Source organism: Clostridiales bacterium FE2011, assembly GCA_017569305.1.
Lineage (GTDB): Bacteria > Bacillota > Clostridia > Christensenellales > Aristaeellaceae > Aristaeella.
Genome location: CP069418.1, coordinates 1,903,157 through 2,018,499, shown reverse-complemented (window position 1 = coordinate 2,018,499; position 115,343 = coordinate 1,903,157). Strand labels below are relative to the sequence as shown.

Below are 115,343 nucleotides of genomic sequence, written 5' to 3'. Positions count from 1 at the left end.
TACCGGCTTTCATGGCGAAGTCCGGGGTCCGGCACGGGAAGCCATCGAAGCAGTCAACCGGAGCAGCGCCTGTGTGATCGCGGTGGATATCAACAGCGGGCTGAACGGCGACAGCGGCATGGCGGAAACCTGTGTCCATTCCGATCTGACGGTTTCCGTAGGCAGTTTCCAGCCCGGGCATTTCCTGAACATGGCCAAGGACGTGATGAAGGCCAAAATCAACTGCGATATCGGGATCGAACCTGTGGACCGGACTTACGCGCTGATTGAGTCCTCCGACCTGGCGGAACTTTTCCAACCCCGGAAGAATCATTCCAACAAGGGCACCTACGGCTACAGCGCCCTCATCGGCGGATCCAAACGATACAGCGGCGCCATCCGGCTGGCAGGTATGGCCAATGCCGCCATGCGGGCCGGAGCAGGCGTGGTAAAGCTGGCCGTTCCGGACGTGATCTTTTCCACGGTGGCTCCCGCGGTGCTGGAAAGCACCCTGTTCCCGCTAAGTGATGACGGAAACGAAATCGTCTTCTCGGAAAAAGAAATCGCGGAGCTGGTTTCCAATGTGAAAACCGTCGCCTTCGGCATGGGCATCGGCACCGGGGAAGGCGCCGGACAAACGCTGGAATACCTGCTGGAACACTATGCCGGCCGGCTGATTGTGGACGCGGATGGGCTGAACCTCCTGTCCCGGATGGATAAGGACCGGATCCGGAATGCCGCCTGCGCCCTGATTCTGACGCCGCATATCAAGGAATTTTCCCGGCTGACAGGGCTTTCCACGGAAGAAATCCTGAACAGCCCCATTGCCGCAGCGGAAAAATACGCAAAGGAAAACAAGGTCATCCTGCTGCTGAAAGGCCCCGCCACCGTCATCACGGACGGAGAAACCACATACCTCACGGATACCGGGTGTGCGGGCATGGCCACCGCCGGCAGCGGTGACGTGCTGAGCGGCATCCTGGCCGCCATCCTGGGTTACGCGGCGGATCCCCTCCTCGGCACCGCGGCCGCCGCATGGATCAACGGCAAAGCGGGAGAAGCCGCGCAGAGGAAATACGGGAGCATCAGTATGATTGCCAGTGATACCGTGGAAAGCATCGCAGAAATAATCCAGAGTGTTTCCGCAACGGAATGAAATATTTGCCTTCGGCAAATGTGAAATATCGGCCAAAGGCCGATGTGAAATGCTGACTTCGTCAGCGTGAAATGTTTGTCTTCGACAAACGTGATATTTACTTCATTTCCAGTCTATAAACCAGTTTCATTTCCTTTCATATCTGGGCATTCAGCCCGGATATTTCACATTTGACGAAGTCAAATATTTCACAAATCCGCGTGAGCGGATTTATTTCACTTTGGCCGCAGGCCAATATTTCATTGACTCGCCAGAGTCTTTCCATACTGTCAGTATAAAAAAATTTCTTCTACCAGTATCGCCAGTATCTTCACATTTGGTAGAAACTTCTTTATACTGTCAGTGTGAAATGAGAAGGAGGGAACACACCCATGAAACTGACGCTGTCAGAAAACATCCGTTCTTTCCGGAAAGAGCGGAAAATGACCCAGGAACAGCTGGCCACTGTGCTTGGGGTGACAGTCGGCGCCGTATATAAATGGGAATCCGGACTGTCCGTGCCGGAACTGGACCTGATTGTGGAGATGGCGGACTTCTTCGATACCTCGGTGGACGTACTGCTGGGCTACCGGATCAATGACAACCGCCTGGATTCCATCGTCAGCCGGCTGTACACATACAGCAGGACACTGGATCCGGCAGGCATCGTCGAAGCGGAAAAAGCGCTGGCGAAATATCCGCATTCCTTCAAGGTTGTCTTTGCCTGTGCCGATCTTTTCCTGACGTACGGCGCCAACAGCAAGGATTCCCGGTTCATCCGCCGTGCGCTGGAACTGGATGAACAGGCAAGGGTGCTGCTTCCCCAGAATGACAATCCCCGCATCAGCGAAGCCAATATCATCCACAATATGTCCATCGCCTATTACGAGCTCGATGAAAAGGCAAAAGGGGTGGAACTCCTGAAGCAGCACAACGTGCTGAGCCATTTCAGCTATGAGATCGGCTCCACGATGGCGGTATTCATGAACCAGACGGAAGAAGCGGTTCAGTATCTGTCGGAAGCGCTTATACTCGGTATGTCGCACATGCTTTGCGCGACAATCGGTTTTGTTTTTGTTTACTGCTCCCGCGGAGACTGGGATTCCGCACTGAACATCGTCACCTGCTGCAACAACCTTGTATCCGAACTGAGAGTGGATGATCAGCCGGGCTACATGACCAAAACCCATGCCGAGGTGCTGTTCCTCCTGGCTTATGTCAGCTGGAAAAAAGGACTGATGGAAGAAGCCCGGGACGCCCTGCGGGAAGCCGCGAGGCTGACGAACCTTTTCGATTCCGCTCCCGAATACAGCCTTAAATCCATGCGGTTCATTGAACACGCAGAATACACCAACGCTTTTGATACACTGGGCCCCACGGCAGCCAAAAGCATTGAATACATACTGAACCTGCTGGACGATCCGTTCTTTACACAGCAATGGAAGGAGATCCTGAACCTTGAACAGTAATCCCGCAAAAAAAGACAATGTGTTTTTTAACCGGAACTTCCGGCTGGTTTTCTTCGGCGCACTGGTATCGGAAATCGGCGCGCTGCTTTACAGCTTCGCCGTCGGCTTTTACATCCTGCAGATCAGCAACAACAACGCCTTCCTGCAGGGCCTGTACCTGGCGCTGAACGGCGTCACCCTGCTCCTCTTCACTCCTGTGGGCGGCGTGCTGGGCGACCGTTTCAACATCGCAAAGATTATGTATATCTGCGACTTCCTGAAGGGCACCATCATCATCCTCGCCACCGCACTGATGCTCCTCTTCCCGGAAGCAAACACCCAAATCGTGATCCTGTTTGTGCTGGGCATCCTGGGCAGCATCATCAGCGGTGTCTTCAACCCGGCAGCCGGCGTCCTGCTGCCCCACATCGTGGAGGAGCAGAAGCTGCAGCAGGCCAACTCCTATTTTTCCATCAAGCACTCCCTGAACGGCATTGTAGGCGTTATGCTGGCCGGCATCCTGTATGCCGCCCTGCCGATCCATACCCTCTTCTTCATCATCGGTGCCTGTTTCATAGCTTCCGGTATCTCTGAAACCCAGATCCGCTATGAGCACACTCCGTCCAAAGGTCAGCTGACCCTGCGGGTTGCCCTCAATGATATGCGGGACGGCCTGAACTACCTGAAGACTAAAAAATCCGTCCTGGCGCTGCTGGGCTCCCTGCTGTTCATCAACTTCTTCTTTTCCCCCCTTGGAAGCAACTTCATCCCTTACTTTGTCCGGACAGATATTGCCGGAGCCGGATCCTATCTGCTGGATAAGATCCTGACGCCCGAACTCTGGTCCTCCGTGATCAACGTATGCATCGGCATCGGTTCGCTGGCCGGAGCTGCTATTCTCAGCACCCGGAAACCGACGGAGAAATGCGGCCATACCGTTGCGGTCTGCCTCTGTGTGATCGCGGCGCTGATGATCTCCTCCGCGCTGATTTACTGGCTGACGGTCGACCTGGGTAATGCCCTCAACGTATTCCTGATTGCCTTCTCTGCAGGCTGCCTGGTGCTGGGCGTGATGATCGCCTGGATCAACGTTCCTATCTCAACCACCATGATGCGTATTGTGGACCGGGACAAGCTGAGCAAGGTCAACAGTATCATGAGCATGGGATCCCAGGGCATGACTCCGCTCGCCTCCGTGCTGGCCGGCGCTATCCTGCAGGGACTCGGCTCCTCCGTACTGCTGTTCATATGCTCCCTCGGCTTTACCGTAACCGCGCTCCTGGCCCTGAAGAGCAAGTCGATGAAGGAACTCTGAGAATCATTCTGAAGTTATATTCAGAATGATTCAATGAAGAATGAAAAATGAATAATGAAGAATGCCGGAGCGGCGGGAAATGTTTTCCTGCCGCTCTTGCTATTCATACCAAAATGGCTTATGATGTGCGCGTGAGGTGTTGCTTATGGAAACCCGGGTGGCTGTGCTGAGCATCATTGTGGAGAACGAGGATGCCGTCGGCGAACTGAACGAGCTGCTCCACCGTTTCGGAAAGTTTATTATCGGACGGATGGGCCTCCCCTACCGGCAGAAAAACGTAAACATCATCTGCATCGCTATCGACGCGCCCAATGATGAAATCAACGCCCTGACCGGGGCGCTGGGCCGCATCCGGGGCATCACGGCCAAGGCCACATACTCCAAGGTCTGATCCCCAAGGCAGGAACAAGACAAAAGAACCGTCCCCTTGTCCTGTTGTTAACTGAATACTGTCCCACATCCCCTGACGCCGAAACTGACACTTGAGGCGAAAGACAAGATGGACCAGCCATAAAGGCACGCTTTTTGTGTACCGCTGTACCCTTGTCTGAGGGACAGCGGTTTTTTCATTGAAGAGGAGGAAGCATGAGTCTGAACGAAACGCCGTCCGGCGAACGGACACACATCGGCTTTTTCGGCGCGCGCAACGCCGGGAAATCCAGCCTGGTCAACGCGGTGACCGGGCAGGAACTCGCCGTGGTCTCGGATGTGAAGGGCACCACCACGGACCCCGTCCGCAAGGCCATGGAGCTGCTGCCCCTGGGTCCTGTAGTAATCATCGATACCCCGGGCTTTGACGACGAGGGCAGCCTGGGGCTGGAGCGGGTAAAGAAAACCCGGGAGATCCTGCGGACCTGCGACATTGCCGTGCTGGTGGTGGACGCGGGCGCCGGGCTGTCCCAAACAGACCGGGAACTGCTTGCCCTGATCCGGGAACGGGAGATCCCTTCCCTCATAGTCTGGAATAAGACAGACCTGGCCGCGGCGCAGCCTGCCCCGGAAGGAGCAGCGGAAGCCAGCAGCCTGACAGGCGCCGGTATTACCGGACTGAAGGAACGGCTGGCCAGGCTGATCCCGGAAAAGGAAGAGCGAAAGCTGGCCGGGGACCTGGTTTCCCCGGGAGACCTGTGCGTACTGGTCTGTCCCATTGACGAGTCCGCACCGAAGGGGCGGCTGATCCTGCCCCAGCAGCAGACCATCCGGGACCTGATGGACCGGGGCGCCATCCCGGTCGTCTGCCGGGATACGGAACTAGAAGCGGTGCTGAAAAAGCCCGGACTCGATCCGGCGCTGGTGATCACCGACAGCCAGGCTTTCCGGACCGTCAGCGCCATCGTGCCGGATGAGCTCCCCCTGACCTCCTTCTCCATCCTGATGGCCCGGTATAAGGGCTTCCTGGAAACCGCTGTGAAGGGCATCAGTGCGGCAAAAGACCTGCGGGACGGCGACCGGGTGCTGCTGGCGGAAGGCTGCACCCATCACCGGCAGTGCAACGACATCGGTACGGTAAAGATCCCCCGGTGGCTGAAGCAGTATACGGGCAAAGAGCTCACTGTGGACACCTGCTCCGGCCGGGAGTTTCCGGAGGACCTGACGCCCTACCGGCTGGTGATCCACTGCGGCGGCTGTATGCTGACGGAGAACGCGGTCCTGGCCCGGATGAACCAGGCAATCCGCCAGGGCGTTCCCTTCACCAACTACGGCATCGCCATCGCCTTCATGACCGGTGCGCTGGAGCGGAGCCTGCGGCTGTTCCCCGCCCTGCACAGCCTGCTGACGGGAGGCGGATCATGACAGAAAGAATCAAAGAACTGATTGTCCGTCTGGAAAAGGAACACAGCCTGACCGAGGCGGAATACGCGGAGCTCATCACCGGCCGGGACGAGGAAGCCGCCGCCCTACTGGCCTGGAAAGCGGCGGAGAAGCAAAAGGCAGTCTTCGGCAGCGCGGTTTATACCCGCGGGCTGATCGAAATCAGCAGCATCTGCAAAAACAACTGCCTCTACTGCGGCATCCGCCGGGACAACCCGCAGGCGGAGCGCTACCGGCTGACGCCGGAGGAGATCCTCTCCTGCGCGGATGAAGGTTATGAACTGGGATTCCGCACCTTCGTGCTGCAGGGCGGCGAGGATCCCGCCTTCACGGACGCCGTGCTGTGCGGCATTGTGCGGGCGCTGAAGCAGCGCCATCCGGACTGCGCGGTGACCCTGTCCGTAGGCGAGCGGAGCCGGGAAAGCTACCAGGCGCTGTATGACGCGGGAGCGGACCGGTACCTGCTGCGGCACGAGACGGCGGACGCCGGTCATTACGCGAAGCTGCACCCGAAGGAAATGTCCTTTGAGAACCGGATGCGGTGCCTGCGGGACCTGAAGGAGATCGGCTACCAGGTGGGCTGCGGTTTCATGGTAGGCTCTCCCTTCCAGACGCCGGAGACGCTGGCGAAGGACCTGAAATTCATCGAGACCTTCCGGCCCGCCATGTGCGGCATCGGACCCTTTATCCCCCACCGGAGCACACCCTTCCGGGAGGAAAAGGCGGGAACGCTGGAACTGACCCTGTTCCTGCTTTCCGTGATCCGGCTGATCCTGCCGAAGGTATTGCTGCCCGCCACCACGGCACTGGGGACCATTCATCCCCGGGGCCGGGAAATGGGCATCCAGGCCGGCGCCAACGTGGTGATGCCCAACCTGTCCCCCGTGGGCGTGCGGAAGAAATATGAACTGTATGACAACAAGATCTGCACCGGTGAGGAATCGGCGCAGTGCCGGGGCTGCCTGGAAGCCCGCATGCGGTCTGTCGGCCATTACCTGGCTGTGGACCGGGGCGACGCACCCGGATGGACAAAGAAATAAGAAAGAAGAGGTAAGGAATCATGGCAGTGTACAATCCCAAATCCCTGAAGGCGGAAGAATTCATCAACGACGAGGAAATCCGCGCCACCCTGGCCTACGCGGAAGAGAACAAGAACAATGTGGAACTGATTGACCAGATCCTGGAGAAAGCCCGGCCGGTAAAGAACGGCAATGGCTGCACCTGCCGGGGACTGACCCACCGGGAGGCTTCCGTGCTGCTGGCCTGCGAGATTCCGGAAAAGATCCAGCGGATGTATGAAATCGCGGAAGAAATCAAGCTGGCCTTCTACGGCAACCGCATCGTCCTCTTCGCGCCCCTGTATCTGTCCAACTACTGCGTGAACGGCTGTGTGTACTGTCCCTATCATATGAAGAACAAGCACATTGCCCGGAAAAAGCTGACCCAGGAGGAAGTCCGGGCGGAAGTCATCGCCCTGCAGGATATGGGCCACAAACGGCTGGCCATTGAAGCCGGTGAGGATCCGGTGAACAATCCCATCGAGTATATCCTGGACTGTATCCATACGATCTACAGCGTGCACCACAAGAACGGCGACATCCGCCGGGTGAACGTAAACATCGCCGCCACCACCGTGGAAAACTACCGGAAGCTGAAGGAAGCCGGCATCGGCACCTACATCCTGTTCCAGGAAACCTATCACAAGAAGAGCTACCTGGAGCTGCATCCCACCGGCCCCAAGCACGACTATGACTACCACACGGAAGCCATGGACCGGGCCATGGAGGGCGGCATCGACGACGTAGGCCTCGGCGTCCTGTTCGGCCTGGAGCTGTACAAGTATGAGTTTGCCGGCCTGATCATGCACGCGGAACACCTGGAAGCCGTGCACGGCGTGGGACCGCACACCATCAGCGTGCCCCGGGTCAAGCGGGCGGATGATATCGATCCGGACATGTTCGACAACGGCATTGACGATGAAACCTTCATCAAGATCGCGGCCTGCATCCGGCTGGCAGTACCCTATACCGGCATGATCGTCTCCACCCGGGAATCGGAAGACGTGCGCAGGCGGATGCTGCGGGTCGGCATCTCCCAGGTCAGCGGCGCTTCCCGCACCTCTGTGGGCGGCTACACGGAAGAAGAGCGGCCCCACGACACGGAGCAGTTTGACGTGTCCGACCAGCGGACCCTGGACGAAGTGGTGCACTGGCTGATGCAGACCGGGCATATCCCGTCCTTCTGTACCGCCTGCTACCGGGAAGGCCGGACCGGCGACCGCTTCATGAGCCTGTGCAAGAACGGACAGATCCTGAACTGCTGCCATCCCAACGCCCTGATGACCCTGGCGGAATACCTGGAGGACTATGCCTCTCCGGAAACCAAAGAAACCGGGTATAAGATGATCGAGGAAGAACTGAAGCGGATCCCGAAGGATAAGGTCCGGGAAATCGCGGAGAAGAACATCCGGGATATCCGGTCTTCCAACAGGCGGGACTTTAGGTTCTAAGAATGAAATATTCGGCTTCACCGAATATGAAATATGCCCTTCGGGCATGTGAAATACAGGGGCAGCAATACAAATTGCTGCCCCTGTGTGAAATATTCAGCTGAAGCTGAATGTGTGATAATGACCTGTTTTCGCATCCGGAAAGCCTGAAACTTGACAGCTGTGATAGAATACGGACAGAAAGGAGGGGAAGGAACCGTGAACGCACGCAAACGCGGAAACGCTCTGCTGCTCTGTATCGGTCTTGTGCTGGTACTGCTTGTTTCTTCTGCCTTTCTGATCCAGGAAGCGGATCATGACTGCTGCGGCGAGGACTGCCCGATCTGCCGGACCATCGCAATGACGACCGCCCTGATGCGGGCGCTCTGCCTGATCGCCGCCGTGCAGCTGATATGGTCTGTGCTGGCCGTTTCCCGGTCTGACTTCCATATCCCGGGATTCGTCCGCCTTCATACCGAAGGTACGCCGGTCAGCCGGAAAACCCGGATCAACGATTAACTAAATCAAAGACAGGAATTTCAAAGGGAGCCGTATACCCTCAGGGTATCCGCGGCGTTTTTGGGATTCCTGTTTTTTCATGCCCAAAAAACTGTTAATCGTATTGAAACCGGAGGAAATAACACTATGAAAAAGATTCTCGCATTTATGCTTTCCCTGATGCTGCTGATCGGCCTTGTCCCCTGCACGGGCGTTGCCGAAAGCAAGCCCGTGACCGTCGTCACCACCATCTTCCCGATCTATGACTGGGCCCGCCAGATTATCGGTGAAAATGAAAACACCAACCTGGTGCTACTGCTGGACAACGGCGTGGATCTTCACTCCTATCAGCCCTCCGCCCAGGACATCATGACCATTTCCACCGCGGACCTGTTCATCTATGTCGGCGGCGAAAGCGACGAGTGGGTGGAAGACGTGCTCGAATCCGCCATGAATCCCGACCTGGTCTCCATCAGCCTGACGGAAGCCATGGGCGAAGACCTGAAGCTGGAAGAGATCGTGGAAGGCATGGAGCATGAGCACGATCATGACCATGACCACGACCATGAGGAAGATGAAGATCACGACCATGATCATGAAGAAGAGGAAGACCATGATCATGACCACGAGGATGAAGACCACGATCACGAAGAGGATCACGATCATGAGGAAGAGCATGACGAGGATCATGACCACGATGAAGAACATGATCACGACCATGACCATGAACACGAAGAAGAATATGACGAGCATGTTTGGCTGAGCCTGCGTAACGCGCGGAAGCTGACCGCTGCCATCGCCAAAGCCCTGGCCGGCATTGACGCCGCCAATGCAGAGGCCATCCTGGCCAACGCCGCTGACTATGACGCCAAGCTGCAGGAACTGGACGCCAAATATACCGAAGCTGTTGATAATGCTGCCCTGAAGACCGTGCTGTTTGCAGACCGCTTTCCCTTCCGCTACCTGGCAGATGATTACGGCCTGACCTACTTCGCTGCCTTCACCGGCTGCTCCGCAGAGTCTGAAGCCAGCTTCGCCACCATCGCTTTCCTGGCCGGCAAGACTGACGAACTGAACCTTCCTGCCGTGCTGACCATTGAAGGCGGCAACCACAAGATTGCCGATACCGTCATTGCCACCGCCTCCAATCCGGACCGCAAAGTGCTGACCATGAACTCCATGCAGTCTGTCACCGCGGAAGACGTGGAAAACGGCATGACCTATCTTTCCATGATGGAAGAAAACCTGACCGTGCTGAAAGAAGCACTGAACTGACGGAGGAATCAGGATGGCTCAACTGACCTGTGAACATCTTTGGCTCGGATACGAGGGACGGCCCGTACTGGAGGACCTGTCTTTTTCGGTGCAGGCCGGCGATTACCTGTGTATCGTCGGTGAAAACGGCTCCGGAAAAACCACCCTTATGCGGACAATCCTCGGCCTGCAGAAACCAATGCGGGGAAGCATCCGCTTCGGCGATGGACTGCGGGAAGGCGGAATCGGTTACCTTCCCCAGCAGACCAACGTGCAGAAGGATTTTCCAGCCACAGTCAGGGAAGTTGTCCTGTCCGGATGCCAGGCCCGGCTGAAAAACCGGCCCTTCTATTCCCGCGCGGATAAAAAGCGTGCGGAAGAAAACATGAACAAAATGGGAATCGGCGCTTTCGCAAAGCACTGCTTCCGTGAACTGTCCGGAGGCCAGCAGCAGCGCGTGCTGCTGGCCCGGGCCCTTTGCGCGACGGATAAACTCCTGTTCCTGGACGAACCGGTTTCAGGGCTGGATCCGAATGTTACAGCGGAAATGTACGCGCTGATCCGGTCGCTGAACCGGGAAGGCGTCACCATCCTGATGATTTCCCATGACCTTGCGTCCGCCGTAAAGGACGCTTCTCATATCCTGGCTGTCGGGGAATCCGTATTCTTCGGCACAAAGGAAGACTGGCTGGCAGAGAAGGGCGGTGAGCGGCTGTGATTGATACCCTCATGACCTATCTGCAGTTTGGCTACGTCCGGTACGCGCTGATTGTCGGCGTGCTGATCGCCCTCTGCTCCTCGCTGCTGGGCGTGACGCTGGTGCTGAAACGCTTCTCCTATATCGGGGACGGCCTTTCCCATGTAGCCTTCGGCGCAATGGCCGTAGCCGGCGTCCTGCACCTGAGCAACAACATGCTCCTGGTGCTGCCCGTAACCATGATCTGCGCCATACTGCTCCTCCGTGCCGGCCGGAACGCACGGATCAAGGGAGACGCGGCCATTGCCATGATCTCCGTCGGCGCGCTGGCAGTAGGCTACCTGCTGCTGAACATTTTCAAATCTTCCGGTAATCTCGCCGGAGACGTGTGTACCACGCTCTTCGGCTCCATGTCCATCCTGACACTGCGGCCTGCCGAGGTCTGGCTGTGCTTTGGACTATCCATCGCGGTGATTATCCTGTTCCTGTTTTTCTACAACCGGATTTTTGCCGTCACCTTTGACGAGGACTTTGCCCGCGCGGCCGGCAGCAAGGCAGATGCCTACAACCTGCTGATCGCCACAGTGATCGCCGTGATCATCGTGCTGGCAATGAATCTGGTGGGATCCCTGCTGATCTCCGCCCTGATTATCTTCCCCGCCATGTCCGCCATGCGGCTTTTCAAGAGTTTTCGTTCCGTCACGGTCTGCTCCGCGGTGCTTTCGGTATGCTGCGCCCTGGCCGGCCTGCTGATCTCCATCCTGGCGGGAACGCCGACGGGATCAACCATTGTGGCGGCTGATATCGTGGCTTTCCTGACATGCTGCGGCATTGCGAAACTGCAAAGGAGGACTGCATAATGAAAAATCGACTTGCTTTACTGCTGGTACTGTTCCTGATCCTGGGATCCCTGTCCGCGGTTTTCGCGGAAACCGCTTCCGAACCGCTCCAGGTGGACCTGGACCTTTCGAAGATGAGCGGAACAATCGTCTACGCGCAAATCTATAATATCCAATATGATCCCGGTGCCTATCTCGGAAAAGTGATCCGCGTCCGGGGATACTACAGTTTTTTCCGGGAACCTTCCAACGGCAATCTCTATTATGCCTGTGTGATTCCGGACGCGACCGCCTGCTGTATGCAGGGCATGGAATTTGTTCCCTTCACTGAACCGGAGGATCCGGATCACTTCATGGAAGACAACGCGGATATCACCGTGACCGGCCGCCTGGAAACTTATGTGGAAGACGGGGCATTCTATCTGCATCTTGTAGACGCAAGCGTTGAGCAGAATGAAGCAAACTGAATTCTGCTCATCGCAATGCATTATGAATAAATGACTACGACAAAAGATAATCCCTGACAATGGAGATGGGATAATATGATAAACAGAATGATGCGTAAAGGTTTGGCAGGGCTCATCATATTGATGCTGCTGTTCACGGCAGCGTTTCCCCTGTCCGTCCACGGGGAAGAACAGCCGGACAGCATAGCCGCCAAAGTGTCCACGGAAAAAGGCGCGCTGAAGCTGCGGAAAACTGCCGGTCCGAAGGGAAAAGTGATCGGCGAGATTCCAAACGGCACCTGTATCCTGGTGACCAAAGAGGCGGAAGACTGGTGCGAAGTCAGCTGGAACGGACAAACCGGTTACTGCAAAACAGAGTTCCTGATCCTTTACCGGGGCGCCGACCTGTCCCTGCTGGATTACCGTGTGCTGCGTGACGGCGACAAGGGCGATGACGTCATAGCCCTGAAACAGCGGCTGCAGGAGCTGGGCTATATCCGCAGCGGCGCCGCCCTCACCAACCGCTATACGCAGGAAACCGCCCAGCGCGTGATCCTCTTCCAGCGCCAGGCAGGCATGACAGAAGACGGCGTCGCCTGGCAGGAGCTGCAGGCTTACCTGTTTTCCGACAAGGCGCCAACCTGCAGCCAGACATTGCCCCGCATCCGGACCAAAGTTGCAGACAAAAGAAACCGCATGATCTGCGGCTGCTGTATGGGTGATGGCTGTGAATGCTGCAACTTCACAGGCTACGTATATAACTGATGAACAATGCAAAATAATAACCTGGCAAAGCCGGGAAACAATAAACAAGTATCTTTCAACAGATGAATATTACTATGAAGAACAGGAGACGGACGAGGTCCGGCTCCTGTTTTGGCGCTGTTTACAGAATTTACAGTGTTGTTACACCAATTTACTGTATTGTTACAGCAAACCGCTTGAAGCCATGTTACAATGTGCTTGAAAGGAATAGAGACCGGTTCTGAAACAGCCGGTCAGCAAAACAGAAAGGGGAACCTACCAATGAAGAAACTGCTTACCATGATCCTGGCCCTGACGCTTGTATGGGGATGCCTGTTTTCCGTTTCTTCCGCCTCAGCCGGAACGTGCGGAATGTACGAATATACGCTGAAAGGCGACGGCACAGTGGAAATCACAAAAGTTGACAGCAAATGCAATGACACTGTGATCCCCGCGGAACTGGACGGACACAAGGTAACCTCCATCGGCCGCTCCGCGTTCTTCTACTGCACCAAGCTGACCAACGTCACCATCCCGGACGGCGTAACCTCGATTGATTTCTTTGCTTTCTGCGGCTGCTCCGGCCTGAAATCCATCAGCATCCCGGACAGCGTAACCAGCATCTCTGAAGGTGCTTTCGCTGACTGCACCAAGCTGACCTCCATTCAGATCTCCCCCAACCATCCCGTATATGTTTTCAACAACGATATGCTGATCGAAAAAAGCACCATGACCCTGCTCCAGTACACCGGAAAAGGCGGGGACTATGAAGTGTTCTGGGGCATCAAAAAAATCGGAGCCGGTGCGTTTGAAGGAAAAAGCCTGAAATCCGTAAAGATCCCGAACAGCGTCACCGACATCGGCGACTTTGCGTTCCGCAGCATCCGCGGCCTGAAATCCGTTACGCTCCCGGACAGCGTGACCTCCATCGGCTTCCAGCAATTCTATGGCGACAGCCAGCTGCAGTCCATCACCCTGCCGGCCGGGCTGAAAGAACTGGGATACGGCCCCTTCGGTTGGTGCACCGGTCTCAAATCCATCGAGGTTTCCCCGGAAAACCCTTACTTCGAAATGAAGGACAACATGCTGATCGAGAAAGCAACCCAGAAGCTTGTCTATTATCTGGACGTTACGAAGGGCACACTGGAGATTCCGGATGGCATCCGGGAAATCGAAACAAATGCTTTTGAAAACAACAAAGGCCTGAAGGAAATCATCGTCCCGAACAGCGTTACAAAAATCTCTGACGCCTTCATAGGCTGCCAGAACCTGACCAAAGTCACCCTGCCGGAAGGATTGGCAGAGATCGGCTATTACACCTTCGGGCGCTGCGCCAAGCTTGAAAGCCTCGTCATTCCGGACGGTGTGTCTTACATCGGCAGCTATGCCTTCGAAGACTGTAAGAACCTGAAAGAGCTTGTTATTCCCGCCAGTGTTACAAATATCGTGGACACCGCTTTCAATGGATGTCAAAAACTGGTCTGCACCGTTTCCAACGGTTCCTATGCGCAGCAGTACTGTGAAGCAAAAGGAATCAAGTACACCGTAAAGTAATTCGGATTAAGCATCATATAGTTCAAAAAGAGAGGGAGCACAGGCTCCCTCTCTTCTGTTTCATTATTTCCTGCTCTTTTGTTCCCGTTTGTTCTCATACATGAGGCTGTCCGCGCGGCGCACCACATCCTCTACGCTCTGATCCTGCTTTGGATCATAGACCGCCATGCCGCGGGCCACATGGATCCTTTCCCAGGGTTCCTTGCTGACCGCGCACAGGTCATAGCAGCATTGGTCAAACTGTTCCACCAGTTCATCCCTGCGCTCATACTCCCGGTTCCGGAGGATTGCGGCGAATTCATCCCCGCCGATCCGGAAAACGGGGCTGTGGGAGAAGACCTGGCAGATGATGGCACAGGCGCCCTTCAGGTAAAGGTCGCCCTTGTCATGACCGTATTTGTCGTTGATCACCTTCAGGTCATTGCAGTCAAAGAAGCATACGGCAAAAGGCGGAAGATCCTGTCCCTCCCCTGTGTCCTTCTTCAGGTCCTCCAGGAAGAGGTTGAACGCGCCCAGGTTGCGCACCGCCGTCAGCGCATCTCCGTACGCCAGGTCGTTCAGGTTGCGGATATAGCCTTTCAGGTGAGAAATCAGCTTGTTGAAGGCGCCGGTCAGGATACCGACCTCGTCATTGGTCCGGTTCTCCAGGATCACGTCATAATTACCGGCATTCACTTCCCCGGCTGCCTTCGTCAGCTGCCGGAGCGGCCGGGTCAGGTGACCGGAAAGAAGAGAGGCGGCCAGGACCACAAAAACCAGCAGTACAGCCAGAACAATCACAATCTCCTGAATCCACCTGAGCCAGTCCTCATTGATTTCCGATACGGGTACAGTCACGTTCAGGCGCATGCCGTTGCTCAGCGGCAGCCAGGACGCCTGCTTCGCCACTCCGTTGAAGGTGTAGTGAATAATGGCGCTTTCATCCAGCATACCATAGGGCGTTTCCTTTTTATTTTCGCTTTCCAGTTCCTCCTGGGTCATCTGAGGATGGTAAATGATAATTCCTTCCGAATCATTGATGAAAGCATAACCGCTGGTGTAGGGCCGGATATTGTCCACCAGTCCCGCCATGGTCGAATAATCAATCTCAATACCGATCACGCCCACAAAGGTGCCCTGCCAGTAGATCGGCACGTTATAGGAAAGCACAAGCACATCCAGGTTGTCTGTCACATAGGGCGGCAGCCAGATAGCCTTTCCGGTGGCCTTCGGCACGGTAAACCACACCAGGGCTGAAGTGTCCTCTGTATCATAAAGGGTAATATCCGTAACCTGATGCTCCGTAAATCCTTCCCCGTCCAGGTTGGTATACCAGAAGCCTTTCACGGTATCCGACACAGCCGGATCAATACGGTAGTAATATGTCAGGACGCCGTTTGTCCGGTTCGCGGCCTTGGCAAAAATATCCCGCGTCCTGTCCACATGCGCCTGAAGTGCGCTTTCCTCCAGGCCCTTCAGGTCTCCGTCCGCAAAGGAGGAAACAGTTCCAACAGACTGCTCAATACTGTCAAAGTACGCATCCAGGTTTTTTTGTCCCGTTTCGCAAAGCAAGCGGAGCGTTCGCTCCGCATTGCTGTTTGCCATACTTCTGATGGCCAGTGTTCCGAGGAGTGCCGCCACAATAACTGCGATTACCACCGCGCTTGCGGTCAGAATGGTAATCTTGGATCTGATGGATTTCACGGGGTTTCTTCCTTCTTCTTGGGCATATATTTGAGGGTATATTCTTCGAGGTAGTCCTCATAATGATGGGGATGGCCCTCATGCATGGATTCGGTCAGCTCGTGCACGTCCAGGGAGTCGCTGATCAGGTCCACAATCACGATGGCAATATTGGAGCAGTGATCGCTGACGCGCTCAAAGTCGGCAATCAGGTCATTGAACACATAACCCTGGCTGATGGTGCATTTGCCCTTCTGCAGCCGGGCGGTGTGTTTTTCCTTCATCTTGCGGCACAGCTTGTCGATGATCTGCTCCAGCGGTTCCACCCGGTAGGCTTCCTCCACATCGTCGTTCAGGAAGCTTTCGAAGGTGATATTCATGATCTCGCTGATGGCCGCGGTCAGGTTGTTCATCTCCTTGGCTCCCTTGTCGGAGAAGGAGATGTTCTTTTCCTTCAGCTCCTGCGCCCGTTCCGCGATGTTCATGGCATGGTCGCTGATGCGTTCCAGGTCCGTGATGGCGCGCAGGTACTGGCTGACAGCCTTGTTCTGGGTCTCCGTCATTTCACGTCCGGTCAGCTTCATCAGGTAGCTGCCGATCTTATCTTCATAGCGGTCCACAATGCCTTCCAGGCTTTCCACTTCCGCAAAGCCCTTCTCGGAATAATCATCCAGCAGGTTGATGGCGACCACCATGGATTTCCGGGTCAGCTCCGCCATCTTATTGATGGTCAAACGGGTCTGCTCAACAGCCAGGGTCGGATACGCAAGGAAGCGTTCCTCCAGCCGGTCCATATCCCGGGTATTTTCTTCATCCGCGGGATTGCCGGGTACCAGGAGGATCATCAGCTTCTCAATCAGCGGAATGAACAGGGCCAGCACAATCACGGTGGATACCCGGAACAGGGTATTGACGAGCGCGATGGAGAACATATCCATCACTTTATTCATAAAGGAGAAATGCAGGATCGCGTTCAGGATATAGAACACGGCTGCAAACAGGATTACCCGCAGGATTTCAATCACCAGGTAGGACATGGCTGTCCGCCGGCCGTCCCGGGGAGAACCCATACCGGAAAGCAATACCGGCACCGATCCGCCGATCGCGATACCCAGGATAATCGGCAGCGCCACATCCAGCGTGATCAGGCCCGTGGCGGACAGCGCCTGCAGGATACCGACAGCCGCGGAAGCACTCTGGAGTACGGCGGTAAACAGGACGCCGATCAGGATGCCCAGGAACGGATTGGAAAAGTTCGTCAGGAAGGAAATGAAGCCGGGATCCTCCTTCAGCACCGACACAGAGCCGCTCATGGTCTTCATGCCGAACATCAGCACCGCAAAACCCATCAGGATATCCGCCGCGTGGCTGACGCTGCGCTTTTTGGAGATATGCTTCATCAGGATCGCGGCGATGGCCGTCAGGGCCGCCAGCGCTTCCGTGCTCAGCAGCTGCAGGAAGGGAGAAGTTCCGCCGCCGGACATGCCGGACAGGCAGATAATCCAGCCGGTGATGCTGGTACCGATCACCGCGCCCATGATAATCGCGATGGCCTGGCGAAGCTTCATCATGGCCGAGTTCACAAAACCGACCACCATGACGCTGGTGGCAGAAGACGACTGGATCACCGCGGTGACCCCCGTACCAAGCAAAATGCCCTTGAGCGGGGTGGATGAAAGGCGGTAAAGAATCAGTTCCAGCTTGTTGCCGGCAACCTTTTTCAATCCGTCACCCATCAGCGACATACCGTAAAGGAACATCGCCACACCGCCCAGGAGCATTACAAAATCCAGAATATCCATTTGATCCTCCGTCTGCGTACTTTCTTATGAACGCACCCTTGTACGTCCGCGCAGTCTTCTTTCTACCTTCGTTACGGTGCGATTGTACCACAAGAATCCGTTATTTCGCAAGGCTGTGAGGGTTTTCGCATGTATTTTTCTCCTTCCTTTTTATGGGAGTGTATGGTAAGATGAGAAAAAGACGGCTTCATCGCCGCCCATGCCGCGTATCTTGTAAAAACGGAAAAGCCAAAGGAATGAAGCGTTTATGTCATCCAGGGAGAAAAAGAACAAACACACCGGACAAACGTCTCCGGACAATATTTACGTCAACCGGGAGCTGAGCTGGCTGGAATTTAACCGGCGGGTGCTGCTGGAAGCGGCCGATCCGCAGGTTCCCCTGCTGGAGCGGCTGAAGTTCCTGATGATTTACCAGTCCAACCTGGAGGAATTCTACCGGGTCCGCATCGGCATCCTGACCCACCGGGCCATGCTGACGCCGGACAGCGGGGATCCGGTTTCCGGCATGCTGCCGGAAGCTCAGATTACCGCCGCCCTGCAGATCACCCGGGAGCAGCAGACCCTGATGGAAACCATCTGGAAAGGCATCCGGGAGGAACTGCACGAAAACAAGATCGACGTGCTGGACTTCCGGAAGATCAGCAAGGTGGACGAGTTGATGAGCAAAAAGCTCTTCGGCGATATCCGGGACCTGCTTTTCCCGAAGATCATCCCGGCGGACCAGCCTCTGCCCTTCCTGTGGAATGGTGAGGGCAACGTGGTGGCCTTCCTCGGCCGGGGCGCGGAGCAGAAAATCTGCATCATCCCGCTTCACCGGATCCCGGCCTACCAGAGCTTCGAGATTGACGGCTGCCAGAAAATCGTGCTGACCGCCCAGCTGGTACGCCATTTCCTGCCGCTGCTGCTGAAAAAGGAAACCATCGTCCAGTCCGCCATCGTAGACGTGACCCGGAACGCGGACGTTTTCTTCTCCAGCATGGAGGACCGGGCAGACGACAACTTCCGTGACAAGGTGTCCGGCATGCTGAGCAAGCGGAAACGGGAGATGCCCGTACGCGTCCGGATCTTCGGCAAGCTGACCGATCCCGCCCGGGCGCTGCTGATCCGGAAGCTGCGGATACCGGAAGACCGGGTGTTCACCCAGTCTGTTCCCTTTGACCTGTCCTTCCGCTCCTGCATCAGCGGTCCCGCGTCCTTCCGCTATCCGGACCGGAAGCCCTCCCGGGATATCGGCCTGAAGAAGGGAGAATACTTCTCCTATATCGAGAAGCACGACCTGCTGCTGAGCTTCCCCTTCCAGAGCATGATGTCCTTTGTGGACCTGATCTATGAAGCCGCGGACGACCCGGAAGTGCTGTCCATCAAGATTACCCTGTACCGGATGAGCGGCAGCAGCAAGATTGCCGCGGCGCTGGCCTATGCCGCCGACCGGGGTAAGGATGTGCTGTGCCTGCTGGAGCTGCGGGCCCGCTTTGACGAACAGAACAATATCGACTATTCCGAAATGCTGGAGGACGCGGGCTGCCGCGTAATCTACGGCCTGCCGGACCAGAAAGTGCACAGCAAGCTCTGTGTGATCACCCGGCAGAAGGGCATGATCCTCAACCGTATCACCCAGGTCGGCACCGGCAACTATAATGAAGTGACCGGCGAGCAGTATACCGACCTGTCCCTGATCACCGCCCGGGAGGAAGTAGGCCGGGAAGCTGAAGCCGCCTTCACCGCGCTGGAAAACGGCGAGATTCCGCCGGAAGCCAGCGCCTTGTGGATCGCCCCGCTGAGCTTCAAGCCCCGGGTGCTGGAAATGCTGGACCGGGAAATTGAAAAGGGTGAAAACGGCCGCGTAGCCATCAAGATCAACTCCCTGAACAACAGGGAGGTTATGGAGAAGCTGATTGAATGCTCCCAGGCTGGCGTTAAGGTGGAACTGTTCATCCGCGGCATCTGTTCCCTCCGCCCCGGCGTGCCGGGCCTGACGGACAACATTACCGTAACCGGCGTCATCGGCCGGTGGCTGGAACACTCCCGGATCTACAGCTTCGGCGAAGGCGAGGACCAGCGGTTGTTCATCGGCTCGGGCGACCTGCTGAACCGGAACCTGGAACGGCGGGTGGAAGCCTTCATTGAAGCGGTCACGCCGGATACCCGGGAGCAGCTGAATGAGATCCTGGACGCCCTGCGGAACGACAAGGAAAAATCCTGGGTCATGCAGCCGGACGGCACCTATATCCGGGAAGAAGGCGGCGAAGGCACCTCCTCCCAGGAGGCGCTGTACCGCTACTTCAGCACCCGGAAGGTTTCGCTGACGGAAACACCGGCGGAACCCGAAACAAAGCCTGAAAGAATAACAGAAGCCGGCGAAGGGAAAAACAGCGGCGGTTTCTTCGGATGGCTTAAACAAATCATCCGGAAAGGATGATTTGTAATTCATAATTCACAATTCATAATTCATAATTATGATTACTGATTCTCAACACATTATCCTGCAAGTATAACAACCGTCGAAAACAGCAACCCGATTGCACAGGAAAAGCCAATGCTTATAGGTGTTCACACTATATAATTCTGAATTCTGAATTCTTAATTCTGAATTGATCTGACGGGAGGAAGAGCTTATGTCTGAAAAGTACAATATCTGTCTGGACGTCGGCGGTACTAAGGTACTCGGCGCGATCTTTGATGAGAAGGACAAGATCATCTACCGCCTGAAAAAACGGTCTAAGAGCGGCGGTTCCGCATCGGCCGACGTAGAAAAGGTCATCATCGACGTGGTGGAAGAGATGATCAAGGAATCCGGCATCGACCGGAAGAAGCTGAACGCCGTGGCTTCCTGCGCTCCCGGCGTCATTGACCAGGACAACGGCATCGTGCTTTTCACGCCGAATCTTCCCTGGCGGGACTATGACATGGCCGGCGCAATGCGCAAGCAGTTCGGCGTACCTTTTTATGTGGGCAACGACGTGAACCTGGGCGTGCTGGGTGAATACCACTTCGGCGCCGCCCGCGGATATAAAAATATTGTCGGCTTCTTCGTCGGCACCGGCCTGGGCGGCGGCCTGATCCTGAACGGATCCCTCTTCACAGGGCATCAGTTCAAGGCTGCCGAATACGGCCATATGGTGCTGGATCCGGAAGGCCCGCTGTGCAACTGCGGACAGCGCGGCTGCCTGGAAGCCTTCTCCAGCAAGCAGGGCATGAGCGCCTACATCCGCCAGCAGATCAGCCGCGGCCGGGAAACCATGATGGCCGAAGCCGTGCAGGACGGCGTGTTCCGCTCCAAGAAGCTGGTAAAGGCGCTGGAAGCCGGGGATAAGGTCGCCATGGAAGCCGTGGACCGCGCCTGTCACTGGCTGGCCGTGGCCACCGGCAACATGATCAACACCATCTCCCCGGACCTGATCCTCTACGGCGGCGGCGTTATCGAAGCCCTGGGCGACCTGTTCCTGGAGAAGATCCTGGCGGAAGTGGATCACTACTGCATGCCCCAGATCCGCTCCACCGTGGAGATCAAAAACGCGTCGCTGGGCGATGATTCCATCCTCTACGGCGACCTGGCCATGATCAAGGGCCTGTAATCCCTTGTTCCCGATTTACACCGGCACCGGAAGGTGCCGGTTCTTTCTTTCTGTTTTCCCCTTCAATCCTTTTCCCGGGCTCTGTTACAAAGTTTACAGTTTTGTTACACCACATTGTTCCGGATGATGATACAATATGCTTGCAATACTGAGGTAAAGGGGCTTTGCAGGTTATGGAAACGATCTTTCTGGTTGAGGATGAAATGAATATCCGGCGGCTGACGGGAATGCACCTTCAGCTGGCTGGCTATAACGTAAAGGAGCTGGAAGACGCGGCCGCCGCGCGGGACGCACTGCGGGAAGGCAAACCTGCCCTGGTACTGCTGGACATCATGATGCCCGGAGAAGACGGTTTCTCCCTGGGAGAAGACCTGATCAAGTCCGGCATTCCCGTCATCTTCCTGACGGCGAAGACCGCCGTGCCGGACCGGGTACGCGGACTCCGCATGGGTGCCCATGACTATATCCTCAAGCCCTTTGAGCCGGCGGAACTGCTGGCCCGCGTGGAGAACGTGCTGAAGCGTTCCACGCCGCAGCAGTCTGACTATATCAGCGGAGACCTCCGGGTCAATTTCGAAACCCGGGAGGTCTGGAAGGACAATACTCCTGTTCCCCTGACCACGCTGGAATTCAACCTGCTGAAGACCCTGATCGAATCCGGCAGGACCGCCATGAGCCGGGAAGAACTGCTCCGTGCCGTATGGGGCTATCACTATACCGGTGAAACCCGGACTGTGGACGTGCATGTGCAGCGCCTGCGCGGAAAAATCGGCACAGACCGGATTGAAACCATTGTCAGGTTTGGCTACCGCTTCCGGGAGGATGTATGAGAAAACAGATCGTCACCGGTATGATTCTGCTGATCCTGCTGATCCTGCCTTTGCTGCTGTATCTGCAGATCAACCAGAACTTCCAGGTGTCTGTGAACAACGCCCGGGAAAGCGCCGATCATGAGGAAACGCTCCTGGCCAGGCTTCTCTCTTCCGAAATCCTGAGAAACCGGTCAACCTCCAACCTGGAGATCCGCAATACCGTCCAGAACATCGGAAAGCAATACGGCTATGAACAGATGCAGATCCTGTTTTACAAAGACCGTGTTCCGGTGAACGGCGTATTGTCAGAAGATACCGCCTTCCTTCTGGACAAAAAGGAGCGCACCTCCTACCTCTCCGATTCGGAAGAAGCCCTGTATATCGTTCATCCGCTGGACGAACACTATACCCTGATTACCCGGTCGGATTTCAGCGTTTTTTACCAGATGCTCCGGGAACAGACGGCTGCCGGTATCCGAATCTGCATCGGCGGACTGGTGATTGCCGCCGTACTGTCCCTGCTGATTTCCGGCAGGATTACCCGGAGGCTGCGGATCCTTTCCCGCTCCGCGGACGCAGTCCGCAGCGGCAGCGCCATCAACCTGGAGCCTTCCGCAAAGAAGGATGAGATCGGAAAGCTGACCAACACCTTTATCGCGATGAACGACGCGATCATCCAGAGAGAAGAAAACCTCCGGGAAGACGCACGCCAGCGGCAGGCGCTGATCGACGCCCTGGCCCATGAAATGCGTACTCCCCTGACCTCCATCGTCAGCGCCGCCCGGCTGATCCAGAAGGGCGGCGACATGGTGCAGATGCGGGAGGAAATGTGCGACCTCATCGTGAAGGAATCCCAGCGCCTGGCTGAAATGGATGAAAACCTGATGAAGCTGACGCGGATGCACAGTGCGGAGCTGAAGACCGAAACCTTCTCCCTGCTGGAGATGGCCCAGGAAGCCCTGGCCGTTACCCCGGACGCGGTGCTGACCGGGGAAGACTCCACCGTCACAGCCGACCGGGACCTGATCATCCACCTGATGCGCAACCTGGTCAACAATGCCATAAAGAGCGGCACCCTGACTCCTGTGCGGGTCACGCTCCATCCCCGGGGCTTCTCGGTTTCGGATGAAGGCCGCGGCATGACGCCCGAGGAGGTCAGCCGGTGTACGGAGGCCTTCTGGAAAGCCGACCCCGCCAGGACCCGTGCCTCCGGCGGTGCCGGACTGGGTCTCACCCTCTGCCAGAATATCGCCCGGCTGCACGGAACCGAACTGGTGATCCGGAGTACACCCGGAAAAGGAACCACTGTTGAATTTACACTGCCGTTACATCCTGTTGAAGACTCTGAAACATGAGATCCGTTATCATGATACCTGGAAAGGAGGTTATCGAATGTTTGGATTCAGACAAATAAAGCGCCCGGGCATCATCCTGCTGGCTGCCGCGCTTATCCTGACCCTGCTCCCGCTTACAACCTTCGCCGATACCTCCGTGAAGATCTACTCTCCCTATGCGCCTGAAATCACCAGATGGCCGGAACGCCATCCGGTTGAAAACACGAACATTCAGGTGGATCCCGAAGTCTATGACAGGGACGGTTATTCCTATCCCTGGCTGACAGACCTGGAGCTGGTAAAATTCCGGGAATTCCAGGCCGCCCTGAAAGACGGGGAGATCGGCTACGCTGGAGAATCCATTATCAATCCCGCCACCGCCACAGACGAGGACGTGGCGATTTTCACCCTGGATCCAGATGAATTCTGTGGGGAAAGCTATTACGTTTTCCTGCCGGATTCCAGTTCCGTAACAGACACACAGCTGGTGGCGCTGGCAGCCGCCTTTGAGGAACTGGGCATTGATTTTGATCCCGATGACCTGAACGACCGGAACTGCTGCCGTCACTGCAATGTGCTGGAAACCAGGACCCTCACCGATGAAGAAAACAGCCGCATGGAGTCAATCAAAGACCGGATCCGGCGCGGCCAGCTGAAAAAGAAAGATATTCCGGCAGGCACCAAAGTCCTGACCGTGGAAAAAAGAATTTCGAGAGGCTGGGGACTTGACAGGAAGAACTTCCTGTTCTACCCCTACAGGCGGATGACAGATGATGAACTCGCCCTGTTTGCCCTGGAGGATGAGGAAGCCTGGGATGTGGATCCGGACGAACTGAAAGCGGCAGCCCTGAAAGACGCGGGAGAACTGATTAACCTGCCGAAGAACGTTCGCGAATTTGAACCCTGCACCAGCCGGGAACTGATGCAGATTACCGGAGGCACCTATCTTCCCCGGAGCAATGCGGTATACCAATATACCAGCCAGTTCTACTTTGAAGGATATGACGGTTTCTATGACCGGATACACTGCAGCATGGACATTGCCCAGATGCAGGAAATCGGCTCCGTTCCCGAAACCGCAGGTATCCATCTTTGGTACAGTTATTATTCGGACTTCTCGGACAGTAATTATCCGGAAAGCCATGAAGCGGAATGGCTGGCTGCCGCACAGAACTGGGCCGGACAGGTCCTGCGGCTTCCGGAGGACGTCCTGCGGGACGGCTGGACCGTTTCAAACAAAACAAAGGACTATAATGGTTCAAATCTTGTTCAGCTCAAGCTTGTGACCGAAGAATATGAAATCTGCGTCTGGGTATACCAGAACAGTACCAAAATCAGCGACTGCCTGATTTACAACCGGAACTGGTATGATGATTCAGACAAATGGTTTTACCTCTGATATCCTGTAAATACCTGACAAAGCGGCACCCGCAAGGGTGCTGTTTTTTTTGTCCTGAACGCGGTATGTGCCGTATTTACAGTGTTGTTACACCACGTTGAATACTTTGAAACACGTCCTGCCGTATCCTGTTACTGAAAGGAGTGATTCGATCATGATCGGACACATGAATATTACCCGCACCTGGAGGCGTATCCTGGCCGCAGCGCTTGTACTGGCACTGCTTCCCTGCTGTGTGCTGGCGGAAACAGCCGCAGGCGAAACCAAAACGAAAACCATCAGCTATTCCCCCTACGCACCTGATACCAGCAGACGGCCTGAACGTACTCCGGTTGAATCCACAGCTGTTGCTGAAGATCCCGAAGTCTATGACAGAGACGGTTTCTCCTATCCCTGGCTGACAAACCTGGAACTGGCCCGAATCAGGGAACTTCAGGCGGCTGTGAAAGACGGCAAGGCAGCTTATTCCGGACCGTCCATCATCAACCTGCCTTCTGTGGACAGCGACGACGTTGCCGTATACACCCTGAATCCTGAAGACTTCTGCGGGGAAACCTGCTATGTTTTCCTGCCGGATTCCTGCTCCATGTCTGACGCGCAGCTGATGGCCCTGCTGGCAGCTTTTGAGGAACTGGGCATTGATTTCGATCCCGATTCCCTGAACGACCGGAACTGCTGCCGTCACTGCAATATTCTGGAAACCCGGTATCTCCAACCGGAAGAGCAGGATCGTATGGACAAAATCGTTGCGCAGATCCGGAGCGGGGAACTGAAGAGCATCACCACAGACACCAAAGTGATGTCTGTCGAAAAGATCACCCACAGGACGTGGGGATATGACAGCAAGCGCTTCCAGTTCTATCCCTACAGAAGGATGACCGATGAGGAACTGACCCTGTTCGCCCTGGAGACGGAATGCGTCTGGGAAACAAGCCCGGAAGACATTAAGGCGGACGGCCTGAACGTCCTCAGCAAGATTATCCGCCTCCCGAAAACCAGCTTTGAGGGCAACTGCAGCCGTACCGAACTCAATCTCGGGAACCATGATCTCTACATTACAGATTCCGACAAACTGACAAAGTACGAAAGCTGTCTCTACCTGGACTTCAGCATGAGCGGCGAGGTCAGCAAAGCGCCTTCCACCCTGGATATGTACCACCTGCAGACACCCGGCGCGGCACCCGAGCTCGCCTGTATCTCCCTTTTCTATCCCTATTACGAAAGCTTCGCGGACAAGGATTATCCCGAATCCACAGAAAAAGCCCAGATTGCCGCGGCACAGGAATGGGCCCGGAACAATCTGCTGCTCGCGAATGAGGACCTCCGGGAAGAGTGGACTGTTCAGACATCCTATACCGACTGGAACGGAAACAAACAGGTTCAGCTTGTCCTGAATACGCCGGACTGGGAAATCAACCTGTGGATGTACGCCAACAGCCTGGACCTGTATGAATGCCGGATCTATTCCCGGAAATGGTATGATCCCGGACAGAAATGGTTCTGGTCCTGATTCCCTGTACTCACGGTGCCCGAAAGGGCGCCGTTTTTTTTTGACCGCAAAAAAACTCCCCCGGTGATCGGCCGGGGGAGAAAGGAGGTTACCACAGGCCGGCTCTCGCCGGTCCAGGGGGGGCGTAAATCAGTTGCTGTGGGTCGCGGTGTAGTTCCTCTGGTAGATTTCCATGTAGGTCTCCAGGCCCATGCTGTTCAGGCGGGCGATATAATCATCCCACTCAGCCTCAACACCGCCGCTGGACAGCCACTTGGCGCGCATTTCCTCGACGTAGTTGATGATGTCGGTCTTGATCATGTTCAGGTCGTCCGTGTCCTCTTCGCTGAGGATCATGCTGGGCAGGTAGACGCTGGTGGCATACTTGCGGTAGTAGTTCTCGTTGCGGTCGAACTTCGCCTGGTGACCGGCGGAACGCGGAATCTTGGTGCCGAAGAAATCGCTGGTCAGCGCGATCGGGCCGTCGGAAGCAAAGGCGTCCTTGCCGCGGAACTCGTCATAGCTCATGCCTTCGGGCGTATCGATATAGTCATAGGTGCCGTCGCCGTTGTCCTTGATGGTGATGCCGATGGGACCCATGTCACACTGCATGGACCAGATCGGATCATAGAAGGTATCCACCCACCTGAGCAGCAGGGCCGGATCCTTGCACACATTGGTGATGGAGAAGCCGGTGGCCGCCATGGTGGAGTCGGGAGAGGTTCCCCAGGAAGTGGTACCGTCCGGTCCGAGGAGGGGGCTCAGGGGCTCATACTCATCCTCGTGCACGGTGCCCAGGTCGAAGGAGTTCCAGCACATGAACACGCCGATGTTGGCGACTTCACCCTGGTTCTGGGAATTGTAGGTCTTCTTGTCCATGGTGAAGCCTTCCTGGTCGATCAGGCCTTTGGCAAAGAAGTGCTCATACAGGTACTTGCAGCCTTCCTTGTATCCCTCGGTGGCCGGCACAAAGACCAGCTGGCCGTCATCGCCGACTACGATGTGAGTGTTGCCCGCAGCCAGTGTGTCCGCATAGCCGAACGCGCCGAAGAAACCGCCGATATCGCGCTGGGAACCCAGGAACTTGAAGGACATGGGGATTTCATCGTTCGGGTCGCCGTTGCCGTTGGCATCCTGCTCTTTGAACGCAGTCAGCACTTTTTCAAACTCTTCCAGGGTGGTGGGCTTTTCCAGGCCCAGCCGTTCCAGCCAGGTTTTGTTGATCATGATATTGGAAGCGATGGTACCATCCTCACCCTCCTGGATATAGGGAGTGGAGTAGATGTTTCCATCGGGAGCGGTGATCATGGACTTGATGTCCGGGCGGCGCTCCAGCAGCGCCTTCAGGTTGGGAGCGTTCTCCTCAATCAGGTCATTCAGCGGAATCAGGATGCCCTGGGAACCGTAAACAACCAGGTCAGAGGAGCTCAGGGAGAATTTGCCGAAGAAGCCATCCGGCAGGTCTTTGTTGGCGGCCAGCAGCAGGTTCTTTTTCTCGTCGTATTCCGCCTGCTGGATTGGCTGCCAGTTAATGTGTATGCCGGTCAGCTCTTCCAGGTTCTTAAAAAGCACCATCTCATCCGGATTGCCATGGGTCGGACGCATACGGATAATCAGGTTGAATTCCGTGGGGGAATCCACGAGGGGGTACCCTTCGGCCAGCGCCGCCGCGCAGGACAGTACCAGGGCCAGGGCCAGGATGATAGCCAGGATCCGTTTCATGTTCTTGCCTCCTTGATAAAAGTGTTTTATTGCAGGGCATTTCGCGCCCTAAGGAACGAAAGAAAATGAAGACTGAGAGTTGCCAAGTGATCAGTGAAGAGTGATGAGTGACCAGTGAAGAGTGAAAAGTGAAGAGTGAAGTGTTAATGATAGGCTTTGTGAAAGATTTAACCTTTAACCGCCCCGCAACCTCAATCGTCGCATTGCTCGTTTGGAGCGCTTCGCACTGCTCGTTTCGGTTGACTCGCTCACCTCTTTTTCGCCTGCGGCGAATACCCCACTGGGGCACCATTCGGATCGCTCCCCAATCAAATGATAGGCTTTGTGAAAGGTTTAACCTTTCACTGCGCCTATCATTACCCCCTGAATGAAGTATCTTTGCAGGAAGGGATAGAGGATCAGCAGCGGCAGGGAGGACGCGATGATAACCCCGTACTTGATCAGGTCGCCCAGGCGCATCTGGGCCGCCAGGTTGGCGGCGTCATCCACCATGTCATTCATGGAATTCTCGAAAAGGATGCTCCGCAATACCAGCTGCAGCGGGCGCTTATCGTCACTCATGATATAGTACAGGGCATTCGAATAATTGTTCCAGTGACTGACCGCATAGAAAAGGACCAGCACGGCCATAATGGATTTGCTCAGCGGCAGTACAATCTGCAAAAAGAACTGCACGTTTGTCGCACCGTCCAGCTGGGCCGCCTCCAGCAGGTCATCCGGAATGTTCTGCTGGAAGAAAGTCCGTGCCACAATCAGGTTCCATGAGCTTACCGCCACCGGCAGGACCATTGCCCAGATCGTATCCAGCAGATTCAGGTCGCGCACCAGCAGGAAGGTCGGCATCAGGCCGCCGGTAAAGATCATCGTAAACGTGATCAGCATCATGAAGAAATTACGGCCCACCAGGTCCTTCCGGGACAGGGCGTAAGCCGCGGGAACGGTCACCAGCATGTTTATCAGCGTACCCACGCCGGTATAAATCAGGGTGTTGCGATATCCGGTGAAGAAAGACTGATACTCCAGGATCCGCCTGTATCCGTCCAGCGTCGCTTTCACCGGATACAGGATCACCCGGCCGGCATTGACGTCCACCGGATCAGAAATGGAGGCAATCACGACAAAATAAAGGGGATAAGCTACAAGCAAAAGGCAGATCGTCAGGAGCACATAATTCATGATGTCAAAAGCCCGGTCTGCCCTGGTTTCGCCTACTTTAACCCGCCGTTTTTTCACAGCCAGCTCTGTCTGCAGCATGCGCATTCCCTCCTTTCCGCCGTTTTACACTCAGAAGAGTGAAGAATCGGATACTTTCTTCGAAATATAGTTCACAGTAGTAATCAAAATCAGATTGACCATCGACTCAAACATGCCTACCGCGGTGGAAAGGCTGGGCTGGTTCTCCTGCAGGCCCCGCTGGTAAACATAGACCGAGATAATTTCCGAAGTAGAAACATTCAGTTTATTTCCCATCAGGAAGGCTTTTTCAAAGCCGACTGTCATGACTTTACCGGCGCTGAGGATAAACATGATAACCACAGTGGGCAGGATTCCGGGCAGGTCAATATGCCAGACCCGCTGGTACTTGTTGGCGCCGTCCATAATAGCCGCCTCATGGAGCTCCGGATTGATCGAGGACAGCGCCGCCAGGTAGATAATGCTGCCCCAGCCGGCATTCTGCCAGATATCCGAACCGATATACAGCGGGCGGAACCAGCCAGGCTCACCCATGAAATGAATCCGTTCCCCTCCCAGCGCCGCGATCAGGTGATTGATGATGCCGTTGCGCGGAGAGAAAAACAGGGAGATAACCCCCACCAGCACCACGGTGGAAATGAAATGCGGCGCGTAAATGGTGGTCTGCACCAGCTTTTTATACCGTTTGGAAGGCAGCTGGTTCAGCAGCAGCGCCAGCAGGATCGGCACCGGAAAAGAGATCAGCAGCGTTCCCACGCTGATCATCAGGGTATTGGTCATCAGCCGGACGAAATTGGGTCCCCGGAAAAACTGGTCAAAATACTTCAGCCCTACCCAGGGACTGTTCCAGATGCCATTAGCCGCCCTGTATTTTTTAAACGCAATCTGCAAACCAAGCATCGGGTAATAACGGAAGATCAGGAAGTAAGCCAGCGCGGGCAGCAGGAACAGATACAGCTGCCAGTTGCACAGGATCCTTTTCAGCTTTCTCCGTCCCGGAGTCAGCCGCAGATCCCTGACCGGATCCCTCGCCAGCGTTGTCATGCGTTTCCACCGCGCCTTTCTGTTTGCATTTGTGTTTTCCTGCCCCGGCAGGTTCTTTTGATGTCAAAATCGTATGTGTTTTATGCCAGATAGTCAATCTTCACTTTTTGAAATGATATTCATTTCTTGAAATTGACCTGGTTTGCGGATAAAAATATGCATTTTTTGAATCGTCAATTCTGACAATCCATCGCCGCTTTTCCTATCCCGCCATTGTCCCGAAAGGCTCCGGAATGGTATAATGCCTCCATCAGAACACGTTCTGAAAAAGTTTCAGCAACAAAAAGGCGGCCAGGCAGATGAAAAGCAAAAGTATTACCTTTTATCGCTATATTCTTTCCTACGCGCTCGTGCTTTTTCTGCCGATCGTCTTTCTTTTCACGCTCTTCAACTCCTTCCTGCTGGACCGCTACAAGCAGGAGATCGCTGACAACAGCACCCGCCTGCTGACCCAGATCCAGGAAAACATGGACACGCAGCTGGAGCAGCTGATCAATATTTCCTACATGATCCAGAACAACGCCGTGGTCAATCTCCGGACCAACGAAGGCGACGTGGTGGCTGCCCGGAAAGCAGTGGATACCCTGAGCGTCCTGCATTCCATATCCTCCCTGCCGGATTACCTGATCACCTACCGTTCCGGCACGGAATACTGCTTCACTTCTTCCTCCCGGATCCGCCCGGAAAAGCTGTTCTCCGACCAGCTGGTATATGCCGGCCACACACTGGAAGATTTCTACGCCACGGTGAACAGACCGGAAAACATCATCACCTGGCCGGCGGATACCGTACGCCAGTACGGCGGGCAGGAAGCAGAATATGTCACGCTCTTCATCTCTGTCTCCGGCAACGTGAGAACTCCCAAGCTGCGCACAGCCTACCTGATTCCTTCCTCCCGGATCCGGAATAACGTCGTCCGGGTCACCGAGGAATACGGCGGAAGCGTCCAGATTACCGATTCTGACGGTGCGCTGCTGCTCGGCATCGGTCCTGTATCCCGGGAGGAGTTCCTCCAGGCCGGAGAACCGGCCGCCGACGGATCTGTCCAGGCCGGCGGAGAAAAGTACCTCCTTTCCTCCGCCCACTCGTCAGTGGTCGGCTGGGACTACACCGTGCTGATCCCCGCCCGGGTGATTGAAGCACCGATGCACAATATGCGGCGGGTGATGATCCTGCTGCTGATTGCGGTTTCCATCCTGGGAGCCACCATCGTCTATTTCCTTTCCAACCTGCATTACAAACCCCTGAAGCGGCTGACCGAAAAAGCCCTGAGCAGCCATGAGCCGCAGCCCGGTGATTCCCGTACCGGCCGTACAGATGAAATGCGCCAGGTGGAGGCCGTGCTGGATGCCCTGGCCCAGGAAAGCCGCTCCAGCCGCCTTGCGCTGGAAGAAAGCCGCGGCGTCCTGCTGCAGAGCAGCCTGCGCAGGCTGCTTGCCGGTGAATACAGCACCCGGCTGAAAGAAGAGCTTGCCCGCAACGGTCTGGCCCTTTGCGACGGCGATCAATACCGGGTTGCCGTGCTGGACTGTGACAGACGCCGGCTGACCGCCCTGCGGGAGGAAGCGGACGTCTTCATCGCCTCCCTGTCCTTTGGCCGGCAGGACGCGGTGCTCTGCTCCAGCCTGCCGGGAGAAGGCAGCTTCGCCATACTCTTCCCCGGTGCCGCTGAAGATGACAGGGCTGAGGACAGCCTTTACAGCCTGAAAGGCCGGCTGGAAGACGCCTGCGGCGTGCCCGTTTCCATCGGACTCAGCCTCCCCTGTTCAGCGCAGGAGATCGGCACTGCTTATACCCAGGCCGTCCGCGCGCTGCAGTTCCGCCTGGTACGGGGCAGCGGCTGCCTGGTAACATATTCTTCCGACCTGGATACCGCCTCCTCCCTGCAGAACTATCCCCGGGAGCAGTTGGAACAGCTGCAGTGGTACCTGCTGCAACGGGATCCGGAGAATGTTTCCCGCCTCCTGCACCGCCTGCTGGACAACCTGCAGAAAGGTCCCGTTTCCTTCAACTTCGTCCGGATGGTCTGCTTCGACGTGGTGAACACTACCGTAAGCACCCTCTATACCGGAAAGCAGGGCGTCCCCGCTCCCACCGTGCAGCCCGAAATGCTGGAGCAGCTGATCTCCTTCGACACGGTACCGGAACTGGTGGAGCTGCTGGAGCAGTTTGTGGATGAGACCTGCGCCTCCCTGAAAACCCTGCAGCCGGACAGCGGCGATGACCGCCTGCAGGAAATGAAAGCCTACATTGAGGAAAACTGCTTTGACGAAATCTTCTCCCTGCAGGCTATGGCGGACCGCTTCAGCCTGACGCCCTCCAACCTGTCCCACTATTTCAAGAGCTGTGCGGGACAGGGCGTTCTGGAATACGTACAGGCACAGCGCAAAAAAGAAGCCTGCCGGCTGTTGTCGCAGACTGACGAACCTGTGCAGATTGTGGGGGCCCGGGTGGGCATGCCCAATGTGTCTTCCTTCATCCGCTTCTTCAAGCAGCAGACCGGGATTACCCCCGGCCAGTACCGGAAACAGACACGTACTTCCAATTCAGAAGAATAAAATGATCCGCAAACCATAAACGCGGCGTCATCTGACGCCGCGTTTTCCTTTACTTTTCTTCTGTCCGGTAATCCCCGAGGTCATCCAGCCGGAGCCGCAGATCCGCCGGTGCCGATCCGGCCAGGCACAGCCGGACATTGGGCATATCACTGTAGTCCACAAACCGGACCGCGGCATCCTCCGCCACGCCGGTATGGATCTTCCGGTCAATCAGCCGGTTCCGCAGGAGTTCCTCCCCCGCGCTGACGGATACCGTGTAATCCGCGTACGCGGCCAGGTCCCGCCAGCCTTCCTCGTCCAGAAGCAGGTAATTGCCCTCCAGCAGCACAATCTCCCCGTCCACCGTCAGGGCGTCCTCCACCGGGTTGTGGAGCAGCCGGTCATAGACCGGCCAGCCGCAGACTTCCCCGGCAGCGACCCTCCGCAGCGCGGAAAGCAGCTTCTCCAGGTCAAAAGTCACGGGAGCGCCCTTGATCTCCACCATGCGGATCGTTTTCCCTTCCCGCTCCGTCGTATGGCTCAGCAGGTATTCCTGCCGCCTGTGGAATCCGTCCATCCCGACAGCCTGCACGGGGCACAGTCCGGCCCGTTCCCGGGACAGCCGCTCCAGAAAACTGGCCAGCGTGCTCTTGCCCGCTCCGGGCGGCGCCGCAAGCAGCACCAGGATCCGTCTTCCCGCCGTGCGCTGCATGGCTGTCAGCTTTTCCAGCAGCGGCACAAAGATCTCATTCACCGCCCGATCGCTGTAACGGGCAGCCACCTCTATACCGTTGATCAGGATATGATGCTCAGTCACCGCTGTTTACCCCGTAAATCTTCTGGTATTCCAGCACCCGGGCGTAAAGGGCGTCGTCAATATACACCTTTCCGCCAATTTCCCGGTTGTGCAGGTAGGAAACCACTTCCCGGATGGTGACGATGGGGAAAACCTTCACGCCGAACTCCTGTTCCAGCTCCGCCAGCGCGGATTGCTCTCCCCTGCCCTTTTCCATCCGGTCCACGGCGATGATAATCGACTCCACCCTGCCCATGTCCAGATTCTTCAGCAGTTCCATGGTCTCCCGGATGGCAGTTCCGGCGGTAATCACATCCTCCACGATGACAATCCGGTCATCCTTTCCCGGGATCTCTCCGACAATGGCGCCGCCTTCCCCGTGGTCTTTCTTTTCCTTCCGGTTAAAGCAGACGGGCACCCGTACGCCGTACTGGCTGTACAGCGCTGCCGCCGTCACCGCCACCAGGGTAATCCCCTTATAGGCCGGACCGAACAGCAGGAGGCTTTCCCTGCCGATGTTTTCCACATAAGTCTGCGCGTACATTTTCCCGACCAGGTCTAACTGGTCCCCGTACGTCAGTTTTCCGGTATTGATGAAATAGGGCGTTTTCCGGCCGCTTTTCGCCGTGAAGTCGCCGAACTGAACCGCACCGGACTCCGCCAGGAGCTCAATAAACCGTTTTCTGTCCTCATTCATCTTTCATTCCTCCCCCGTATGCGGATTCATTATACAAAAAGAGCAGACCACGGGCAATTCATGAGCGGAAAAAGGACAAACGAAACCGGCGCCGGAGCATTTCCGACGCCGGATATGTCAACCTTTCAGCCGGTTCCGATATTACGGCTGTTCCTTATCCATCCTTCCGGATGAATCCGTAGGCCAGGGCCGCGACCGCAATCAGGATGAAAAGTCCGCTTGCTCTTGAGACGCAGTACAGCAGTCCGCGGGCACCTCTTGCCGCCAGGAGAACCAGTGCGGCAACGCCGATGATCAGGCCTACACTTCTGTTCCTATCCATGCCGAACATTCTCAATGCCCTCCTTCCGTACATATCGGTGATTCCTTCACCGTGAGGAAAGCATATCATACGGTCGGATCATAAAACAGGACAGGAAGCGACAAATAATACCGGTTATTTTTCTACCCGGGCAGGATATCAGTGTTCCAGGAAGAACGCCGTTTCCTGTGCCAGGGCATCCTGTTTTGACGTGCCCGTGAAGCCGTGCCCCTGTCCCGGATAAACAATCAGCCGGGCATCCGCATAGGTCTCCGCAGCCTTTTCCGAATAGCGGAGCGGAACAATCGGATCACTGTCCCCGTGAAGGATCAGCACCGGGCCGGTATAGGCGGGCAGCAGGTCGTACAGGTTGAAGGACGTGGCGTCCTCATCATATTTCCGGCTGATCCTGAACCCCATGATGCTGCTGACTTCCGGGAAAGATCCGTCCGGCAGTCTCCGTTTTTCCGAATCATCCTGCAGCACGATCGCCGGGAATTCCAGCACCACCGCTTTGATATCCCCGGGCCGCCGGGAGGAAACATAAGCGGAAACAAACCCGCCCTGGCTGGCTCCCCACAGGAAAATATCCGAAATTCTCCCGTCATTCCGGAAGTGATCGATCACCGCGTCCAGGTCCGCCGCTTCCGTCAGCACGGACATGTCCAGCATGGTACCGCTGCTCCTGGAGTTGAACCCGCCGCCGCAGAAATCCAGGTTATAGGTGGCAAAGCCGGCTGAAACAAAGAATGCGGCGCTGTTCAGATCCAGGGTATGATTCCCCCCGAAACCGTGGGAAAGGATAATTAAAGGGGCTGTCTTTTTTCCTTCCGGCAGCTGGAGTACGCCGAAGACGTTTCCGTTGGGACTCGGGATAATAATCTCTTCCATAGATTCCTCCGCAAAAGCTGTATGCATTATGACCATGAGGAAAAAGATTGCCGACAACACCGGAAGCAGCCGTTTCCTCATATGTTCACCCCTGCAGTATGATTGTATTAACATTATACCAGAAAACGGACAAAAAAAAGAGGGCAAAGCCCTCTTTAATCGGATGATTATTTGGCAGAATCTTCCTTGTCGGAATCAACCACGAGCGTGGCGGAACCATATGCCTTCAGCGGATGGCCGGTCTCATCAAACTCGGTGGTATATCTCACATGGAAGGGAATGCGGCCGACCGTCAGCGGGATGATCGCTTCCAGCTCTCCGACGCCGTCCTCCAGCTTTCTGTGCCATTCACGGTACATATCCGCGTAATCCGGCGGGAACAGGCCGTTTTCGATTACGGGTTCCGGATAATTCTTCACAACAGGCGGCAGGCCCAGGTCCCGCATGCAGCGGAAGCAGGGGCGCATTTCATGGGTGTCAATGTTGTATTCCCAGGCATACATATTGGCCTGTTCAAAGGCGGCACGGAAGCGCTTGTCGTTGTCCCTCATCTCCTGGAGGTTTTTCTTTTCTTCCGTGATGTTCTGGACAATGGCGTAGATGATCGACTGATCTCCGCCCCGGCCGATGACACGCAGGCCGCTGCGGAGGCAGACCCGCTCCACACCGCAGCACTTGGACTGATAGGTGCGCCAGGTCTCACAGGTTTCCTCCATACCGGTCTGAATAGCCTTGCGGATAGTCTTTTCGTAAATCTCCCGGTTTTCCGGAGAGAAAGGTTCCCAGAAATCAGAAGACAGGATATCCTGCTCCGTCAGGTTCATACCGGATTCCTTGACGTACTTGGAGTTTACCCGCAGCATATCCACCTGGCCCTTTTCATAGGAGAAAATGGCGGCGGCGCCAACGTAGTTGTTGAAGATCAGGGTTTCCAGGGAATCCGGATCCCAGAAGCGTTCCGCTTCCATCGCCTTGATCAGCAGCAGGGAGGGCTTCGTGGGTTCAATATCATGCGCCAGCAGCAGCATCATGAAATCTTCCTTGGAAATCGGCTTGGAATACAAGTAACCCTGTACGTAATTGCAGCCGATGCTCTTGAGGAAGTCAGCCTGTTCGATGGTTTCCACGCCTTCCGCCAGCGTCGGGGTGTTCAGCCATTTGGCCATCTGAACCACCGCGTTGACGATCACGCCGCCGCGGCCGCCCAGGCCTTCCCCAGCCAGGAAGCGCAGGTCCAGCTTCAGGAAATCCACAGGCAGGTTCTTGAGGATACTCAGGGAAGAATACCCGCTGCCAAAGTCATCCATCTCCACCAGGTAACCCTTTTCATGGAACTGCTTCACAGCATTGGAAATCAGGTCAAAGCCGCCGATGGCGGAAGACTCCGTAATCTCCGCACGGAAATAATGCACGGGTACGTCGTACCTTCTGCGGATCGCTTCAATCTCATTCACATAGTCATGGCCGAAAAGGTCATGACGGGAGATGTTGAAGGAAATAGGCAGCATATAATTCGGGCAGCTATTATGGAAACGGCAGATTTCTTCAAAGGCAAACAAATCAGCCCGATGGATGAGTCCGTAATTCTCCATAATCGGGATGAAATCGTCCGGGAGCTGTTCCCCGAGTTCCGGATGCCGCCAGCGCATAAGAGCTTCCGCTCCGATCAGACGGCCCGTTGAATGATTGTATTTAGGCTGATAAACCAGATAAATCTGGCCATTCGTAATTGCCTCATCAAACGAACTGATGATTTCCTGTTCTGTCATCTTGCGGTGCATGAAACGGTCCCCTTCCAGGAGGAAAATGTAAAGCATACTCCCGCATGGGAATAGGTATGCATGATTATTATATTGTAAAACGCTGCAAATGGCAAATAGAAAAAATGGCAGGACAACTGTGAAAATAATACAATTTGATGGGTTGAAATACCATATACCCGGTTTCATGTAACCGATCACAAGCGCTGAAATGTATGGAAAACAGCAGACTTTAGACTTTAAGCGACATACATAAAAAATTCTTTACAAGCCATGTAACTTATGCTATATTTGTCCGGTCAAATCAAGTGCTCTACGTGATAAAATCACAGATTGACGCAAACCCGGCAAAATATGTTTTTACAATTTGTGCAGAAAGGTCCCCCCGTGGGGAAAGGACAGCAACCAAAAAAATGAACTACAGCTTCACCGTTCCAAGCATGTTGATCCTGCTGGTCATCATGGGGTACTACTTCTTCCGTCCAAGGCTGCCAATCCGACTGAACCGTGCATTCCTGGCCATTCTGGTCATTGATATCTGCACGGAAATCCTTGAGGTTGCCTCCTTCCGCCTGAACGAGACCTGGCCGGAGCATGCGTCCGAACTGCTCTGGGTCGTCAATGTGCTGTATTTCATTTTTGTATATGTCCGTTCCTATATGTTCTTTGTCTTCACCGTGAGCGTGCTGGACTCCAAGTCACTGATCTGGTCACGCCTGCGTGTCTTTGCTCCAATTGTATATATTCCCTGCGTGCTGATTGCGCTGACTACGCCGTGGACCCATCTGCTGTTCCGCATTGAAGACGGATTCCACCAGGGGCAGCTTTACTGGACGATCTTCGCCTGTGACTGCTGTTACCTGACTTTTGCCACCATCGGTATTCTCCGGCACCTGAAGGAACTGAGCGCTCACGAAATCATCAGCCTGCTGGCCATCCAGGTTGTCCTGAAAGCCGGCATTGTCGCCCGTTTCCTGCTGCCGAATATTGTGGTCATGAACACCTTCTGCCTGATGGCCATCGTGGTGATCTTCATTTCCTTCCTGAACCCGGATCTTTACCTCTCTGAGCGGGGATATGTCTATAACCTTCCGGCTTTCCACGCACTGCTGGGCGAATGCTGGCAGCGAAAGAAACCCTGCCGGGTGCTTGGTTTCACCATCCAGAACTATAATGAACACCGGGAAATTTTCGGCGGAAAGCAGATGGATGACGCCCTGATCGGCATCAACAAATACCTGCTGGATAATTTCCCCCATCTGAGCAGTTTCTATCTGCGGGGCGGCTCCTACGCCATGGTGGGACAGAACGAACCCGACCTGGCGGAGCTGCGCCAGAAGCTCAGCGAGCGCTTTACCGGCCCCTGGAAAACCGGTGCCGGCGAACTGCGGCTGGGCATTTCCTTTGTGGAAGCGGATATGGATCTGATGAACTGTCCCTCCGACCGGCTGGTCAACACCCTGATGATTTCCCTGGACGAACTGAGCCGCGTTGCCGAACCGGATACCAGCCGCTCCCTCATGGATTCCATTGATGAAATCAACCAGAAGCTGGAGATCCGCCGGTGCCTGGAAAAGTCCCTGGACCGGGATGAACTGGAAGTGTTCCTCCAGCCGCTGATGGACAGCAAAACCGGAAAGCGGATCGCGGCGGAAGCCCTGGTCCGGCTGCGGGATGACAACGGAAACCTGATCCGGCCCGATCTGTTCATCTCCATGGCGGAGCAGGAAGGCTATATCGTACGGCTGGGCGAGCAGGTACTTGCCAAGGTCTGCCGGTTTATCCGGGACCATGACATGGAAGCCATGGGCATCCAGTGGATCAACGTCAACCTGAGCCCGGTGCAGTTCATGAGCCGTGACGTTCCTTCCCGTTTTGCGGAAATCCTGAAGGAATATCATGTGGATGAAAAGATGATCCACCTGGAGATTACGGAACAGAGCATGATTGACTTCTCGCTCCTGCGGGACCAGATCACCGGCCTGCACAACAACGGTTTTGAGTTTTCCCTGGACGATTATGGCAGCGGCTACTCCAACCTTTCCCGGGTTCGCCAGTATCCCTTCACCAACATCAAGATCGACATGGAAGTCGTTTGGAACTACTGCAAGGAAAAAGACATGCTGCTTCCCGCCCTGGTGGAAGGCTTCAAGCGGATGAACCTGAGCATTACCGCCGAGGGTATCGAAACAGAAGAAATGGCCGGCGCCATGAAGGATATCAGCTGCGACTACCTGCAGGGATATTACTTCTCCCAGCCCGTGCCGATGGATGAGTTTGTGGAACAGACCATGCAGATGAATAAAGCCTGCTGAAAGGCGTCAATGAAAAGGGCCGGTCCGAATGGACCGGTCCTTTTCCGTTTCTGTTCCGGAGATTACAGCAGGTTGCGCTGGATCTTGCCGGAGATCGTCTTGGGCAGTTCGTCCCGGAAGACAATCTTGCGGGGATATTTGTAAGGTGCGGTATGCTCTTTGACATACTGCTGGATTTCCTTTTTGAGCTCTTCGGTTCCTTCCGTGCCCTTGGTCAGGACAATGGAGGCCTTGACGATCTGGCCGCGGATTTCATCCGGTTCGGCGGAAACGCCGCACTCCAGCACGTAGGGCAGCTCCATGATGACGGATTCGATCTCGAACGGCCCGATACGGTAGCCGGAGGATTTGATAACGTCGTCAATCCGGGAAACATACCAGAAGTAGCCGTCCTCATCCCGCCAGGCTGTGTCGCCGGTGTGGTACATGCCGTCGTGCCAGGCTTCCTTCGTCTTTTCCTCGTCCAGGTAATACTCCCGGTAAAGGCCGCAGGGAACATTCCTGTCGGTATGGATAACAATCTCGCCCACTTCACCGCTGGCAACGGAATTGCCGTCCGGATCCACGATATCCACGTCGTACTGGGGATTGGCCTTACCCATGGAACCGATCTTCGGCACGGTACCGGCCAGGTTGCCGATGGTCAGCGTGGTTTCTGTCTGACCGAAGCCTTCCATGATCTGCAGGCCCGTAGCCTTCTCGAACTGGCGGTAGACCTCGGGGTTGAGGGCTTCGCCGGCGGTAGTCATATGGTGAATGGAGCTGAGGTCGTAATTGGCCAGGTCCACCTTGATGAACATCCGGAGCATGGTGGGCGGTGCGCAGAAGGTCGTGATGTTGTACTTCTTGAACATGGGCAGGATATCCGCCGCGTCGAACTTATCGAAGTCATAGACGAAAACCGCACCCTCGCACAGCCACTGGCCGTAAAGCTTGCCCCAGAGGGATTTGCCCCAGCCGGTGTCGGAAATGGTGAAGTGGAGACCGTCCCGCTCGCAGCAGTGCCAGTACTTCGCCGTAACATAATGTCCCAGGGCGTAAGTATGACGGTGCTGGGCCATCTTCGGATTGCCTGTGGTGCCGGAAGTGAAGAACATGAGCGCCGGTTCGTTGCCGCAGGAGGCGTCCTCCGGACGGCGGTAGCGGCGGGTGAAGAGCGGATATTCCGCATTCAGGTCATGCCAGCCCTCCCGGGATCCGTTGACCATGATCAGGGTTTCCACGCTGGGGCACTTGGCGGCGGCCCGCTCGGCGATCTCGGCAGTGTCCCCGTCGGCCGTGCAGATCAGGGCCTTGACGCCGGCAGCGTTGAAGCGGTACTCAAAGTCATGCTCCTTCAGCTGGTTGGTTGCGGGGATCGCGATGGCGCCCAGTTTGTGCAGGGCCACCATGGAGAACCAGAACTGATAGTGCCTCTTGAGCACCAGCATGACCCGGTCGCCCCGCTTGATTCCCAGGGATGTGAAATAGTTGGCGCACTGGTTGGAGGCGTCCTTGATATCCTTGAAGGTGAAGCGGCGCTCCTCATGATGCTTGTCCACATAGAGCATGGCCAGCTTATCCGGATACTTGCGGGCGATCTCGTCCACGATATCAAAACCGAAGTTGAAGGTTTCATGATTCGGGAAGCTGATGGAAGTGAGCCTTCCCTGCTCATCCTCCTTCGCGTCAATAAACTTCTCGGCAACCAGGTGACCCTCATACCGGGCAGCCTTGGGTACGGCCGCGAAATCAGCGCCGCTCTGCTGTCCTTCAACCGGAAGGATCATCGCCAGGAAGACGCAGTCCTTCCCGTTCACGGCGATCATGCCGTGCGGCAGGGAGGAGTTGTAATAGATGCTGTCGCCTTCCTCCAGGATCTCGGTATGGTCGCCGACCTGGACCTTCAGGCTGCCGGAAAGCACCAGGTCGAATTCCTGTCCCTTGTGGGTGGTCGTATGGATCGGCTCATTCTGCTGCTTTTCGGAATATTCATAGCGAACCCAGTAAGGCTCCGCCACCTTATCCCGGAATTTCGGCGCCAGGTTCGAAATGGCGATGCCTTCTTCCTTCGCGGTGGTTTCGCCCTTGCCGCGGCGGGTCACCGTGTAGGTGGACAGGAAAGCATTGTGGCCTTCCAGCAGTTCCGTCAGCTCCATGTTGAAAGCCTGGGCGGACTTGTAGATGAAAGTAAAGGGCATGTCGGTCTGGCCGGCTTCGTAATCGAGGTATTCCGCAACGGTTACCTCCGTCTTTTCCGCCATTTCCTCAGGGGTCCAGCCCATGATCTCCCGCATTTCACGGATACGGGAAGCAACCGCACTCAATTGGCTCAGGTCAGTCCTGGTTGTCATCTGGAAACGCTCCTCTCTTTACAATGCAAGGTATGTAAGTCCTGGTCTTTCATACAGCAGAATGCCTGAATCGGATGGCCGGGAATAAATAAATGGCCCGTCTCATTTTTGAGACGGGCCATGTTGGCTCGCGGTACCACTCAAATTGTGCGCCTTTGCACACCACTTCAGACACTATCATGTCCTATGCCTTTACGCAGCAGTCACGGGAGACGCCTACTGGGATCAACCTTTCGGATCTCCGGCTCGGAAGCGATGGGATGAAGCTTCGGCCCGCCGGTTCACACCATACCCGGCTCTCTGTGGGGCTTCCTGCTGTTCCGTCTTCGTCACAGCCTTGTATGAAATTGCCTGAAGTGTAGCACGCGGAAAATAAGGTGTCAAGGGGTTTGTAACAAATACAGTACAAAAACAACGTGAAACGCTGTTTTTGAATAACTTTTGTCCCCGAAATGCCGTGATTTGGTCTCTGGTATTCACGGGAAAATGTGGTATAGTGAAAGATGTTGAATTTTAAGTTTTACGGGGTTTGAGATGGAGAAAAAGAACGCACTGATCCGGGATCTGACGACGGGCAGCGTGCCGAAAACGCTGCTGACGTTCTCGATGCCGCTTTTCCTTTCCGGCCTGCTGCAGATGGTCTACAACATGGTGGACATGATCGTTGTCGGCAATTTTGTCGGCACACAGGGTCTTTCCGCCGTGTCCATCGGCGGTGAAGTGCTGATGCTGATCACCTTCGTGGCCATGGGCTTTTCCAACGCGGGGCAGATCCTGATTTCCCGCTACGTGGGTGCGAAACGCCATGACCTGGTGGGCGAGATGGTGGGCACCCTGTTCACCCTGCTGGAAGGCCTGGCCGTGATCATCATGGTGATCTTCCTGTTTACCTACAAGGGAATCATCAACTGGCTGAACACACCGGAAGATATCTGGGAATACACCCGCCAGTACTGCATTACCTGCGTGTGGGGCGTAGTCTTCATCTACGGCTACAACCTGGTTAGCGCCATCCTCCGCGGTATGGGTGATTCCAAGCATCCCTTCATCTTTATTGCCATTGCTTCCGTCATCAACGTCGTCCTGGACATCCTGTTCGTCGGCCCCCTGGGCATGGGTCCGCTGGGCGCCGCCCTGGCCACGGTCATCGGCCAGGCCGTCAGCTTCCTCTTTGCCCTGCGGCTGCTGTACAAAAACCGGGAGCAGATCCATTTTGATTTCAAGCCCCGGCATTTCCGGATCTATAAAAACGTGATCAATCAGCTGCTGAGCCTGGGCATCCCCATGGTCATCCAGAGCGCTGCCATCACCTTCTCCATGCTGTTCGTCAATTCCTATATCAACACCTACGGCACGGTGGCCGTAGCCGTCACCGGCGTTGCCCGGAAGCTGGAGAACATGATCGGCGTGGTCAGCCAGGCCATTTCCTCCGCTGGCGGCGCAATGGTTTCCCAGGCGCTGGGTGCCGGAAAGACGGAACGGGTGCCGAAGGTAGTCGGCCACGCCATGTGGATCGTTGCGATTCCGGCCGCCGTCTTCGCCGTGATTACCCTGTTCAAACCGGAATGGCTTTTCGGCCTGTTCTCCCAGGATCCTGAAGTACTGGCCATGGCCATCACCTATATTCCCATCGCCATGATCCAGTATCTGGGCTGCGTCCTGCGGCCGCCGAACTTCGCCCTCATCAACGGATCCGGCAATTCCAAACTGAACCTGGCGGTTGCCCTGCTGGACGGCATCTTCACCCGCATCGGCCTGAGCCTGCTGCTGGGCGTCACCTTCGCCTGGGGTATCCGGGGCTTCTGGTACGGCAACGCGCTCTCCGGCCTGGTTCCCTTCCTGATCGGCACGGCTTACCTGCTGTCCGGCAAGTGGAAGCGGATGGGTGCGCCGAAGAAGGCGGAACCGGAAGCGGAAGAACTGGACTGATTTTTGTAATTCATAATTCACAATTCATAATTCATAATGCAATGCACATTTCCAGGCGGCAGGGATTCCTGCCGTTTTTGTTATAAAAAGTTTTGAGGATATGGCTCTTTTGGGGGCTTTTAAACGTATTATAGATGAAGATCTTCACCACGGAGGTTTCCTGATGAACAAGGTTTCCTTTGAGCAGCTGTACATGGAACAGCTTCCCGGACTGTACCGGCTGGCACAGGGTATCCTGCGTCACCCGGCGGACGCCCAGGACGCGGTGCAGCAGGCCGTCCTGCTGGCGTGGCAGCACATGGATTCCATCCGGCCCGGCAGCGAAAAAGCCTACCTGGCCCGGATTGTCATCAACGAATGCCGTAACATCCAGCGCCTGCGCCGGCGGACGGTTCCCGTTCCGGATATTCCGGATCATACGGTTCCGGAGGCCGGCCTGAGGGAACTGCGGGATGCCGTTGAACGGCTGCCGGAAAAGCTGCGGCTGCCCTTCCTGCTGGTTTATATGGAAGGATACAGTGCAAAGGAAGCTGCCTCCGTCATGGGTGTGACCCTGTTCGCCCTCAAATCGCGATTGAAACGGGCAAAAAACATCTTACAGATTGAACTGAGTGAGGAGGAAGAACATGAAACGCTTTACACAAAGCGACCTGCGGAGAATGTATGAAACACCCCCGCGGGAACTGACAGAGCAGATCCATGAAACAATCTCTTCCCTCCCGGTTCACGGACAGGAGGAGAAGATCGTGAAAAAGAAGCTTTCCTTCAGCGTCATCGCCGCGGCTGCGCTGATGATCGTGCTGATGGCCACCGCGCTGGCTGCCACAAACGAGACTGTTAATGGATTACTGTATAAGTATTGGCCGGACCTGGCAGAAACATTGATGCCTGTCAACCTGACCTGCGAAGATCAGGGCGTCCGGCTGGAAATCCTTTCCGCCCTGGCGGAAGGATCGGATGTGACCGTCACCTTTTCCCTTCAGGATCTTGAAGGAAACCGGATCAACGGGCATACCGAAGCCAATATAGACATTGACGCCCAGCTTTTCAGAAACTGCTCGGCTTCCGGAACTATATCGCCCGCATATTACGTTGAGAAAGAGAAAAAGGCCTACTTTGTTAATTCCATACATTTTGATACCGTCTCCGTGCCCACAGACGGACAGATTACAGCCTATACCGATTTTATCACGCCCCATCAATATTCCACTGTCGACCTGCTTCCGCTGCTGAAGGAATACGGAAACCGTGCCGTATCCATGCCGGTTCCGGAAAATGCCATTGCCAACGCCGGATATACGGATGATGGATTCTGCAATACCATGGACAGGGTCGGGGACAGCAGGCTGGTCATCCCGGAAGCCATGCGCGTGCTGGATCCGCAGAACAGCCCGGAAATCCCACTCACAGACAATGTTTACCTCTCAGGAATCGGCATGATCGACGGCCTCCTGCATGTGCAGGTGCACTACACGGATCTCGATTACAAAGAGGTCTCCGATGATACCCATACAGCCAGTTATTATCCCTGGAAAGTATGGATCAGCCTGCGGGATCCCGATGAGGAAAACCCCTTCGGAACGTCCCCGAAATACTGGCAGGAAGACAAACTGCCCGGTGGAATCACCGGTATGTACTGGCATAAAGACGGGAAAGAAGGATGGGGAGAGCAGGTTTTCACAATCGATACCGGTCTGACAGAAGAGCAGGTTTTTATTGCTGAAATCAACGTAACCCAGCCTCCGATTCTCGGCCACTGGAAAATCAACTTCCCCCTGCGGCTGATCAAAAGAAACAGCGTATCAGCATCCATTACAGAAAATACCGCAGACTGAAACAGAACGAACCGCTCCGGGATTGTACCCCGGGGCGGTTCGTGATATAATTCATTCAGTTTATGGAAGAGGAGCGCTCTGTTTATGGAAACCGGAACGATTGTTGCAATCAGCGTAGTTCTTTTCGTGGCGATTATCGCCGTCATTATCTGCGTGGTCTCCGCCGTCAGTGCCGTCACCGGCATCAAGCAGACCGGAGATGACGATTCTGAAGCCTGAGATCAGGCGTACCGAATCTCATCCAGACTGTAACGAACTGATTCGCCCAGGGAGTCATCTTCTACGGGCAGATCTACCCAGGGATGATCCGTCTCCCGGGGTTTTTTTATGGCTTCTGCCGTATTCTGAGGCTCATTTTCCCGCATGAAACAATCCCTCTCTCTTTCGAATCGGATTCACCCATATCTGGCACACTTCTGGAAGAGAGTCTACTCCATCTTGTGAAAAAAGGCAAGACCTTCCTTGGTACTGAATCGGTATTTTTTGAGCATCCGGGTGACCCCGGATGCTCAAAAACGTATAAATTATAATGCCTGAAACAGGATCATTTTTTTTGCTGATCACCCGGTCAAAACTCAGTTCAGCCGGTTGGCAACAATATCCATCCAGGCAAGATTGATTTCTTCCCGGCTGTGGTAAACATTTTCCCAGTTGACGCCCATATCCTTCGCGATCAGCTCTTCGGTATCCACAGAGCCGTAAGGGATCTGGTTCATATTCGCAAAAACGGAATGCATATAGCCGTTCAGGATCAGCTTCTGGGCCGGTTCGCTGAGGAACCACTGTTCCACCGCTTTGCAGGCTTCCGCATTGGCGTTTTTGCTGTGGGCGTCGGATACCGTCATCACGGTGGAGGGGATCAGGATCACCCCGTCCTCCGGATAGATGCAGGCCAGGTTCGTCAGGGGCACGCCCTGGTCTTCCGCGTCCTTCAGGGCCTTCAGCACGGACTCTTCCAGGATCATGGCGGCGGCAATTTCCCCGCTGCGAATCTTCGCGATGGAATCAGAGCCTGAGATGATCTGTATCTCGTTGGCCGCCAGGCCCTTCAGGTACTGGCGCCCGTAGTGGCCGGACTGGGTCAGGGAAGCTACCGCGGCAAAGGTGGTACCGCTGCTCAGCGGATCCCCCATGGCAATAACGCCCTTCAGGCTGCGGTCTGACGCAAAATCCTTAAAGGTCTTCGGAACCGTTACGCCCTTCTCCGCCCACCGGGCCTCCAGTTCCGGGTTATATGCCAGAATCATATTACAGACGCGGACAGGATACCAGTATCCGTCCTCATCATAGGGAAAGCGGAGCAGCGAGGCAGCATCCGGAACCTCCACCGGTTCCAGGTACTCCGCGTCCTTCAGTTCCAGGCTCAGGGCAGGCTCCGCCACCAGCAGCATATCGCAGCCGAGCACGCCGTCTTCCATTTCCCCGTAAATCTGGTTGATCAGCCGGCTGGTCCCGCCGTAAACAAAGAAGCTGCCGTTATTCCCGGGTTTCAGGTTGGGGAATTCCTCCCGGAGCGCTTCATCCAGCATATCCAGCACAAACTGGTACATAGAGGAATAGATGACTATTTCTCCCTGCACCTGCTCATTTCCGGCTGTGGCACCCGCGGCAGACAGGAGCATGCACAGCACAATCAGCAAAGCAGCAAGCCTCTTCATAGCGGCAGATCCCCCGTTTCCTGTTTTTCCCATAACAGATATATTGTACCATACAACCGGTCAGCCGGCAACGAGCCGTTCATCTTGTCAGCAGAAGTCGAAAAGTGTATAATAATTGAACAGGAAAGAATCGGAGGAGTGAAACCGGATGGGTAAAGAGCGGATGCTGATCACCGGCGGACACGCACTGGAAGGTGAGGTCCGGGTCAGCGGCGGCAAGAACACCGCCGTTGCAGTAATTCCTGCTACCCTGCTGAGCGACGAGCCCTGCACCATCGAAAATCTTCCCGATATTGAAGACGTCCACGCGCTGGCGGATATCCTGGTTGAGCTTGGCGCGAAAGTGGACTACGAACCCGGGCGCTGTATGCATGTGGATCCCCGGCCCGCAGAGGGCGTGGAGATCTCCTACCACAATGCCCAGCGTCTGCGTGCCAGTTATTACCTGCTGGGCGCCCTGCTGGGACGCTGCGGCAAGGCGCGGGTTCCCACCCCCGGCGGCTGTGAGATCGGTTCCCGCCCGGTGGACCAGCATTTGAAGGGTTTCCGCTCCATCGGCGCGGAAGCTGAAGAAATCGGCGGCATGCTGACGGCCGAAGGCACCCTGACCGGCGGCGACGTTTTCTTTGACATGGTCACGGTCGGCGCCACAGTAAACGTTATGCTGGCCGCCGTAAAAGCGAAGGGCCAGACCTTCATATACAACGCGGCAAAAGAACCGCACATCGTTGACCTTGCGAACTTCCTGAACAGTATGGGCGCAAAGATCAAGGGTGCCGGTACCGATATTATCCGTATCCGCGGCGTGCAGCGCCTGCACGGCAGCACCTACGCCGTCATTCCCGATCAGATTGAAACCGGCACATTGATGATCGCCGCCGCCGCGACAGGCGGAGACGTGATTATCGACGGCTGCATCCCCACCCATATGGACGCCCTGAGCGCAAAGCTGCTGGAAATGGGCGTGAAGGTCACGGACAGCGATGACGCCATCCGGGTGCATGTGGTCGGCCCCCGCCGTGCCATCAACGTGAAAACCCAGGTATATCCCGGCTTCCCCACCGACCTGCAGCAGCCCATGAGCGCCCTGCTGACCACGGCCAAGGGAACCAGCCTGGTGACAGAAACCATCTTTGAGCAGCGGTTCCGCCACCTGGATGAAATCCGCCGCATGGGCGCGCATGTACGCGTCATGGACCGCACCGCCATCATTGAAGGCGTACCGGAGCTTTACGGCGCCCCGATGACCGCCTCCGACCTCCGGGCCGGCGCCGCCCTGATTGTGGCCGCCCTGATGGCGAGGGGAACTTCCGAGATTTATGAACCCCACTATATCGACCGGGGTTATGAACATATTGAAGACAAACTCCGTTCCCTCGGAGCGGAGATCAGGCGGGAGTCCGCCCTGTGACCTGAGAGGTGCAATGTTATGAACAATCCCTTTGAGGTCCTGGGTCTGAAGGGACTAGCCACCCCGGATGAGATCCGGAGTGCGTACCGGACACTGGCCCGAAAGTGCCATCCCGACATGATCACGGATCCGGCCGAAAAAGAAGCCGCCCAGACGCGGATGGTCGCGCTGAACCTGGCTTATGAAGAAGCCCTGCGCCTGGCCTCCCCGCGGACCGGTGTCAATACAGTAACCCCCGAGCTTTCCAGTGCCGAGTCTATCCTGATGGCCCAGCGGGCGATGGCAAAGGATAATCCGGAAGGCGCCCTGCGCAGCCTGGTGCGCTGTGAGAAGCGAGACGGAGAATGGTATTACATGCAGGGTAAGGTCCTGATGGCCATGGAAGAATACGACAGTGCCCATCAGTCCTTCCGGGAAGCCGTGAGACTGGATCCGGACAACAACGTTTTCCGGGCAGGCGCGCTGGCAGCCGCCGTGGCACAGCAAAAAGCCCGGAAGCTGCCGGGAAAAGTGAAGAAAGTATTCAAACACCTGGTCAGAAGATAAGATGGAATTCATAATTCATAATTCACAATTCATAATTATATGAACTGTGAACCGAATAAGATGATTCCGTCAGGTAAGCATACAGCATCTGCTCCATTCAGTGTATATGGAGAAAAGTAACTTACATTATGAATTATGAATTGTGAATTATGAATTGATAAATGGAGCGTATTGAGTTGAGCGCAAAGAGCTGGTACAGACACCTTGGACTGTTCGCCGCGATGGTGCTGATCGCGGCCCTTTTTTGCTTTACAGCCGCGGCTGCGGAACCTGCAAAAGACATCACAAGTTCCTGCAAGTTCAACGCCGGCTCCGGCCGGAAATCCTTCAACACCTGCAAGGACCGGAACTACAAGACTTACTGGAAGACCAATAACGGCGATAAGGGTTATGTGGAAGTGACCGTACCCGACGGCCAGAGCGCTTCCGGCGTCATGGTGCAGTGGTATGAGCATCCCCATGCCTGGGGCGTGCAGGTGAAAGACGAGAGCGGAAACTGGACCGACGCCGGTCATACAGAAGGTAACTACCTGGCGGAATACCTGCCGCTGCCGGAAGGCACCACCGTTTTCCGGGTGGGAAACGCCCCCGGAGAAAGGCGCCACTTCAACATGGCGGAGCTGCGGATCTACGGTCCCGGCGAAACACCGCCGGAAGCACAGCAGTGGCAGCCCTGCGCGGAAAAAGCCGATCTGATGCTGCTGGTAGCCCACCAGGACGACGAAGTGCTGTGGTTCGGCGGTACGCTGCCCCGGTACGCTGGTGAGGAAAAGAAAATCTGCCAGGTCTGCATGATGGTTCCCTCCATGCCCTACCGCCGGCTGGAACTGCTGGACTGCCTGTGGACCTGCGGCGTACGGAACTATCCGGCCTACGGCAGCTTCAAGGATGCATTTTCCTATTCGCTGAGCAAGCAGTATAAACACTGGAGTAAAAACCATGTCTATGAGGTAGTCACAGAGTGGATCCGGCGGTTCCAGCCGGACGTGCTGCTGGCCCACGATCTGCAGGGCGAATACGGCCACGGCGCCCACCGGGTGTGCGGAGACGCGGCCATGCACTGTGTGGAATATGCCGCAAATGAAAACAAATTCCCCAAGTCCGCCAAAAAATACGGAACCTGGGATACGCCGAAATGCTACCTGCACCTTTGGAAAGAAAATGTAATCGATATGGACTGGCGCCAGCCGCTGGAAGCCTTCGGCGGAAAGACCTCCTTCGAAGTGGCAGAGGACGGCTTCCGCTGCCATATCAGCCAGCAGGCTACGGATTATCATGTGGAAGACTGGGGTCCCTGGGACAACAGCCTGTTCGGCCTGTACAGAACTACTGTAGGACCGGACGAAGCCAAGGATGATTTCTTCGAGAACATCGGTAATTAATTCAGAATTAAGAATTCAGAATTCAGAATTATTTCTGCCGGTTTCCCGGAACACGTGAACCACTGACGTTATGTATTGCATAGATATATTATCAGCCTGACCGTAAAGGATCAGGCTGACAAAATAATTATGAATTGTGAATTATGAATTGATCATTCGTTTATGATCGTCACATATTTGCTGAGGATCATACCGTGCCAGCCGCAGATATCCACCTCGGCCCATTCATCAATGATATCAAAGACGGTAATGGGCGTTCCCAGTTTATATTCCCCAAGATCACGGCGTCCCCGGTCCCGGGAGCGGGCATGAACGCTGTCATTGCCCTTGGTTCTTCCCTTGACGGAAACCACCCCGGCCTCAAAATCCGTGTGGTCGTTGCAGAAGAACTCCAGCGAGGACGTCTGCACATATCCCCGCAGGCCGTCACAGTCCACCAGGGTCCAGTTCTTCCCCGTTCCGATCACGCGGAGCACGGTATCCGTACGGATCTGCTGGATCTTCGGATTCTTCATGCTGCTGCTTGCGTCCTTCCGCAGCCAGGCATAGCCAAGCTTCGGCGCGCTGACAGCCGCAAGCACTTTATCTTCAGGCGCGGTCGTTTCCCATTTCAGGTCAACGGTATTCACAAGTTTGCTTTCGCCGTTCACCACGATCATGGAGCGGCCGATACCCATGTACTTCACCTGTACGGAATGGGCTTCCCCTGTGGCGGGATCCGTCCACACCGTCGGTGTATCCGTCCCGTTCTTGGCAGCCACACCGGCCAGCAGCGCATCCCATTCCTCTCCGACGAGAGGGGCACGCGTAACTTCCGGTTCCTGGCTCTGAATCTGCCCGGATTCCACTTCCATGCCGCCATCCGGGTTTTTCACCGGATCCTTGTCCGTGGTAACAACGGTCTTGCTGCCGTCCGGATTATCCACGGTGCTGGATCTGGGGTTATCTTCCTGTACGCCGCCGGGCGTAATCTCATGCACCTTGCCGGTCGGATCCGTATAGGTTCCCTTGTCGTAATCCCAGACGCCGCCGTCCTCATCCGTTTCAACACCGGAAGCCAGGGCGGCAGCACAAACACACAGGAAGAAACAAACGCAGAGCGTCAGCAAAAACAGCTTCCCCCGGGTCTGATTCCTCCGTTTCATCCGTACGTGTTCTCCCTTCAGTTTCCGGCCTTCCGGCCTGTATGCCAGGCTGATTCAAACAGATTAATGATACCGGAATGTGCCGATTTTGTCAATAAAAACGCAATGATTCTGTAACATCTGAAAGGACAGAAAGCCCATGAAAATCTCCAAAAAAGACGCCCTGACCTGGTTCCGGTTTTTCGCGGAACTTCCCGGTGACGAACCCCTCGGCTGCCGCCAGCAGGAAATCTCCCTGGCCGTATTCAGCCAGATTGAAACCGCCGTGGAAAAACGCCGGAAAGAAGCCCTGGCCGCCATCCCCGGCCTGAAGGCCGTCATGCCGGGATCAGCCGGCGTCCAGCCCTGGACACCCGGCCTTCCCGCCTGCACCCTGTTTGTCGGGCCGGAGGAGAACTTCCCTGCCGGCTGCCGCAGCTGCCTGCTGGGAACAGGGCTTTCCGCGGTACGCAAAACCAACCGCTGCAACCTTGCCTGCCCCTTCTGCTATGACTACGGCATGCTGGATGAGATCGAACCCATCGGCGAAGGGCTGTGGGAAATCGGCGGCGGACGGTACCGGGAAGAGGACCTGCCTCTTCTGTTTGCCCTGCAGGGTAAACCCACAGGCATCGCCTACGTCTACCTGGAACCCTTCATGGAAATTGAAAAGTATTACGGCATCATCCGCCGCTTCCGCGAAGCCGGCGTACACCAGCATATGTATACCAACGGCGTCAACGCCAATGAGGAAAACCTGAAAGCCCTGGGCGAAGCCGGACTGGATGAGCTGCGCTTCAACCTGGGTGCCAGCGGCGCCGCGGACAAGGTCATCAACGCCATGGCCATTGCAAAGAAATACATTCCCCGGGTAGGCATCGAGACGCCCATGACAAGGGAATTCTTCAAGGCGCTGAACAACAAAAAAGAGAAGATCCTCGCAACGGGAATCGACTTTATGAACTGTGCGGAACTGCATCTGAACGACAACAACCTGCCCAACTACTTCGGGGAGCCGATGTACTTCTGCCGGATGGGCTACCTGAGTCCCATCATCAGCCGGGACCTGACCCTGCAGGTTATGAAAACCGCAGCGGAAGAAAAGTGGCCCATCGCCGTGCACGACTGCAGCAATAAAACAAAAATCGCCCGCGACCTGAACCTGGCAGCCCGGGAGGGCGGCTGGTTCGGCCGGAGCGTTTACGAACGTGAAATTGAATGCATCCCCTACGAGGCATTCCTGCCGACGCTGGAGGATGAAAGCCTTCCCTTCGTGGAAGAGGAAGAGCTGCCCCGGGGTTACCGCCCGGGAGAAATCGTGCTGTAAGCCGGATCCACATCCAGGGTGGCAAAGTAATCCGCCGCGGTTTCGGCCCGGCGGATCAGCCGGTAATCCCCGTCCGCAGTATACAGCACTTCGGCCCCGCGCAGGCGGCCGTTGTAGTTATAGCCCATGGCGGAGCCGTGGGCACCGGTATCATGAATCAGGAGCAGGTCTCCGATCTTAATCTCCGGAAGCTTCCGTTCCCAGGCAAACTTATCATTGTTCTCACAAAGACTGCCGGTAATATCGTAAACGTGGTCCGCGGGAAGATCCCGCTTGCCGCAGACGGTCACATGATGATACGCGCCGTACATCGCCGGGCGCATCAGGTTGACCGCGCAGGCGTCCACGCCGATATAATCCCGGTAGATCTTTTTTTCGTGCACCGCATGCGTCACCAGCCAGCCGCAGGGGCCGGTCATCCAGCGGCCCAGCTCCGTCTTGATGGCGACGCCGCCTTCGGGGAAAAGCTTTTCATAAACCTTCCGGACGCCTTCGCCCACCTGTTCGATATCCGGTTCCTGATCTTCAGGCTTGTAAGGAATGCTGATACCGCCGGACAGGTCCACAAAGGCGAACTTCATGCCGAGCTCCGCCGCCAGGTCCCGTCCCAGGGTCATGAGCAGCTCCGCCAGTCCCGGATAGTAGGCGGGGTCAATGGTATTGGACGCCAGGAAAGCGTGCAGGCCGAAGGAAGTGACTCCTTCCTTTTTCAGCACGGTCAGGGCTTCCTTCAGCTGGGGCAGGGTCATGCCGTATTTCGCTTCACCCGGATTCCCCATGATTGTATTGCCGATGGAGAACTGTCCGCCGGGATTATAGCGCAGGCAGACGCAGGACGGAAAGCCGCCGTGGGTCCGCAGCAGTTCAACGTCTGAAAGGTCATCCAGGTTAATGAAAGCGTCGAGTGCCCGGGCCTGGGCAAACTCTTCCGGAGGCATGGCGTTGGCGGACAGGATAATCTCTTCACCGGAGAAACCGCAGGCCTTGGCCAGCATCAGTTCCGTAGCGGAAGAGCAGTCCAGGCCGCAGCCTTCTTCCTTCAGGATCCGCAGCACAGCGGGGTTCGGAAGCGCCTTGACGGCAAAGTATTCCCTGAAATCCTTACACCAGGCGAAAGCAGCCTTCAGCCGGCGTGCCCGGAGGCGGATTCCCTGCTCATCATACAGATGGAAGGGTGTGGGAAACTTTTCCGCGGCGCGGAAAAAAACCTCATCGTCCAGAGAAAAATTAGGCATGGGAAAGACCCCCTCACTTGAGTTCAAATTCAAACGTGTCGGCCAGATAACCGTTCACGTAGTAAGCAACACGATAGATCCCTTCCGGATAATTTTTCTTATCCAGTCCCTCTGTCAGTCCGATCTCCCGCAGTGACAGATACCAGGTATCCTCCGTCATACACTCCTTCAGGTAGGACCATCCGGTATTATAGCTGTAGCAGACGCCGTCCGGAGCTGTCAGTGTAATCACCAGCGTCTGGTTCGGCACGTCTTCCGTAACTTCATAGGCTGAGGAAGAATAGAAATAAGCCCGGCCGCTGCGCAGCAGCTCCTCCGTAACTTCCGTAACCGGAACAGGCGCTTCATTTCCCTGCAGGCCGCCTTCCGGCGCTTCCGCTATGGCAGTTACCAGCGGATGGAAACCGTATTCTGTCAGGGGCTTTGCCGCCGGCACGCTGAAGGTCGCATAGGTTTCAGGGAACACTTCAGGCGCTCCCGCCGAAGCCACAAAGCCGGCAAAATAGAACCTGCCCGGTGTCAGGAGCAGCGACAGGGACTTCTGCCCGGGATTCACCAGATTATACCGGAAGAAGTCATTGCCCGTATCCATCACCACCAGGTACAGGCTTTCCCCTTCCGCCGTTTCCGGAAGTTTCATATCTTCCGTCCAGTCAAAAGTCACCTGGTTTTGCTGAATCGTCACGTCCATCCCGGCGGGCATATCCTGCCAGTCCGGCAGGTTCTTCAGAAGGGAAGAAACCCGGTACCAGGTATAAATAATCTCCTCCGGCGTCACAGCCAGCACCTGATTGTCGCCTTCAGCCCATTCCGCTACAACGATCCCCGCCAGCTGGCCGTCCGTTGTCAGCACAGGGCTTCCCAGCGCGGCAGGGCCCGTCAGGGAAAGCACCTCAAAGCGGCGCTCCCGCATGATCTCCTGTGCGTACTGCACTCCCCGGTTCACCCGGGATCCGAAGGCGTCTCCGCTCCGGACAACGCAGTCTTCAACATCCGCGCTGGTCCCAAGCTTCAGGAGCGTCCAGGGTTCACAGCGCTCAGGCGTTTCCGTCGAATCATAGAAGACCATGGCCAGCAGTCCGTCGTCATCCTGCAGAACGGCCTGCACTTCCCAGAAGTTCTTCCCGTCCGAAACCGCCAGATGCTCCGTATTTTCCGGAAGCACGGCCGGCGACGTCATGACGGTGCCTTCATTCACGGGAACCACCGAGGCCACCCAGGTCATACTTTCGCCGCCGTAATCCCACAGATCAAACAGATCTGTTTTCCCGGCCTCTTCCGCGCCGGCACAGGCGCACAGAACAGCCATCAATAACAGTACCAGCAGAGCGGTCAGACTCTTTTTCATGTGCGCCTCCTCCATTTCATGATCTGCATCAGCCTTGTGAGCGGATGCTTACGCTTCCCGGTAATCCTGCAGGGAAACGGAAACCATTCTGCTGACTCCCTGCTCTTCCATGGCCACACCATACAGGCCGTTTGCCCGTTCCATGGTTCCCTTCCGGTGGGTAATGACCACAAACTGGGTGGAAGCGGAATACTCCGCCAGGTAATCAGCGAAATAGCCGATATTCGCGTCGTCCAGCGCGGCCTCGATTTCGTCGAGGATACAGAAGGGCGTCGGTTTCAGCTTCAGGGTGGCAAACAGGATTGCGATAGCTGTCAGGGTTCGCTCGCCGCCGGAAAGCAGCGACAGCAGCTGCAGCTTTTTGCCCGGAGGCTGGGCATTGATTTCAATGCCGCAGTTCAGGGGATCCGAAGGATCCATCAGGATCAGCTCAGCATGGCCGCCGCCGAAAAGACGGACAAAGGTTTCCGAGAAATAGCCCTGCAGCAGCGTGAACTGCTCCACAAAGGTTTCCTTCATACCGGCCAGCAGGCGGGCAATCAGGTCCTTCAGGTCCTGTTCCGCCTTTTCCAGGTCCTCCCGCTGCGCGATGATTTCATCCGCACGGGCCTTGGTATCCGCGTATTCCTCCACCGCCCGGACGTTGACCGGACCCAGGGCGCGGATTTCCGCGGACAACTGGGCCGCTTCGCGGTCCGCCTCGGTCAGGCTGAAGCCTTCGGTAATCCGGAACTCTTCCGCTCCGGCATAGGTGATTTCGTATGTGTTCCAGATCCGGTCCCGCAGCGCCTTCAAGTCGCCTTCCGTACGGGCACGGCTGAGTTCCAGCCGGTGCGCCCGGTCCGTATCCCGCTGGCGGGACTGATGCAGGCCTTCGATATCTGAAAGGATTTCCTTCAGCATCTCCTGCTTTCCGGCCCGGTCCTCTTCCAGCGCGTGGGAGATCCGTTCCCGGCGGGCCTGTTCCAGCCGGCCCTGTTCCAGTTCCTTTTCCGCCGCGGCAGCGGCTTCCAGGTCTCCGGCTTCCGCCGCTTCCATTTCCGCCAGCTGTTTCCGGCGGCGTTCCTGCTCCGCGGTCATCCGCTTCCGGTCCTGCTCATAACGGGCACGATCCCGCTGCAGGGTTTCCAGCTCGTGCCTCAGGTCATTCGTTTCCAGAGTCAGGCGCAGAGTCTCCTCCGCCCGCTCCTCTGTCTTTTTCCGGGCTTCCGTCAGCGCCTGCTGCAGCTGTGCCGCCTGCGCTTCCATCTCATCACGGGTCTTGTCCGTCTGCTCCGTGCTGTCCGCGGCCATGGACAGCTGCTCCCGGATCTGCATCATGGATTCCATGAGCTGCTCCCGGGCTGCCTCGGACTCATGAAGCCGCATGGCATGGGTGGACGCTTCTGCTTCCGCGTTCTGCACGCGCTCGGTTTCCCGGGCAACGGCGATTTCCTGCTGGTGCAGTTCTTCCAGCGCGTCGGCGGAACGGGCTTTGAGCTCATCCTTCCGCTTCTGGCCGTCCTGCATCTGTTTCAGCAGTGCCTCAAGCTCATCCTGTCCGGCGGACAGTTTCCCTGTCAGTTCCTTCAGTTCCCGTTCCCGGGTAAAGAGGTTTACATTGTTGGAAGAAACGGAACCGCCGGTCATGGAACCGCCGGAGTGCATAACGTCTCCCTTGAGTGTCACCAGCCGGAAGGCATGTCCGCCCTTGCGCATGATGGGTATACCGGAGGCAAGGTCCTCCGCGACCACCGTGCGGCCCAGGAGATTCTCCACAATCCCGCGGTAATCCTCGTCACAGGATACCAGGTCGGAAGCTACGCCCAGGCACCCGGGCATGGACAGGACTTCCTGCTCCTGCGGGGTCAGCAGCCGCGGCCTGACCGTCGTCATGGGCAGGAAGGTAGCCCGGCCCATATTCCTTTCACGCAGGAATTCGATGAGTTCCTTGGCGGTTTCCTCATCCTCGGTAACGATATGCTGCTGGGTGTTGCCAAGCACCATATCCATGGCTGTTTCATATTTTTCCGGGACGGAAATCAGCTGGCTGATGGGTCCCCGGATCCGGTTGTCCTCCCGGTCCCGCGCACGGTGCATCACGCGGCGCACGGCATGGGAATAGCCTTCCATCTCCCGGGAAAGATCCTCCAGGATCTTCTGGCGGGCTTCCATTTCCCGCATTTCCGCCAGCTTTGTATCATAAGCCGCCCGGGCGCTGATCACTTCCGCGTCCGCGGTTTCCAGTCCGGTGCGGGCTTCCTGCAGGGAAGCGGACAGGCGGTCCTGCTCCGCGGTTTCCTTCTCCAGGCGTCCGTGGGCATCCGTCACAGCGGCGGCGAGGTCCGTTTCCTCTTTCCGCATCTCCTCACAGGAAACCGTGATTTCCTGCAGACGGGTTTCCATGGCATTGAGCATCGTGGTCAGGCGGGTCTGATCGCTCAGGGCCGCAGCACGGCGGTTCACCGCCTCCAGCATCTCGTTCTTATGCTCTTCCAGGATTTTCTCTTTTTCGGCTTCCTCCGCCCGGGCCTGCTCTTCCGCCGCCTTTGCGGCTTCCAGCCGGGCAGTCAGCTTCTCCAGCGAGGCGCTGCGGGTTTCGCTGCCGCCGGAGGATTCGGACGCCATGGCGTCCAGCTCCGCGATCCGCTCCTCCGCGTCCTTCAGTTCCTCCCCGATGCGCTGGCGGTCCTCCTGGCGGCGGTTCCGGCGCTCCTCCACTTCACGGGAGGCATTCTCCGCCCGGTGAACCGTCTCCATGCCCTCCATCAGGGCATTATGGGCGGACGCGATCTTTTCATCCAGGTCCTGGATCTCCGCCTGGCGAATATCCCGTTCCTCCGTCCTGGCTTTCAGGTTCTCCTCGTTCTGCGTCAGGACAGCCTGCATATTCTGCAGGTCATGATCCGACTCCCGGAGTTTCGCTTCCATCTTATCCGAGCGGACCAGGAACAGGTTCAGATCCAGCACCTTCAGCCGGGCGGACAGGTCCAGGTAAACCCGGGCGTTCTTCGCGTCCTCTTCCAGCGGGCCGAGACGGTGCTTCAGTTCATCCAGCAGGTCATCCACCCGGGAAATGTTTTCCTGGGTACGGGCCAGCTTCTTGTCCGCCTCTTCCTTGCGGGCACGGAACTTGACGATACCGGCGGCCTCCTCAAAGACCTGGCGGCGGTCCTCTCCCTTGCGGGACAGGATTTCATCAATGCGGCCCTGGCCGATAATGGAATAGCCCTCCTTGCCGATACCGGTATCGCGGAACAGATCCACGACGTCCTTCAGGCGGCAGGAAGAGCGGTTCAGGAAATATTCGCTTTCCCCGCTGCGGTAAACCCGGCGGGTCACCTGAATCTCCGCATAGTCCAGGGGAAGGCTTTTATCTTCATTGTCAAAGACAAGGGAAACTTCACAGTAACTGAGGGGCTTTCTGCGCTGTGTGCCGCCGAAAATCACGTCCTGCATGCTGGCGCCGCGCAGGATTTTCGCGCTTTGCTCACCGAGCACCCAGCGCACTGCGTCACCTATATTGCTTTTTCCGGATCCGTTGGGTCCCACGATCGCGGTGATGCCTTCCTTGAAGACAATCTCAGTCCGCTCCGGAAAGGACTTGAATCCGTAGAGCTCCAGCTTCTTTAAGCGCATGATTTCCTCCGGCCCGGCAGGATTCTCCCCGCCGTTTACAATAACAGTTTATTATACCATGAACGGCACAGCGGTACAAACGGACGACAGGAAAAATACAGGCTTTCAGCCTGTATTTTTCCTGTCAATTCATAATTCATAATAACGGATACCCATACCAGCAGTATGAATAAATGTATACAGAAAAATGTACTAATAGATGATTGACCTTCATATGCCGCTCATGTACAATATCCCGTAATCCCGTTCAGGGATATTATCTTTTCCGGCACCCTCCCGGGAAGATAAAGGTTCATATAATTATGAATTATGAATTGTGAATTATGAATTGAGGTATTTATGTTTTCTCATTTTATCGGCAACAAGGCCTTCTATAAAAGCGTCGTCACCCTGCTGATTCCCATCGTGATCCAGCAGTTTATCACTTCCTTTGTGTCCCTGCTGGACAACATCATGGTCGGAAGCCTCGGCACGGAAGCCATTTCCGCCGCATCCATCGCGAACCAGGTGATGCTGGTGTTCATCCTGGCCGTGTTCGGCGGCATGAGCGGCGCCGGTATCTACGGCGCCCAGTTCTTCGGCAAGGGCGACACGGACGGTATGCGCTATACTTTCCGGTGCAAGATGTACTTCGGCGTGCTGATCAGCGCCGCGGCCATCCTGGTCTACCTGTTTTTCGGGGAAAGCTTTATTGCTGCCTTCCTGAAAGGTGAAAGCAACGGCGGCGACCTGGCCCTGACGCAGCGCGGCGGCTGCGACTACCTGAACATCATGCTGTGGGGGCTGCCGCCCTTCGCGCTGGTCCAGGTTTACGCCGGTACGCTGCGGGAAGCCGGCGAAACCCGGGCGCCGATGTTTGCCGGAATCTGTGCCATCCTGACCAACCTGTTCGGCAACTGGGTCCTGATCTTCGGTCATCTGGGCGCTCCAGCCATGGGCGTACAGGGCGCTGCCATCGCGACGGTCGTCTCCCGGTATGTGGAACTGCTGATCGTAGCCAGTCACGCCCACAGGCATACAGATAAATATCCTTTCTTTGCGGGCTCTTACAAGAGCCTGTATGTGCCGGGTTCCCTGGCCATGAAGATCCTTCGCACGGCGACGCCCCTGCTGATCAACGAGATTCTCTGGTCCCTGGGTATGACCTTTATCACCCAGTTCTACTCCTCCCGCGGACTGAACGCCGTGGCAGCGCTGAACATCAACGGCACCGCCTGGAACCTGTTCAGCGTCATCATGATGGGCATGGGCAGCGCCGTAGCCATCATGGTGGGACAGCGCCTGGGCGCGGGCAAGATGGAAGAGGCCCGGGACGTGGACCGGAAGCTGATCTTCCTGACCGAAGTGATTCACGTCATCATCGGCGTGAGCATGGTTCTCGCCGCCCCGCTGGTGCCCCGGCTCTACAACGTCAGCGAGGAAGTACGGGACCTGACCCGGCAGCTGCTGATCATCGCCGGATGTTCCCTGCCGATCCACTCCTTCGCACACGTGACCTACTTTACCATCCGCTCCGGCGGTCGTACGGTCATTACCTTCCTGTTTGACGCCGTCTATACCTGGGTGATTGCAGTGCCCCTGGCCTTCTGCCTGACCCGGTTTACGGAACTGACCATCACGCAGGTTTACTTCTGCGTACAGTTTGTGGATATCCTGAAGGTCATGATCGGCCTGATTATGCTTAAATCCGACTTCTGGGCCCGGAACGTGGTCAACGAAGAATAAAAAAAATGTAAAGGAAGCTTGACATACCTGAAAGGGTATGTTATGCTTTGTCATGTAAAGGAACCTTTACATCATACGAAAGGAGTGAAAGCTGTTGGACAACCGGGTTGAACAATTCCGCAAGGAACGGGGACTGAGCCAGGAGGATTTTGCCCGCGCGATCCGCGTATCCCGGCAGACCGTCAGTTCCATTGAGACAGGGCGGTATAACCCTTCCCTGGATCTGGCCTTTGACATAGCCGACTTTTTCGGAAAGCCTATTGAGGAAATCTTTATACGGGACGGAGGGAACAACCATGAAAAAAAGTGAACTGATATCTGGCATTATCCTGACGCTGGCGGGAGCCGCCGCACTCGCGGCCGCGCTCCTGACGGAAACCTCATTTGACGGCATCTTCTGGGGCATTGCCGGGGCCGGACTGTGTCTTGGCGTCGGCAGGGTAATCAGCTGGTTCCACTGGTCTTCCCCGGCGCAGGCAGACAGGCTGAAAGAACTGCAGGAGAACAAGGAGATCGCGCAGCACGACGAACTGAACCGGATAATAATGGATCGTGCCGGCCGTATTGCCTATAACTTCAGCCTGCTGCTCATCGTCTGCACCATGCTCATCCTTACGGTGCTGTATGCCGCCGGGATCGCCGAAAAGCATTCCTTTACCATCCTCATTCTGGGCGGACTGCTGATTCTCCAGGTCGTTGCCGGCATTGCTGCCGTCGCACATATCCGGAAAAAATACTGACGCTGACAGAAAAAGGAGCGGATCACTGATCCGCTCCTTTTTCTGTATCATCCTGCTCCCTGATCCTCCGGTCCCGTCCGTTTTGCCGGTAGTATTCCGCCTTGTCCGCGTACATCCATTCATCCGACCTGCGGAGCATATCCGAAACGGTATCCTCCCGGCCGCTGCGCATGGAATATCCTACGGAAACAGAATATCCCCTGTCTTTGATCAGGTTCTTCAGGCCGTACATGGTGTCGCGCACCACCGTTTCATCCTGGCGGATATACAGCAGCACAAATTCATCTCCGCCGATCCGGTATGCCGTGATTCTCCGGCCGGCCACTTCCTCCATACTTTTGCCGATGGCCTTCAGCGCTTCGTCTCCCGCCTCGTGGCCTTTGGAGTCGTTCAGCTCCTTCAGTCCGTTCATATCCACAGAGGCCACCGCCGTAACCAGCGCAGCGTACCGCTCGGAGTCCTCATAAAACGCAAGACGGTTCCTTAGCCGCGTCAGCGGATCCCGGTTCGTGTCATAGAACCAGATGAACATATACAGGAAAATGCTGCTGATCATAATCGCGGCATTGACGTAGTCTGTATCCATATCCCAGTCCAGCAGGGCCGCCACCAGGCAGGCGATCGCGCAGATATAAAGCACATACCGGTCCCGCGGCCGGACCTCATACCTGAACCGCGCCCAGGTGGTCAGCACAGCAAAAACAATATAGAAGAAGCAGACGCTGAACACCGTCAGGCCCAGCGGTCCCCTGACAAAACAGTTTTTTTCCGTAATCTCAAAGGCAATCGGGGTAAAGAATGCCGAGCAGTATACCAGCGCGTTCAGGATAAACGGAATCCACAGATAGAAAGGCCGTTTCCCCTTCGGATAAACAATCTGGGCAATGCTCATCGCCGCAGCCGGACGCGCAATATAACCAATCACCGAAAAAACAAGGCGCAGGACGTACCTGTCCTGTTCCTGCTGGGCCCAGACGTCCAGGGAATCAGCCGCAACCAGGACAATGGTACTGAACACCGTCAGCCAGAAATAGCGCAGGCCGGTATCCCCTGCGCGCCTCTGGCTGCGAAGCTTCATGGTAAAACCAACGATCAGGAAGATCGTGATGAAGTGCCTGTTCAGTATATACGTCACAGTCCGGCATGATCCTTTCTGGGCATATTCACCGGTACCCGGTGCGTAAAATCCCGGTTATCTGCAAATATTGTAGCACAGAGCAGACAGCCCGCAAAAGAGTAAAACCGTTTCTGCCTGTACAAAAACGGTTTTTGCCCTTTCCATCCCTTCACTCAGCGGGAGGGAACAGGGGTGCCGAAGGGAAAGGCCCGCTCAGGTTCCGGGCCGGTTCCGACAGGGCAGATTTCAAGCTCCGCCCCGCGGATCAGTTCTTCTTTGATCAGCATACGGACAACCTTTTCCCAGTCCTTTTCCCGAACCATAACCGTCCATCTTTTATCTTCCGCGGGCGTGTGGAAGATGTTTACGAAAAAGATGTCCGAGAAAGGCATCTTAAAGGGGATATGTTCATCCTTCAGTATTTCACGGACCTGAAGCACATCTTCAGTCTTCCATTCAGGGCCGATATTTTTCCAACAATGCATCATAATCAATTACCTCTTTTCTTTTATGCCCGCTGCAATGCGGGCCCAATTATCTGTTTTTTGGGTAGACGAAACACACCGTCTGATGTGCCGGATTCCGTCCGGCTTCGTTGACTCAGGCTGTTATCCTGCCGGTATGGCAGCTTGTATCATTTAAGACAGGCTATCGTTCTGATCCTTCAGGTTTTACTCTCCCTGGGTTCGGTCAATAACCGTCCCGAAATGTCTCACAGCTTTATTATTCCTCAACAGCAGCCAGATCCGTCTTGCTGTAATAATCCTCATAATCAATCCAATCCTTTCCTGATATACGTCGTGAAAATTCCTGGTTTCACCCGGGTCGTTCCCGGTTTCCGGAAGAATGCGGAGTATAAAAAGGCCGCTTACCCATTCGGATAAGCGGCCGTATAAACTGAGCAGAGCCTGGAATTATACTCCGGAGCTCTTCAGCCTGGCGGACACAGATCCGATGGATATGAACTTAGTCTCACGCTTAGTCAGCAGGTTCTTAATCATCCTTGCATTCCTCATTGGAAGAGCTCCTTTCTTTAAGAATTGCGTAGACTATACAACGGTTCGAAAGGCGTGTCAAGGGGGTTTTGACCATTTTGTCTATTTTTTGTTCTTTTCTGCGTACATTTTACACCGCTGTTACATCTTTTTCGATCCGAACGTTGTGCAGCCTTGTATACAGAGGTCAGGAAATAACTCCGGACTCGTTCAAAGCGCTTTCCCGGTAACGAATTTGTACGGATTATTAACAAAAAAGTAATAACATAATCCACAATATATGGTATAATATCGCCCAGAAAAACACAAACGAAATGGGGAAGCAGCTTTGGCAGTTCGTCGTATGAACAGCATACAGGGATATGCCCTTCCGCAACAGGAAGGCCTGTTTTCTGTCCCCGGCCGTCAGCAGCTTTCTTCCCCTTATTCTTCCAGGCAGGTACAGGACTGGACCAGAGGACTGAACGCAGGTTCCCGGAATCGGGGCGTCGTCACGGAAACCGTCCACGCCCTGCCCGTTTTTTCTTCCCGCGGCATCCGGTGGGACGTGCTGCTGATTACGCTGGCACTGGTTATGATCCTGTTCTTCGGGGTGTTGTTCTCTGACCTGCAGGCGCTGAACGCTGGCGGACAGCGGATCGGCCAGCTTTCTGAAGGCATTGCCTCCCTGGAAGACAACAACGCCCTGCTGCAGGCACAGCTGGAAACCTCCCTGCTGAACGTCGCCCGCAGCGCCACCGTGAGCACCCTGACCCTTCCCGGAAGCGGGACGCTTACCGGGAGCGCACGGTAATCTTCGTTTTTCAGTTTTTCACAGAAGCAGTCCCAGCCGGGACAGCGTAAAGATAAAGACAAAGATGGTCGCGAGGGAGGCCACGGTGCTCACAAAGACCAGCTGCCCCGCCAGCTGTCCGTCCCCGCCCATATTCTGGGCCATGGGATAGGATGAAGTGGCAACGGGAGTGCCGAAGATCATCAGGATCAGGAACAGCTCCACGCCCCGCAGACCGATCAGATACGCAAAAGCCACCATTACAACCGGCAGGAGGATCAGCCGGATGACCAGCACAACGCTGATTGTCCGGCTGTTCTTTTTCAATTCATCAAACTTCAGGTTCGCGCCAAGCACCACCAGGGCAATGGTCGTTGCCGCCCCGGCCAGTGAGGATACCGGCGTTGCGACGAAGGAAGGCAGCCGGATCTGCAGCAGGTAGAAGAGCAGGCCCACAACGCAGCCCTGCAGGAGCGGGTTTTTCACAATGCCCAGCAGGAGCGCGCCGGGCCGTATCTTTCCGCCCTCCCGGAACAGCTCCAGCACAATGACCGCCGCGATATTGAAAATGGAAACCATGATCATGATCATCATACCGCAGACAGAGGACTTCTCCGTGCCGAAAACATAGGTGGTCAGCGGGATGCCGTAGATGATGAAATTGCTGCGGAAAATACCCTGGATCACAACGCCCCGGCGGGGATTCTCCTTCACGATCTTCGGGACGATGATCACCAGGAGTACTACCAGCAGGATCACCGAAAGCGAGCCCATAAGCATCAGCTTCACGGAGGGCATGTTTTCCGGCTTCGCGCTGTAAACATTATTGAACATCAGGAAGGGAAAAAAGAGCCGGTAATTCAGCGCGTTCAGCCGGTCCATGAACGGCCGGTCCGTCAGCTTAAGCCGGACTGCCGCAAAGCCGATCCCCAGCAGGATCAGGAACGGTCCTACCGCGTTGAAGGCAACCATAAAGCTTTCCAGCATCCGTTTACGCCTCTTTTCCCTGTTGGTGTTTTTATTATACGCTCAGCCCTTTTTCCGTTCAAGGCCAGCCAATGTTTGCCATATTTGGTCTTGTTATTTTCCGATTTCTCCATTATAATGAATACAACCAAAAAACATTTTTTATAAGGAGGGCATCCCTTTGAATTACGCTGAGGAGTCCCTGCGTCTGCATGGCGAATGGCAGGGTAAAATTGAAGTTGTTTCCCGTGTTCCCGTAAAAACCAAAGATGATCTGTCCCTTGCCTACACGCCCGGTGTTGCCCAGCCCTGTCTGGAAATCCAGAAGGATTACGACAAGTCCTTCACGCTGACGCGCAGGCATAATCTGGTTGCCGTGATTACAGACGGTACCGCGGTGCTCGGCCTGGGTGATATCGGTCCGGAAGCCGGTATGCCCGTGATGGAAGGCAAATGTGCCCTGTTCAAGGCCTTCGGCGACGTGGATGCCTTCCCGATCTGTATCCGCAGCAAGGATGTGGACGAAATCGTACGGACCATCTACCTGATTTCCGGCAGCTTCGGCGGCATCAACCTGGAGGACATTGCCGCACCCCGCTGCTTCGAGATTGAACGCCGGCTGAAGGAGCTGTGCGATATTCCCGTGTTCCATGACGACCAGCACGGCACCGCCGTGGTTGTGGGCGCTGCCCTGATCAACGCCCTGAAAGTGGTCAAGAAGGACATCGGCGAAGCAAAAGTCGTGATCAACGGCGCCGGCAGCGCAGGCATTGCCATCGGCAAGCACCTGCTGAACCTGGGCGTGAAGCATATGAAGATGGTGGACCGCTTCGGTATCCTGTGCGAGGGTGAACAGATGAATCCCGCCCAGGAAGCCATGGCGAAGATCACCAATCCGGAGAAGTTCTCCGGCAAGCTGGCGGACGCGATGAAGGGCGCGGATGTGTTCATCGGCGTCAGCGCGCCGCACATCGTCAGCCAGGATATGGTCCGCTCCATGGCCGAAGACCCGATCATCTTCCCGATGGCCAACCCCACCCCGGAAATTGAGCCGGACGAAGCCCTGGCCGCCGGAGCCGCCGTGGTCGGCACCGGACGGAGCGATCATCCCAACCAGATCAACAACGTGATGTGCTTCCCCGGCCTGTTCCGCGGCGCACTGGACGTCCGTGCCACAGACATCAACGAGGAAATGAAGATGGCCGCTTCCCTGGCCCTGGCGGGTCTGGTTTCTGATGAAGAGCTGAAATCTGATTATATTCTCCCCCTGGCCTTTGACAAACGTATCGGACCCGCCGTGGCAGCGGCGGTTGCGAAGGCAGCACGCGACAGCGGCGTTGCCAGGATCTGATCCCCCCCCGGTTTCGGTTTCCCAATACGATTTAAGGAGGAATGTCTGTGACTACCGCACCCAAGGAGAAAAAACCGTTCCAGCTGTTTAACCTTCCCCTGCCGATCTTCCTGATCATCACTGCGGTGACGATCCTGGCCACCTATCTGGGCGTCCTGCCCGCCGGGATGGCCGGCTGCTTCCTGTTCATGATCGTACTTGGAACGATTCTGGGCTGGATCGGCGATCATACGCCGATTATCAAAGACTATCTGGGCGGCGGCGCCATCGTGTGTATCTTTGGTTCCGCACTGCTGGTTTACTTCGGAATCCTGCCCGCGGCCAAGACTGTGGACGGTGAGACCATCTACAACATGACCCTCCCCTTCGGCAAGCTGGATCTTGTCGGCAGCATCAACAAGTTCTTCAAGGGCGACGGCGCGTTCCTTGACTGGTACATCGCCGCCCTGATTACCGGTTCCATCCTGGGCATGAACCGGAAGCTGCTGATCAAGGCCGCGGCCCGTTACTTCCCCGCCATCTTCGGCGGCCTGATCCTGGCCTTCGGCCTGTGCTGCGGCGTAGCTGCCATCATGGGCTATCCAGTCATGAACGCCCTGCTGCTGATCGCCCTGCCGATCATGGGCGGCGGTATGGGTGCAGGCGCAACCCCGCTTTCCAAGATCTTTGAAAGCAGCAGCTCCATGACCGCGGCGCAGGCACTGTCCGTCATGACGCCGGCAGTCGCCATCGGCAACGCGGTCTCCATCGTGCTGGCCGGCGTGCTGGTGAAAGTGATCAAGGGCAAGATGAACGGCAACGGCGCCCTGATGCAGGCCGGTTCCATCGATCCGAAGGAACTGGAAATCAGCCCCGAGATGAAGGAAAAGCGTGAATCCCTGAGCCTGCAGAACATGGGCATCGGCCTGCTGGTCTCCGGTGCGTTCTTTGCCTGGGGCTTCATCCTGGCCGGCGCCTGGAAGGCTCTCGGCACCGGCATCACCATCCATGCCTACGCCTGGATGATCATCACGGTTGCCATCTGCAAGATCACCAATATCATCCCCGAGCGGATCGAGATTGCCTGCTACCAGTGGTTCCAGTTCATCATGAAGAACCTGACCAACATGCTGCTGGTCGGCATCGGTATCTGCTACCTGGAGATTGGCACGGTCATCTCCTCCTTCAGCCTGACCTACCTGCTGCTGTGCGCGGCCACATGTATCGGTGCCTTCGTCGGCGCGGCGTTCATCGGCAAGCTGGTGGGCTTCTATCCCTTCGAATCCGGCGTCACCGCCGGCCTGTGCATGTCCAACATGGGCGGCACCGGCGACGTTGCGGTGCTGTCCGCCGCAAACCGGATGGAACTGATGCCCTTCGCGCAGATCTCCTCCCGCCTGGGCGGCGCGATCATCCTGCTGCTGGCCAGCCTGATGCTCTCTGTCCTGTCCCAGTTCATTGTGGTATAATTCGCAATTCAGAACTAAGAATTCAGAATTATCAAGTGTTCTCCGCGGCAGGGACAGCCTGGCTGTCTCTGCCGTTATTTCAGTCATAAGGAATAAAGAATATGCCAGATAAATGCATCCGGTGCGGCGGTCCGGCCGCATATCCGATCCGGGCCATTGAAGTCCGTACGCTTCCCGTACGGGGACTCGGCGGCGAGCGGAAAGTCCAGGCCCTGGGAGATGAAAAAGAGAGCTGTGTCTGTGAACGCTGCGCCCGGGAGCAGCTGAACCTGTCCCTGGATCCCGTCCGGGCTGTGAAACCCCAGCTGGTCCGATTCGGTGCCGTTTTCGCCGCGGGACTGCTGATTGAGGCTGTTACCTTCCTTTTCCTGAAAGACAACCGGCAGGTTTTTCTCCTGCTGGGAATCGCCGCCTTAATCTGCGGCGCGCTCGGTATTTATGACGTCCTGAAAAAGGCAAAGGAAAAAAGTGCCTCCCTCCGGGCCCTGCCGGAGGCGGAAGCGCTGGAGGAAGCCGCCTGGGATGTGTTTGTCGCTGCCGCTCCGAAAAAGGAAGACGTCAATGACCTGACCTATATTCCCGTGAATGAGAAGACCCGCAGCCGGAAAAACGGTGATCTGATGATCCTGTACCACCTGCTGCCGGAAATCGCGGTGGAAGCGTGGAAACGCCTTCACCCGGAAAATACAGACAAAGGAGAAAACCAATGATCCGTCACATCGTCATGTTCAAAATCAAGGATGAATTCAAGGATGAGATTCCCCAGCTGGTCAAAAACTTCTACGGCATGAAGGGGAAAATCGAAGGCATGGTCAGCCTGGAGGCCGGCGCCGACTTCCTGCACAGCGATCGCTCCTACGACCTGGCCCTGATTACCGAGTTTGAGACCCGGGAAGCCTTCGACGCCTACCAGACCCATCCGGTGCATATGCCCGTGAAAAAGCGGATGCACGAGGTACGCAGCGCCTCCGTCGCCTGTGACTATGAGATCAGGGATCTCTGATCCCTGATCAATGCACAATGCATAGTGTTTTACACCTGAAGCAAAACAGCACGACAAGCAAAACGATCGTGCTGTTTTTTTGTTAAAGCCGCCTGAACAAACCAGCATAATTATGAATTGTGAATTATGAATTATGAATTAAAAAAACTGCTCCGAAATTCGGAGCAGTTTTCTGATACATCTTATTCCACCGTGTAGGGCATCAAGGCGATGGCACGTGCGCGCTTGATGGCCTCGCTCAGCTGACGCTGATGCTTGGCGCAGTTGCCGCTCATCCGGCGGGGCAGAATCTTGCCGCGCTCATTGGTGAAGCGGCGCAGGCGGTTGATATCCTTGTAATCGATGTATTCAATCTTGTCAACGCAGAAGCTGCAAACCTTCCGGCGGGGACGACGTCCTCCGCGGGGGCGCGGTCTTCTTTCGCCACGTTCTTCAGACATTGGCTTTATCCTCCTTTTCGAGCGTTAGAACGGCAGCTCATCGGTTTCCACAGCAGTGAAACCGGCTGCCTGGGAATCAGCAGAGGGAGCTTCGGGAGCAGCGGAAGCAGCATAGCCGCCGGCTTCTCCGTCATTCCGGGAAGAAAGGAATTCCACTTCATCAGCCGTTACTTCCAGGCTGGCACGGGTGGTGCCGTCGTTGCCTGTAAAGGTACGGACGCTGACCGGTCCGATAACGCAGACCTTGCGGCCCTTCGCCAGATACTTGGCGCAGAGTTCTCCGCGCTCACGCCAGGCAGTCACGCGGAAGAAATCCGCTTCAGGCTGTCCGCCCTGAGCATCACGGCGCTGCCTGCGGTTTACCGCAACGGTAAAGTCACAAACGTTCACACCGGTAGTGGTGGTGCGCAGTTCAGGATCACGGGTCAGGTTTCCGATGATTGTCAGCTTATTCATGTTTCCCTCTCCTCTCAGACTTACTCTGCATCAGCAGCGGGAGCTTCTTCTGCAGCAACTGCAGGAGCGGCTTCCTCAGCAACGGGAGCTTCATCCACAGGAGCGGCAACGGGAGCCGGCCTTTCGGCACGGGGCTTCACCGAAGAACGCTTCTCGACCAGCTTGATCACGAGATAACGGAGAACGTTCTCGTTGATCTGCAGGTTACGCTCGAGCTCGCGGGGCAGTTCGACCGGTGCATTGAAGTTCACCAGCACGTACCAGCCTTCGGTCTTGTAGTCGATCGCATAGGCCAGGCGGCGCTTGCCCCATGTTTCATCGACTTTCTCGATCTCACCACCGTTGTTAGTGATCAGCGCGGAAACCTTCTCAATCAGTTCCTTACGGGCGGCTTCCTCCAGATCAGCGTCGATGATGTAGATCATTTCATACCTGTTCATCATTCTTTCACCTCCTCACGGACTTTTGGCGCTGCTTTCTGCAGCGCAAGGATGTGCCAGGTACGGATTATATCAAAGAAATCAACGGTTTGCAAGGGTTTTTTTCATGATCTTTCGGTCCTTTTGAAAGCCTGTCCCGAAACCACAAAACGTGGTATAATTCTTGTATTCCATTCCATATGTAGTAGCCGGATAACAAGCCCCGCAGGAGGAAATTTTTCATGGAGACTTCCGTTTTAACCGGATCCCGGAAGCCGGCAGGCAATACCGCTACCACCTGGCTGAAAATCATCGCCCTGGTGTTCATGTTTATCGACCACGCAGGCAAGATGTGCTTTCCGAACATCCCAGAGATGCGGATGCTGGGCCGGATTGCCTTTCCGATCTATGCCTGGTGCATGATCGTCGGTTTTCACTATACCCGCAGCGTACCGAAATACCTGCTGCGCATCCTGATCACCGGCCTTGTTTCCCAGCCCCTGTATATGCTCGCCCTGAATCACACCTGGAGGCAGCCCAACATCTTCCTGACGCTGTTCCTGGGGCTGTGCGCCCTGTGGGGCATCCGGGAAAAGAAATACCTGAGCCAGATCTGGGCGCCGGCTGCCGCGATGGCCGCAGCCATCCTCGTGGGAGCAGACTACGGATGGCGGGGCGTGCTGCTGTTCATCATGCTCTATGCGGTACAGGAAAGCCGTCCGGGCATCGCCGCGGTCATGGTTTCCTATTTCCTCTTCTGGGGATCTTCCTACAGCATCACGAAGAGCCTGTTCGGCCTTCCCATCAACATGGACGCGCTTCCGGCCGTCCTCTCCCAGCCGCTGTCCGCCTTCCTGCGGATGGAAACTTACGCGCTTCTCGCCCTGCCGTTCATCCTGATTCCCTTCAAAAAGGATCTGAAGCTTCCCCGCTGGGTCGGCTACGCCCTGTATCCCGCACACCTGGCGGCGTTATACGCATTGGAACAGATCATGAAATGAGCTGCTCCAATGCGTAATTCACAATTCATAATTCATAATTCACATTACAGTTTTTTTCTTGTGCTCTTTTTTCGATTAAAAAGGCAGTGTGTTTGTCATCAGCACTGCCACAAAGCAAATAATCATTATGAATTATGAATTGTGAATTATGAATTGACTACAACATCACATTCTGTGATGTTGTAGTACCTCATGCATTCCGCGGCCTGCTCCGTGATTCTTTCTCCCGCGATGATCACCGGAACCGCCGGCGGACAGCTGACGCAGGCATCCGCAAGCAAGCGGCCGACAGCCAGGTTTACCGGCAGCGTCTCCCGCGGAGAGAACATGGCCTCCCGGATCGACAGGACCTTTTCCGGCACCGGCAGTTCCGGCGGTTTTTCCTTTATATGCTTCCTCTGCAGAATGCCCCGCAGGGCTGAAAGCAGCCGTTCCAGGTCTCCCTCCGGCGTGTCCGCGGAAGGCATCATCACCAGGTATTCCCTGTCGGCAAACTCACATTCAATGCCGTGATCCCGCAGCATGTCATGCAGTTCTTCTCCGGTATATCCCCGGTCAGCCGTACATAAAGTCAGCTTCAGCGGTTCATCCCCGGCAAGCGTCCAGCCCTCCTCACAGAGGGTCTTTTTGAGTTCCTTCAGTTTTTCCGTCATCCGGCGCAGGCGCACCGGATAATCCCCGGCAAGCTCCCGGTTCATCCGGTCCAGGGACTGCAGGATCAGCCACGAGGGGCTTGTGGAGGCGAACAGGGACATCGCCTGCTCCGCCTGATCCGCCCATTCTTCCGGTGCGTTCGCGGACAGGTGCAGATAGGCTGCGCCCGTCAGGCAGGACAGGGTTTTATGAGCCGAATCACAGCAGGCATCCGCCCCGAGGGTGATCGGATGGCAGTCCTCCGGCAGGAATTTCAGGTAAGCGCCGTGGGCATTGTCCACCAGCAGCGGCACTCCGTGGCGGTGACAGACCTCCGCGGCAGCCCGCAGATCCACCTGTCTCCCCAGGTAATCCGGAGAAGTCAAGTAAACCGCCATATACTGTTTCTGATCCAGTTCCCGGTCCAGCGTCTCCGCGGAAACGGCACAGGAAAGCAGATCCTCTCCCGGCGCGGGCAGCAGCCAGTCCACATCCAGGTCCAGCAGCGCCGCGGCAGTCATCAGGGTATGATGGGCATTCCGCCCGGCCAGCAGCCGTGCGGGAATCCCCTTTTTCTTTGCGGAAAGCAGCGCCAGGTACAGCATCCCCCGGATACACAGGGAAGAACCCTCCGCGGAATAAACCGTACGGGCAGTTCCGAACAGGGCGGCGGCATTCTCCTCGCTCCGGCGGATGATCCCCTCGGAGCGGTACAGCACGTCCGCTCCTCCGATCTCCGTCAGGTCGAAGGCCTCCGGTCCGGTCAGCGGCTTTCCCTTGTGTCCCGGCATATGCATGCGCACGGGATCGGATTCCGCGTACTCCCGGACAAAATCACAGATCGGCGTTTCCATCCTGTTGTTCCTCAGCATCTGCCTGCAAGGCAGCCTGCAGCATGATCGCGCACTCCATCCGCTTGCGGAACAGCTCGCAGCCGTATTTGTACACACCCCGGACTGAACCGGTCGCGTGATACGCGTTGGCCGCGCAGCCTCCGGAGCAGTAAAGCTTGGCCCAGCAGTCCCGGCACTCTTCCCGGGCATAGACGTTGCAGGAGGCGAACTCCTGCTGAACCGCGGTGTTGGTCACGCCCTGCCAGACGTCGCCCAGGCGGAAGGCTTCCTCTCCGACAAACTGATGGCAGGGATACAGATCGCCCCAGGGGGTCACTGCCATGTATTCCGTACCGGATCCGCAGCCGGAGATCCGCTTGTAGATGCACGGGCCGCCGGAAAGATCCAGCATGTAGTGATAGAAAGTAAAGGGCCTTCCTTCCCGTTTCCGCTGAAGCATCAGCCGGGCCAGGTCCTCGTACTGCTGCAGCACGATGGGCAGGTCCTCCTGCGTCAGGGCAGCGGGATCATTCTCCGCGCAGACCACGGGTTCCATGCTCAGCTCCGTGAAGCCCAGATCCAGCATGGTCTGGATATCCTTGAGGAAATCCGGATTCGCGTGGGTAAAGGTCCCCCGCATATAGTAATTCTTGCCTTCCCGGGCTTTGACCAGCTTCTGGAACTTCGGCACAATCCGGTCCCAGCTGCCGTTTCCGGCATAGTCCACCCGGCAGCGGTCATGGATTTCCTTCCGTCCGTCCAGGCTGAGCACCACATTGCTCATTTCCCGGTTGGCAAAGTCGATGACATCATCATCAATCAGCATACCGTTGGTCGTCAGGGTGAAGCGGAAATTCTTGTTCTTTTCCTTCTCGATGCTGCGGGCATAGGCCACCAGCTGCTTCACCACGTCAAAATTCATCAGCGGTTCGCCGCCGAAGAAGTCCACTTCCAGGTTGCGGCGGGTGCCGGAATGGGCCACAAGGAAATCCAGGGCCTGTTTGCCCACCTCGTAGGACATGACGGCCCGATCCCCGTGATACTTGCCCTGGCTGGCAAAGCAGTAGGCACAGTTCAGGTTGCAGGTGTGCGCGACATGAAGGCACAGGGCCTTGACCACGCCGGCGGTCTTCTGCTTCAGCTCTCCGGCCATGGGCTCAAACACGTCCGGAGAGAACAGGGTTCCCTGTTCCTTCAGGGCGGTAATCTGATCCCAGCACTCCCCGATTTCCGCGGGATCCTCCCCGAAACGGGCGGCCATTTCCGCAACGATCTGCTCCCGGGATTTCTCCTCATAGCAGCCGATGATCTCATAGGCGATCTCATCCACCACATGCACAGACCCGGAGCAGGTGTCAATGACGATATACCAGTCGTCCAGATGATAACGATGAATCATTTTCTTTCTCCGATAACATAAAATGCCGCCGAAAGGCGGCATAAGTGATAACCCGGTTAATTACTTCGCGCTCTTCTTGTTCTCGCACTGCTGATTGGCAATACCGCAGCTGGTCTTGCAGGCGGACTGGCAGGACGTCTGGCATTCGCCGCAGCCGCCCTTCTTGGCGCTTTCACACAGATTACGGGTATTCAGAGTCTTAATATGTTTCATGATTAATTCCTCCATTCCACAGACTTCAACAGGTATTTTAACACAAACCTCCGCATTGCGTCAATCGTGCCCTTTATAAGGTTTGCAGGGTTTCGATTACAGCACGAAGGAGATCATATCGCTCATGGTATCCTCGCCGAAGATATCATTGAAGATGAAGCAGAAGAGCATCTCGTGTTCTTCCTCCTCGTCGCTCAGATCCTCATAGGTGACGGTCATGCCGTCCTGCCAGATGATCTTGTCGCCCTCGAACTCGGTCTCCTGCAGTTCTTCCTCCTCCTCGGAGGCATAGTACATGGTGTAGACCGGAATAATCTCGTCGCCGGGCTTCAGGCGGGTGGTTGTACGGATCGGCAGGCCGTTCTCATCATAACCGGCGTTGGCGCCGATAATCCGGCCTTCCGTGCCGCCCGCCGGGAACACAACCACCAGGTAGGTGTATTCCCCGTTCAACTTCACCGGGATCAGGCTGCGGCGGCTGTGCTCATTGCTGGTCTGGTCATACAGCGGCACCGGCTGTCCGCCGAAGACCGGCCAGGTACCGTCATACAGGCTGACAACCGTACCGGACTCCCAGTCAATCAGGTTGTTCTGCATCAGGCCGAAGTCCACATAGCATTCCATTTCGTCATCGCTCATGTCCATGAGCAGCATACCTTCCACATAGTCCAGGTATGCCAGGTCTTCCTGGGAAACCACAGCGGTGAAACCTTCATCGCTGTCGCCGATGCTGTATTCTTCCGCCTCATAGTCTTCCGTGTAGCACTCTTCTTCATCATCCCACAGCATGCCGCCGAAGAGCCAGGAGGTGGAGGAAACAAACGAATCGGAGAATTCCATATCATCCGTAATCTGGCAGGCGGAAGAAGTGCTGATGTGATAGCTTCCGCCCTGCAGCTGATCCACATAACCGTTGACGAAGTCCACCCAGTTCGGGATCACGTCGGACAGGTCAAAACCATCCTTATACTCGTCAAAGGATTCCGTCGTATCCTGGGGAATCAGGATGGACAGGCCGGAGCAGGTGCCCAGGTTGGCCGTCTGATTGCTCAGGATCACCGCCTCGGAGAGGCTGCGCTTCACGTTAGCCGCGGTTTCGGAGTCGAACTGGGCATAGGCATCCAGGGCGGTACCCAGGTCCACCATGTCCCAGCTGCCATCCGCAAAGGAACCAAAGGTATACATACGGCTGCGGCCGCGGCGGATCGCGGAAATGTTCCCGCTGTCGATCTGGCCGGACATCACAGAGGCAAACTGCTCCATGCGGGTTTCCAACGCGCTCATTTTCGACAGGTCCACCGCGCTGAGCGTCAGGTAATCATCCGGATCATTCTTCAGGCCCTCATCCATGTAGCTTTCGATAATGGCGCCGCACAGATCCGTATCTGACAGATCGGGATCATTCTTCAGCAGATCCAGCCAGGCGGTATAGTACCAGCCCGTGCCGGGTTCAAGTTCCTCACTGGCGACATAGTATCCGATATCATGATGGGAAAGCATGGCCGCCATTTCATAGGTAGCCATCATGCAGGCGTCGCAGCCGAAAATATTGATATGATAGCCCGGAACCGACTGATCCAGCGTGTTCAGCACACTGTTGATCTCCGCAATCGTCAGGCCGTCGTCATCCGCGGTTTCGTCAAAACATACGCCGCCCTCGGAACCGGCGCCGTGATCCCACAGCACCACGATGGTCCTGTCCGCGGGATATTCCGTCAGGCCGTAGCGCAGGAACTCTTCCAGGCTGTCAGGGTCACCCATGGAACCTTTTCCCCAGTCATCCAGCGACTCAAAGTAACCGTCCCGGATCACCGCCAGCGTCCGGCGGTTGCCCTTCAGGTCTTCCAGATCCCACTCCTTCGCGCCGCCGGCCAGCACAACCACGTTGATCGCGTCTCCGGCTTCCACCTCGGCCATCTCCACCAGATCCTCACAGCCCGCATCCTGCAGGTCTGTTCCGCACATATAAACCAGCAGGGTGGTTGTTTTCCCCTCAGCCTGGGTACAGCCCAGGGCAAAAAGCAATACAAGTAACAAAACGGCGCCTATGATCTTTTTCATGTCTACCAGATCCTTTCAGACAAACAATCCGTCACGCATTATATACAAAGCATCCACAGCCGGTCAATAGGAGAATGGCAAAGATTGTGTAAACGTTTGTAGAAAACGTGGTTTTATTTGCATATTTCGATTTTTTCTGTATAATAAACAAGGTTTGTGTCGTCATAGAACGAACATCATCAAAAAGATCAGGGGCTCCCCCTGAGAGAAGAGGTGCTTTATGAAAAAGCTGTTTGCCCTTGCACTGGCCCTGTGCCTGCTGTGCTCCTTTGCCCTGGCGGAAGAAGAAGTCCCCACGCTCAACTGGTCCGATGTTGAAGATCAGGTCAAGGAATCCGGCTCCTTCCAGCAGGTTGCGTTCCAGGATGTGGCCACCCTGCTGTACTGGGTTCCCAACAACATGGCCGCTATCGATGTCAACCAGATCCAGGCCGACCCTGCTCCGGTTGCCGTGTTTGCCACTGAGGACGGCAATTACTCTATCTCCGTCTTCGCGCTGATCATCCCCAGCCTGGAAGAGTATCTGAACGGTCTTTCCGCCAATGGTACCGCCAATTTCAAGAACGTTACCATTAACGGCATTGACTGCGTCGCCTGCGAAAACGAAGCCAAGAACTGCGATATCCTCATCGTTCCGATCACCGACACTTCTGTGCTGGTTTACAACTTCATGCCCCTGAACGGCGACGACGGCTGGGATGCCACCAAGGTTGCTATCATCTCCTCCATCCAGGTGGCTCAGTAATTAAAGTTTATCCGTCAACAGAAGAAGCACGGCGCAGGCCGTGCTTCTTTTTATATCCGAATCAGCTTACTCTTCCCCGACGTCATCCAGTTTGGAACGCCTTTTCTCATACAGCACCCTGAGTACTTCCAGGACAACAAAGCAGACAATATAGGTCCCAACCGCAAACGCAACAGCGATCAGGATATCGTTTGTGCCGATATCCTTTTTCTGGATGAGTTTAATCACATTCAGCACGCCGATGATTGCCGCGGGAATAATGCTGACAGCGGCATTCCTCTTCCTGGTCGGCGTGGCACTTCTTGTCCACAGGCCGTTTTTCAGGGAGGTGGCCAGCACATAGGCGCCGCCAACCAACAGTACAATCAGTTCCCCGGCAATCTGCCGGATGGAATCCCCGAGCAGCAGCTGGACGACGACTGCAAGCGCCAGGCCCCAGAAAAGAATCCAGTAGCCGTACTCTTCCATCTTCAGCATCTTCTGATCCTGCATTTCATCCAGGGTGTTGTTTTCGTTATGCTTCATCTTCATTCTCCTCTCCGAATAAATCGTCAAGACTCTTCCCAAGGACACGGCAGATTGCGCGGCAGAGACGGATGGTCGGATTAAATTCCCCCTGTTCAATCGCGTTCATTGTCTGGCGGGAAATACCGACAGCCTCCGCAAGGGCCTTTTGCGTCATATCCTTTTCAGCCCGGGCTGCTTTGATTTTCAGGTTGCGTGCGATTGGAACCCCCTCCCTTCGACAGCAGATTAACATAAACGCGACCTTGTGTCAAGTATATATTACATATATTTATTTATACGCGACACATTCGCACAAAAAAGAAGCACGGTGCAGGCCGTGCTTCTTGATCATTCATATCAGATTCCCTTAAACGAGAACTCAAAGCGGAGCGGTTTGGACACATCCAGCAGGTATTCCGGATGGGTGCGGGCCCCCCAGCTGTCATCCCCGGCGATCCCCATCTGCCGGGTGCTCAGTTTCAGCACCGTGTAATTCACCGGCGGAAGCTCATAGCCATGGGCCGCGTTCTCAATTTCATGGGGCGTCCAGGGCAGGGCGGAGAATTCTCCTCCGTTCAGCCACAGCTTCAGCCCCTGGCCCTTTGCGTCGGTGACCTCCGCCCAGCGGACGCCGGTCCGGTTGCCGCATTCCTGGGGAAGCAGGTAGGGCGTCAGGTTCTCTTCCGCGCGGTAGTCCCAGATCCCGAGGCGGGCGCCTTCCCGCCGGTCGATATAGTTCTCCTGCGGCCCAAGGCCGTAGAAGCGCACCCGGTCGCAGTCCGCGCTGAGCTTCGCGATCATGCCGAACTCCGGCATCTCACCCAGCTCCTTTACCGGAGCGTAGTCCATGCGCACATCCACCCGGCCGCAGGGGCGAACCCGGTAGGTTACCGCGCAGGACGCGGCGGGCTTTGTAGGCAGGTCATAGGTCATGGTAAAGGTCACGCTGCCGTCTGCTTCCTGCTGCGGACGCACGGCGGCGTTCTTCTTCGATGTTTCCGGATCAAAACCGGCCATGCAGTACTGGGAAGCGATCTTCCACTGGGCATAGCGCTGCGGCATACGGTTGCCGTAGTCGTTGTTTGTGGGAGCGCGCCAGAAGTTGGGCAGCAGCGGCGCCTTCAGGTATTCCGTTTCACCCCAGCGGTAAGAGGTCAGCGCGCCGGTGAGCCGGGAGAACTGAACGCTGAAATGATCGCCGCGTACGGTGATATTCCAGGGACTGTTCATGAAGAAGAGCTCCCCGCTCAGGTGCTGACAGGCATGTTCCTTTTCCTTCACGGACCAGACGCCCTGGCCGAAGGCGGTCTCAAAGCCTTCGGAAGCCCAGGGGGTGTCCTCCCGCAGGCGGAAGGATACGGTCACCGTATACTCACCCGGCTCGGTCTGCTTACCGAAGGGCAGCGGATACACCGCGGAGGAAAGCGGCGCCACGTTGGTTTCAATTTCCCGGCGGGCAATTTCCTTTCCGTCCCGGGCCAGCACCGCAACGCAGCGGAAGGCAGCAGTGGAGGTAAACATGTGCCGGTTGATGACTTCCATCTTTTCCGCGTCCGGCCGGACAACAATATTCTGGTAGTTGTACTTTACTTCCTGCAGCTTCGGGGTTTCCCGGCCGTCGGCAAAGACGATGCCGTTGCCGCAGAAGATCCCGTCCGTCGGCCGGTCATCCCAGTCGCCGCCGTAGGTGAGCGTTTCCTTTCCGAAGCGGTCCCGCATGACCAGGCCCTGGTCAATAAAGTCCCAGATAAAGCCGCCCTGATACAGTTCCTCTTCATATGCCAGCTCCGTATATTTGTGCATGGCGCCGTTGGAGTTACCCATGGAATGGGTGTACTCACAGAGGATGAAGGGCTTCTCCCGGTGCTCCTTCAGGAATTCACGGATCTTGTGGGCGGGCGTATACATTTCCGTTTCGATATCGGTGATCTCCCGGAGCCGCAGGGCCGGATCGAAAAAGTCCACCTGATGGTCGCCCTCGTAATGCACGGGGCGGGTGGGATCCAGCCGTTTGAACTCCCGGCTCATGGCCAGGATCACGGGGCCGGTCAGGCTTTCATTGCCGCAGGACCAGATGATAACGCTGGGATGGTTCCGGTCCCGCTGCGTGACGGAGCGGACCCGGTCCAGGAGCATCGGCTCCCACGCCTTCTGCGCACCGGGGAACATCTGGTCGATTTTGATATAACCCTGCCAGAGCATGTCCCACATGCCGTGGCTTTCCATGTTGTTTTCATCAATGATATACAGGCCCAGCTCATCACACAGCCGGTAAAGCATGCTGGCATTCGGATAATGGCTGGTACGGATTGCGTTGATGTTGTTCCGCTTCATGGTCAGCAGATCCCGGCGAACCTTCTCCTCCGTGACTGCCCGGCCGGTTTCACCGCAGAAGTCATGACGGTTGACACCCTTGAACACCACGCGGACGCCGTTGACCCGGATGATGCTGTCACGGATCTCAATCTTCCGGAAACCCACCTTCTGGACGGCGGTTTCCTCCGTTCCGTCGGGAGCAGTCAGCGTCAGCCGCAGTTCATAGAGATACGGATCCTCCGCGGACCAGAGACGGATCCTGTCCGCCGTGAGGCTTCCTTCCGATTCCATCCGGCCGGAGACTTCCCCGCGGCCCTCTGCGAGCACTTCATCCCTGTCCTTCAGGCAGACGGCCAGGCGGGTTCCCGCGGGGGTTTCCGTCTTTGCCTGCCAGCGCAGGATACCGTTCGTGAAGGTTTCATCCGGCTCCGCGACGATCTTCAGGTCCCACACATGGACGGAAGAAACCGCGTAAAGATACACGTCCCGGAAGATACCGGAAAAGCGCAGGAAATCCTGGTCCTCCAGCCAGCTGCCGGAGCACCAGCGGTACACCCTGCAGGCCAGCTTGTTTTCCCCGTCCCGCAGCGCCTCCGTAAGCTCAAACTCATGGGGCGTGAAGCTGTCCGAGGAGAAACCGATATAGGTTCCGTTCAGCCACAGGGCCACACAGCTCTCCACACCCTGGAAAGAGATAAAGACCCGCTTGCCCCGCATGTTCTCCGGCAGGCGGAAATACTTCACATAGCAGGCAACGGGATTAAAGTTTTCCGGCAGTTCTCCGGGCCGGATATCCGCCAGCCCGTCCCAGGGATATTCCGTATTGGCATACTGGGGCGTCCCCCAGCCCTCCAGCTGGATATGGGCAGGTACATGGATATCGCTCCAGCCGCGGCAGTCCATTTCCGGCTGTTCAAAACCGGGAATCACCTGGGAAGGATTCACGGCATGGGCAAACTTCCACAGGCCGTTCAGGCACAGCCGGTACGCAGGCTCAATCGCATGATCGGAATGCGCGTCCAGTCTGTTTTCACGAAAAAAATCCGGATCCCTGAGCCTGTTTTCATCAAAGAACATAAAGCAAAGCCTCTCTTCATTCTGATGAAAACAATATATCACAGGACCCGGTTTTTTCCAATAATGAAACGTTTATACTTTTCTGTACCTCTGCAGGATACAGTGATAGCCGATCAGCAGTCCGATTGTGATCACGGGCGTCCCAAGGCCAAACCACAGGATGCCCGAATCATGCAGTGCCGGAATCAGCAGCGGAACGTACAGCAGTTCAAACAACACCGCATAGGCAAACCACAGTTTCCCCACGGAGCGGTTATAAGCCCGGACGTCCGTCACCTCCGGCGGCTTTGCGCCGGTATAAAAACCCGCCGCCTTTTCCGACCGCCAGGACCAGATACCGATCCCCAGCAGCAGAAGGCTTACTGCGCTCCAGATTACAAAACCGGCAATCATATCCTCACTCCTGCTTTACCGGCTCTCCGGCTTCCTCCCGGATCCCGGTGAACAATTCATCCACAACCGCCTGGGCGTCCGGCAGCTTTTCATACATAACGTAGAACCTGCCCCGGTCCAGCATGGGACCGACCTTGATGGCCATCCCCGCGCCCATGACGTCCTTCCTCAGGTACGGGATTCCATCCTGCTTCAGCACATCCTCCAGGATGCCGGAGGAAACATAATCCTGCTCCGTCAGGAAGCACAGGTCTCCGGGTTCAGGCTCCCGGACCTGGCTGTGCCAGCAGACAGGGCATTTTTCTTCTTCAAAAATCCGCTTGCATTTCTCGCAGTACATCACTTTACCCCTTTCTCCGCCCTTTCGGCCGGTTTGGCATCTTTCCATGCTGATCATACCTCAATGAACAGCCATGAATACAGGACGCATTCAGAAAAATAGGAACCGGTATTTTCCTTCCGGTTCCTATTACAGTCAGTTTCCTTTTGCCGCCGCGCCCCGGCTTTCCAGGAAGTGCGCCACCGCGTCCTCGTCGTTGCGGCCGATGACCCCGGTCGCGATCCCTTTCAGTTCCTCCAGCGCGTTATCCACCGCATAGGCTTCATCCGCCGCCCGGAACATGGGCAGGTCATTGACGGAATCCCCGAAAACAACCGCCTTCTGAAAGCCATATCGTTCCTTCATCTTCAGGATCGCCTTGGCCTTGGTACAGTTCTGCGGACAGATCTCCACCCAGTACTCCTCCCAATAGGTATCCTTCTGGAAAATGCATTCCCAGCCGGAGTACTGCCGGACCCGTTCATAGATCGGCGCCATCTTTTCCCTGTCATCGATCAGGGTAACGTAGCCAGGCTGGCCGAAGAACAGATCGTCCACTGTGTCCGCCCGCTTCATCAGGGGATCGTTCCTGTAGTACTCCAGGTATTTTTCAAAGCCCGGCGTATGCTCTCCGGGCATGAAGGTTTTAAACATTTTCTCCCCGGAAAAGCAGGAGACAAAGCCCAGACGGGGCAGCTCCGGCAGCATTTCCTTCAGGAGCTTCACCTCTTCTTCCGTGAAGAGGGCCTTTTCCAGATGCTTTCCGGTTTGATTGTCCGCCAGCACCGCGCCGTTCCGGGTGATGACCGGCAGGGACAGCCGCAGGCCGCCGGTAATGGTCCGCGCGCTCTCAACGGAGCGGGCAGTGGCATAGGTAAACGCGAGGCCCTGTTCCACCAGCCGGTTGATCACCGAAACAGTATACGCGGACAGGGTTCCGCTGCTCCGCATCAGGGTTCCGTCCAGGTCAGTAACGTACAGTGTGCTTTTATCCATATTCCCTCTTATCTGTTCAGTGATCAGGCTCCCGTTGTATCCCGCCGGGTATGCGCGCCACGATGGTTCCGCTGGAAGAAGAGCAGATCAATCAGTCCCTTTTCATAGGGAATGAACTGCCCGTCGTCAATCATCTGCATGATCTCATCCCGTGTGGCCCAGCGTACCGCCTGCACTTCCTCATACTGCAGGTGCAGGGTCGACAGATCCACCTCCTGTGTCAGCAGGTAATAATCATCAAAACCGTGCTCCCAGTGCAGTGTCAGAGACGGGCGGACTTCAGAAAGATCAATCTCCAGGCCCAGCTCTTCCCGGGTCTCCCGTTCCGCCGCCGACTGGCTGTCATCCCCGGCAATGGCGCTTCCGCCCACCGTAATGTCCCACATATTGGACCAGCCATGCTTGAAGGGCTGGCGCTGCTGGATCAGCATCCGGCCTTCACTGTCAAAAATGCAGATATGCACCACGATCCGGTAGCAGTTCTCCGGTACCGGCTCGCCGCGCACCATTGTCCGTCCGTTTTTCACCCGGTCTTTGGTATACAGGTCAAACAGCTCCATGGTCCGTGTATTCTCCTTGTGTGTCAGAATCGATCAGTTGCTCTTATGCTTTTTCCGTCGGTTGAGAAGCAGGGCAGCCACAGCCGGTACCGCCAGCACCGCCAGGTATGGCAGCGCAGACAGCAGGAAATCGCCCATATCCGTGAAAAATCCCCCTGCCTGCTGCAGCAGTCCGGACTGTTCCGTTGTCTCCGGTTCATCCGCCGTTCCCGCTTCTTCCGGTTCGGGAACCGGTTCCGCAGTGGGCATGGATGTCGCCGCCGGTACAGGCATCGGTTCCTCCGCAGCCTCCGCCGCTTCATATACAGCGTCTTCCTCTACGGCAGCTCCCATAGCCATGACCGGCGCTTCATTGACCTCCGCCTCATACGACCTGGCATCCGCGGCCGCCGCGTCAGACGCAGCTGCCATGGGAATGCTTGCGGAAAGCGGCATGTTCCCGGCATCCCTGTCCGGATCATATGCTTCGGACTCCGCCTCTTCCTCTGCCGCCTCCTCCACGGCTGTAACAGCCATCTCCGTCATGACCGCCGCTTCCTTCTTTTCCGCGTTCATGGCCGGCCTCATGGTGCCTTTTGTGTTCCGGTACAGCAGCGTGCCGCCGATCAGGAACACAAACATTGCGGCAACGCTGAGGATTCTTGTCCAGCGGACGATGGATACCGGTTTCTTTTCTTCCTTTTCTTCGGCCGCAGGAGCGGCCTGTTTGGCTTCAGTCCGGATGGTACTCATCCAGTTGTCATGGAAGTCCGCGGGCATGGGCGGAACATCCTCCGCCATCTGATCCAGCAGGGCGTCCAGTTCCGGATCATTCTGAAGCATCTTTTCCGTGTCTGTCTGTTTCATGACCGCGACCTCCTTTCATCTATTTTGACGTTCCCCGGCGGAGAAAGTTCCCTTTCTCCCGACAGGATTTCTTTCAGTCTTGCTTTTGCCCGGTTGACCCTGCTTTTGATCGTGCCCTCCGATACCCCGAGAAGTTTGGCCGCCTCCTCATAGGGTACCTTTTCCAGCTGGGTCATGATCAGCGCCTCCCGCTGATCCTCCGGCAGCATGGTGATTGCCTCCCGCAGGCGCTTTTGCTCATCCGCGGCAACCACCTGTTCCTCTGTTCCCGGAGAGGGATCCGCCGGATCAAAGCCCTGTTCCTGCATCGGCTCCATCGACACGCTCTTGTCCCGCTTTTTCTTTCGCAGGTAATCCATGCAGCAGTTGGCCGCAATCCGGTACACCCAGCTTTCCAGAGCACAGTCGCCCCGGTAGCTGTCCAGGCTCCGCCAGATCCGGATCATGGTTTCCTGGCCGCAGTCTTCCGCGCTTTCCCGGTTGCCCGTATAGTGCCAGCAGATCCGCCAGATCAGCTGTTCCAGCGGCGTGATCAGCTGTTCAAACGCTTCCGGATCACCGTGCTGCGCCTTGCGAAGCAGCAGTTCGTCCATGGTGATGATCTGTCTCCTTTCTCCTCCTGCCTCCGCAGGAGGAACTCTACACTCTACACTCTTCACTTAACACTCTTCACAACAGCCCGTTCGCTTGCATTCAACTGTCCCATATGATAGCATAGCTTTAGGAAATACGCCAACCTGCAAACAGGCCCGGAACGCTGAGGATACCATGATTCAGACAGAAAATACCGCCATTGTGCTGCGGCATGTGAACTACCGGGACAACGACCGGATGGTCACCCTTCTTTCCCCTTCCCGGGGTCGGATTGACGCCATCATCCGGAACTGCCGCAAGCCCAAATCCCACAACCTGAACTCCGGCGAGCTGTTCGCGCTGGGGGATTACATGCTGCACGAAAACGGCGGGCACATCACGGTAACCTCCGTCAAACTGATTGAAACCTTCTACCCCCTGCGGAACGACTACGACCGGCTGACCTGCGGCATCTGGCTGCTGAACCTGGCGGAAGCCGTGGCGGAGCCCGAGCAGGAACAGCAGGAGCTTTTTATGCTGCTGCTTCACACCCTGTCCCGGCTGACCTTTTCCGACCAGGAATGGAAACCGCTGCTGGCCGGGTTCCTGCTTCACTTTGCCGCCTGCCAGGGTTTCAAGCCCCGGCTGAACCACTGCGTGTTCTGCGGAAAGAAGCCGGAGGAAAATGCCCCGCTTTTCTTCGACGCGGAAGAAGGCGGCATCTGCTGCGACAGCTGCCAAAGCCGCCGGGACCAGGCACCCCTCTCTCCCGGGCAGATCCGCTGGATGCGGAAAGCGCTGACCACCGGCTCCGCCGCCTGGGTCAACACCCCGGAGGAAACCGCACCCTTCACCCTGCTCCGGGATTATACGGAGCGCCGGTTGGGCAGGCGCATCAAAAGCTCGGCCATGCTTCCCAAGGAATAAACAACGTCCCTGACCAAAGGTCAGAGACGTTTTCTTATTTATCCGTGCCGGTATCCGGCAGGCTCCCAGATCACAGACGGATCCATGTGCTTCAGGTTCTTCGTTCCGGTGCGGATCATCATCGCCTGCAGCTGGCCGTTCGCCTTCTGCAGGGCTTCTTTTACGCCTTCCGCCCCCTTGTCCTTCAGGGGGCCCATCAGCGCCTTGCCCATGGTCACGGCGTCCGCGCCGCGGGCCAGCGCCTTGAAAGCGTCAAAACCGGTTTCAATCCCGCCGTCCGCAACCAGGAGCAGGTCGCTGCCCACCGCCTTCCGGATCTCCGGCAGGATCATCACCGGCGGCACGGCATACCGCATCAGGCCGTTATGATGGCTCAGCACCAGGCCGGCGGCTCCCAGGTCCCGGCAGCGCAGCGCATCCGCCGCGCTCAGCGCACCCTTGATGAAAAAGGGCAGCTTTGTCGCCCGGATATATTTCTCCAGCTCCTCCAGGGTCGGCTGCTTCATCTGCAGGCCCATAACCACGGAATCCTCCGCGTCTTCCACATTGACCGCATGCTCCACATCCATGCCGACCGCCAGGGCGCCGTGCTCCTCCGCGTATTCGATCCGGCTCATGATCTCCTTTTCATCCGCGTAGGGCTTGATGATCTTGATCACCTTTGCGCCGGTGGACAGGACTTTGCCCATCTCTTCATTGCCGCCCATCCCGATGCTGACGCAGGCACCCGCCTGCTTCGCGCCCTCCGCCATGGACGCCAGGTCCAGATGGCTGAGCGCCGCGGTCATAAACGGCATGCTGAAGGTTTCTCCCAGGAACCGGAAGGTTGTGTCCGGCTTCACCGCGCCGACAACCCGGCTCTCCACAAGCAGGGAATCCATATACTCCCTCGCGATCTGTACAGAATCGCCCCTGGCTTCACTGAACATAACCTGTCCCTCCGTTTTCAATTCATAATTCACAATTCATAATTCATAATGATTAGTAACTTCCATCCTCTGGTTGGAGATCATACTGAACCACGGATATACCACATTAAATTCTGAATTCTTAATTCTGAATTCTGAATTTGCTTCTCACTCCGTGCGAAGCGCCACCACCGGATCTTTCCGGCTGGCAATCCGGGAAGGAATAATACCGGCGATCAGCGTCAGCAGCATGGAAATGGCTACCAGGATCACCCCGGCCATGGGCGGCAGGGCCGCAATATCCGGGATTCCCGTCAGGCCGCTGAGGATGATGTTGGCAATCACAGTCAGTCCCAGCGTAACCAGGATACCGATCACGCCTGCCGCAAAGCCCACAATCAACGTTTCCGCGTTGAAGACCCGGGAGACGTCCCGGCGGCTGGCGCCGATGGCCCGGAGGATACCGATCTCCTTGGTCCTCTCCAGCACGCTGATGTAGGTAATGATACCAATCATGATGGAAGACACCACCAGGGAGATGGCCACAAAGGCCACCAGCACATAGGAGATGGCATTCACGATGGTCGTTACGGAATCCATCATCAGTCCGACGTAATCCGTATAGCGGACGGCGTGATCCTCACCCACCTGCGCGTTATAGGCCTCGATCTTTTCAGTGATCCGGTTCTTGGACTCAAAGTCTTTCGGATAGATATAGACGGAAGCCGGCTTGTCCGGATCGCTGATGCCCATCTTCTCCAGGTTCGCTTCCAGCGTGTTGCCGCTGATCATCATCACGCCCTGGCCCACAAACTGTTTCAGCAGGTCCTTGGTCAGGAAGGGCCGGTACTCCTTCGGGATCATGCCGGAAGGAATCAGTCCCCGGCTTTCCAGCATTTCCATAAAGTCTTCCACTTCCATGGAGTCCAGCAGGGACAGGGCATCCTGGGCCACGGCGGAGAAGGGCTGGCCGGTAAAAACGTCCGTTTCCGGATTCGACAGCTGTTCCCGGGCGATTTCGCTGTCCCGCACCTGTGCCAGCAGGTAATCCACCAGCTCCGTCCGGTAGCCGATGCCGCCGGATTCGGAAGTCAGGCCGCTCTTCGCGGGCTTCACAATACCCACGATCTTCAGCTCCATGGCGTCTTCCAGCTTCCGGGCCATATACTCCGCGTCACCGGAGCTGTCCGTCCACAGCGTTCCCGACCGGGTATACACGTCCGTATTCAGCAGCATCCGGAAGCGCATATTCATGAGCTCCTCATAAGAGAACTCCAGGTCTTCCGTCTCGATGGCCACACCGCGCATCAGCTGGTCAAACTGTTCCTTCAGTTCGCTCTGGTCCCGGAGGCCCAGGGAGTACAGGGTATAATCGCTCAGCTCATTCCGGCTGTTCAGGACAATCACCACTTCGTCCTTCGCCTCCGGCAGGCGGCCCGCCAGCACAGCGTACTGGGACTTCAGCAGTTCGTCATTGTTCAGCAGGGGCGTGAACACGTTCATCCGGCGCGCGGTGGTATTCATCATCGTTTCCTGGATACCGGTTCCCGATCCCATCAGGCTCATCATATCCGCCATACCGGAGGATTCCATGACCGTGGACGGGTTGACCTGGATGGGTGTTTCCAGGTCCGTGCGGTACAGGAGCAGCGGTGTGTTGTATTCATAGCTGATACCGGAAACATACCGCTCAATATCATTGGCGGGATCCTCCAGCCAGGCCTTGAAACCGGCCAGGTCGTTTTCCGTGACGCCGCTCATCCAGGAGCTCATCAGCTGGGTCATGCGGCTGCCGGAGTACACCTTGCCGTCCGCCCGGTCCTTGCCCTCCAGGTCCAGATCCATGAGTCCCGCCACCGTGTCCGTCATGTCCACGGTTCGCTCGTCTATCTGCAGCGGATAGGAGGACAGGGTATCCCGCTGTACCCGCTCAATATACCGGTTCACGCCGTTGGACAGGCTCAGGATCAGCGCAATACCGATGATGCCGATGGATCCGGCAAAGGCTGTCAGGATCGTCCGGCCTTTCTTGGTCATCAGGTTATTCAGGCTCAGGTTCAGGGCCGTCAGGAAGCCCATGGAAGTTTTCCGCCGGGAATCAGCGCCCTGTTCCGCCTCGCCGGATCCGGTACGCTCGCCTTCCGCGGCGCTGTCGCTGACGATCTTTCCGTCCAGCAGCTTGATAATCCGGGTGGCATACTGATCCGCCAGCTCCGGATTGTGGGTGACCATGATAACCAGCCGGTCTTTGGCCACCTGGCGCAGGATCTCCATAACCTGGAGACTGGTTTCGCTGTCCAGCGCGCCGGTGGGCTCGTCCGCCAGCAGGACTTCCGGATTGTTGACCAGCGCCCGGGCAATCGCCACCCGCTGCATCTGGCCGCCGCTGAGCTGGTTGGGCTTCTTCTTCAGCTGATCCCCGAGGCCGACCTGTTCCAGCGCTTCCACCGCCCGGGTACGCCGCTCCTCCCGGCTGACGCCGGAGAGGGTCAGGGCCAGTTCCACATTGGCCAGCACCGTCTGGTGCGGAATCAGGTTATAGCTCTGGAAAACAAAACCCACGGAATGGTTCCGGTAGGTATCCCAGTCCCGCTCCGTAAACTGCTTTGTGGACTTTCCGCGGATGATCAGATCCCCGGAAGTATACCGGTCCAGGCCGCCGATGATATTCAGCAGCGTGGTCTTGCCGCAGCCGGAAGGTCCCAGGATCGCGGCAAATTCACTCTCACCAAAGACCAGGTCAACGCCCCGGAGCGCTTCAACCTTCGCGTCTCCGGCGGCATAGTCCTTGACGATATTCTTTAAAACAAGCATATGATTCTCCCTGTTTGTTTCCGCATATCGGATTTCCGCCTCATCATATCATTCATTCCGTTCCAGGGCAACCCAACTGAAAAGCGCGCGTCCGGAAACGGGCGCGCGCGGTGATAACAGGTTATTTGACCAGCATGGCCAACAGCTTGCGGCTGCGGTCCAGGAAGGTGGTGATTTCTTCCGCTTCCAGCGGCTGGGCTGCCATACGGGCAAGGTCGTAGACCTGGCAGCAGAGCATCTTGGTGGTTTCGTCTTCCGGATCCCGCTGGGCCAGCGCCTGCACGGTGGCATTGCGGCGGTTCAGCACCAGGGTGAAGCTGTCCGGGATCGGGAAGTTCTGGCCGTAAAGGCGGCTCATTTCCTTATAGCGGCGCATCTGCTCGTCTTCCGTAACCATGGCGGTCATGTCCGCGTCGCCCAGGGATTCCAGCTTCACTTCCAGGTTGTCCTTGCCCAGGGCGCCCCGGAAGAGGGTCTGCAGCTTGTCCGCGTCCAGATCCTTGCCTTCCTCGGATTCTTCCTTCAGGCCGTCGATGTCCGCGTCCACCCGGGCGAAGGTCACCCGGTCTTCCTCCTTGCCCTGGTATTCCATGAAGGACATGAAGTTGCCGTCGATCAGGGTGCTCATGACCGCGACCTCAATGCCCCGGTCCGTATACAGCTTGACGGAAGCCGCCTGGCGCTTTTCATCGTTGGTGTAATAGACCTTCTTATCGGTCTTGTCAAAGTTGGCAGCCTTGTATTCCGCGATGGTGGAGTACTTGCCGTCCGTCTTCTTCATGAGGATGGAATCCTTCACCATGTCGAAGAACTTGCTGTCCTTGATGCAGCCGTACTTGACGAAGGGCGCGATATCGTCCCAGTAGCCTTCGTAGGTCTCCCGCTCGGTGTTCATGAGGCTGTTCAGCTTGTCCGCCACCTTCTTGGTGATGTGGGCGCTGATCTTCTTCACATAACCGTCGTTCTGCAGGAAGGAACGGCTGACGTTCAGGGGCAGGTCGGGGCAGTCGATGACGCCCTTGAGCAGCATCAGGAACTCGGGAATGACTTCCTTGATGTTGTCCGCCACGAAGACCTGGCCGGCAAAAAGCTTGATCTGGCCTTCATGGGTGCCGAAATCGTTCTTCAGTTTCGGGAAATACAGGATGCCCTTCAGGTTGAAGGGATAATCCACGTTCAGGTGAATCCAGAACAGCGGATCGTCAAAGTCCATGAAGACCTTGTGGTAGAACTCCTTATACTCCTCGTCCTTGCAGTCGGAGGGCTTCTTCAGCCACAGGGGCGCGGTCTCGTTGATCTGCTGGGGCTTCGGAACCTCGATGACCTTTTCGGTCTTCGGCGTGCCGTCCTCGTTCTTCTCATCCCCGACAGGCACGTCCTTTTCCACGGGCTTCGCGTTGGCGTCCTCCAGCATTACCGGATAAGCCATGTAGCCGCAGTAGCGGTTCAGGACCTCCCGGACCTTCCACACGTCCAGGAATTCCTTTTCCTCCTCCGTGATATGCAGGATAACGTCCGTGCCGTGGGCCTTGCGCTTGCCGCCGGAAAGCTCGAAGCTCATGCCGTCCTCAGATACCCAGTGAACCGGCTCCGCCTCGCCCTCGCTGCTGAGGGTCTGGATTTCCACCTTGTCACTGACCATGAAGACGGAATAGAAGCCCAGGCCGAAGTGGCCGATGATATCGCCCTTCTCCTCCGGCTTCTCGTTCTCAAACTGCTTCATGAACTCCGCCGCGCCGGAGAAAGCCACCTGGTTGATGTACTTGCGGACTTCATCCGCGGTCATGCCGATACCGGTATCGGCAATCCGGATCTCTTTCTTTTCCTTATCCACGGTGACAGTCACGCTCATGGCTTCCTCACTGTCCGGATGGAGCATCCGGAACTTGGTGATAGCGTCACAGGCGTTGGAAACCGCCTCCCGCAGGAAAATATCCTTGTCAGAATACAGCCAGCGTTTGATCACAGGCATTATATTTTGCGCGTCAATCGATACGGAACCTTTTTCTTTCTTCATTGCCATAAAACTCGCTCCTTTATCTGAAAGCCCGGCAGTCCTTTGCCGGGCCTCAATCCTTTTGACACACGTATTTTAGCACCCCGATACATGAATTGCAAGAAAAAATTAGCACTCTCGTGTCGAGAGTGCTAATCCGGTATCTTCAATAAATCAGATGTCCTCATCCAGCAGGGCGAGATCGTCCTCTTCTTCCTGCTTCTGGGCTTCCACGGCCTTGGCCTCGTCCGGGGTCATGTCCTTGGGCGCAAAGAGGATTGCGCGGACCTTCTGGTCGATTTCCGCGGTCAGTTCCGGATGCTCACGCAGGTAAACGCGGGCATTGTCCCGGCCCTGGGCCAGGCGCTGATCGCCATAGGAGAAGAAGGCGCCGCTCTTGGTGATGATGCCGTACTCCACGGCCATATCCAGCAGGGTTCCTTCCTTGCTGATGCCTTCACCGTAGATGATATCGAACTCGGCAACGCGGAAAGGCGGAGCCACTTTATTCTTGACCACCTTGACCTTGGTGTGGTTACCGATGATTTCAGATCCGTTCTTCAGGGCTTCACCCTTGCGGACATCCAGGCGGACGGAGGAATAGAACTTCAGCGCGCGGCCGCCGGGAGTCGTCTCCGGGTTGCCGTACATCACACCGACCTTTTCACGCAGCTGGTTGATGAAGATCGCCACGCAGCCGGTCTTGTTGATCACGCCGGTCAGCTTACGGAGGGCCTGGCTCATCAGGCGGGCCTGCAGGCCCACGAAGGAGTCGCCCATTTCACCGTCGATTTCAGCCTTCGGCACCAGGGCAGCCACGGAGTCAATAACCACCACATCCAGCGCGCCGCTGCGCACCAGCGCTTCGGTAATCTCCAGTGCCTGCTCACCGGTATCCGGCTGGGAAACGTAGAGCTCGTCAATTTTGACGCCCAGCTTCTTCGCGTAAAGGGGATCGAGGGCATGCTCCGCGTCCACGAAAGCGGCGATACCGCCGGCCCTCTGCGCCTCCGCCACCACATGCAGGGCAACGGTGGTTTTACCGGAAGATTCCGGTCCGTAGATCTCAACGATCCGGCCCCGCGGAATACCGCCGACGCCCAGGGCATAGTCCAGGGTCAGGCAGCCGGTGGGAATCACGGGGATATCGCGGTTGACCGCATCGGCTCCCATTTTCATCACGGCACCCTTACCGAACTGCTTGTCCAGATCGGCCAGCGCGTGCTCCAATGCTTTGAGCTTTTCTTCCTGAATGCTGCTGCCTTCGGAGACGGGAGCCTTATCAGCTTTTGCGGGTTTTTTCGCTGCCATGTACAGATCCTCCAATTCAAAATTCACAATTCAAAATGCACATTTATCTCTGCAGCGGGAATCACTCCCGCCGGATCTCAAATGTATCGTATCATCGGTTTTCATAAAAGACAAGGGGAACAAACGGATTTGTCCAAATTTCAATTTGGGACAACAAATCCTTTGTTACAGGAGTCCACGATTGTTGAGCCGTCAGGCGACAACAGAGTGGGAACGACGATCACACAACTTATTTTATTTCAAATGCCCGGCGGATACCCGCGGCGTCCGTGGTCATAATCGCGGATACCGGTTTTTCCGTCTTCAGGAGCTGCTGCAGTTCCGGATAACGGTAGCTGCGCCGGAAGCACTGATCCGCCCGGAAAACGCCGTCTTCCAGGATGCCTGTCTCCCAGCTTTCCAGGTTGTCCAGCGGAGTTGTCCGGGCCGGGAACGCGGGATGGGAAACCTCCAGTCCGTCCATCCGGAAGCGGTTCTCCTCATTCTCCGCCAGCAATTCCGCCTTTCCGCCGCAGGGGCAGAGCACCGTCAGGTTCTCCGGTTTCAGCCGGGACAAAGTGATTGCCACGGCTTCCGGATTCAGGTCCAGGCCGGCGAAACGGCAGTCCAGCTTCTGGGCGGCTTCCAGCGCCGTACCGCTGCCGCAGCACAGATCCACCACCAGGTCCCCGGGGTTGGTCACCGGGAGCAGCAGCCGCTCCAGCAGCTTCAGCGGTTTCTGGGTCGCGTATCCGGTCCGTTCCGGATCCCGCTGCTGCAGATGGCTGATATCATTCCAGACGTCTCCGGGATAAACCGGCTCGTCATCATAATAGCGGTACTCCTTGCCGTTGGAGGTGATATAGGAGAAGAGACGGCCCTGTTCATCCCTGCCGCGGGCCATATGGTTCCGCTTTCCGTCCCCGCGGGCCAGCGGCACCCGGGTCAGGTCAAAGAAATAATCTTTGGATTTGGCGTAGAGGAGAATAACGTCATGTTTGCGGGAGAAGTACTTCTTCGCCCGGCCGCCGCTTTCATAGCTCCAGATAATCTCATTGAGGAATCGGGTCTTGCCGAATTCCCGGTCGCACATCAGCCGGGCAGGCGCGGACATACGCCAGTCCAGGTGGAGATAAAAGACGCCGGTATCATTCAGAAGGGTTTTGGCAACGGAAATCACCCGCCGGAGCAGGCGCAGGTACTGTTTCTCACTGGTATACCGGTCTTCATAGGCCGGATAGCGCGGTGCGGGCGTTCCTGTCTTCCAGCCCTTCTCGCCGTAAGGCCGGCGGCGCATGAACTTCTCCCCTGTCATAAAGGGCGGATCCACATAGACGCACTGTGCCTTTCCGGCCAGCGCCCGGATCTCATCCGGCAGCTTCATCACACTGCCGCATACCAGCAGGTTTTCACCGTTTCCGTATACTTCCCGTTCCGCCTTCACCTGTTCAAACATGCTTCGCCACCTCCAGTCCCGTCCTCAACCCAAAAACCATTCACCTCAACGACAGTTGTTATTTCCGATTCAGAAACGCCTTTCGCAGGCTTTTCAGTTCTTCCTGTTCTGCCTCCAGCACATCCAGGAACAGCGCCTGCTCCTCGCTTTGCGCCAGCAGTTCACCGGCTTCCCGGACCGCGTCAATGAACTCTGGATCCAGCGCGCTTTTCCCCTGCCGGGCCAGCGGACAGACCGCCCTGGCCCGCAGATCCGTCACCACCCGGATTGCCCCGTCGTCCCCGATCAGGGGCAGGAGCGGAAACAGCCGGCAGGAAAGCGGACGCTCCTCCCGGTCACAGGTGCCGGGGCAGACCACAATATCGCCCTGTGCGGCATGGCGGACAACCCATCCTTCCCTGTCCGCGTAAGCCTCCGCCTCCCCCGGAAAAAGAAGCATGCCCGTTTCCTCCCCTTCCAGGGGACGGCAGCAACGGGCACCGCAAACACGGCCGCAGTCTTTCTTCAGCGGCGTGACGTTCTTCAGTTTTTCCCGGGCAGCAGATACCGCAGCATCCATGGTTCCGCCCTCCTTCAGACGTGTCAGCCCGGCGTCGGCGCGGTCAGCTTATCCAGCCGCTTCCGGGCCACGAGCATATAGCAGAGGAAGTGGATCGCGAAGGTCACGAACCACGAAACCGGATAGGACATATAAAGGGTCGTCAGGGTATGGTTCTGCGCGAAGATTGTCATAATCCAGACAATCCGCAGCAGGCAGGCCCCGGTCAGGGATACGATCATCGGCATAATGGAATAACCGATACCCCGCAGCTGGCCGACCATCACGTCCATCAGTCCGCAGAGGAAATAAGTCGGCATAATGATGCCCATACGCACCAGGCCGTCCGAAATCACCTGTGCCTCGGAATTGTACAGGCTCATCAGCGGCGCGCCGAACAGCAGGATCAGCAGGCCCATGGAAAGCCCGATCACCGTGACGATGCCCAGGCAGCACCAGAGCGTCTTCCGTACCCGGTCCGCCTTACCTGCCCCGTAATTCTGGCTGGCAAAGGTCATGTCCGCCTGATGCTGGGCATTCATCGCCGTATAGACAAAGCCCTCGATATTGGAGGCCACACCGTTTCCGGCAACCACCAGGGAGCCGAAGGAATTGACCGAGGACTGGATCAGCACATTGGAAATGGAGAAAAGGCTGCCCTGCAAGCCTGCCGGCAGGCCGATGCGCAGGATCTCCTTCAGGCTCTTTCCGTCAATCCGGCATTCCCGCAGATTCAGCTGGGTTACGCCCCGGGTACGGAACAGGCACAGCAGTACCAGCACCATACTGACTATCTGGCTGGCCACGGTGGCAATCGCCACACCAGCCACATCCATATGGAACACGATCACCAGCAGCAGGTTCAGCAGCACATTCACCAGGCCGGAAATCATCAGGTAAACCATGGGGCGCTTTGTATCCCCGACTGCCCGCATTGTCGCCGCGCCGAAGTTGTACAGCATATTGGCGGGCATGCCCAGGAAGTAGATCTTCACATAGAGCGTAGCCCCGTCAATCACGTCCGGCGGGGAATCCATCATCTGCAGCAGCGGCCGGGCTGCCAGGAAGCCAAAGGCGCCCACCGCGATACCCATGAACAGCGCCAGCGTCATGGCCGTATGCTCTGCCTTCCGCAGCGCCTTTACATCCCGGGCACCGTAATTCCGGGCAACCGCCACGCTCGCGCCGACGCCCAAGCCCATAAAAACATTCACAAGCAGGTTGATCAGCGAGCCGGTGGAGGAAACCGCGGCCAGCGCTTCATGGCCGGCATAGTTGCCCACCACAATCACATCCGCCGCGTTATACAGAAGCTGCAGGATACCCGTCAGGATCAGCGGTCCCGAAAAGGCAAGGATCCGGGGAAGAAGCGGGCCTTCCGTCATGTTGATTTCACGACGTCCCCGTCCCTCCCGGTGAATACGAAACATGATATTATCTCTCTGCTTTCCTGGTCAGTGTAATCTTTGTGATTACAGGATTGTTGAAAATTCTGCCCGGCTGGTGCTCATAATGGGGATCCGAACCCATGCCCGGGCTGATGTACTGGGGAATGCCGGAAAGGTAGCTGAGTCCCTGGATCAGGTCATCCTTCGGGAGCCAGCCCAGTTCCGGCACATAGATCGCGCCGACAAAGGGAATACGCCACTGCCCGCCGTTGTAATGCCCGGCCAGGATCAGGGACGAGTAACGCATGGAAAACGCATCGTCCTTTTCCGACCAGGCGATCATATCCGCAACATAATCTTCACTCAGCGGGGTATGGGTCAGCACCACCTGGATATCTTCAGTCGTGAATTCTTTCTTGATTTCCTTCACGGATTCAATCCGCTGTTTCTCATATTCCAGCGAGCGCATCCGCGCCGCGTCATCCGCCGTCAGTGAAGCAGCCCGGCGGCCCAGTTCGTCCGCCTGCTGTTCAAGGGTGCTCTGCATTCCCCGCAGGTCCAATGCGTACAGTTCTTCCGGCACAAGCCAGAGCCGGCCCTTTTCCCGGGTAATCAGCGCAGGCTTGTCCAGGATAGTCACCCCGGCCGCCTGGACTTTTTCCGCCCAGTCGGTATATACGGAAAGGCTGCTGTGCGCCCTTGTCTCAATAAACGATCCGTCCGTGTCGCCGGGGATCAGGTACTTCGGCGTATCGTGGGGCATGAGGCGGATCAGTTCCAGCAGGGGCTCAACGTCCCCGTCCTCGCCCAGCATATCGCCGGTCATCACCACACAGGAATACCGGGTATCCCCCAGTGCGTTTTTGATGCCCTTCTGTTCTTCGCCGAACCGTGCACCGTGAAGATCGCTGATATGCAGGATGGAGAAATTCTCCAGATCCGGCGGCAGGTCCAGGATGGTCAGCTTTTCCTCGCGAAGCAGCACGCTGCGGGCAATCGTAGCGTTAAACGCCCACAGCAAAATGATCAGCATCGGCAGCAGGATCAGAACCGCGTTGCGGAAATGATGGCTCCGGTTTCTCCTGTTGAGCTCCGAAGCAAAAATGTACTGATTCCTCTCCCGCCGCACGGTTCACACACCTCTTTTCCTGCACCCATTATAGGGGGTTAAAGAGGAATAAGCAAGCCGGGACGGGTGTCAAAAAGCTGCCGGTTGCCCGGCAGCTTTTGGTTTTCCTTACATCATTTCACATCCGGTTTTTTCCGGACCTTCCCCGCCGGAAACATAGCCGGCACGGAAGGCCGCGTTCACCTCCCGGAGTTCCAGACGGCCTTCAATATAGTCCTCATACATCCGGATGAATCCGGGTGCGCAGCCGTCACAGGCGCCCTCGGTATTCCCGATGGCTTCCGCCACAATAGCCGCCCGTTCCTCCCGGGTTGTGTCCTTAATCAGTATACTTCTCATGCTTTCCTTATCCTTCTTTATTTAGCCCGGACCAGCAGCACCGTACGCTCCGCCGCCGTCACCGTTCCGCTGAGGGTCTGCGTGCCTTCCGGATCGATGGTTTCGTTATACAGCAGCGCCTGCCATTCGCCCTCCGGCAGGGTCACCTCCCGGTCAGCTTTGGGATTGACCAGGGCATAGGCTATCAGCTTTTCATCCTCTGTCCAGCGGACTTCGATCGCGTTATCCTCCAGCACCTCACAGGCAATCTCCCCGCCGGTCAGGAACGGATTCGCCTTCCGCATCGCAATCAGGCCGCGGTAGAAATCCCGCATAGCCATATTGGCGCTGCCTGCCGTCAGGTCATCCCAGCGGATATTGTTCACTTCATCCGAAGACTTATAGCTGTTGGAGTCTCCGCCCTTAGAACGCAGCATCTCCTCACCGGCCAGGAAGAAGGGAATACCCTTGCCGATCATAATGATGGAGGTACCGAAGCGGTTCATCTTCAGCCGGTCCTCCTCCGAATCAACGGAGCAGGAAGCCAGCAGCCGGTCATACAGGGTATGGTTGTCATGGCAGGCCATGTAGTTGATGACGCCGTTGCCCGGCACAGACCAGGATACCATTGTGTTCTTCACACCGCCGGTCAGTCCGAAGACCACCTGTCCGGCGGTATTCTTGCTGATGATTCCGCTGATATAGCCCCGGTCCTTCGCGTTGAACACGCTGCCCTTCAGGCCGTCCCGGATCGCGTCGTTGAATACTGCGACCGCGCCGATGGCGCCCTCGGAAGCCGTAACCTTCTTGATATTCGCCTGGCTCGCCCGCCGGTTTTCCATCAGGGGCGTCGTGCCGCCGGTCCAGCCTTCCCCGTAAAGGATTGCCCGGGGATTCACAGCATGCACCGCAGCCTCGATTTCCTGCATGGTCTGGACATCATGCAGCGCCATCAGGTCAAAGCGGAAACCGTCCACATGGTATTCCTCCGCCCAGTAGCGGACGGAGTCCACCATGTACTTCCGGAACATGGGGCGTTCCGAGGCGGTCTCGTTTCCGCAGCCGGAGCCGTTGGACCAGCCGCCCCGGTTATCGAAGCGATAATAGTAATACGGCACAATCCGGTTCAGGCAGGAGTTGCCGTCATAGGTGTGGTTATACACCACGTCCATGACCACGCCCAGCCCGCTCTGGTGCAGCGCCTGTACCATCTGCTTGAATTCCTTAATGCGGACTTCCCCATGGAACGGATCCGTGGAGTAGCTTCCTTCCGGCACGTTATAGTTCTTCGGGTCATAGCCCCAGTTGAACTCCGGTTCATTGGAGGATTCGTCCACGGTGGCGTAGTCATATACCGGCTGCAGGTGCACGTGGGTAATCCCCAGATCCGTCAGGTAGTCAACGCCCGCCGGTTCTCCGGAAGCATTTTTCAGGCCGTGTTCGGTAAAGGCCAGGTACTTGCCCGGATAAGCCGACGAAGCCAGCTTGTTGGAGAAATCACGGACGTGCACTTCCCAGATCACCGCTTCGTTGTAGGCGTTGATGCTGTCAATGAAGGCATCCTCTCCGAATCCTTCCGGATCCGTGGCATCCAGGTCAATCACCATGCCCCGGTCTCCGTTCACGCCGACTGCCTTCGCGTAGGGATCCACCGCTTCCTGCTCCCCGACAACCGTTGTGACCGAATAGGTGTAGTAGGTTCCCTTGCCGCAGGTCGTCTCCGCGCTCCAGACGCCCTTCTCTCCCCGGGTCATCTCCACGTGGTCATACGCTTCCCCGCCGTCGCCGGCCTCAAACAGGTTCAGCACCACCCGGGAAGCCGTCGGTGCCCAGACCTTGAAGACGGTGCCGTTTTCCCCGGGTATGGCGCCCAGGTCATCCCCGTCATAGTTGAACTTTTCCGCGAAAGCGGCTGAATCAAAGACATTGGTAGGCACCGCGGTGATCGCGTCATACCCTTCAATCTGCACTGTATAGGAGCGGGTCAGGTCCAGCTCTTCCCCGACGGTGATCTTGCCGGCGATCACGCTGTTGTTCAGGCTGGAAAGACCGGTCACTTCCAGTTTCCTGCCGGTTTCCTGTTCAGTCACCGTCACCTGGTCCATGGACTCGAGCCGTACCGCCGGATTCAGGTAATACTGAATCTGGTTCAGCTCCACAATGCCTGCCATCGTCATTTTCTTCTCCTGGTACAGCGTCACGCCGCCGTCGTTGCTCTTGTACTGGTTCTCATCTCCGGGCAGCAGGTAGACCTCTGTTGTGTCCCCGGTGATTTCAGCGTAGCGGTCGCCGTCATAGTCCTTGGTCGCCTCGCCCCAGCTTGCTCCGCCGGGATCCGAACACCTGCGGCGGACGATAAAGCCCACCTCGCTGACATCTTCCGGTACGTTCAGCACGACCTTCACCCCGTAGGCGCAGGGATGGAACAGGTACCCGTGGCCGTCCGCGTTGGGATACCAGATCCACATGTCGCAGGTACTGTAATCCGCTTCCTCATCCTGCCAGTAGAAGGTCAGCTGGCGCGTCCCCTCCTCCCGGGGCAGGGTGTATTCCTCCTCCGCCCGGGCCGCGGGCACAGCCGCCGGGCCGCACAGCAGCGCCAGCGCCATCAGCAAAGCGGTCAGCATACACATGATCTTCTTCATCTTCATCCCTCCTGCTGTATGTCAATGTTTCAGAATGCATCCGTTTCTGTCTGGATTATACCATCCTTCCCGGTCCTCAGCAATGCCGGACAGGACAGAAAACCTGCCGGTTTCCCGGCAGGCAGGTTATTTCAATGCTTTACGGAAACGCTGACCACCGCGCCCGCGTCCGGATCAAAGCTGCCCGGAGACACCCCGGTGGATTCCTCCATCTTTTTCAGCACCCGCTCCGCGTCCGCACCCTCCAGCAGCACCGGTGAATAATCGTTGCGCCCGGGTTCACCGGAAACAGAGAGCGGATAGAAACGCAGGGTGATTTCTTCCAGCTCCCCCTCCCGGAAGGAAAGCTCCGCCTGCACTGCCAGCGCGTCGTGATCCTTCGGGTTGGTGTTGCCGCCGAAAACACAGTTGCCCAGGCTGTAGACCACCGGCACACCGTTCCGTTCCTCCCAGCCCTGCACCACATGGGGATGATGGCCGATGATCAGGTCCGTGCCGCAGTCCAGGGCCCGGTTTACAATCTGCTGCTGATAGCCGTCCGGTTCGGACGCGTATTCCGTCCCGGCATGCATCACCGTAATCACTGCCGCGCAGCCGGCAGCATGGAGAAAGTCCGCCCGCTTTGCATAATCCTTCGCCCGGTTGCCGGAAAGCGATCCGGATACGCCCAGGAAGCCAATCATCAGGCCGTCCTCATTCTTCCAGACCGCCGTGCAGTCCGTGCCGAAATAAGCGATACCGGCAGCATCCAGCGCCGCCTTCGTATCCAGGTATCCGGCAGTATCATAGTCATGGGAATGATTGTTGGCCAGGGTGACGCACTCCACGGAGCCCGCCTTCAGGATTTCCGTATAGGCCGTAGAGCCCTTGAAATTATACGTCTTTTTGACTTTGGACAGATCCCGGTCTGAAAGCACCCCCTCCAGATTGGCCACCGTCAGGTCATCCCCGGCAGTGAGGGTCATCAGGTTCCGGAAGGGATATTCCATCCCGTTCTGTTCAATCACCCGGTTAAAACCCCGGGCCGCGTTCCGGGTTTTCTCCTCCCCGCCCAGGGTGCAGTCTCCCAGGAAGGTGATCCGGACTGTGCCGGTATATTCCTGGACAGGACAGAGCAGTTCCGCCGGATCATTCTCCCCGGAGAAAGCCAGCCATTCGCCGGACGCGGACGCAGAAACGGTCCATGCCGGCAGCAGAAGCACCGCCAGCAGCAGGATTGCTTTCCTCAGTCTGTCCCTTGCGATCATACTCTGTCCCTCCGGTCCTTACATATTGTTCAGCCGGTGGTAATGAGGGCCGTGAATATGGCGTCCGTCATTGGCCAGCTCAAGGCAGGGCAGCCGCCGGGAGCCCGGATTCCTGTCCAGCCGGATGATGGTAATGCCGGTGAACTCCAGATGGAACAAGCCGCAGGCATAGGGAAACGGCAGGTTCAGGATATGCCCGATTGCCGCGGCGGAAGAGCCGCCGTGACTGAACAGCGCCACGGTTTTCTGCCGGTTGTCCGGCCTCACACACCGGTAGAACGCGCCTTCCCGCTCATAGCCGAGCGTGCGCAGCCATTCATCCGTTTTTTCCGCCACCAGGTCCGCATTCGCGGTCACCTGGTTATTCCTGAAATACGGGTGTTCCCGCCAGCCGGGATTTGTCAGGTCCCAGCCTTCCTCCGCCATCAGGTCCGCCAGGTCCCAGGGATGGCCGTCCGACGGGAGCGGAGTTCCGTCAATGCTGCCCCAGTGCAATTCCCGCATATAATCCAGGGTCTGTACCGGCCGTTTCAGCAAATCCGCCGTTGCCGCCGCAGTTTCAGCCGCCCGGCCCTGCGGAGAGGAAAATATTTCTTCAATGCCTTCATTCCGGAGACGTTCCGCGGCGTCCACCGCCTGCAGCCTGCCCATCTCCGTGAGGCAGTCATGCGCGTAATCCGGTTCACCGTGACGGACAAAGATGATTCTCATATAAGTGCTGTGCTCCTTCAGTGTCTGATACTCTTCCTATACGATACAATGAAAACCCTGCCTTGTCGAGTGAAATCCGTCCCGGACTTGCAACCTCCGCAAATGCTCTGCTACAATGATCCCAGGAAGGAGAGTGAGTCCTCATGCCCTTCGAAATTGTCAGAAATGATATCACCAAAATGAATGTGGACGCCATCGTCAACGCGGCCAACCGTTCCCTGCTGGGCGGCGGCGGTGTGGACGGCGCCATTCACCGCGCCGCGGGTCCGGAACTGCTGGCGGAATGCAGCACCCTCGGCGGCTGTGAAACCGGCGAGGCAAAGATTACCAAAGGCTACCGGCTGCCTGCCCGGTATGTGATCCACACTGTCGGCCCCATCTGGTACGGCGGACACAGCGGCGAAAAAGAACTGCTTTCCGCCTGCTACCGTCATTCCCTGGAGCTGGCTGTGGAAAACGGCTGTGAGAGCGTCGCCTTCCCCATGATATCCGCCGGTGCCTACGGCTATCCCGGAGACCAGGCCATGGCTGTGGCCGTGGAAACCATTACCGGCTTCCTGATGGACCATGACCTGATGGTCTATCTTGTCGTGTTCGGACGCGACTCCTTCCTGAACAGCAAAAAGCTGTTCCGCGATGTGAAGGAATACATTGACGACGTCTATGCCGAAACCCGCATCCGGAGAAGAAGGGAAAACATCCGTGAAAACCTCTGGCATTCGGATGAAACGACCGCGCTGGACTATGACATGGAGATCTGCCAGCCCCTTATGGGGAACTCCTGTCCGGAAGCAGCGGAACCGAAAGTCCAGGCATCTGCCCCTGCCCCGGCTCCCTCTCTTGCGCCTGACTGGAAGGAAATCCTGAAGCAGACGGACGAAGGCTTTTCCCAGGCCCTGCTCCGGCTGATCGACGAACGCGGCATGACAGACGCCCAGTGCTACAAGAAAGCCAACGTGGACCGGAAACTTTTCAGCAAAATCCGTTCCAATCCCGCCTATAAACCCAGCAAACCCACCGTGCTCGCCTTTGCGGTCGCGCTGGAGCTTACCCTGCCGGAGACAAAGACCCTGCTGAAGAAGGCCGGGTTCGCCCTGACCCGCAGCAGCGAGTTCGATCTTGTCCTGGAATACTGCATCAAGCACCGGATCTATAATATCTACGACATCAACGAGGTACTCTTCGGCCTGGATATGCCGCTGCTCGGCTCCGGCATGGGCTGATTTGTCGCCTGACGGGCGACCCTTTCCCCTCCGGTTTCCGTTATGATCTGGATGCAGGGTTGAAAAAGACCCTGACAGAATACGGACCGGAGGGATTTTATTATGAAAAAGAATCTGACAGAAATGGTCTTCATCCTTGACAAGAGCGGTTCCATGTCCGGACTGGAGGCTGATACCATCGGCGGTTTCAACGGCATGATCGAAAAGCAGAAGAAGGAAGAAGGCGAAGCCCTGGTCTCCACCGTGCTGTTTTCCGATGAAAGCCACGTTATCCATGACCGTGTGGACCTGCAGAAGATTGAACCGATGACGGATCGGCAGTACTACGTCGGCGGCTGCACCGCCCTGATCGACGCCATCGGCGGAGCCATCCACCATATCGGCAACGTCCACAAATACGCCCGGGAGGAAGACCGGCCGGAGCACACCATCTTCGTCATTACCACAGACGGCATGGAAAACGCCAGCCGCCACTATACCAGCGACAAGGTCAAAAGCATGGTCCAGCGGCAGAAGGAAAAATACGGCTGGGAATTCCTCTTCCTGGGAGCAAACATCGACGCTGTGGAGACGGCCGCCCGTTTCGGAATTAATGAGGACCGGGCCGTGAACTTCTGCAATGACGCCCAGGGCCAGGCACTGAACTATTCCGAGGTCTCTGAAGCGGTCCGGACGGTCCGCGCCTGCGCGCCGCTGGGCCGCGGCTGGAAACGGAAGATTGAGGAAGACTTCAAATCCAGGAAAGACAATTAATCATCAGGCCTGTGCATCTCCCGCAAAGATATTGTATAATGCACCTGCTGCACCCGGAACGGGGCTTCCGTTCCGGGTTGCTTTGTGTCCTTTTCAGATTTTTTGAAATCAAAAGTCAAATTACGGCGTTTTATTCCGTCATATATATGTGGGAGGTGAAGTCGGTGACAGGAATCCAGGGCCCGGATTCTGCAAAAAGGGAAAGACTGACCGTCTTGATCCGTCAATACGAAAAAGACATCCTGAGAATCTGCTATCTGTACCTGCGCGAGACGGAGCTTGCCAAAGACGCCGTACAGGATACATTCCTCAAAGCATATACCCATCTGGACGATCTGCATGACCAGGCCAAAGCCAAAGCCTGGCTGGCCAGAATCGCGGTGAATATCTGCCGGGATCATCTTCGCAGCCCCTGGGTTACGCACATGAACCGGTATGTTCAGCCGGAAGACCTCCGGATACCCGCAGAGCAGCCGGATGAAACAAACGCCGCGCTGACCCAGGCCGTCCTGAACCTGCCCCGGAAGCACCGGGAAGCGGTTACCCTTCGGTACGTCCAGGGATATGACATACAGGAAACAGCAGAAATTCTGGGAATCACACCTTCTGCCGTATCAAGAAGATGCAGGCGGGCCTGCATCAGACTCAGGAATGAACTGGAAGGGAGCGACGATCACAATGGATGAACGCAAAGCACAGGAACGCATTCATAAAGCGGTCCGTGACAACCTGTCCTGGCTGGACCGGCTTCCTTCCCAGGAAACAGAAATCCTGGAGCAAACGAAGAAGGAGGCAGATCCTTTGATTACTGTTATAAACGGAAACACTGAAACCATGATTCCGCCGGCGTTTACCCCGGCACGTCATCATACAAGCGCCTGGTTCAGGCCGGTACTGGCCGTCGCGGCCGTGCTGGTGCTGATCACCGGATTCTGGGCTGCCCAGCGCCACGGCTTTGTCGGCAGCATCACCCCGGACGTCGTCACGCAGCCGGTCGGCAGCGAAGAAACCCCCGGGCTTCCCGCGGCCGTCATTACGGATAAAGCCACACAGCCGGAAACCCTTCCCCTGGACCGCATTGACCTGTATGTGGAACCCGATCTGCTGTGGAACAGCGAAACCGGCATCCTGACAGAGGGCGAAAATGTTGATAAGAAAAACCTGCCCTTCAAAAATACGGTCTACAGGAAAATGAAGGACGCGGGCGTCAAAGTGGACGGCGAACTGGTCTACCGCAGCGATGAGGGTGCAGTCCTGTTCAAGGATCAGGTCAAACTTTGCCTGGACGGGGACTTCGCCCTGGATATGCCGCAGAAAGGGTTCCTGATTGACGCGGCGGACGGATCCTTTGATTTCCCGCTGTTTGACGACAGATCCGCTGCATCCTATCCCTCTCTCCTGCTGCGGAATGCCGGAAACGACAGCATGTTTACCCGGATCCAGGACAGCCTGCAGCACCGCCTGATTGACAGGCACACGGACGCGAAGCTGCTGACCCAGGCCTGGCGGCCGGTCCAGGTATACCTGAACGACGAATACTGGGGCATGTACAACATGCGGGAAGCCATTGACGGCCATACCGTCTGCCGGTATGAAAATGTATCGGATGAACTGGCGGACAGCGTTTCGATCCTGACCATGAATGGCAGCAGCATCCAGGGACCGAATAAGGAATACAAAGAGCTGCTCAAAACCCTGAAAGCCGGCAATCCCGCGGAAAACCCGGCGGATCTGGAATACCTGGAGCAGGAAGTGGATATCGATAATTTCCTGGACTGGCTGGCCGTGGAAATGTACTTTGGAAACAGCGATATCGGTCACGCAAGGGTATACCGGGTTCCGGGCGGAAAATGGAAGTGCCTGATTGAAGATCTTGACTACGGCTTGTATGATTCCGGCTTCAATTCCGTACAAAGCTACCTGAAGGAAGCAGGAATGGGACAAAAAGCGATTAACAACACCACCTTCCTGAAGATCCTTTCCGTGGACAAGTACAAAGACCTCTTCTTTACCAAGCTGGGGAACCTGTTCTATTCGCTTACATCCAGCGTCATGGAAAGCGAAGTGGACGCCTGCGTCGCCTGGATCGAACCCGGCATGAAAGCGCATATCGATCGCTGGGCACCCTTCTATGACAAGCAAGTCATGTTTGACGTGCCGACCAATCCGGAAGAGGCCTGGAAATACTGGGAGCAGCGCGTTGCCCGGCTGCGGAATGTCATACGCAAGCGGCCCACCCGGCTGTATAACTTCATCCGGGAATTCTTCCAAATGACCGATGAAGAAATGGCCGTATACTTCCCGACTGATATCCCGCGCACTGTGGATGAAATACCGAATGTCATTTAATCCTGATATAAACAAGGGAACCGCCTGAAGCATCAGGCGATTCCTTTTCTTTCTATCTGTTTATTTGATATCAATCCAGATGCCGATATCATGCATGGACGAATCCGGAACGGATTTGTAGAACCGCTGGGCTTCGTCATTGCTGGCTGTCAGCGCGATCAGCGTATCAATGCCTTCCGCTTTCAGCCTGCTGCGCATTTCGTTCATCAGCGCCTGAGCCACGCCCTTATGCCGGGCGCTCTTCAGCACGCAGATCCAGTCCAGGTAAGCTTTGACGGTTCCGTCGAAATAGGAGGGAATCCGCACCACGTCAATCCGGCCCACCACCTGTTCCCCGATGTAAGCCAGCAGGGAAAGGGCGTTTTGAAACCGGGGATCATCGAAACTGTCCGTCACGCTTTTGATATAAGCATCATCGATCTCCCAGCCCCACACGTCTTCCTCCGCCCGCAGCTGTTTTTCAAACGCCAGCACGTCCGGAATCCGTTCTTTGGTATACAGTTCAATCTTTATTTCTTCCGTTTTCATTTTCCACTACCATCCTGTTGATCAATAGTTCATCCTCCCGGAGATGCACGCTGAAGGAATGGGTTTCATCGTGCATATCATAAATCCGGTTTCCGGTTTCAGCAATATGCCGCTGCTGCCAGATCAGCGCCAGGTCCCTGATCCTGAACAGCTGCTGGTTCTGCGGATCTCCATACATCCGGGCCAGCTCCTGAACCGAAGGCATTTCCTGCAGATACCGGTCATCCATTGCTTCCAGCTCCGCCAGGATCTCCGCCCCGCTCATCCGGTTGTACTTTTCAAAATTCTCCGGCGTCAGTACCAGGATCAGACCCCGATCAACCGGTTCTGCCGTTTCCCCGGAGGCAATCCACTCCGTTTCCGTCCTGTGCTTCATCCGGGAAAACGAATTCCGGATCTTTTCCGGCAGCTGTTCAAACTCCTGCTTCGTGATCCGCTGTTCCGATATGGTACTGCCCCGCCCCTTGCTGTGCGGCAGGAAGCAGGCGCACCGGTACAGCGGGTAGACGGACAACATTTCATAGAGTTCCGGTATCTGGGACAGGTTCTCCCGGATCAGGGGAATGCTCACATTCACCTGAAGGCCGGCTTTTACCGCCTGATCCAGCATCCGGAGCAGAAACCGGAAGTCTCCCTTTCTCCCGGCAAAGCGGTCATGATACGCCTCGGTGCCGTAGAAAGTCAGATCGATGAGTTCCACACCGTTTTCACGGATGCTCTCCATCAGCTCCGCCAGTTCCGGCTCCTCCCGGAAGGCAAACCCGTTCATCTGCAGGAACTTGGCTGCAGGTCCCTGATACTCCCGGTTGAAGCGCAGGAATTCCTGCAGATCCGGTGTGTCCATGCAGTAGCCGATATAATAACTGCAATTAAGATCAGGGCGTGCTTCTTTCATTTCCCGGATAATCCTGCCGCCCAATGCTTCTCCTGCCTTGTAATCCACCCCTGTAGCTTTCCCGCAGGATGCCAGCAGGCAATACCGGCAAAAAGAATGGCAGGGTACGCAGTAGTTGGCAATCGACAGTGAGGTTGTTTTCATGTCCTGATCCCTCCTTTTATATCCACGGCATCCAGGTGTTCTCATACCCCTCGCCGCAGTATTTCATCAATAATCAGTTTGTCCCGGTTCTGATGGCTGGCATACTCCCGGAATCCCAGTTTGCGGAGCAGTTCCCGGCTGGGAATGTTCTCCTCAAAGTGTCCGCAGTGTATGTATTCCACTCCCGCACACCGGAACAGTTCCGGAATCACCGCCTGCAGGGCTTCCAGCATATATCCCTTCCGCTGGTAAGGCGGGAAAATCGCATAAGCCAGGGTTCTCCCTCTCTCCGGCAATCCCGTCCTCAGATTCTCCGGCAGCTCCGGCTCCACTTCCAGCAGGAATCCAATCACCGCACCAGAATCTTTCTCCACCAGCGAATAACTGTTGTTCAAGCAGAAGAAGCGCTCAAAGATTTTCGCGGACACCGCGTCATCCATATCCGCCGGAAACCCGTAGGCAATCCGCAGTGCCCTGTCGGCAATCCCGCTGACAAAGGATGCTTCATCCACTTTCTCCATCCGCCGGATCAGCAGCCTGGTACTTTCCATACGGTTTTCTCCTGTCATCGACTCATTTCCATCATCAGCCTGCCCAGGGAGACTCCGAGTCTTTTACACCGCATCGCCGCTTTGATCACCCCTGTACATTCTATTTCTCCGGCCTCCTGCACAAACAGCCGAACCGGCTCCTGCATCTCCAGGATCTCCCGGTTTTCCTTCCCCAGAAGCAGCAGGGCATAACATCCATCTTCCAGCTGGATTTCCCAGACCTTCTGGTCCGGATCCATTCCCGCTGCTTTCAGCAGCTCCCTTGCGTCCTCCCGGATCCCCTCGCTGTGAATGGAAGGCGCAACAACCTCATCCCTGTATTCCGCTTCCATGGCCCTGAAGATCTTACCCAAATCGGAGTAGTCCACTCCGACCTTCCGGTAAACGCTTCCCATGAAATCCACAAGGAATTCATCGCCGACGATCTGATACAACTCCCGTTCATACCGGTCCAGATCCTCCACCGTATAATTTTCCTCCTCCAGCATAAACCGCAGAATAACCTGCCCGAAGTAAGGAAGCCCGATATACTCTTCCAGCAAAATATGACGATCAAACCGTTCATTTACTTCCCGTGCTATTTCTTCAATCCTGCTTTTCAGCTTCTCACTTGTAATATACATACTGTACTTCTCCAGATCTGTAGGGTGAGTGCGATTATATCATCTGATTCCAAAAATGCAAAGAAAATTTTTCTGAAAGCATCTCTCTATGTTCATTATGAAATAAAACCAGGTTAAGCACAGTCAGCATACCCAGTCAAGGACTCAGCGGCTTCGCCGTGCCTGCAGCATCCTTGTCATGCTATGCTTCCAGTGCATCAAAACAATCAAGGAGGTACCTAGCACCTCCTGTCAATCAGAATTGCCAATCCAATCATTGTTCAATATTGCAAAGTATCTTTGCACTGCTGCCGACAGGCAGCAGTGCTCTGTGTTCGGTATGGAAGAGGGCGAACCGCCGACGACCGCCAGTGGCGGAAATTTCGTCGGCGGTGAGGTCAACCGAAAAGGAGTGAGCTCCCCAGTGGGGAGTCACGACTATTGAGGTTGCGGAGAGCGAAGAAATTATATTATCAGCGGCATTAAAGTATCTTTGCAGTATTGCCTGATGGCAATACTGTTCTGTGTTCGGTATGGGAACAGGGGAGCGAGCCGAATGTCAGCCCAGTGGGCTGTCGGCGCAGCCGAAATGAGGCGGAGTCCTGTCGTGCGCGGTGCGCGAGGCGGGAATTCCGCCCGCGGTGCGCGCGCGAATCCTTACCGAAACGAGCAATGCGACCGCTCCAAGGGAGCAGTGCGACGATTGAGGTTGCGGGGGGACCTCTTCTTCTCTCCTCTCACCCGTTCCCAAAAAGCCAACCATCACCCCGCAGCTCGCTTGGATCCCTGTAAGGGATACGTGAGTGAAACTCGAAGAGTTGAACTCAAAATGCCATATGCCGTTTCAGTGCACATTTATGTTAGCAAAGGAACGGCATATGGCATTATCAAAGCGAGCGATATCATCGTTACGGCCCACACTCCTATATATCCAGGTAAAGAAAAAACTCTGTAGTGAAAACTACAGAGTTTTTGGAATCCGGCGGCGACCTACTCTCCCGGGCCGTTACCAGCCAAGTACCATCGGCACTGAAGAGCTTAACTTCTGTGTTCGGTATGGGAACAGGTGGGACCTCTTCGTCATTACCACCGGAAATGGTTCAGTGTCCTTGCGCACACTGACAACTGCACAGCTACAATATTCAGGAAAATCTGACCTGTTAGTTTATCTGTTACCTTAATTGGTCTCTGGACCAATCATGAAATCAAGCCCTCGACCTATTAGTATCATCAAGCTCCATGCGTTACCGCACTTCCACCGATGACCTATCTACCTGGTAGTCCTCCAGGGGTCTTACTTGCTTGCGCAATGGGAGTCTTTATCTTGAGGTGGGCTTCACGCTTAGATGCCTTCAGCGTTTATCCCGTCCGCATTTCGCTTCCCTGCTATGCCGTTGGCACGACAACAGTTGCACCAGTGATGCGTCCATTCCGGTCCTCTCGTACTAGGAACAGCTCCTCTCATGACTCCTACGCCCACGATGGATAGGGACCGAACTGTCTCACGACGTTCTGAACCCAGCTCGCGTGCCGCTTTAATTGGCGAACAGCCAAACCCTTGGGACCTGCTTCAGCCCCAGGATGCGACGAGCCGACATCGAGGTGCCAAACCTCCCCGTCGATGTGGACTCTTGGGGGAGATCAGCCTGTTATCCCCGAGGTAGCTTTTATCCGTTAAGCGACGGCTTTTCCACTCAATACCGCCGGATCACTAAGCCCGACTTTCGTCTCTGCTCGAATTGTCACTCTCGCAGTCAGGCACCCTTCTGCCTTTGCACTCTTCGAATGATTTCCATCCATTCTGAGGGTACCTTTGGGCGCCTCCGTTACTCTTTCGGAGGCGACCGCCCCAGTCAAACTGTCCACCTGACACTGTCCATTACCCGGTTTACGGGTCCATGTTAGAATTCCAGTAACAGAAGAGTGGTATCCCAACAGCGGCTCCGCTAAGACCGAAGTCCTAACTTCCAAGCCTCCCACCTATCCTGTGCATCCGTTACCGAAATCCAATATCAGGCTACAGTAAAGCTCTACGGGGTCTTTCCGTCCAGTCGCGGGTAATGGGCATCTTCACCCATACTTCAATTTCACCGGGCCCCCTGTTGAGACAGCGCTCAAATCGTTACACCATTCGTGCGGGTCGGAACTTACCCGACAAGGAATTTCGCTACCTTAGGACCGTTATAGTTACGGCCGCCGTTTACTGGGGCTTCGGTTCGATGCTTCGATTGCTCTAACATGTTCCCTTAACCTTCCAGCACCGGGCAGGTGTCAGCACCTATACGTCAGCTCTCGCTTTCGCAGATACCTGTGTTTTTGCTAAACAGTCGCTTGAGCCTATTCTCTGCGGCCTCTCTCGAGGCACCCCTTATCCCGAAGTTACGGGGTCATTTTGCCGAGTTCCTTAACAAGGGTTCTCCCGTTCGTCTCAGGATTCTCTCCTCGCCCACCTGCGTCGGTTTCCGGTACGGGTACCTTCAGATATACTAGCAGCTTTTCTCGCCAGCGTGAACTCATCTGCTTCCCTACTTGATTTCGGTCCACGTCACACCTCAGCTTAGAGGAACGCGTACTTCACTACGTTCCAACCTCAGTGCTTGTACGGAGTTGACCATCACCCCGCTCAGACTATCCTTCTGTGTCACTGCTTCATTCTTCGGTAGTGCAGGAATATACACCTGCTGTCCATCGCCTACGACTTCCGTCCTCGGCTTAGGCCCCGACTTACCCTGGGTGGATGAACCTTCCCAGGAAACCTTGGGCTTTCGACGGCGAAGTTTCTCGCTTCGCTCTCGCTACTCATACCGGCATTCTCTCTTCTGTGCGGTCCACCGTGCCTCTCGATACGGCTTCAGCCCCCACAGAACGCTCCTCTACCACGCGCTTGCGCGCATCCATCGCTTCGGTGTCACGTTTTAGCCCCGGACATTTTCGGCGCACAACCACTCGACCAGTGAGCTATTACGCACTCTTTAAATGTGTGGCTGCTTCTGAGCCAACATCCTGGTTGTCTGTGCAATTCCACATCCTTCTCCACTTAACGTGTACTTTGGGACCTTAGCGGTTGATCTGGGGTGTTCCCCTTTGCCCGCGGAACTTATCTCTCGCGGACTGACTCCCATGGTTTGCATTGTATGGTATTCGCAGTTTGATAGAGTTTGGTAGGATTTGAGTCCCCGCGCCCATTCAGTGCTCTACCCCATCAATTATCCATGAGGCTAGCCCTAAAGCTATTTCGAGGAGAACCAGCTATCTCCGGGTTCGATTGGAATTTCTCCCCTATCCACAGCTCATCCCCGCCTTTTTCAACAGACGTCTGGTTCGGTCCTCCATGGGATTTTACTCCCACTTCAACCTGGCCATGGATAGGTCACCCGGTTTCGGGTCTACGTCATGCAACTATCGCCCTATTCAAACTCGCTTTCGCTTCGGCTCCGGACCTTCAGTCCTTAACCTCGCTGCATAACGTAACTCGCCGGTCCGTTCTACAAAAAGTACGAGATCGTACATGGCATGTACTTTCTCTGCTTGTAAACACAGGGTTTCAGGTTCTCTTTCACTCCCCTCCCGGGGTTCTTTTCACCTTTCCCTCACGGTACTATGCGCTATCGGTCACCATATCGTATTTAGGCTTGGATGGTGGTCCACCCTGCTTCCCGCCGGGTTTCACGTGCCCTGCGGTACTCTGGTATCAGTTAGCTGGTTGACTCTTTCGCTTACGGGGCTGTTACCCTCTTTGGCTGAGCTTTCCATCTCTCTTCGGCTAAAGTCTTCCATACACGTTACTGACCCACAACCCCGGGGAGCATGCCCCCCGGTTTGGCCTCTTTCCCGTTCGCTCGCCGCTACTTAGGAAATCTTTAAATTAATTTCTCTTCCTGCGGGTACTTAGATGTTTCAGTTCCCCGCGTGCCCTCCTGTAAGACTATGGATTCATCTTACGGTGACAGGTTCTTCACCTGCCGGGTTTCCCCATTCGGATGTCTACGGATCGGTGCCTGCTTGCGGCTCCCCGTAGCTTATCGCAGCTTGCCACGTCCTTCGTCGGCGTATGGTGCCAGGGCATCCACCCTGTGCTCTTTGTAGCTTGATTTCTCGTCGTTCTTGATCCTGAGACCAATTTAGTAAAATTGTTTACCTTTAACTGGTCTTTCCTGAATCTTGTTTCTTTGCTGTGCAGTTGTCAAGGTGCGCGTGCTCAAGGCGAGCTCTGCGAGCCTTGAAGACGATACAGAGTTTTGCGCGCTGTAAGGAACAGCTCAATTCTTTTTCGAACGTTCGTTGACGTTCCGTTTTGCTTCTTTGAAGCTTTTTATGACGACCGGTTTTATCCGGTCGATCGACCTCGGTTTCGGCGTCCACCTTTCGGCTTCTGCTTTCTCCCTAGAAAGGAGGTGATCCAGCCGCACCTTCCGATACGGCTACCTTGTTACGACTTCACCCCAGTCATTGGTCTTGCCTTAGGCGGCTGGCTCCTTGCGGTTACCTCACCGACTTTGGGCACTCCCAACTCCCATGGTGTGACGGGCGGTGTGTACAAGGCCCGGGAACGTATTCACCGCGGCATGCTGATCCGCGATTACTAGCAACTCCGACTTCATGTGGGCGGGTTGCAGCCCACAATCCGAACTGGGACCACTTTTTTGAGATCCGCTCTCCCTTACGGGTTCGCCCCTCTCTGTGGTGGCCATTGTAGCACGTGTGTAGCCCAGGTCATAAGGGGCATGATGATTTGACGTCGTCCCCACCTTCCTCCGAGTTGTCCCCGGCAGTCTCTTCAGAGTCCTCAGCTTTACCTGTTAGTAACTGAAAATAAGGGTTGCGCTCGTTGCGGGACTTAACCCAACATCTCACGACACGAGCTGACGACAACCATGCACCACCTGTCTCAGTATGAGCAAGCTCACGATGTATCTCTACAAGTTTTACTGGATGTCAAGACCTGGTAAGGTTCTTCGCGTTGCGTCGAATTAAACCACATGCTCCGCTGCTTGTGCGGGCCCCCGTCAATTCCTTTGAGTTTCAACCTTGCGGCCGTACTCCCCAGGCGGAATGCTTATTGTGTTAACTGCGGCACAGAAGGGGTCGATACCCCCTACACCTAGCATTCATCGTTTACAGTGTGGACTACCAGGGTATCTAATCCTGTTTGCTCCCCACACTTTCGCGCCTCAGCGTCAGTTACAGTCCAGTAAGTCGCCTTCGCCACTGGTGTTCCTCCCAATCTCTACGCATTTCACCGCTACACTGGGAATTCCACTTACCTCTCCTGCACTCAAGCCCGACAGTATCCAAAGCAATTCCCACCTTAAAAGCAGGACTTTCACTCCAGACTTACCGGGCCGCCTACGCGCCCTTTACGCCCAATCATTCCGGACAACGCTCGCCCCCTACGTATTACCGCGGCTGCTGGCACGTAGTTAGCCGGGGCTTCCTCCTTGGCTACCGTCTCTTTCTCTTCACCAAGGACAGAGGTTTACGATCCGAAAACCTTCTTCCCTCACGCGGCGTTGCTGGGTCAGGGTTTCCCCCATTGCCCAATATTCCCCACTGCTGCCTCCCGTAGGAGTTTGGGCCGTGTCTCAGTCCCAATGTGGCCGATCACCCTCTCAGGTCGGCTACCGATCGTCGACTTGGTGGGCCGTTACCTCACCAACTATCTAATCGGACGCGAGCCCACCCCTTACCGGATTGCTCCTTTGACCCCTAAGTGATGTCACTCTGTGGTCTTATGCGGTATTA

Annotated in this window: 96 protein-coding genes and 3 rRNA genes (2 of these 99 running past the window's edge); 44 read left to right on the top strand and 55 right to left on the bottom strand. The window is 56.2% G+C overall.

Translation table 11 applies throughout. From position 1 onward, the window contains the following. From JRC49_09090 to JRC49_09025, 14 genes are all read left to right on the top strand, one after another. On the top strand, nt 1-1,135 hold the 3' portion of the coding sequence (locus JRC49_09090) for an NAD(P)H-hydrate dehydratase (protein ID QTE69961.1). The gene continues 359 nt to the left of window position 1, outside the view; the window shows 1,135 of its 1,494 coding nt (coding positions 360-1,494); its start codon lies off the left edge, out of view; it ends in the stop codon at nt 1,133-1,135. A gap of 371 nt (nt 1,136-1,506) precedes the next feature. Further along, complete coding sequence (locus JRC49_09085; GenBank protein ID QTE69960.1) at nt 1,507-2,583, top strand: helix-turn-helix transcriptional regulator; 1,077 nt, start codon at nt 1,507-1,509, stop codon at nt 2,581-2,583. Beyond that, a complete protein-coding gene (locus JRC49_09080; GenBank protein QTE69959.1) occupies nt 2,573-3,877 on the top strand; it encodes an MFS transporter in 1,305 nt (434 codons plus the stop codon). The genes JRC49_09085 and JRC49_09080 overlap by 11 nt, the downstream gene beginning before the upstream one ends. A gap of 145 nt (nt 3,878-4,022) precedes the next feature. Further along, complete coding sequence (locus JRC49_09075; GenBank protein QTE69958.1) at nt 4,023-4,268, top strand: iron-only hydrogenase system regulator; 246 nt, start codon at nt 4,023-4,025, stop codon at nt 4,266-4,268. 194 nt (nt 4,269-4,462) lie between these two features. After that, complete coding sequence (gene hydF / locus JRC49_09070; protein QTE69957.1) at nt 4,463-5,671, top strand: [FeFe] hydrogenase H-cluster maturation GTPase HydF; 1,209 nt, start codon at nt 4,463-4,465, stop codon at nt 5,669-5,671. Further along, complete coding sequence (gene hydE, locus JRC49_09065) at nt 5,668-6,729, top strand: [FeFe] hydrogenase H-cluster radical SAM maturase HydE (protein ID QTE69956.1); 1,062 nt, start codon at nt 5,668-5,670, stop codon at nt 6,727-6,729. The genes hydF and hydE overlap by 4 nt, the downstream gene beginning before the upstream one ends. Before the next feature lie 20 nt (nt 6,730-6,749). After that, nucleotides 6,750-8,198 (top strand): [FeFe] hydrogenase H-cluster radical SAM maturase HydG, encoded by a 1,449-nt coding sequence (gene hydG / locus JRC49_09060; protein ID QTE69955.1) that lies wholly within the window; start codon nt 6,750-6,752, stop codon nt 8,196-8,198. A gap of 198 nt (nt 8,199-8,396) precedes the next feature. Then, nucleotides 8,397-8,696: a hypothetical protein gene (locus JRC49_09055; protein QTE69954.1), complete on the top strand. Its 300-nt coding sequence runs from the start codon at nt 8,397-8,399 to the stop codon at nt 8,694-8,696. Nucleotides 8,697-8,822: 126 nt separating this feature from the next. Then, nucleotides 8,823-9,950, top strand: coding sequence for a zinc ABC transporter substrate-binding protein (locus JRC49_09050; GenBank protein QTE69953.1), 1,128 nt, complete (start codon nt 8,823-8,825; stop codon nt 9,948-9,950). A gap of 13 nt (nt 9,951-9,963) precedes the next feature. Next, entirely contained in the window at nt 9,964-10,647 is a 684-nt protein-coding gene (locus tag JRC49_09045) for a metal ABC transporter ATP-binding protein (protein ID QTE69952.1), read from the top strand. 11 nt (nt 10,648-10,658) lie between these two features. Beyond that, nucleotides 10,659-11,486, top strand: coding sequence for a metal ABC transporter permease (locus JRC49_09040; protein QTE72855.1), 828 nt, complete (start codon nt 10,659-10,661; stop codon nt 11,484-11,486). Then, the gene (locus tag JRC49_09035; protein ID QTE69951.1) at nt 11,486-11,932 is read left to right on the top strand and encodes a hypothetical protein; all 447 of its coding nucleotides are present in this window, start codon (nt 11,486-11,488) and stop codon (nt 11,930-11,932) included. The genes JRC49_09040 and JRC49_09035 overlap by 1 nt, the downstream gene beginning before the upstream one ends. Before the next feature lie 123 nt (nt 11,933-12,055). Then, the gene (locus JRC49_09030) at nt 12,056-12,676 is read left to right on the top strand and encodes an SH3 domain-containing protein (GenBank protein QTE69950.1); all 621 of its coding nucleotides are present in this window, start codon (nt 12,056-12,058) and stop codon (nt 12,674-12,676) included. 261 nt (nt 12,677-12,937) lie between these two features. Then, nucleotides 12,938-14,209, top strand: coding sequence for a leucine-rich repeat domain-containing protein (locus JRC49_09025; GenBank protein ID QTE69949.1), 1,272 nt, complete (start codon nt 12,938-12,940; stop codon nt 14,207-14,209). 63 nt (nt 14,210-14,272) lie between these two features. Here the strand turns inward: JRC49_09025 and JRC49_09020 are convergent, their stop codons facing one another. Further along, complete coding sequence (locus JRC49_09020) at nt 14,273-15,892, bottom strand: diguanylate cyclase (protein ID QTE69948.1); 1,620 nt, start codon at nt 15,890-15,892, stop codon at nt 14,273-14,275. Continuing rightward, a complete protein-coding gene (locus tag JRC49_09015) occupies nt 15,889-17,673 on the bottom strand; it encodes a Na/Pi cotransporter family protein (GenBank protein QTE69947.1) in 1,785 nt (594 codons plus the stop codon). Before JRC49_09015 ends, JRC49_09020 begins: the two co-directional genes overlap by 4 nt. A 247-nt stretch (nt 17,674-17,920) precedes the next feature. On the opposite strand from JRC49_09015, the gene ppk1 reads away from it, so the two are divergent. The 6 genes from ppk1 (at nt 17,921) to JRC49_08985 (ending at nt 26,303) form a co-directional block, all read left to right on the top strand. Further along, the gene (gene ppk1 / locus JRC49_09010; GenBank protein QTE69946.1) at nt 17,921-20,092 is read left to right on the top strand and encodes a polyphosphate kinase 1; all 2,172 of its coding nucleotides are present in this window, start codon (nt 17,921-17,923) and stop codon (nt 20,090-20,092) included. A 196-nt stretch (nt 20,093-20,288) separates the two neighbouring features. Beyond that, nucleotides 20,289-21,248 (top strand): ROK family protein, encoded by a 960-nt coding sequence (locus JRC49_09005; GenBank protein ID QTE69945.1) that lies wholly within the window; start codon nt 20,289-20,291, stop codon nt 21,246-21,248. Nucleotides 21,249-21,421: 173 nt separating this feature from the next. Next, on the top strand, nt 21,422-22,078 hold the full coding sequence (locus tag JRC49_09000) for a response regulator transcription factor (GenBank protein QTE69944.1): 657 nt from the start codon (nt 21,422-21,424) through the stop codon (nt 22,076-22,078). Further along, on the top strand, nt 22,075-23,415 hold the full coding sequence (locus tag JRC49_08995; GenBank protein ID QTE69943.1) for a HAMP domain-containing histidine kinase: 1,341 nt from the start codon (nt 22,075-22,077) through the stop codon (nt 23,413-23,415). Before JRC49_09000 ends, JRC49_08995 begins: the two co-directional genes overlap by 4 nt. Before the next feature lie 37 nt (nt 23,416-23,452). Beyond that, nucleotides 23,453-24,793 carry a hypothetical protein gene (locus tag JRC49_08990; protein ID QTE69942.1) on the top strand — a complete coding sequence of 447 codons (1,341 nt, stop codon included), beginning with the start codon at nt 23,453-23,455 and terminating at the stop codon, nt 24,791-24,793. Nucleotides 24,794-24,947: 154 nt separating this feature from the next. Beyond that, nucleotides 24,948-26,303: a hypothetical protein gene (locus tag JRC49_08985; protein QTE69941.1), complete on the top strand. Its 1,356-nt coding sequence runs from the start codon at nt 24,948-24,950 to the stop codon at nt 26,301-26,303. 129 nt (nt 26,304-26,432) lie between these two features. Here the strand turns inward: JRC49_08985 and JRC49_08980 are convergent, their stop codons facing one another. From JRC49_08980 to JRC49_08970, 3 genes are all read right to left on the bottom strand, one after another. Continuing rightward, nucleotides 26,433-28,004, bottom strand: a complete 1,572-nt coding sequence (locus JRC49_08980; GenBank protein QTE69940.1) for an extracellular solute-binding protein — start codon at nt 28,002-28,004, stop codon at nt 26,433-26,435. Nucleotides 28,005-28,337: 333 nt separating this feature from the next. Then, entirely contained in the window at nt 28,338-29,258 is a 921-nt protein-coding gene (locus JRC49_08975) for a carbohydrate ABC transporter permease (protein QTE69939.1), read from the bottom strand. 30 nt (nt 29,259-29,288) lie between these two features. Further along, on the bottom strand, nt 29,289-30,242 hold the full coding sequence (locus JRC49_08970; GenBank protein ID QTE69938.1) for a sugar ABC transporter permease: 954 nt from the start codon (nt 30,240-30,242) through the stop codon (nt 29,289-29,291). A 299-nt stretch (nt 30,243-30,541) separates the two neighbouring features. Between JRC49_08970 and JRC49_08965 the strand changes: the two genes are divergently transcribed. After that, nucleotides 30,542-32,800: a helix-turn-helix domain-containing protein gene (locus JRC49_08965; protein ID QTE69937.1), complete on the top strand. Its 2,259-nt coding sequence runs from the start codon at nt 30,542-30,544 to the stop codon at nt 32,798-32,800. 49 nt (nt 32,801-32,849) lie between these two features. Here JRC49_08965 and JRC49_08960 read toward each other — a convergent pair whose 3' ends face one another. The 5 genes from JRC49_08960 to JRC49_08940 form a co-directional block, all read right to left on the bottom strand. Beyond that, nucleotides 32,850-33,596 carry a nucleoside/nucleotide kinase family protein gene (locus tag JRC49_08960; GenBank protein QTE69936.1) on the bottom strand — a complete coding sequence of 249 codons (747 nt, stop codon included), beginning with the start codon at nt 33,594-33,596 and terminating at the stop codon, nt 32,850-32,852. After that, complete coding sequence (pyrE, locus tag JRC49_08955) at nt 33,589-34,272, bottom strand: orotate phosphoribosyltransferase (GenBank protein QTE69935.1); 684 nt, start codon at nt 34,270-34,272, stop codon at nt 33,589-33,591. Before pyrE ends, JRC49_08960 begins: the two co-directional genes overlap by 8 nt. A 154-nt stretch (nt 34,273-34,426) precedes the next feature. Beyond that, nucleotides 34,427-34,603, bottom strand: a complete 177-nt coding sequence (locus JRC49_08950; protein QTE69934.1) for a hypothetical protein — start codon at nt 34,601-34,603, stop codon at nt 34,427-34,429. A 129-nt stretch (nt 34,604-34,732) separates the two neighbouring features. Then, a complete protein-coding gene (locus JRC49_08945; protein QTE69933.1) occupies nt 34,733-35,464 on the bottom strand; it encodes an alpha/beta fold hydrolase in 732 nt (243 codons plus the stop codon). A 167-nt stretch (nt 35,465-35,631) separates the two neighbouring features. Beyond that, on the bottom strand, nt 35,632-37,233 hold the full coding sequence (locus JRC49_08940) for an EAL domain-containing protein (protein QTE69932.1): 1,602 nt from the start codon (nt 37,231-37,233) through the stop codon (nt 35,632-35,634). A gap of 404 nt (nt 37,234-37,637) precedes the next feature. Here JRC49_08940 and JRC49_08935 point away from each other — a divergent pair, with 404 nt between their 5' ends. Further along, the gene (locus JRC49_08935; GenBank protein QTE69931.1) at nt 37,638-39,539 is read left to right on the top strand and encodes an EAL domain-containing protein; all 1,902 of its coding nucleotides are present in this window, start codon (nt 37,638-37,640) and stop codon (nt 39,537-39,539) included. Between the two features lie 62 nt (nt 39,540-39,601). On the opposite strand, the gene JRC49_08930 is transcribed toward JRC49_08935, so the two are convergent. Then, on the bottom strand, nt 39,602-41,872 hold the full coding sequence (locus JRC49_08930) for an AMP-binding protein (protein QTE69930.1): 2,271 nt from the start codon (nt 41,870-41,872) through the stop codon (nt 39,602-39,604). A gap of 534 nt (nt 41,873-42,406) precedes the next feature. Here JRC49_08930 and JRC49_08925 point away from each other — a divergent pair. The 3 genes from JRC49_08925 to JRC49_08915 all read left to right on the top strand — a co-directional run bounded on the left by JRC49_08925 (nt 42,407) and on the right by JRC49_08915 (nt 45,636). Further along, complete coding sequence (locus JRC49_08925) at nt 42,407-43,801, top strand: MATE family efflux transporter (GenBank protein QTE69929.1); 1,395 nt, start codon at nt 42,407-42,409, stop codon at nt 43,799-43,801. A 163-nt stretch (nt 43,802-43,964) separates the two neighbouring features. Further along, entirely contained in the window at nt 43,965-44,468 is a 504-nt protein-coding gene (locus JRC49_08920; protein QTE69928.1) for an RNA polymerase sigma factor, read from the top strand. After that, the gene (locus JRC49_08915) at nt 44,428-45,636 is read left to right on the top strand and encodes a DUF4179 domain-containing protein (GenBank protein ID QTE69927.1); all 1,209 of its coding nucleotides are present in this window, start codon (nt 44,428-44,430) and stop codon (nt 45,634-45,636) included. Before JRC49_08920 ends, JRC49_08915 begins: the two co-directional genes overlap by 41 nt. 221 nt (nt 45,637-45,857) lie before the next feature. On the opposite strand, the gene JRC49_08910 is transcribed toward JRC49_08915, so the two are convergent. Beyond that, nucleotides 45,858-46,001, bottom strand: coding sequence for a hypothetical protein (locus tag JRC49_08910; GenBank protein QTE69926.1), 144 nt, complete (start codon nt 45,999-46,001; stop codon nt 45,858-45,860). Between the two features lie 210 nt (nt 46,002-46,211). Further along, on the bottom strand, nt 46,212-47,294 hold the full coding sequence (locus JRC49_08905) for an extracellular solute-binding protein (protein QTE69925.1): 1,083 nt from the start codon (nt 47,292-47,294) through the stop codon (nt 46,212-46,214). A 148-nt stretch (nt 47,295-47,442) separates the two neighbouring features. Here JRC49_08905 and JRC49_08900 point away from each other — a divergent pair, with 148 nt between their 5' ends. The 3 genes from JRC49_08900 to JRC49_08890 all read left to right on the top strand — a co-directional run bounded on the left by JRC49_08900 (nt 47,443) and on the right by JRC49_08890 (nt 50,633). Then, a complete protein-coding gene (locus JRC49_08900) occupies nt 47,443-48,705 on the top strand; it encodes a UDP-N-acetylglucosamine 1-carboxyvinyltransferase (GenBank protein QTE69924.1) in 1,263 nt (420 codons plus the stop codon). Between the two features lie 18 nt (nt 48,706-48,723). Further along, a complete protein-coding gene (locus tag JRC49_08895; GenBank protein ID QTE69923.1) occupies nt 48,724-49,251 on the top strand; it encodes a DnaJ domain-containing protein in 528 nt (175 codons plus the stop codon). Nucleotides 49,252-49,427: 176 nt separating this feature from the next. Continuing rightward, nucleotides 49,428-50,633 carry a PIG-L family deacetylase gene (locus JRC49_08890; protein QTE69922.1) on the top strand — a complete coding sequence of 402 codons (1,206 nt, stop codon included), beginning with the start codon at nt 49,428-49,430 and terminating at the stop codon, nt 50,631-50,633. A gap of 152 nt (nt 50,634-50,785) precedes the next feature. Here the strand turns inward: JRC49_08890 and JRC49_08885 are convergent, their stop codons facing one another. Then, nucleotides 50,786-51,778, bottom strand: a complete 993-nt coding sequence (locus tag JRC49_08885) for a hypothetical protein (GenBank protein QTE69921.1) — start codon at nt 51,776-51,778, stop codon at nt 50,786-50,788. Nucleotides 51,779-51,917: 139 nt separating this feature from the next. Here JRC49_08885 and JRC49_08880 point away from each other — a divergent pair, with 139 nt between their 5' ends. Then, nucleotides 51,918-53,084, top strand: coding sequence for a radical SAM protein (locus JRC49_08880; GenBank protein ID QTE69920.1), 1,167 nt, complete (start codon nt 51,918-51,920; stop codon nt 53,082-53,084). On the opposite strand, the gene JRC49_08875 is transcribed toward JRC49_08880, so the two are convergent. Genes JRC49_08875 through smc form a run of 3 tightly spaced genes read right to left on the bottom strand, consistent with a single transcriptional unit; the run spans nt 53,057 to nt 59,285 of the window. Beyond that, nucleotides 53,057-54,319: a diaminopimelate decarboxylase gene (locus JRC49_08875; GenBank protein QTE69919.1), complete on the bottom strand. Its 1,263-nt coding sequence runs from the start codon at nt 54,317-54,319 to the stop codon at nt 53,057-53,059. The two genes, JRC49_08880 and JRC49_08875, sit on opposite strands and share 28 nt — an antisense overlap. A 13-nt stretch (nt 54,320-54,332) precedes the next feature. Next, nucleotides 54,333-55,667, bottom strand: a complete 1,335-nt coding sequence (locus JRC49_08870; GenBank protein QTE69918.1) for a hypothetical protein — start codon at nt 55,665-55,667, stop codon at nt 54,333-54,335. Between the two features lie 48 nt (nt 55,668-55,715). Beyond that, nucleotides 55,716-59,285, bottom strand: a complete 3,570-nt coding sequence (gene smc / locus JRC49_08865; GenBank protein ID QTE69917.1) for a chromosome segregation protein SMC — start codon at nt 59,283-59,285, stop codon at nt 55,716-55,718. Nucleotides 59,286-59,624: 339 nt separating this feature from the next. On the opposite strand from smc, the gene JRC49_08860 reads away from it, so the two are divergent. The 3 genes from JRC49_08860 to JRC49_08850 all read left to right on the top strand — a co-directional run bounded on the left by JRC49_08860 (nt 59,625) and on the right by JRC49_08850 (nt 61,750). Beyond that, a complete protein-coding gene (locus JRC49_08860; GenBank protein ID QTE69916.1) occupies nt 59,625-61,010 on the top strand; it encodes an MATE family efflux transporter in 1,386 nt (461 codons plus the stop codon). Between the two features lie 94 nt (nt 61,011-61,104). After that, complete coding sequence (locus tag JRC49_08855) at nt 61,105-61,320, top strand: helix-turn-helix transcriptional regulator (GenBank protein QTE69915.1); 216 nt, start codon at nt 61,105-61,107, stop codon at nt 61,318-61,320. After that, entirely contained in the window at nt 61,307-61,750 is a 444-nt protein-coding gene (locus tag JRC49_08850; GenBank protein ID QTE69914.1) for a hypothetical protein, read from the top strand. The genes JRC49_08855 and JRC49_08850 overlap by 14 nt, the downstream gene beginning before the upstream one ends. A 22-nt stretch (nt 61,751-61,772) precedes the next feature. Here JRC49_08850 and JRC49_08845 read toward each other — a convergent pair whose 3' ends face one another. Next, nucleotides 61,773-62,885 (bottom strand): GGDEF domain-containing protein, encoded by a 1,113-nt coding sequence (locus tag JRC49_08845; protein ID QTE69913.1) that lies wholly within the window; start codon nt 62,883-62,885, stop codon nt 61,773-61,775. Nucleotides 62,886-63,040: 155 nt separating this feature from the next. Continuing rightward, a complete protein-coding gene (locus JRC49_08840; GenBank protein ID QTE69912.1) occupies nt 63,041-63,355 on the bottom strand; it encodes a hypothetical protein in 315 nt (104 codons plus the stop codon). A gap of 850 nt (nt 63,356-64,205) precedes the next feature. Between JRC49_08840 and JRC49_08835 the strand changes: the two genes are divergently transcribed. Continuing rightward, nucleotides 64,206-64,655, top strand: coding sequence for a hypothetical protein (locus JRC49_08835; protein ID QTE69911.1), 450 nt, complete (start codon nt 64,206-64,208; stop codon nt 64,653-64,655). Nucleotides 64,656-64,673: 18 nt separating this feature from the next. Here JRC49_08835 and JRC49_08830 read toward each other — a convergent pair whose 3' ends face one another. Beyond that, the gene (locus tag JRC49_08830; protein ID QTE69910.1) at nt 64,674-65,621 is read right to left on the bottom strand and encodes an AEC family transporter; all 948 of its coding nucleotides are present in this window, start codon (nt 65,619-65,621) and stop codon (nt 64,674-64,676) included. Nucleotides 65,622-65,781: 160 nt separating this feature from the next. Between JRC49_08830 and JRC49_08825 the strand changes: the two genes are divergently transcribed. The 4 genes from JRC49_08825 to JRC49_08810 all read left to right on the top strand — a co-directional run bounded on the left by JRC49_08825 (nt 65,782) and on the right by JRC49_08810 (nt 69,402). Then, a complete protein-coding gene (locus tag JRC49_08825) occupies nt 65,782-66,951 on the top strand; it encodes an NADP-dependent malic enzyme (protein ID QTE69909.1) in 1,170 nt (389 codons plus the stop codon). 41 nt (nt 66,952-66,992) lie between these two features. Beyond that, a complete protein-coding gene (locus JRC49_08820) occupies nt 66,993-68,399 on the top strand; it encodes a 2-hydroxycarboxylate transporter family protein (GenBank protein ID QTE69908.1) in 1,407 nt (468 codons plus the stop codon). Nucleotides 68,400-68,500: 101 nt separating this feature from the next. Then, the gene (locus JRC49_08815; protein ID QTE69907.1) at nt 68,501-69,109 is read left to right on the top strand and encodes a hypothetical protein; all 609 of its coding nucleotides are present in this window, start codon (nt 68,501-68,503) and stop codon (nt 69,107-69,109) included. Continuing rightward, nucleotides 69,106-69,402 (top strand): Dabb family protein, encoded by a 297-nt coding sequence (locus JRC49_08810; GenBank protein ID QTE69906.1) that lies wholly within the window; start codon nt 69,106-69,108, stop codon nt 69,400-69,402. Before JRC49_08815 ends, JRC49_08810 begins: the two co-directional genes overlap by 4 nt. Nucleotides 69,403-69,584: 182 nt before the next feature. Here the strand turns inward: JRC49_08810 and JRC49_08805 are convergent, their stop codons facing one another. From JRC49_08805 to JRC49_08795, 3 genes are read right to left on the bottom strand one after another with little or no spacing between them, the layout of a single operon-like run. After that, entirely contained in the window at nt 69,585-69,842 is a 258-nt protein-coding gene (locus tag JRC49_08805; protein ID QTE69905.1) for a 30S ribosomal protein S18, read from the bottom strand. A 24-nt stretch (nt 69,843-69,866) separates the two neighbouring features. Beyond that, the gene (locus JRC49_08800) at nt 69,867-70,298 is read right to left on the bottom strand and encodes a single-stranded DNA-binding protein (GenBank protein ID QTE69904.1); all 432 of its coding nucleotides are present in this window, start codon (nt 70,296-70,298) and stop codon (nt 69,867-69,869) included. A gap of 20 nt (nt 70,299-70,318) precedes the next feature. Beyond that, complete coding sequence (locus JRC49_08795) at nt 70,319-70,738, bottom strand: 30S ribosomal protein S6 (GenBank protein ID QTE72854.1); 420 nt, start codon at nt 70,736-70,738, stop codon at nt 70,319-70,321. Between the two features lie 221 nt (nt 70,739-70,959). Here JRC49_08795 and JRC49_08790 point away from each other — a divergent pair, with 221 nt between their 5' ends. Then, nucleotides 70,960-71,718: a hypothetical protein gene (locus JRC49_08790; GenBank protein QTE69903.1), complete on the top strand. Its 759-nt coding sequence runs from the start codon at nt 70,960-70,962 to the stop codon at nt 71,716-71,718. 146 nt (nt 71,719-71,864) lie between these two features. Here JRC49_08790 and JRC49_08785 read toward each other — a convergent pair whose 3' ends face one another. The 4 genes from JRC49_08785 to JRC49_08770 all read right to left on the bottom strand — a co-directional run bounded on the left by JRC49_08785 (nt 71,865) and on the right by JRC49_08770 (nt 76,857). Beyond that, complete coding sequence (locus JRC49_08785; protein QTE69902.1) at nt 71,865-73,205, bottom strand: PLP-dependent transferase; 1,341 nt, start codon at nt 73,203-73,205, stop codon at nt 71,865-71,867. Beyond that, complete coding sequence (gene scfB / locus JRC49_08780) at nt 73,186-74,583, bottom strand: thioether cross-link-forming SCIFF peptide maturase (GenBank protein QTE69901.1); 1,398 nt, start codon at nt 74,581-74,583, stop codon at nt 73,186-73,188. The genes JRC49_08785 and scfB overlap by 20 nt, the downstream gene beginning before the upstream one ends. A 60-nt stretch (nt 74,584-74,643) precedes the next feature. Beyond that, entirely contained in the window at nt 74,644-74,796 is a 153-nt protein-coding gene (scfA, locus tag JRC49_08775) for a six-cysteine ranthipeptide SCIFF (protein QTE69900.1), read from the bottom strand. Nucleotides 74,797-74,892: 96 nt separating this feature from the next. Next, a complete protein-coding gene (locus JRC49_08770; protein QTE69899.1) occupies nt 74,893-76,857 on the bottom strand; it encodes a hypothetical protein in 1,965 nt (654 codons plus the stop codon). Between the two features lie 220 nt (nt 76,858-77,077). On the opposite strand from JRC49_08770, the gene JRC49_08765 reads away from it, so the two are divergent. Continuing rightward, complete coding sequence (locus JRC49_08765) at nt 77,078-77,602, top strand: hypothetical protein (protein ID QTE69898.1); 525 nt, start codon at nt 77,078-77,080, stop codon at nt 77,600-77,602. 66 nt (nt 77,603-77,668) lie between these two features. Here the strand turns inward: JRC49_08765 and JRC49_08760 are convergent, their stop codons facing one another. The 9 genes from JRC49_08760 to JRC49_08720 form a co-directional block, all read right to left on the bottom strand. Continuing rightward, a complete protein-coding gene (locus JRC49_08760; GenBank protein QTE69897.1) occupies nt 77,669-78,127 on the bottom strand; it encodes a hypothetical protein in 459 nt (152 codons plus the stop codon). After that, nucleotides 78,117-78,329, bottom strand: coding sequence for a helix-turn-helix transcriptional regulator (locus tag JRC49_08755; GenBank protein ID QTE72853.1), 213 nt, complete (start codon nt 78,327-78,329; stop codon nt 78,117-78,119). Before JRC49_08755 ends, JRC49_08760 begins: the two co-directional genes overlap by 11 nt. 137 nt (nt 78,330-78,466) lie before the next feature. Beyond that, nucleotides 78,467-81,502: a DUF4981 domain-containing protein gene (locus JRC49_08750; GenBank protein QTE69896.1), complete on the bottom strand. Its 3,036-nt coding sequence runs from the start codon at nt 81,500-81,502 to the stop codon at nt 78,467-78,469. Nucleotides 81,503-81,574: 72 nt separating this feature from the next. After that, nucleotides 81,575-81,895, bottom strand: a complete 321-nt coding sequence (locus JRC49_08745; GenBank protein ID QTE69895.1) for a hypothetical protein — start codon at nt 81,893-81,895, stop codon at nt 81,575-81,577. Between the two features lie 4 nt (nt 81,896-81,899). Beyond that, a complete protein-coding gene (locus JRC49_08740) occupies nt 81,900-82,283 on the bottom strand; it encodes a hypothetical protein (GenBank protein ID QTE69894.1) in 384 nt (127 codons plus the stop codon). A gap of 87 nt (nt 82,284-82,370) precedes the next feature. After that, complete coding sequence (locus JRC49_08735; GenBank protein QTE69893.1) at nt 82,371-83,210, bottom strand: HAD hydrolase family protein; 840 nt, start codon at nt 83,208-83,210, stop codon at nt 82,371-82,373. A 23-nt stretch (nt 83,211-83,233) separates the two neighbouring features. Then, nucleotides 83,234-83,770: an NUDIX domain-containing protein gene (locus JRC49_08730; protein ID QTE69892.1), complete on the bottom strand. Its 537-nt coding sequence runs from the start codon at nt 83,768-83,770 to the stop codon at nt 83,234-83,236. A gap of 33 nt (nt 83,771-83,803) precedes the next feature. Further along, nucleotides 83,804-84,616: a hypothetical protein gene (locus tag JRC49_08725; GenBank protein ID QTE69891.1), complete on the bottom strand. Its 813-nt coding sequence runs from the start codon at nt 84,614-84,616 to the stop codon at nt 83,804-83,806. Beyond that, entirely contained in the window at nt 84,613-85,209 is a 597-nt protein-coding gene (locus JRC49_08720; GenBank protein QTE69890.1) for an RNA polymerase sigma factor, read from the bottom strand. The genes JRC49_08725 and JRC49_08720 overlap by 4 nt, the downstream gene beginning before the upstream one ends. Before the next feature lie 175 nt (nt 85,210-85,384). On the opposite strand from JRC49_08720, the gene recO reads away from it, so the two are divergent. Further along, a complete protein-coding gene (gene recO / locus JRC49_08715) occupies nt 85,385-86,116 on the top strand; it encodes a DNA repair protein RecO (protein QTE69889.1) in 732 nt (243 codons plus the stop codon). Between the two features lie 38 nt (nt 86,117-86,154). Here the strand turns inward: recO and JRC49_08710 are convergent, their stop codons facing one another. The 12 genes from JRC49_08710 to JRC49_08655 form a co-directional block, all read right to left on the bottom strand. Beyond that, nucleotides 86,155-87,045 (bottom strand): alpha-hydroxy-acid oxidizing protein, encoded by an 891-nt coding sequence (locus tag JRC49_08710; protein QTE69888.1) that lies wholly within the window; start codon nt 87,043-87,045, stop codon nt 86,155-86,157. Nucleotides 87,046-87,192: 147 nt separating this feature from the next. Continuing rightward, complete coding sequence (locus JRC49_08705; GenBank protein ID QTE69887.1) at nt 87,193-89,838, bottom strand: ABC transporter ATP-binding protein/permease; 2,646 nt, start codon at nt 89,836-89,838, stop codon at nt 87,193-87,195. 121 nt (nt 89,839-89,959) lie between these two features. Next, nucleotides 89,960-91,855: a molecular chaperone HtpG gene (gene htpG / locus JRC49_08700; GenBank protein ID QTE72852.1), complete on the bottom strand. Its 1,896-nt coding sequence runs from the start codon at nt 91,853-91,855 to the stop codon at nt 89,960-89,962. Between the two features lie 153 nt (nt 91,856-92,008). Continuing rightward, nucleotides 92,009-93,145: a recombinase RecA gene (gene recA / locus JRC49_08695; GenBank protein QTE69886.1), complete on the bottom strand. Its 1,137-nt coding sequence runs from the start codon at nt 93,143-93,145 to the stop codon at nt 92,009-92,011. Between the two features lie 229 nt (nt 93,146-93,374). Beyond that, nucleotides 93,375-94,580 (bottom strand): site-specific DNA-methyltransferase, encoded by a 1,206-nt coding sequence (locus tag JRC49_08690; protein QTE69885.1) that lies wholly within the window; start codon nt 94,578-94,580, stop codon nt 93,375-93,377. A 58-nt stretch (nt 94,581-94,638) separates the two neighbouring features. Then, nucleotides 94,639-95,139: a hypothetical protein gene (locus JRC49_08685; GenBank protein ID QTE69884.1), complete on the bottom strand. Its 501-nt coding sequence runs from the start codon at nt 95,137-95,139 to the stop codon at nt 94,639-94,641. Between the two features lie 23 nt (nt 95,140-95,162). Continuing rightward, a complete protein-coding gene (locus tag JRC49_08680; protein ID QTE69883.1) occupies nt 95,163-96,548 on the bottom strand; it encodes an MATE family efflux transporter in 1,386 nt (461 codons plus the stop codon). A 4-nt stretch (nt 96,549-96,552) separates the two neighbouring features. Next, entirely contained in the window at nt 96,553-97,635 is a 1,083-nt protein-coding gene (locus JRC49_08675) for a metallophosphoesterase (protein ID QTE69882.1), read from the bottom strand. A 108-nt stretch (nt 97,636-97,743) separates the two neighbouring features. Beyond that, nucleotides 97,744-97,974 (bottom strand): purine biosynthesis protein PurH, encoded by a 231-nt coding sequence (locus JRC49_08670; GenBank protein QTE69881.1) that lies wholly within the window; start codon nt 97,972-97,974, stop codon nt 97,744-97,746. Nucleotides 97,975-97,991: 17 nt separating this feature from the next. Continuing rightward, nucleotides 97,992-100,598, bottom strand: a complete 2,607-nt coding sequence (gene pulA / locus JRC49_08665; protein QTE69880.1) for a type I pullulanase — start codon at nt 100,596-100,598, stop codon at nt 97,992-97,994. Nucleotides 100,599-100,729: 131 nt separating this feature from the next. Beyond that, nucleotides 100,730-101,845: a CapA family protein gene (locus JRC49_08660; protein QTE69879.1), complete on the bottom strand. Its 1,116-nt coding sequence runs from the start codon at nt 101,843-101,845 to the stop codon at nt 100,730-100,732. 18 nt (nt 101,846-101,863) lie between these two features. Next, nucleotides 101,864-102,556: a histidine phosphatase family protein gene (locus tag JRC49_08655; protein QTE69878.1), complete on the bottom strand. Its 693-nt coding sequence runs from the start codon at nt 102,554-102,556 to the stop codon at nt 101,864-101,866. Nucleotides 102,557-102,699: 143 nt separating this feature from the next. Here JRC49_08655 and JRC49_08650 point away from each other — a divergent pair, with 143 nt between their 5' ends. The 4 genes from JRC49_08650 to JRC49_08635 all read left to right on the top strand — a co-directional run bounded on the left by JRC49_08650 (nt 102,700) and on the right by JRC49_08635 (nt 106,881). Beyond that, complete coding sequence (locus tag JRC49_08650; GenBank protein ID QTE69877.1) at nt 102,700-103,779, top strand: O-acetyl-ADP-ribose deacetylase; 1,080 nt, start codon at nt 102,700-102,702, stop codon at nt 103,777-103,779. 102 nt (nt 103,780-103,881) lie between these two features. Further along, nucleotides 103,882-104,532, top strand: coding sequence for a VWA domain-containing protein (locus JRC49_08645; protein QTE69876.1), 651 nt, complete (start codon nt 103,882-103,884; stop codon nt 104,530-104,532). 164 nt (nt 104,533-104,696) lie between these two features. Beyond that, nucleotides 104,697-105,218 (top strand): sigma-70 family RNA polymerase sigma factor, encoded by a 522-nt coding sequence (locus JRC49_08640; protein QTE69875.1) that lies wholly within the window; start codon nt 104,697-104,699, stop codon nt 105,216-105,218. After that, on the top strand, nt 105,184-106,881 hold the full coding sequence (locus tag JRC49_08635) for a CotH kinase family protein (protein ID QTE69874.1): 1,698 nt from the start codon (nt 105,184-105,186) through the stop codon (nt 106,879-106,881). Before JRC49_08640 ends, JRC49_08635 begins: the two co-directional genes overlap by 35 nt. 60 nt (nt 106,882-106,941) lie before the next feature. On the opposite strand, the gene JRC49_08630 is transcribed toward JRC49_08635, so the two are convergent. From JRC49_08630 to JRC49_08600, 7 genes are all read right to left on the bottom strand, one after another. Continuing rightward, nucleotides 106,942-107,409, bottom strand: coding sequence for a GNAT family N-acetyltransferase (locus JRC49_08630; GenBank protein QTE69873.1), 468 nt, complete (start codon nt 107,407-107,409; stop codon nt 106,942-106,944). Beyond that, the gene (locus JRC49_08625; protein ID QTE69872.1) at nt 107,384-108,448 is read right to left on the bottom strand and encodes a hypothetical protein; all 1,065 of its coding nucleotides are present in this window, start codon (nt 108,446-108,448) and stop codon (nt 107,384-107,386) included. Before JRC49_08625 ends, JRC49_08630 begins: the two co-directional genes overlap by 26 nt. 41 nt (nt 108,449-108,489) lie before the next feature. Further along, the gene (locus JRC49_08620; protein ID QTE69871.1) at nt 108,490-108,999 is read right to left on the bottom strand and encodes a GNAT family N-acetyltransferase; all 510 of its coding nucleotides are present in this window, start codon (nt 108,997-108,999) and stop codon (nt 108,490-108,492) included. A 14-nt stretch (nt 109,000-109,013) separates the two neighbouring features. Beyond that, entirely contained in the window at nt 109,014-109,622 is a 609-nt protein-coding gene (locus tag JRC49_08615; GenBank protein ID QTE69870.1) for a hypothetical protein, read from the bottom strand. 956 nt (nt 109,623-110,578) lie between these two features. Next, nucleotides 110,579-110,695 (bottom strand): 5S ribosomal RNA (gene rrf, locus JRC49_08610). Nucleotides 110,696-110,802: 107 nt separating this feature from the next. Next, nucleotides 110,803-113,694: ribosomal RNA gene (locus JRC49_08605) — 23S ribosomal RNA — on the bottom strand. A 294-nt stretch (nt 113,695-113,988) separates the two neighbouring features. Then, nucleotides 113,989-115,343 (bottom strand): 16S ribosomal RNA (locus tag JRC49_08600); it runs 192 nt beyond the window's last position. The 16S, 23S and 5S rRNA genes sit together here, the layout of an rRNA operon.

Coding starts and splice junctions, on each gene's coding strand:
- JRC49_09085 (QTE69960.1), top strand. CDS start 1,507: ATGAAACTGACGCTGTCAGAAAACATCCGTTCTTTCCGGAAAGAGCGG.
- JRC49_09075 (QTE69958.1), top strand. CDS start 4,023: ATGGAAACCCGGGTGGCTGTGCTGAGCATCATTGTGGAGAACGAGGAT.
- hydF (QTE69957.1), top strand. CDS start 4,463: ATGAGTCTGAACGAAACGCCGTCCGGCGAACGGACACACATCGGCTTT.
- hydE (QTE69956.1), top strand. CDS start 5,668: ATGACAGAAAGAATCAAAGAACTGATTGTCCGTCTGGAAAAGGAACAC.
- hydG (QTE69955.1), top strand. CDS start 6,750: ATGGCAGTGTACAATCCCAAATCCCTGAAGGCGGAAGAATTCATCAAC.
- JRC49_09050 (QTE69953.1), top strand. CDS start 8,823: ATGAAAAAGATTCTCGCATTTATGCTTTCCCTGATGCTGCTGATCGGC.
- JRC49_09045 (QTE69952.1), top strand. CDS start 9,964: ATGGCTCAACTGACCTGTGAACATCTTTGGCTCGGATACGAGGGACGG.
- JRC49_09040 (QTE72855.1), top strand. CDS start 10,659: ATGACCTATCTGCAGTTTGGCTACGTCCGGTACGCGCTGATTGTCGGC.
- JRC49_09035 (QTE69951.1), top strand. CDS start 11,486: ATGAAAAATCGACTTGCTTTACTGCTGGTACTGTTCCTGATCCTGGGA.
- JRC49_09030 (QTE69950.1), top strand. CDS start 12,056: ATGCTGCTGTTCACGGCAGCGTTTCCCCTGTCCGTCCACGGGGAAGAA.
- JRC49_09025 (QTE69949.1), top strand. CDS start 12,938: ATGAAGAAACTGCTTACCATGATCCTGGCCCTGACGCTTGTATGGGGA.
- JRC49_09015 (QTE69947.1), bottom strand. CDS start 17,673: ATGGATATTCTGGATTTTGTAATGCTCCTGGGCGGTGTGGCGATGTTC.
- ppk1 (QTE69946.1), top strand. CDS start 17,921: ATGTCATCCAGGGAGAAAAAGAACAAACACACCGGACAAACGTCTCCG.
- JRC49_09005 (QTE69945.1), top strand. CDS start 20,289: ATGTCTGAAAAGTACAATATCTGTCTGGACGTCGGCGGTACTAAGGTA.
- JRC49_09000 (QTE69944.1), top strand. CDS start 21,422: ATGGAAACGATCTTTCTGGTTGAGGATGAAATGAATATCCGGCGGCTG.
- JRC49_08995 (QTE69943.1), top strand. CDS start 22,075: ATGAGAAAACAGATCGTCACCGGTATGATTCTGCTGATCCTGCTGATC.
- JRC49_08990 (QTE69942.1), top strand. CDS start 23,453: ATGTTTGGATTCAGACAAATAAAGCGCCCGGGCATCATCCTGCTGGCT.
- JRC49_08985 (QTE69941.1), top strand. CDS start 24,948: ATGATCGGACACATGAATATTACCCGCACCTGGAGGCGTATCCTGGCC.
- JRC49_08980 (QTE69940.1), bottom strand. CDS start 28,004: ATGAAACGGATCCTGGCTATCATCCTGGCCCTGGCCCTGGTACTGTCC.
- JRC49_08975 (QTE69939.1), bottom strand. CDS start 29,258: ATGCTGCAGACAGAGCTGGCTGTGAAAAAACGGCGGGTTAAAGTAGGC.
- JRC49_08970 (QTE69938.1), bottom strand. CDS start 30,242: ATGACAACGCTGGCGAGGGATCCGGTCAGGGATCTGCGGCTGACTCCG.
- JRC49_08965 (QTE69937.1), top strand. CDS start 30,542: ATGAAAAGCAAAAGTATTACCTTTTATCGCTATATTCTTTCCTACGCG.
- pyrE (QTE69935.1), bottom strand. CDS start 34,272: ATGAATGAGGACAGAAAACGGTTTATTGAGCTCCTGGCGGAGTCCGGT.
- JRC49_08950 (QTE69934.1), bottom strand. CDS start 34,603: ATGTTCGGCATGGATAGGAACAGAAGTGTAGGCCTGATCATCGGCGTT.
- JRC49_08945 (QTE69933.1), bottom strand. CDS start 35,464: ATGGAAGAGATTATTATCCCGAGTCCCAACGGAAACGTCTTCGGCGTA.
- JRC49_08940 (QTE69932.1), bottom strand. CDS start 37,233: ATGACAGAACAGGAAATCATCAGTTCGTTTGATGAGGCAATTACGAAT.
- JRC49_08935 (QTE69931.1), top strand. CDS start 37,638: ATGAACTACAGCTTCACCGTTCCAAGCATGTTGATCCTGCTGGTCATC.
- JRC49_08930 (QTE69930.1), bottom strand. CDS start 41,872: ATGACAACCAGGACTGACCTGAGCCAATTGAGTGCGGTTGCTTCCCGT.
- JRC49_08925 (QTE69929.1), top strand. CDS start 42,407: ATGGAGAAAAAGAACGCACTGATCCGGGATCTGACGACGGGCAGCGTG.
- JRC49_08920 (QTE69928.1), top strand. CDS start 43,965: ATGAACAAGGTTTCCTTTGAGCAGCTGTACATGGAACAGCTTCCCGGA.
- JRC49_08915 (QTE69927.1), top strand. CDS start 44,428: ATGAAACGCTTTACACAAAGCGACCTGCGGAGAATGTATGAAACACCC.
- JRC49_08910 (QTE69926.1), bottom strand. CDS start 46,001: ATGCGGGAAAATGAGCCTCAGAATACGGCAGAAGCCATAAAAAAACCC.
- JRC49_08905 (QTE69925.1), bottom strand. CDS start 47,294: ATGAAGAGGCTTGCTGCTTTGCTGATTGTGCTGTGCATGCTCCTGTCT.
- JRC49_08900 (QTE69924.1), top strand. CDS start 47,443: ATGGGTAAAGAGCGGATGCTGATCACCGGCGGACACGCACTGGAAGGT.
- JRC49_08895 (QTE69923.1), top strand. CDS start 48,724: ATGAACAATCCCTTTGAGGTCCTGGGTCTGAAGGGACTAGCCACCCCG.
- JRC49_08885 (QTE69921.1), bottom strand. CDS start 51,778: ATGAAACGGAGGAATCAGACCCGGGGGAAGCTGTTTTTGCTGACGCTC.
- JRC49_08880 (QTE69920.1), top strand. CDS start 51,918: ATGAAAATCTCCAAAAAAGACGCCCTGACCTGGTTCCGGTTTTTCGCG.
- JRC49_08875 (QTE69919.1), bottom strand. CDS start 54,319: ATGCCTAATTTTTCTCTGGACGATGAGGTTTTTTTCCGCGCCGCGGAA.
- JRC49_08870 (QTE69918.1), bottom strand. CDS start 55,667: ATGAAAAAGAGTCTGACCGCTCTGCTGGTACTGTTATTGATGGCTGTT.
- smc (QTE69917.1), bottom strand. CDS start 59,285: ATGCGCTTAAAGAAGCTGGAGCTCTACGGATTCAAGTCCTTTCCGGAG.
- JRC49_08860 (QTE69916.1), top strand. CDS start 59,625: ATGTTTTCTCATTTTATCGGCAACAAGGCCTTCTATAAAAGCGTCGTC.
- JRC49_08850 (QTE69914.1), top strand. CDS start 61,307: ATGAAAAAAAGTGAACTGATATCTGGCATTATCCTGACGCTGGCGGGA.
- JRC49_08840 (QTE69912.1), bottom strand. CDS start 63,355: ATGATGCATTGTTGGAAAAATATCGGCCCTGAATGGAAGACTGAAGAT.
- JRC49_08835 (QTE69911.1), top strand. CDS start 64,206: ATGAACAGCATACAGGGATATGCCCTTCCGCAACAGGAAGGCCTGTTT.
- JRC49_08830 (QTE69910.1), bottom strand. CDS start 65,621: ATGCTGGAAAGCTTTATGGTTGCCTTCAACGCGGTAGGACCGTTCCTG.
- JRC49_08820 (QTE69908.1), top strand. CDS start 66,993: ATGTCTGTGACTACCGCACCCAAGGAGAAAAAACCGTTCCAGCTGTTT.
- JRC49_08815 (QTE69907.1), top strand. CDS start 68,501: ATGCCAGATAAATGCATCCGGTGCGGCGGTCCGGCCGCATATCCGATC.
- JRC49_08810 (QTE69906.1), top strand. CDS start 69,106: ATGATCCGTCACATCGTCATGTTCAAAATCAAGGATGAATTCAAGGAT.
- JRC49_08805 (QTE69905.1), bottom strand. CDS start 69,842: ATGTCTGAAGAACGTGGCGAAAGAAGACCGCGCCCCCGCGGAGGACGT.
- JRC49_08800 (QTE69904.1), bottom strand. CDS start 70,298: ATGAATAAGCTGACAATCATCGGAAACCTGACCCGTGATCCTGAACTG.
- JRC49_08795 (QTE72854.1), bottom strand. CDS start 70,738: ATGAACAGGTATGAAATGATCTACATCATCGACGCTGATCTGGAGGAA.
- JRC49_08790 (QTE69903.1), top strand. CDS start 70,960: ATGGAGACTTCCGTTTTAACCGGATCCCGGAAGCCGGCAGGCAATACC.
- JRC49_08785 (QTE69902.1), bottom strand. CDS start 73,205: ATGGAAACGCCGATCTGTGATTTTGTCCGGGAGTACGCGGAATCCGAT.
- scfB (QTE69901.1), bottom strand. CDS start 74,583: ATGATTCATCGTTATCATCTGGACGACTGGTATATCGTCATTGACACC.
- scfA (QTE69900.1), bottom strand. CDS start 74,796: ATGAAACATATTAAGACTCTGAATACCCGTAATCTGTGTGAAAGCGCC.
- JRC49_08770 (QTE69899.1), bottom strand. CDS start 76,857: ATGAAAAAGATCATAGGCGCCGTTTTGTTACTTGTATTGCTTTTTGCC.
- JRC49_08765 (QTE69898.1), top strand. CDS start 77,078: ATGAAAAAGCTGTTTGCCCTTGCACTGGCCCTGTGCCTGCTGTGCTCC.
- JRC49_08760 (QTE69897.1), bottom strand. CDS start 78,127: ATGAAGCATAACGAAAACAACACCCTGGATGAAATGCAGGATCAGAAG.
- JRC49_08750 (QTE69896.1), bottom strand. CDS start 81,502: ATGTTCTTTGATGAAAACAGGCTCAGGGATCCGGATTTTTTTCGTGAA.
- JRC49_08745 (QTE69895.1), bottom strand. CDS start 81,895: ATGATTGCCGGTTTTGTAATCTGGAGCGCAGTAAGCCTTCTGCTGCTG.
- JRC49_08740 (QTE69894.1), bottom strand. CDS start 82,283: ATGGAAAGATGCCAAACCGGCCGAAAGGGCGGAGAAAGGGGTAAAGTG.
- JRC49_08735 (QTE69893.1), bottom strand. CDS start 83,210: ATGGATAAAAGCACACTGTACGTTACTGACCTGGACGGAACCCTGATG.
- JRC49_08730 (QTE69892.1), bottom strand. CDS start 83,770: ATGGAGCTGTTTGACCTGTATACCAAAGACCGGGTGAAAAACGGACGG.
- JRC49_08725 (QTE69891.1), bottom strand. CDS start 84,616: ATGAAACAGACAGACACGGAAAAGATGCTTCAGAATGATCCGGAACTG.
- JRC49_08720 (QTE69890.1), bottom strand. CDS start 85,209: ATGGACGAACTGCTGCTTCGCAAGGCGCAGCACGGTGATCCGGAAGCG.
- recO (QTE69889.1), top strand. CDS start 85,385: ATGATTCAGACAGAAAATACCGCCATTGTGCTGCGGCATGTGAACTAC.
- JRC49_08710 (QTE69888.1), bottom strand. CDS start 87,045: ATGTTCAGTGAAGCCAGGGGCGATTCTGTACAGATCGCGAGGGAGTAT.
- JRC49_08705 (QTE69887.1), bottom strand. CDS start 89,838: ATGCTTGTTTTAAAGAATATCGTCAAGGACTATGCCGCCGGAGACGCG.
- htpG (QTE72852.1), bottom strand. CDS start 91,855: ATGAAGAAAGAAAAAGGTTCCGTATCGATTGACGCGCAAAATATAATG.
- recA (QTE69886.1), bottom strand. CDS start 93,145: ATGGCAGCGAAAAAACCCGCAAAAGCTGATAAGGCTCCCGTCTCCGAA.
- JRC49_08690 (QTE69885.1), bottom strand. CDS start 94,580: ATGTTTGAACAGGTGAAGGCGGAACGGGAAGTATACGGAAACGGTGAA.
- JRC49_08685 (QTE69884.1), bottom strand. CDS start 95,139: ATGGATGCTGCGGTATCTGCTGCCCGGGAAAAACTGAAGAACGTCACG.
- JRC49_08680 (QTE69883.1), bottom strand. CDS start 96,548: ATGTTTCGTATTCACCGGGAGGGACGGGGACGTCGTGAAATCAACATG.
- JRC49_08670 (QTE69881.1), bottom strand. CDS start 97,974: ATGAGAAGTATACTGATTAAGGACACAACCCGGGAGGAACGGGCGGCT.
- pulA (QTE69880.1), bottom strand. CDS start 100,598: ATGAAGAAGATCATGTGTATGCTGACCGCTTTGCTGATGGCGCTGGCG.
- JRC49_08660 (QTE69879.1), bottom strand. CDS start 101,845: ATGATCGCAAGGGACAGACTGAGGAAAGCAATCCTGCTGCTGGCGGTG.
- JRC49_08655 (QTE69878.1), bottom strand. CDS start 102,556: ATGAGAATCATCTTTGTCCGTCACGGTGAACCGGATTACGCGCATGAC.
- JRC49_08650 (QTE69877.1), top strand. CDS start 102,700: ATGCCCTTCGAAATTGTCAGAAATGATATCACCAAAATGAATGTGGAC.
- JRC49_08645 (QTE69876.1), top strand. CDS start 103,882: ATGAAAAAGAATCTGACAGAAATGGTCTTCATCCTTGACAAGAGCGGT.
- JRC49_08635 (QTE69874.1), top strand. CDS start 105,184: ATGAACTGGAAGGGAGCGACGATCACAATGGATGAACGCAAAGCACAG.
- JRC49_08630 (QTE69873.1), bottom strand. CDS start 107,409: ATGAAAACGGAAGAAATAAAGATTGAACTGTATACCAAAGAACGGATT.
- JRC49_08625 (QTE69872.1), bottom strand. CDS start 108,448: ATGAAAACAACCTCACTGTCGATTGCCAACTACTGCGTACCCTGCCAT.
- JRC49_08620 (QTE69871.1), bottom strand. CDS start 108,999: ATGGAAAGTACCAGGCTGCTGATCCGGCGGATGGAGAAAGTGGATGAA.
- JRC49_08615 (QTE69870.1), bottom strand. CDS start 109,622: ATGTATATTACAAGTGAGAAGCTGAAAAGCAGGATTGAAGAAATAGCA.